Below are 81,966 nucleotides of genomic sequence, written 5' to 3'. Positions count from 1 at the left end.
GGCCATCGGCTCGTCGAAGAGAAAGGCCTTTGGCGACAACGCCAGCGCGATGGCGATTTCGAGCTGCCTGCGCTCGCCGTGCGAGAGTTCGGCTGCCGGCACATGGGCACGCGCGGCCAGATCGACGCGCTCCAGCATCGCCATCGCCGGTTCGATCAGGTCCTTGTCGCGGGTCACCTGGCGGAAGAAGTGGAAGCTGCTGCCCTGCCGCGCCTGCACTGCCAGCATGACGTTGCGAAGCGCCGAGAACTCCTGCGCGAGCGACGAGATCTGGAAGCTGCGCGCAAGGCCGAGCCGTGCGCGGGCGGCCATGTCGAGGCCGCCGATATCCTGGCCGAGAAAGCGGATGGTGCCGCTGTCGGCCTTGAGCGAGCCGGCGATCTGGTGGATCAGCGTGCTCTTGCCGGCGCCGTTCGGGCCGATCAGCGCGTGGATCTGGCCGGGGCGAAGCTCGAGGCTGACGCCGTCGGTTGCCTTGAGCGCGCCAAAGGATTTGCGGAGTTCGCGGATTTCGAGAACGGGCTCAGACATGGCGCGGCTTTCCGGAGAGAAGTCCCAGCAGACCGCCACGGGCAAAGAGCACGATGCCGAGCAGGATGAGGCCGAGGAAGAATTGCCAGCGCTCGGTGATGCCGCCAAGCACATATTCGAAGAAGACGAAGATCATCGCGCCGGCGACGGGGCCGAACAACCGCCCCTTGCCGCCGAGGATGATCAGCACGATCAGCTCGCCCGACATGTGCCAGGACAACATCGAGGGGCCGACGAAGCGGTTGAGATCGGCATAAAGCGCGCCGGCAAGCCCGGTGATCATCGCCGAGACGGCAAAGGCGACGAGGCGGATGTTGAAGGGCGCAATGCCCACTGCCGCAAGGCGGATCCCGTTCTGCCTTGCCGCCTGCAGGGCGCTGCCGAAGCGTGAACCCTCGACGACGCGAAACAGAAGCAGCGCCGCCATCAGGGCCGCGTAGCAGATCAGGAAGTAGGGCAGGGGCTTGGCGGTGTTGACGCCGGGAAATGCGTTGCGCATCGACAGCGACAGGCCGTCCTCGCCGCCATAGGCCGGCCAGGAGATCGCGAAGTAATAGATCATCTGCGCAAAAGCGAGCGTGATCATAATGAAATAGACGCCCGACGTGCGCAGGCTGATCGCGCCGATCGGCAACGCGATGAGGCCGGCGACCGCGATCGCCGTAACCCAGATAATCGGCATCGACGTCGTCGCCGGAATGCCAGCGAAAAGCGGCTCGGCATTGAAGGCGTGGGTCGCAAGGATACCGGCGACGTAGCCGCCGAGGCCGAAAAAGGCCGCATGCCCGAACGAAAGCAGCCCGCCGAGCCCCAGCGCCATATTGAGGCCGACGGCGGCAAGAGCCAGCACCGCGATGCGGGTTGCGAGCGTCACATAGAAGGGTTCGCCCAGGCTTGCGGCCAGGATCGGCGCGCCGAGAAGCAGGAGGGCGAGCAGCAGGTTGATTGTGGTTTCGCGGGTCATTTTGGCCTCACGACTGCGCCGCAAACAGGCCGCTTGGCCTGAAGGCGAGGATGAGAGCCATGACGACATAGATCAGCATCGAGGCGAGCGCTGCCCCGATCGTGGTCGCCTGTGAGGCGGGCATGGTGAGTGCCAGCAGGGAGGGAAGCAGGAAACGGCCCATCGTGTCGACGACGCCAACGATGATGGCACCGACCAGCGCTCCTTTGATCGAGCCGATGCCGCCAATGACGATGACGACGAAGGCGAGGATGAGCACCGGTTCGCCCATGCCGACCTGCACCGATTGCAACGCGCCCACCAGTGCGCCGGCAAGCCCGGCAAGCGCCGCACCGAGTGCGAAGACGACCGTATAGAGCGTGCCGATGTCGACGCCGAGAGCCCCGATCATCTCGCGATCGGACTCGCCCGCCCGGATGCGCATGCCGAGCCGGGTACGGGAGATCAGCAGATAGAGGCCAATGGCGACGGCGATACCGACGCCGATGATCGCCAGGCGGTAGAGCTGGTACTGGCCGCCGCCCGGCAGCGGCACCGCGCCCTGGAGCACGGGCGGGATGTCGAGATAGAGCGGGAACGAGCCGAAGAGCCAGCGGGCCCCTTCCGACAGGACCAGGATCAGCGCGAAGGTGGCGAGCACCTGATCGAGATGATCGCGGTCATAGAGCCTGCGGATGACGGCGACCTCGATGATCGCGCCGACGCCGGCGGCGGCCGCAAGGCTCGCGATCAGCCCGATCCAGAAGGAGCCTGTAGCGGCTGCGACCGTCGCGCAGGCAAAGGCGCCGATCATGTAGAGCGAGCCGTGCGCCAGGTTGATCAGACCCATGACGCCAAAGATCAGCGTCAGGCCGGCGGCCATCAGAAACAGCATCACACCGAGCTGAAGCCCGTTGAGCAGTTGTTCGATCAGGAGTGCGGTGAACAAGAGACCGGTCCAAGCTTCATTCGAGACGACACGGATCATCGACCGGATGCCGGCATCGAAGCCGGGCATCCGGGTGACGGGCGACAAGCGTTACATGCTGCACTTGTCGGCGTAGGCGTCCTTGTGGTCTTCGAAGGCGGTGGCGATGATCTTGTTGGTGAGTACGCCGTCGGCTTCCTTCACCACCTCGCGAACGTAGATGTTCTGGATCGGGTGGTTGTTGTTGTTGAAGACGAACTTGCCGCGCACCGACTGGAAGTCGGCTGCCTTAAGTGCTGCGCGGAAGGCGTCCTTGTCCTTGACGCTTGCCTTCGACAGCGCGGCGAGGATCAGGTTTGCCGTGTCCCAGCTCTGCGCCGCGTAGATCGAGGGCAGGCGCTTGTATTCGGCCTTGAAGGCTTCGACGAACTTCTTGTTGGCCTCGTTGTCGAGGTCCTTCGACCAGGTCGCGGAGTTCTTGACGCCAAGGGCAGCATCGCCGATCGCCGGCAGAACATCCTGGCTGAAGGAGAAGCCGGGGCCCATGACCGGGATGTTCACGCCCGACTGGGCGTATTGCTTCATGAAGGCGATGCCCATGCCGCCGGGCAGGAAGAAGTAGACGCTGTCGGCGCCCGAGGCGCGGATCTGGGCGATCTCGGCGGCATAGTCAGTCTGGCCGACCTGCGTGTAGATCTCGCCGGCAAGTGCACCCTTGTAGTAGCGCTTGAACCCGGTCAGCGCGTCCTTGCCGGCCGGATAGTTGGGCGCCAGGATGAAGGCGTTCTTGTAGTCCTTGTTGGCGTATTGCCCCATCGCCTCGTGGAAGTTGTCGTTCTGGTAGGCGACGTTGAAGTAGTTCGGATTGCAGTTCGCACCGGCAAGCGCCGAAGGGCCGGCGTTCGGCGAGAGATAGATCACGTCCTGCGCGACCGTGTTCGGCACGACGGCCATTGCGAGGTTCGACCAGATGATGCCCGTCATCAGATCGACCTTGTCGCCCTGGATCATCTTCTCGGCGATCTGCACCGCAAGTTCCGGCTTCTGGGCATCGTCCTCGATCACCAGTTCGACGTCCTTGTTGCCCGACTGCTTGATCGCCAGGGTGAAGGCGTCGCGCATGTCGATGCCAAGACCGGCGCCGCCGCCCGAAAGCGTGGTGATGACGCCGATCTTCACCGGCTCGGCATGGGCAAGGCTCGATGTCGCAAGCGAAAGGCCAAGAAGGCCCGCGGCCAGAATGCGGTTCATGCTGTTCTCCTCTTTGTTGGTTCCCTTTTGGGTTGTGTTCTATCAGAGACCCGTGCGCACGTGCCAGAGCTCGGGGAAAAGTTCCACTTCGAGCATCTTTTTCAGATAGGACGCGCCGGATGTGCCCCCGGTTCCGCGTTTCATGCCGATGATACGCTCGACCGTCGTGACGTGGTTGAAGCGCCAGCGGCGGAAATAGTCCTCGAAATCGACCAGCTTCTCGGCAAGCTCGTAGAGCATCCAGTAGCGTTCCGGATCGCGGTAGACGGTCTGCCAGGCGGCAAAGACCTTGTCGCTTTCCGCTCGCGTTTCGCGCCAATCGGTCTTGTCGGCTTCCGCGCCGACGTCGAAGCCGTTGCGCGAAAGCAGCCGGATCGCCTCGTCGTAGAGCGATGGCGCTGAAAGGATCGCTTCCAGCTTTTCCATGATGTCGGGGCGGTGCGCATGGGGGCCGAGCATCGCGACATTGCGGTTGCCGGCAAGGAACTCGATCGCCCGGTACTGCCAGGACTGGAAACCGGAGGATTGGCCGAGCGATTCCCGGAACGTGGTGTATTCGCTCGGGGTCATCGTGCGCAGCACGTCCCAGGCGCTGTTCAACTGCTCGAAGATGCGGGCGACGCGCGTCAGCATCTTGAAGGCGGGTTCCAGCCGGTCGTCGCGGATCGAGCGGACCGCCGCATTGATCTCGTGCAGCGCGAGCTTCATCCAGAGCTCGGACGTCTGATGCTGGATGATGAACAGCATCTCGTCATGGGCTTTGGAAAGTGGCTCCTGTGCGTCCAGCACCTTTTCCAGCATCAGGTAGTCGCTGTAGGACATGCGTCCCTTGAACGACATTTGGGCGCCTTCTTTCGAAGGGTCGTATGACTTGCTCATATTTTCAGTTCTCCCGACCGCAATCGGAACCGCTGGATCTTGCCCGTGGCTGTCTTTGGCAGGTTGTCCAGGAACTTTACCGATCGCGGATATTTGTAGGGTGCGATCGTCGCCTTTACATGATCCTGCAGCCGCTTGATCGTTGCGTCGTCCGCCGACACGCCAGATATCAGAACGACATAGGCTTCGACAATCTGGCCGCGCTCCGCATCCGGCGCACCGACGACGGCGCATTCGGCGACTTCCGGGTGGGAAATCAGGGCCGCCTCGACCTCTGGCCCAGCGATGTTGTAGCCGGCGGTGATGATCATGTCGTCGGAGCGGGCGGCAAAATGGAAGAAGCCATCCTCGTCCTGGTAGAAGGCGTCGCCGGTGAGGTTCCAGCCGTCGCGGACATAGTCGCGCTGGCGGGCATCCGACATGTAGCGGCAGCCGGTCGGGCCGCGCACAGCAAGCCTGCCGATCGTGCCGCGGGGCACTTCCTGCATGTCGTCATTGACGATCCGCGCCTGGTAGCCGCCGACGGGCTTGCCGGTCGAGGCGGCCTTGCGATCCTCGAAGCGGTTGGAAATGAAGATGTGCAGCATCTCGGTCGCGCCGATGCCGTCGAGGATCGGCTTGCCGGTCTTGGCCGTCCACTCCGCAAAGACCGGACCGGGCAAGGTCTCGCCCGCGGAAATCGCGACGCGCAGTGATGAAAGATCGGCGCCGTTGTCCATCGCCTTCATCATCGCCCGATAGGCGGTGGGGGCGGTAAACGAGATCGTCGCCCTGTATTTCTCGATGATCTCCACCATGTTGGCGGGCGTCGCATGTTCGAGCAGTGTCGCTGCGGCTCCAAAGCGCAAGGGGAAGATCGCAAGGCCGCCGAGGCCGAATGTGAAAGCGAGCGGCGGCGAGCCGACGAAGATGTCGTCGGGCGTGACGGCGAGCACTTCACGGGCGTAGCCGTCGGCGATCGCCAGCAGATCGCGGTGGAAATGCATGGTCGCCTTGGGGATCCCGGTCGTGCCCGAGGTGAAGCCGAGCAGCGCCACGTCGTCGCGGCCGGTATGCACGGCCTCGAACACGACGGATTTGTCGAGCGCGATGCGGTCGAGTTCGGCGTCGTGGTTCGCCGTGCCGTCGAAGCTCACGACCTGCTTCAGGAAGCGGCTGTCCTTGGCGCAGGCGATCATTTCTTCCATCAGCCGCGTGTCGCAGAGCGCCAGGCTAATCTCGGCCTTGTCGACGATCTTGGCAAGTTCCCCGGCTCTCAGCATCGGCATTGTGTTGACGACGACGGCGCCGGCCTTGGTTGCCGCCAGCCAGCAGGCGACCATGGCCGGATTGTTGGCGGAGCGGATGAGCACGCGATGGCCGGGTTTGACCCCGTAATTTTCGACCAGCGCATGGGCGAGCCGGTTGGTCCAGTCGGACAGTTCCTTGTAGGTCCGGCGGCGCCCGTTGCCGATCAGCGCGGTATGATCGCCGAAACCCTTCGCGACCATGGCGTCCGTCAGTTCGACGGCGGCGTTGAGGTGATCCGGATAGTCAAAACCTTCGAGAAGGAACTCCGGCCATTCTTCCGGTGGCGGAAGATGGTCGCGGGTGAACGTATCGACGTGCGAAGTCGGTCCAAGCATGTGGCGGCTGTTCCCTATTTTCGTTCGTGCCTGTTGCCCAGGCATTGTTCAAAGCCGGCTGAAAGTCTTGCGGTGGTTCAAAGCCCTGGTCTGCAGGCACGCGACGAGCGTCGCGTCACGGTTCAAGGTGACACGGGCGGTCGCTGACGCGATCCCAGTTATGGCGATAGGCACAGCGAGACCTCCACTTCTCGGCTGAACATGAGGCAGCATCGCACCAGTCCAAAATTATTTCAAGCCTAAAGTTTTTTCGAATTCCAGCATTGCCTTTCCCGGTGGGGCAGGCGATTGCTATCTGTAAGGAGACATCAAGGGGAGGATGAAATCGATGCTGGAACACCGCATTTCCGACTGGGACGACGCCTACGCGAACGGCTCGAACATCGCGCGCGGCGATCGCTGGCCGGAGGCTTGGGTCAAGCCGGCCGAGGCGTTCCGCAACGCCCTCTTGAGCGCTGGACGCGCCAAACTCGACCTTGCCTATGGCGATCGGCCGAGGAACCGCATGGACCTGTTTTTGCCCGATGGTTCGCCGAAGGGCCTGGTGGTCTTCGTCCACGGCGGGTACTGGCTGCAGCTCGACAAGAGCTTCTGGTCGCACCTAGCGGCCGGGGCCGTGGAGCACGGCTATGCCGTCGCGATGCCGTCCTACACGCTCTGCCCGGAGATCCGCATTGCCGGGATCGTCGAGGAGGTCGCCGCCGCCATCAGCGAGGCAGCGAAACGCGTCGAGGGTCCCTTGATGCTGACCGGCCACTCGGCCGGCGGCCATCTGGTCAGCCGGATGATCACGACGACAGCGCCGCTTTCGCGGGATGTCCAGACCCGGATCCGCAACGTCGTGTCGATTTCGGGCGTCCATGACCTGCGCCCGATCATGTCGACGACCATGAACGAGAAGCTCGCGATCGACGAGGCCGAGGCACTTTCGCAGAGCCCGGCGCTGCTGCGGCCCATGAAAGATGCCCGCATCACCTGCTGGGTCGGCGGCGGCGAGCGTGCGGAGTTCTTGCGCCAGAATGCGCTTCTAGCCAATATCTGGACCGGGTTGGACGCAAGGACGGCTGCTGTCGCCGAACCGGACAGGCACCACTTCAACGTCATCGACGGCCTTGCCGACGCCAGGCATCCTCTGGTTCGGACGCTGTTGTCGGACGAGTGATCGTCAGGCCGGCTCCCTTCGCTATTCCCTCGACAAGGGTATGACGCGCTTCCATCCGCGTCATACCTCCCGTGTTGGTATCGCTACTATATCCGCAAGGTATGCTCTCCAACCCAAATGGTGTTGGACGCTTTCCCGCGCCTGTTCGATCTTGTGACCCTGGTTGCAATGACGCGGGAGGAAAACATGAGCAGCGATATCGGCAAGACGCTTCTGCAGGAAAGACATATCGGCGGTGTCCTGTTCGACGGCGGTTGGAGGGCGGCCGCGAATGTGGTGGACGCCGTCGAGCCGGCGACGGGTGCGACATTGGGAAGGGTCGGCATGGCCAGCCCGGCCGCGGTCGCAGAGGCAGCAGCGCGCGCTCGGCTGGCACAGCCTGCCTGGGCGGCGACGGCCTATGAACGGCGGGCGGAGATCTTGCGCAAGGTGGCGCAGGTCGCCGAGGAACACCGTGCCGAGATCGCCGGCTGGATCGTGCGCGAATCCGGCTCCGTTCCGGCAAAGGCCGAATTCGAGGTCGCGCTCACCATCAAGGCGCTCTACGAGGCGGCTGCGATGCCCTCGCAGGCGGCCGGTGCCGTGTTGCCGTCGCAGCCGGGCCGGCTGAGCTTTGCCAAGCGCCGACCGATTGGCGTCGTGGGCGTCATCTCGCCGTTCAATTTCCCCCTCTATCTCGCCATGCGCGCCGTTGCGCCTGCGATTGCCGTCGGCAATGCCGTCGTTCTCAAGCCTGATCCACGCACGGCCCTTTGCGGCGGTCACGTTATCGCCCGGCTCTTCGAGGAAGCGGGGCTTCCTGAGGGCGTGCTTGCGGTGCTGCCGGGCGACGGCGCGGCCGGGGCTGCGCTGACGGAAGACCGAAACATTGGCATGATCCAGTTTACCGGCTCGACGGCGGCCGGGCGCCGGGTCGGCGAGGCGGCGGGGCGCAATCTGAAGAAGGTGTCGCTTGAACTCGGCGGCAAGAATTCCTTCATCGTGCTCGACGATGCCGACCTCGACCTTGCGGTCAGGAACGCCGTCTGGAGCGTCTATCTGCATCAGGGGCAGATCTGCATGTCGGCGGGTCGCGTGCTGGTGCAGTCGGGCATCGCCGAAAAGTTCACCGCCATGCTCGCAGACCATGCCGGCAGGCTGCCGGTCGGTGATCCGGCCTCGGGCCAGGTGGCGCTTGGCCCGCTCATCAACCGCGCCCAGGCTGACCACGCGCTTGGCATCGTCAAGGCGGCGGTCGCAGGCGGTGCCAAGCTCGAAGCGGGCGGCAGCAGCGACGGGCTGTTCCTCCAGCCGATGGTGCTGGCCGGCGTTTCGCCCGGCAACCCCGCCTTCGCCGAGGAGATTTTCGCGCCCGTGGCGGTGGTCACGACCTTCGATACGGACGAGGAGGCGGTCGCGCTTGCCAACGACACCGATTACGGCCTGTCGGCAGCAATCGTCTCGCGCAATGTCGGCCGGGCACTGGCGCTCGGCGAAAGGCTGAATGTCGGTCTGCTCCATATCAACGATGCCACGGTCAATGACGAGGTCGTCAATCCGTTCGGCGGCGTTGGCGCTTCCGGCAACGGCACCAGCATCGGCGGCCCGGCCAACTGGGAAGAGTTCACCCAGTGGCAGTGGGTGACGATCAGGGCGGAGCCGCCGGCATACCCGCTCTGAGGCGACAAGGGCCACGGAATTGCGCCCGTTACGCAGGGTGCAACATCCCTTGGTTCTTCGGCATTCGATGACGTCGCTGCGGCACGTGGCGAGGAAGCGGGCTCGACGCCTCCTGCTGCCCGCAAGAATGCGCGTTCCGCGAAACCGAAACCGGCCGCTTCCGATGGCGGTCGAATTTATCGGTTTTTGACGCCTGCAAAACTGACTAGAGTGCTGCTCCCGGTCTCGCCGGAAGCGAGCGACGCAAAATGAAGGCACGCATGGAGACACCGTCGACCGTCATTGATCTCGCTTCGATCGTGCAAACCTCGCTGGCGCCCGTCTTCCTCCTCGCCGGCACTGCGGGCTTCGTCAGTGTCTATGCGACCCGTCTCGGCAGGGTGTCCGATCGGGTCAACGAGATCGGTGAGAAGGAGGAGCAGAGCGATGCGCGGCGGCTGCAGCTGGACTATCTGCGCCGCCGGACGCTGGCGCTGGAAGTCGCCGTGGCGCTCGGGACTTTTGCGGCGATCTGCACCGGCTGCGCCATTCTCAATCTGCTCGCCGGCGCGCTTGCCTTCGGGTTTCGCGAGGACAACCTCTTCTGGTTCTTCGGCGGCGCGATCGTCTCACTGATCGGGTCGCTGTTGGCCTTCCTGTTCGAGATGCTGATCGCCGGGCGCAACATGCTGCGCCAGATGCGGATCGATCAGGCAGAGCCGGACGGCGACTGACGCCGATGCTACCGTCAGCTTTCAGGTGAATTCGACGGTCGCCTGGGCCTCGCTGACCACCCACTCGATAAACACCTTGGCGAGTGGGGAGCTGTCCCGGTTCTTCTGCGTGACGATGTAGTAGCCTTTCGTCGCCGATTTGATGAAACCCTTGAGCGGCCGAACGAGCGCCCCCTGGGCAAGCTCCTCGGCTGCAGTGATGTTGTCGCCCATCGCAATCCCGATGCCGCAACGCGCGGCGGCCAGGTTCTGGTTGAAGTCTTCGAAACTCAGCCGGCGAACCGTCGCGGGAATTTCCTGTCCGTGATGCTTGAACCAGTCGTTCCAATGGGTGGAGCCGACGCCATCGAGAAGCACGTGCCGGGTCAGGTCCCGGGTGCGCTTGATGTCGCCATCGCGGTTGATCAGGATCGGGCTGCAAACGGGAAAGAACTCCATCTGCTTGAGGGGTGTCGCTTCGCCCTTTGCGACTGCCGGGTCACCGAACATGATGGCGAGATCGGCCTGGCCGTCGGGGAACGGTTCGCCCCATTCCGGCATCGAGAGGATCTGAAGTTCGACGCCCTCGTGGCGGTCGTAGAACTTGCCAAGCCGTGGCACCAGCCATCGCGTTGCAAAGGCCGGCATGCACCTGACGGCAAGCCGCCCGGCGATCGGGTTCCGCTGGAGGCCGAGCACCGCATCGTTGAGGGTCTCGAAGGATTGGGTGAGCTTGGAGAACAGCTCCTGGCCCTCAGGTGTCAAGACGAAGCTGTCGCGCGATTTGACCGCAAGCGCAAAGCCGAAATGCTCTTCCAGTTGCCGGAACTGCTTGCTGACCGCACCCGGCGTGACGTGCAGCTCATTTGCGGCCTTGGTCAGGCTCTTGTTGCGGGCGCTGGCCTCGAAGGCGCGTAGTGCGTTGAGCGGCGGCAACCTCATCACAATTCGTCCTCCCCATCGATCTCCTAAATTGAGAAAACCTCAATTATGAGCGGAAATCAATTCGATATGCGGGAGGAAAACGATACGTTAGCATCTTCTTTATCGAAACACCGCCGGACCGATTTTCGCTCCCGGCCCGCATGGAGGGGACCACACGTGAACGCCGCACCACCCAAGAAAAAAGATCTCTATTCCGCGACGATCAAGTATTTCGGCTCCGTGCCCGAGCCGGCCTTCGAAGCGCCGGAACGGCTAACGCGTCTCTGGGGACGCAACTGGGGCTGCGACAACGATGTCGGCACGCTCCGCAGCGTGCTGATGCACCGTCCCGGTGCCGAATTTTCCGTGATCGACCGCACCAAGCGCATCGAGGAAATCGGCACCTATGGCGACCTCGAGGCCGGCTGGTACTGGCAGAGCGACAGCATCCCGGCCCTTGAGGAACTGCAGGCCCAGCATGATGGTCTCGCCGATTTGCTGCGGGCCGAAGGCGTCGAGGTCGTTTATGTCGAAGGCGTCGATCGCGGCCGCTTCAAGTCGGTCTACACCCGGGACTCCTGCATCGCCGTGAAGGGCGGGGCGATCATCCCGCGGCTGGCACCGCGCATGCGCCATGGCGAGGAACTCGCCGTGACCCGGACGCTGGCAAAACAGGGCATGCCGGTGCTTCGCACCCTGCACGGAACAGCGATGGCCGAAGGCGGCAGCTTTGCCTGGCTCAACAGCCGCACCGCCGCCATCGGCCGCGGCATCCGCATCAACGACGACGGCATCAGCCAGATCGCCGAGGTCCTGCGCTACCAGGGCGTTGAACTTCTGGTCGTCGACCTCTGCGGCTACGACATTCATATCGACGGCCATTTCCTGATGATCGACGTCGATCTCGCACTGGTCTGGCCGCGCGGCCTCTCCTTCGTCTTCCTGGAAAAGCTGCGCGCGCTCGGCATCCGTACGATCGAAATGAACGAGGACGACAATCCCTGGATCGTCAACGGCCTGGCGATTGCGCCCGGCCGGGTGATCATGCCGCGCGGCCTCTCCGACCAGACCCGCGAGGCGCTCGCCCGCCACAATGTCACCGTGCTTGAGATCGACTACGACAAGGTTCAGCTCAACGGCGGCGGCATCCATTGCTCGACCAGCCCGCTGATCCGGGACAGCGTCGACTGAGCGGAGTGAGAGACCATGCCAGCCCATATTTCCATTCGCAAAGCCTGCAAGTCCTTCGGGACCTTCGAGGCCTTGAGAAACGTCTCGCTCGACATCGAGAAGGGAGAATTCCTCACCTTTCTCGGCCCGTCCGGATCGGGCAAGTCGACGCTTCTGAACGCGATCGCCGGCTTCGAGCCATTGTCGTCAGGCGCCATTTTGAGGAACGGTGAGGATATCGGCGCGACGCCGGCCGACAGGCGCAATTTCGGCATGGTGTTCCAGGGCTATGCGCTGTTCCCGCATCTGACCGTTGCCGAGAACATCGCCTTTTCGCTGCGCGTGCGGAAAGTGGCACGGGCTGTGGCGGATGAACGGGTGGCCCGGATGGTCGACCTCGTTGGCCTCAGGGGACACGAACACAAGCGCCCCTCGGCACTGTCGGGCGGGCAGCAGCAGCGCGTGGCACTGGCCCGCGCGCTGGTGTTCGAGCCCGAACTCCTGCTGCTCGACGAGCCGCTGTCGGCGCTCGACAAGAACCTTCGCGAGCAACTGCAGGACGAACTGGTCGCCATCCATCGCAAGACCGGAACGACCTTCCTGTTTGTCACCCACGACCAGATGGAAGCGATGGCGATGTCAGACCGGATCGCGATCTTCGATCATGGCCGCATCGTTCAGCTCGACCGGCCAAACGTGCTCTACGACGAGCCCAACACCCGGTTTGTCGCCGAGTTTCTCGGCACGATGAACACGTTGCCGGTCTCGCGTCAGCGCGCCGTTTCCGGCGAGTTTCATGCCCATGTCGGGGAATTCGGCATACGCGCGGCGCTGCCCGATGCCGAACAGTTGGCGGGCGCACCGGCCGTGCTCGCCATTCGCCCGGAGAAGCTGACGCTTTGCCGCGAGCGACCAAGGACCGACCACAACCTGCTGCCGATGACAGTCGATGGCGTCGTCTTCCAGGGCGGGACGACGATCGTCAAAGGCAGCGCGCCGGAGGGAACGGGCCTGACGGTAACGGCAACACGCGACGCGCTCGGGCTACCGCCGGCGCGTGGCGAGCAGCTCTGGGTGCACTGGGGCCATCTGGACGGGCGGGTGCTCGCCGGCTGATGGCGCATTGAAGCGCATAGGAACCAAACAACAAAAAAGGGGAAATGACATGAACGACGATCTGAAGGCGGAATGCTTCGACCTCTTGAAGGATGGCCATCTCGCCGGCCGCATTGACCGGCGGACGTTTCTGACCGGGCTTGTCCTGCTCGGCGTCGCACCGCATCTCGGCAGCCGAACGGCCAGGGCCGCCGACGGGCAACTGGTTGTCACCAATTGGGGCGGGGACGCCGTCGGCGCTTTCGAGACGGCGCTGACCGGCACCTATGCCGAACAACAGGGCGTCGCCGTGAAGATCGACGGCTCCGGGCCGACGAAGGGTGCGATGAAGGCGCAGTTCGAAAGCGGCGCGGTTTCCTGGGACGTCTGTGACGCGGATCCCGGCGCGACGAAGTCGCTCGGGCAGGCGGGCATGATCGAGCCGATCGACTACAAGGTGGTCGATCGCGAGAAGGTCCAATCGGGTTTCGCCTATGAATACAGCGTCGCGAACTACTTCCTGAGCTATGTCATCGCCTATGACGCCAAGAAATTCGGCGACAACCCACCGAAGTCCTGGGCGGATTTCTGGAATGTCGAGAAGTATCCGGGCAAGCGCTCGCTCTACAAATGGATGTCGGGCTGCATGGAGGCAGCGCTTCTCGCCGACGGCGTACCGATGGACAAGCTCTATCCGCTCGACGAAGAACGCGCGATCCGCAAGCTCAACGAGATCAAGCCGCATATCGTCAGCTTCTGGGATTCCGGTGCCGAGAGCCAGCAGCTGATGCGCGACGGCGAGGCATCGATGGCGCTGATTTGGCACACCCGCGCCAATCTGGTGGAGAAAGATACCGGCGGCGACGTCAGCTGGACCTATGCCGAAGGCATTCTTGCGCCGTCGGGCTGGGCGGTGATCAAGGGCAATCCGGCGGGGTCGGCCCGGGCAATGGACTTCATCCGCTACTGCCAGGATCCGGCGCGGCAGGTCGAACTCCTCAAGGCTCTTGGCTGCGGCCCTTCCAATCCGCTTGCGCACGACCTCGTGCCGGCGGAGCTGAAGCGGCTGGATTGCAGCTCGGCTGAGAACATGGCGCAACAGGTGCTGATGGACATGGACTGGTATTCGGCCCGCGGTGATGCGGCGCTCGAAAAATATCTGGCGATGACCGCGTCATGATCGAGAGGCGTTTCCTGTTGCTCAAGCCCCTCGGCGCGAGCGGGTCGCTTGTAATGCTCTGGGCATTGCCGGTGATCCTCTTGGCTGCCTACGTGCTGCCCTTTGCCGGCGTGACGCTCTGGAGCGTCACGCGGCCCGAGCTCGGCGTCGGCAATTATGTCCGCATCTTCACCGGTGCGGACTTCCAGGCGATCTTCTTCAGAACCTTCTGGGTGTGCGTGTTGAGCACGGCGATCACCATCCCGATCGCCTATCTGCTCGCCTACTACTGGGTGATGGGCAGCGCGCGCCGCAGTCGGCTGATCGAGATCTGCATCTTCATTCCGTTCTGGATCTCGGTGTTGGTGCGCGCCTTCGGCTGGGTGGTCATCCTGCGCAACAACGGACTTGCCAGCGACGTCGCTCAAGCATTCGGCCTGAGCGGGCTTTCGACCGGCCGAAACGTCTGGTCGGTGATCACGGGCATGGTGCACTTCATGGTGCCCTTTGCGATCCTGCCGATGGCCTCCGTCATGCGCAAGATCGACAGGCGTGTGCTTCTGGCCGCACTCGGTCTCGGCTGCCGGCCGCTCGGCGTGTTCTGGCGGATCTACCTGCCGATGTCGTTGCCCGGCGTGTTTTCGGCACTGGCCATGACCTTCATCTTCTCGCTCGGTTTCTTCGTCACGCCGATGATCCTCGGTGGCGGTCGGGTGGTGATGACGGCGGAATCGGTGTTCGTGCAGATGTTCCAGACGGCCAATTGGGGGCTCGGTACCGCCCTCGGCGTCGTGTTGCTCGTCGTCGTCTTTGCCATCCTCTGGCTGTCGCAGCGCGTCATGCGCATCGAACAACTCATGTCGCGGTAGGTGAATCATGTTTGGTACATCACGTCTTGGCGGCTTTCTTGCCGGTGCGGCCGGGCTCTTCCTGCTCTTGCCTCTTGCCGCCGTCATCCCGTTTTCCTTCACCGCCAAGCGTTTCCTGTCGATGCCGGACGGGGCGTATTCGCTCAGGCATTACCTGGCGATCTTTGACCCTGACACCTGGCTTGCAAGCATCGGCACGAGTACGCTCGTCGCGCTGCTCTCGAGCGTCATTGCAACGGCGCTTGCGGCCGCCTTCGGCATCGGTATCTGGCTGCGGCGGCCGGCGAGCGGGCGTTTCCTGATCGGCCTGGTGTTGTTGCCGATCATCGTTCCGCCGGTCACTTCGGCCGTCGCGCTCTATTTCCTGCTGGCGCAGATCGGCCTGCTCGACACGATCCCCGGACTGGTGCTCTCCCATGTGGTGATGATCGTGCCGTTTGCCGTCATCGCCATCCTCGGGGCGCTCAGCCGGCTGGACCGGAACCTCGAGCTTGCCGCCCGAAACCTCGGGGCAAGCCAGCTGCAGTCGATCTTCCGGGTGATCCTGCCGAACATCCGCTTCGGCCTTTTCGCGGCCTGGTTCGTCAGCCTCGTCATGTCCTGGGAGGAGAGTTCTGTCACCCTCTTCGTCAGCGGCGTCAACGTCGTCACGCTGCCCAAGCGCATATGGGACAACCTACGCCTGGATCTCGATCCGGCGGTGGCCGCCATATCGGTGATCATGATCGTCGCGACCACTTTGGTGATCCTTTTGCGGAAGTCGGAGACGTAGGCATCGCGAGTTTCCGGATGACAATCCGGTAGAGAAAACAGTCGCTTGCCGTTCAATGGCAATATCTGGCTGCGCTTGGCGGCCCCTCCCAGCGAAGGCGGCCTGCGGGCCGCCTTCGGCGTTTCGCACCGGCCGAAAACCATGACTGTCGGCGATACCCCCTCTGGGGGACTAACGCCCCTTCCGGACGCCACGCATAGTCCTTTCATGCCGAACGGTATCAGTTCGCTCCCGTCGGCTTAAGTGGAGGAGAACCATGCAGCGCGCCATCATAGAACCCAATCCGACACCGCCCGCCGACAGCAAGGCTGCGTCGCTGAGCAAGCCCGGCTCCCTTCTGCAGCATCCAAACAGCGTCGCCGCCGAGGTTCGAAACCTGCGCAAGACCTACAATGCCGGCACGCCGCAGGCCCACGAGGCGCTGAAGGACGTCAACCTCTCCATTCGCGCCAACGAATTCTTCACGCTGCTCGGTCCCTCTGGCTGCGGCAAGACCACCTTGCTGCGTATCCTCGGCGGGTTCGAGATGCTGACATCAGGCACCTGCCGGATCTTCGGCGAGGATGTCAGCCGCCTTCCGCCGGAAGCGCGACCGGTCAACACTGTCTTCCAGCAATACGCGCTGTTTCCGCACATGACGGTCCGCCGCAATATTGCCTTCGGTCTGGAGATGCTCGGCAAGCCGCGCGCAGAGGTCGAGCGCACCGTCGAGCGCATGCTCGATATGGTGCACATGACCGAATGCGCCGACCGCCGGCCAGACACGATGTCGGGCGGCCAGCGCCAGCGTGTTGCTCTCGCCCGTGCGCTGGCGCCGCAGCCGAAGCTGCTTTTGCTCGACGAGCCGCTGTCGGCGCTCGACCTGAAGCTCCGGCAGAAGATGCGGCTGGAGCTGAAATCCCTCCAGCGCGAAACCGGCATCACCTTCATCTTCGTCACCCATGACCAGGAAGAGGCCTTGGCGATGAGCGACCGGGTCGCCGTCATCAGCAATGGCCGTCTGCAGCAGGTCGGTACGCCTGAGGAGATCTACGAGCAGCCGCAAAGCCGCTTCGTCGCCGACTTCATCGGTGAATCGAACCTGATCGCGGCGAAGGTCGCAGGTGTCACAGGCGGCGAGGCGGCCTTCGATATCGAGGGGCTTGGCCAGGTTCATGCGCCGATCGCCGAACGCGTCGAAACCGGGCAGCAGGTCTGGCTCTCGATTCGCCCCGAACGGCTGGTGCTCGGCAGCGGGCCCAGCGACGGACAGGAACGCGCAAAGGTCACCGATCGCACCTATCTCGGCAACGCCGTCGAATACCACCTGCGCGCCGGCAACCACGCGCTGACGGCGCGGTCGCCGCGCGGCGGCGTGCGCGGTCGCCAGGATTTCGCCCCCGGCGACGTCGTCAGCCTCGGTTTCGAGCCCGGCTCCGTGAAGGTTCTGCTGTCATGAGCGCCCGGCCTCTCGCCCTCTCTTCGCGCATTCCGGCCGGGCTCGCCCATGCCGGCCTGCTGTGGCCGTCGCTCGGTATTATTCTTGTGTTCATGGTCGCGCCGATCGCGATCATGCTCACCTATTCGTTCCTTGTGCCGGGCGCCTATGGCGGCGTCGAGTGGACGTTTACGACGGCGGCCTACGAGCAGATCCTGTTCGAGCGGGATTTCCTCGACGATAGCCTGACGTTTACGCCCGACTATCTGATCATCGTCGCCCGCTCGCTCATGCAGGCGTTTGTCGCGACGCTTCTCTGCCTCGTGATCAGCGCGCCGACCGCCTATTACATCGCCACCCGCACCGACCGGGTGAAGAACATCTGGCTCTTCCTAATCACGATCCCCTATTGGGTGAACCTCCTGATCCGCACCATCGCTTTGCTCTTCGTGTTGCGTGACGATGGCCCGGTCAACAGCGCTTTGCTCGACCTCGGCTTCATCGGCCAGCCCCTGGCGCTGAGCTACAACGGCTTCGCCATCTCGCTCGGGCTGATCTACTCGTTCCTGCCCTTCATGGTGCTGCCGCTCTATTCGGCCTTCGAGCGCTTCGATTTCCGCCTGCTGGAAGCCGCCTACGATCTCTATGCCAGCCGCAGGGTCGCCTTCTTCCGCATCGTGCTGCCGGTCATGCGGCCGGGCCTGATCGCCGGCAGCTTGCTCGTCTTCATTCCCTCCGTCGGCTCCTATCTCGCGCCCGATATTCTCGGCGGCGGCAAGACGCTGATGATCGGCAATCTCATCGGCACGCAGTTCCAGGCTGCGCGCAACTGGCCGTTCGGCGCCGCGCTGTCGATGATCCTGCTCACCATCACCCTCATCGTCCTTCTCTGGCTGGCGCGACGCGCCGCCCAGCAGCAACAGCAGCACTGAGAGAGGTCCGCCATGTCCATCGCCCGCTTGCGCGACCTGCGTGTCTTTCCTGGCTTCGGCCTTCTTTCCGTCGGCTGCGTCGTCTTCCTCTATGCGCCGATCGTCGTTTTGGCGATCTACTCCTTCAACGATGGCCGCTCGGTCACCCGCTGGACCGGCTTTTCGTTCCGCTGGTACCAGACCGTCTTTGCCAATCAGAACATCCAGACGGCCGCCATCAACTCGGTGGTGATCGCCATCATCGCGGCGACCGTCGCCACGGTCTTTGCGCTTGGCGCAGCCATAGCGACCGTCAATCGCAAGAAGGGCGGCGGCGAGGGCGCCTATGTGGTGCTTACCTTCCCGCTGATGGTGCCGGAAATCGTCACGGCCGTCGCCTCGCTGGTGTTCTTCGTCGCCGTCGGCATCAGCCTCGGCTTTGCCACCATCCTGATTGCCCACATCGTCTTCTGCATTCCCTTCGCCTATCTGCCGATCAAGGCGCGGCTTGAAAGCATGGACGCGACACTGCCGTCGGCTGCGGCCGACCTCTATGCCTCGCCGGCCAAGGCCTTCCTGCGCATCACCCTGCCTTTGCTGGTGCCGGGCCTCGTCTCTGGCTGGCTGCTCGCCTTCATCATCTCGCTCGACGATTTCATCATCACCGCGCTCGTCGCCGGCCCCGGCGCTACCACCCTGCCGCTGCACATCTACGGCATGCTCCGGCTCGGCATGACGCCCGAGGTCAACGCGATCTCGACGCTGATGCTCGCCGCTTCGACCGTGCTGGTCTTGATTTCGGGACTGCTGGGGCAGGCGGGCCGCAAGCACTGACATCGCGAAAACTCAACGAAAATCAAAACAAGAAAGGGAACATCAGATGAAAAAAGCTGCCGTCTTTACCGCCCTGCTCGCCTCCACCCTTGCCGGACCCGCGTCGGCCGCTGGAGACCTCTTCATCTACACCTGGGGCGAATACACTCCGCCCGAAATGGTCGAAAAATTCGAGAAGACCTATGGAGTGAAGGTCCATATCGACACCTACGATTCCATGGAGACCATGCTCGCCAAGCTGAAGTCGGGGGCTGGCGGCTACGACATCATCGTGCCTGGCCACGATACGATGACGATCCTGATCGGCGAGAATCTGCTCGAGCCGATCAATGTCGCCGCGATGCCGAACTATCAGCATGTCGACGAGATGTGGCGGGACGTCTTCTGGGACAAGGGTCGCCTTTACTCGGCACCCTGGGCCTGGGGCTCGACCGGTCTTGCCGTCGACCGCGACATCGTCAAGGGCGACGACACCTCGCTGAAGATCCTGTTCGAACCGGATGACGCGGTGAAGGGCAAGATCAACATGCTGCGCGACGTCAATGACGTCATCAACATGGCGCTACGCTACCTCGGCAAGCCCCGCTGCAACGACAACCCCGAGGACCTCAAAGCGGTGCTCGACCTGCTCTCGACGCAGAAGCAATTCGTCAAGAGCTACAACTCCGAGACCAAGGAACTTCTGGTTTCGGGCGAGGCGGCCGTTTCCATGAGCTGGAACGGTTATGCCATGCGCGCCCGCGACGAGCGACCGTCGATCGAATACATCTATCCGAAGGAAGGTTACACCGGCTGGATGGACAATGTCGCGGTGCCGAAGGGCGCGCCGGACCTCGAGAACGCCAAGCTCTGGATCAATTTCATCATGGATCCAGAGAACGCGGCGATGATCACCAACTACGCCCGCTACGCCAACGGCATCAAGGGCTCGGAAGCCTTCGTCGACAAGGCGCTCGCCGGTGCACCCGAACTCAGCCCGCCCGAAAGCGCGCCCGCGCCGGAATTCCTCACCGCCTGCACGCCCGCCGTCACCAAACTTTACGACCGCGTCTGGACCAAGCTGCTGCGGTGATCCGCGGCAGCCACGCCTCATGCCATTCTGGAGAAAACCATGACCATCGTTCAATCCGTTGCTGCTGTCGGATCCGACCGGCCCAACAATCGTTCGGCCTTCGAGAAGGACCGGGATCACGTCCTGCACCCCTATACCGATTTCTCGACCTTTGCTGCGACCGGCAGCCAGATCATCGAGAAGGCCGAGGGCGCCTATGTCGTCGACAATGCCGGGCGACGGCTGCTTGACGGCATTGCCGGTCTCTGGTGCGTCAACATCGGCCATGGCCGCCGCGAGATGGCCGATGCCATCGCCGCGCAGGTGATGGACATGGACTACTACAATCCCTTCGGCGCATCGGGGAACGTGCCGGCGGCTGAGTTGGGCGCGCGGCTTGCGGAACTTGCACCCGGCAGCCTCAACCACGTCTACTACACCTGCGGCGGCTCGACGGCGAACGATGCAGCCATCCGCATCGTGCACTACTACTTCGCCATGCGCGGCAAGCCGGGCAAGCGCAAGATCATCTCGCGCAACAACGGCTATCACGGCGCAACCTACGTGGCAGCGGCGCTGACCGGTATTCACGGCACCAAGTATGGCTTTGCCCAGGTCGGCGAGGATTTCATCCACCACATCTCGGCTGCCGATTGTTACGCCCGTCCGGACGGCATGTCGGAGGAAGCCTATTGCGACCTTCTGGTGCGCGAATTCGAGATGCGCATCGAACAGCTCGGACCGCAGAACGTCGCCGCCTTCATCGCCGAGCCGATCATGGGGGCAGGGGGTGTTCTGGTGGCGCCGAAGGGGTATCACAAGCGCATGCAGGCCGTCTGCCGCCGCAACGATATTCTCTACATCGCCGATGAGGTGGTCACCGGTTTCGGCCGTCTCGGCGAGTGGTTCGCCTCCGACGCCATCTATGAGACGCAGCCGGATATCCTGGTTTCGGCCAAGGGCATTACCTCAGGCTACATCCCGCTCGGTGCGACGCTGATTTCGGACGAAATTTACGACGTCATCAGCCGTCCGCAGTGCGAGGGCGGCGTGTTTTCGATGGGGCTCACCTATTTCGGCCATCCGGTCGCCTGTGCCGCAGCGCTCACAAACATCGACATCATGGAGCGGGAGCGGCTGCTGCCGCATGCGGCGAAAACCGGCGCCTACCTGCAGAGCCGGGCAAAGGCTCTTCTCGCCCACGACATTGTCGGCGATGTCCGTGGCGCGGGCCTGATGCTTGGCATCGATCTCGTCGCAGACAAGGTCACAAAGCAGCCACTGCCGGCTTACGAGAAGGCGAGCGAGGTGATCTTCCAGGGCTGCGTCGCCCGCGGCGTCATCGTCCGGCCGGTCGGCAACCGGCTCATCGTATCGCCACCTTTGATCGTCACGGAGGCCGAATGCGACACGATCGTTACGGCGCTATCGGAATCGATCGCCGCTTTCATGGCATCCCGCGCTTGAGGAGCATCTGAGATGAGCGAAGTCACGGTCGCAGCGACGCAGATGGCCTGCAGCTGGAACATCGACGAGAACATCGAGAAGGCCGAGGAATTGGTGCGGCTTGCGCACGAGGATGGCGCGCAGATCATCCTTCTGCAGGAACTGTTCCAGACGCCTTATTTCTGCCTGGAGCAGACGATCGACCATCTCGATCTGGCCGCGAGCCTCTGCGAGGATCGCGCCATCAGGCATTTTCGCACGGTTGCGAAAGAGCTCGGCGTGGTTCTGCCTATTTCCTACTACGAGAAGGCCGGGCCGGCGCAGTACAACTCGCTGGCGATCATCGATGCGGACGGCGAGATCCTCTGGAACTACCGCAAGTCCCATATTCCGCAGGCGCCGGGTTACGAGGAGAAGTTCTATTTCAGCCCCGGCGATACCGGCTTTCGTGCTGTCGATACGAGGTACGCGCGGATTGGCTGCGGCATCTGCTGGGATCAATGGTTCCCGGAAACCGCCCGGGCGCTCGCCTTGCAAGGGGCGGAACTTCTGTTCTTCCCGACGGCGATCGGCAGCGAACAGAACGTCGAGATCGACAGTTCCGGCCATTGGCGTCGGACGATGCAGGGGCATGCGGCCGCCAACATGATCCCGGTGATCGCCTCCAACCGGGTTGGCCGGGAGGCAGCCGGCAACAGCGAAGCGCTGTTTTATGGCACGTCCTTCATTGCCGATCAGACGGGAGCGATCGTTGCGGAGGCGAGCCGGACCGACGAAACCTATCTGACGGCACGTTTCGATCTTGATGCGGTCCGCGCCTTCCGGCGCAGCTGGGGCATCTATCGCGACCGCCGGCCGGATCTCTACGGCGCCATTCGCACCCTCGATGGCCAGACGGCGATTGGCTGACGGTCGCCTGCAAATTTCTCAACGACAACAGGAAGAGCCAGGTCTTCGGTCGTCTGCGATATCGCAGATGACGGGGCCGGGCGAAAGGATATGAAATCATGAAGAACCAGACACCACGCGAAGCCGGGTTTCGCATGCCGGCCGAATGGGAGCCGCATAAGCGCACCTGGATGATGTGGCCATGCCGTCACGAAGTCTGGGACGACATTGCCGCCACCCGCCGCGATTATGCGGCCGTCGCCCACGCGATCCGCGAGTTCGAGCCGGTGACGATGGCCGCGCGTGCGGAGGATATGGCCGAGGCCCGCGCCATCCTCGATCCGTCGATCGATCTCGTCGAGGCCGATATAGACGACAGCTGGGCGCGTGATGCCGGGCCGTGCTTCCTGACGGCGACGGACGGCCGGCGCGCAGGCGCCCGCTTCAAGTTCAACGCCTGGGGCGGAAAATATCATCCGTTCAATGGCGATGCCGCCTTTTCCGGGCTGGTGCTGGAGAAGGCAGGCGTTGCCAGCTTCGTCTCGAACCTGATTGCTGAAGGCGGCGGTGTCAGCGTCGACGGCGCAGGTACGATCATCACCACCGAGACCTGCTTTCCGAACAGCAACCGCAATCCCGGCTGGAGCCGCGACGACATCGAGCGCGAGCTCCTCGACATGCTCGGCGGTGAAAAGGTGATCTGGCTGCCCGGCAATCCGATCGAGGACGAGACCGACGGCCATGTGGACGGCATCGCCGTTTTCGTCGCGCCCGGCGTCGTTTTGATGGAAAGCCCTGGTGAGGGGGGGAGCAAGGAGGAGGATGAGTGGAACCACTACATCCGCCTGAACCTCGAGGCGATGCAGGGCCAGACCGACGCCAAGGGCCGGCCGATCCGGATCGTCACGGTTCCCGAAGCCGTCGACGCGCCGTCGGATCATCCGAAGTTCTGCCGCTCCTACGTCAATTCCTACCTCGTCAATGGCGGTGTGATCATGCCGTGTTACGGCATCGAGTCCGACACGGTCGTGCGGCAGATGTTCCGGTCGCTGTTTCCGGACAGGCGGGTCCGTGAGGTCCGCATCGACGCCATTGCCATCGGTGGCGGCGGCATCCATTGCATTACCCAGCAGGAACCGCTTTGATCGTCGAGGGATTCTTGACGACAAGGCGGGGAATGACGGGATTTCCGTTTGAGCAGATGACATTGATCGGCAAGGCCGTGGCTGCGATCGGCAGCCCGGCCTTTCCGGATGCGTTGAGGCAATTGTGCCTCGACGTCTACGGCTTCGACAGCCTGTTCGTTTCGGTCTTTTCCACAGACCAGCCGCCGCTGCAGCTTTATAGCGACCTCGATCCCGAGGCGACCCGTCGCACTGTCGGCCCCTATCTCAGCTTCGCCTATTTGCTGGATCCGTTCTACAGCCTCTACAGAAGCGATCCCGGCGACCGGGTGGTGAGCCTCGACGACTGCGCCCCGGACGATTTTCGCACCAGCGAATACTACCGCATGTTCTATTCGGAGACCGGGCTCTACGACGAAATCGTCATGCTGGTCGCAAGTGCCGAGGGCACCGCGATCGCACTTTCGCTCGGGCAGCGGACAGAGGACTGCCGTCCCGGGCCGCAGGCCCGCGCCCATCTCGACGGGCTGTTGCCTGTTGTCTCCGAGCTTTGCCGCAAGCACTGGCCGCAACCGATCGCCAACCAGGGACATGGCGAGCCGGCGGCCGATACGGTCTTTGCCACGCTGTCGCAGTTGAAGGTGAGCACGCGCGAGGGCGAGATCATCCGGCTGATGCTGAAGGGGCATTCGACCAAGAGCATTGCGCGCATTCTCGGCAACAGCCCGGAGACGGTGAAGGTCCACCGCAAGCGCATCTATTCCAAGCTCAAGATTTCCTCGCAGGGCGAACTGTTCTCGCTCCTGCTCGGCGGTACAGGCGGGTAAAGACGCCGCTTTCACGCGAGGGCTTGCGGCAAGCAGAGCCCTGCAACGACAGATGCCGTGCGTTCGCATGAACGCACGGCATTTTAGCGCTTAATGTTCGGAGAAAAGACCTTCCGCATCATAGACTGGCTCGCCCTGCAGAAGCGTCGCTTCGACGGCGGCCTTGCCGATCTCCTTGACCGGGACCTCGAAGATATCCTTGTCGATGACGACGAGGTCCGCGAACTTGCCTGGCTCGATCGTGCCCGTCTTGTCGTCCTGGTTCAGAAGCTTTGCCGGGTTGATCGTCATCCATTTGACGGCCGTTTCGACATCCGGCGCGCCATCCTTCTTGCGCTGAAGGGCGGTCTGGATCTTGACGAGCGGTGACAGTTCATCGGCGTCGAAATCGCTGCTCATCACCACGGTCGCGCCCGTCTTCTCGATGCTTCCGGCCGGCATCATGGTGTCGGCGCGATCGCCGATGAACTTGCGGATGAAGGCATCATATTCCCGGCTGAGCGAACTTGGTGCCAGCTGGAAATCGGCAACGACGCCCTCGTCCTTGAAGCGGCCGTAATCGGCCTTGTCGAGCAGGTAGATATGCGTCAACCGGTGCGGACCCGGCGCCGGGTCGGAGTGTGCGATGGCGTCAAGCGCCAGGCGCGCACCGCGGTCACCGGTCACGTGATAGTGCAGCTTGAAGCCCTTCTGCGAAAGAACCTTGGAGTAGCGGTCGAGCGTCGCCTCGTCGAAATAGAGGAACCCGCTATCGAAGCCGTGGTCGATGCCCGGACCCTTTCTGTAGGGCGCAAGCAGGGCACCGGTGCGCTGCTCGAGGATGCCGTCGACATAGATCTTCACCTGGTTGAACTTCAAAAGCCGGTTCGGATCGTTGCTGTAGAAACTTGACAGCTTTTCCACCTGCTCGTTGAAAGGCAGGTCGGGATAGACGTAGACCGCGTTGGCGGCCCTCAGCGTCAGCGTGTCGTTCTTCTCCGCCATCTCCCAGGCCTTCAGGTGCCCCTGCGGCCAGAAGCCGCCGGCATCGCTGACGGTGGTGATGCCGTTTTCGGCCATCGTCTTTAACGTCGGCAGCATGCTTTCATAGGCAAACTTGACGTTTTCGGGCGTATCCGGAAAGGCGAGGTTGCGCAGCTTCTGCTGGGCGTTTTCGAGCACGATGCCATTTGGGGCGCCGGTCTTCTTGTCGCGCAGGATGATGCCGCCCGGCGGGTTGCCGTCGATCTTGTCGTAACCGGCAGCCTCAAGCGCGACGCTGTTGGCCCAGGCGCCGTGGCCGATGTCGTCGAGGATCAGGATCGGCCTGTCCTTAGAGATCTCGTCCAGCGCGCCGACCGGGTCGTCGGTTTCGTCGAGCAGGTTGGTCATGCTGACGCCGGAGCCGACCACCCATTCGTTGTCGCTTTGCTTGACGCAATCGCGAACGGTGTCCTTGGTCTCCTCAAGAGACGCGAAGGCTTCGAACTCGCAGAGGCTGGCGTTGACCCCGGCCTCGATCAGATGCACGTGGGCATCCTGGAAACCCGGCAGGAGCATCCGACCGCCGAGCTTGACGACGTGGGCGTCCGCTCCGGCTTTCTCAAGGACAGCCGCCTCGTCGCCGACGGCAAGGATCACCCCGTCGTCGTCGATCGCCACCGCCTCGGCCAAGGGGGCGGCGGGGTTCATGGTGCGGACCTTGGCGTCGGTGATGACGAGCGTCTCGGCGGCGGCGCCGGCAGCGGCGCTGCAAAGTGCCGAGGCTGCGAGAAGCAGGCCGGTCACCGACCGCAGCGTTCTCCTGGTGTTTGGGGCCATGGGGTTCGTACCTTTCCTGTCGAATGTTCTAGATATCACGCCCCTCACATCAATGCAGGTGAACTCTCCGATAATCGATGCCGCGGGCGCTTGGGTGCCGACACCACGTGTGGTGGGCTGTCGGCTGTCGCCGGCGCTCAGTCGAGCGTCACCCAGACGGATTTGGACTGGGTGTTGTCGAGGAGCGCCTGCAGACATTTGTCCCGGCCGTGGCCGGAGAGTTTCCAGCCGCCCCAGGGCTGGCTCATGTCGCCGTTCATATAGCCGTTGATCCAGACCATGCCGCATTCGAGATCGCGGGCGATGCGGTGGGCCTTGCCGAGGTTGGACGTCCAGACGCCGGCGGCCAGGCCATAGGGGCTGTCGTTGGCGATCCTGACGGCGTCCTCTGCTCCGTCATGGGCAATGATCGCGCCGACCGGGCCGAAGATTTCTTCCCGCGCAATCGTCATGCGGCTGTCGACGCCTGCAAAGAGTGTCGGCTCCACGAAGCATGCTTCGCTTGACGCCCGATCGAGCGCGCCGCCAATCACGGGTTTCGCCCCGTCCTTGCGCGCCCCGTCGATATAGTCGAGCACCCGTCCCTGATGGGCCTTGTTGACGAGCGGTCCCATCGTCGTCGTCGGGTCGAGCGGATCTCCCGGCCGATACTTCCAGGAAGCGTGCCCTGCGAGGAGCGCACAGAATTCGTCGTGAATGCTGCGCTCCACCAGAATGCGGGAACCGGCCGAGCAGACTTCGCCCTGGTTGCCGAACAGGCCGTCGGCGACCTTCTCGGCAACCACCGACAGGTCCTCCACATCGGCAAGTACGATCTGCGGCGACTTGCCGCCAAGCTCGGCCGAAACCGCCTTGAGGTTCGTATCTGCGGCGTAGCGATACATCTGCCGGCCGATTGCCGTCGAGCCGGTGAAGGCGATCTTTTCGACATGCATCGAACGTGCCAGCGCCTGGCCGGCGACGGCGCCACGCCCGGGCACGACGTTGAGAACACCGTCCGGGCCACCCGCCTCCAGAAACAGGCGACCGAGCAGAAGGGCGCTCAACGACGTATCTTCGGCCGGCTTGAGGACGACACTGTTGCCGGCGGCGAGGGCCGGTGCGATCTTCCAGACGGCCATCATCAGCGGATAGTTCCACGGCGTGATGCAGCCGACGACGCCCAGCGGCTGGCGCAGGATGTAATGCAGCGCGTCCGGATTGGTGAGCGGTGCAGAGCCTGCAATCTTGTCGATGCTCTCGGCCATATAGCGCATGGTCAGCACTGCGCCGGGCACGTCGATCGTGCACATCTCGGCGATCGGCTTGCCCATTTCCATCGTGTCGAGCACTGCCAGGATGTCGCGGTTCTCGGCGATCAATTCGGAAAACCGAATGAGGATGTGTATCCGCTGCCGGAGCGGCATGCGCGACCAGGCACCCTGTCGAAACCGCTTGGCCGCGACCTCGCAGGCCGCCTCGATGTCGGTGGCGTTGCCGCAAGCGACATTGGCGACGAGAGCGCCGGTTGCCGGATTGATCGACGCCAGCGTCTCGCCGCCTGCTGCGGCGCGAAACTGCCCGTCGATCAACAGTCGCGTCTCGGGGCGGAGTGCGTCCGCAATGCGGTGCCATCGTCTGTCCGGTGTCGTGTCCATGACCTGCCTCCACGGTTGACCTTGCCTCCGTTCTAGCGAGCGGGAGAGAGCCCGGCACAGTCCCCCTCATGGGTGACTGGCGCTCCCTCGAATAGCCACGGACCTTGGCGGCGACGAATACATGGGTTCGGAGGACAGGATGCGAAGCGGGATCGACGGGGATCGTTTGTGGGCACGGCTGATGGCGATGGCCGACGTCGGGCCGACGGCGGAAGGAGGCTCGTGCCGACAAACGCTTTCGGACGCGGACGAAGCCGGCCGCGCGCTGTTTCTCGGCTGGTGTGAGGCGCGTGGCTACGACATCCGCAAGGATCGGATCGGTAATCTCTTCATTCGCCGTCCCGGTCTCGACCCCGAAGCATCGCCGGTCCTGATCGGCAGTCATCTCGACACACAGCCGACCGGCGGACGCTTCGACGGCGTGCTCGGCGTGCTTGCCGGACTTGAGGTCTTGGAGACCCTGGACGATGCGGCGGTGGAAACCGCCCGGCCGATCGATCTCTGTGTCTGGACCAATGAAGAGGGCTGCCGCTTCCAGCCCGCGATGATGGGGTCTGGCGTTGCCTGCGGCGTGTTGGATTTGGAAGAGGCCCTGTCGGCGCGTGACAGCGCCGGGATCGTGCTGGCCGACGAGGTCGCCCGGCATGGGTACGATCGCGAGGTTGTACCCGGCCCACCGGGTGCGGATTGCTACCTCGAGCTCCATATCGAGCAGGGCCCGATCCTGGAAGCGGAGGCAAAGACCATTGGCGTCGTTACCGGCGGCCAGGGTATTCGCTGGTATGAGATATCGGTTCACGGCGAGGAAACCCATGCCGGCCCGGTGCCGATGGCGCTGCGCAAAGACCCGGTGCCGGTGCTCATGCATGTGATCGAGCTCGTGCATGCGATCGGTCGCGTCGACGAGCATGCACGCTGCACGATCGGCCGGATCGACCTGTCTCCCGGTGCGATCAACGTCGTCCCCGGGCGCGCAGACATGACGGTAGACCTGCGGCATCCCGACGAAGCGGTACTCGATAGCATGCACCAACGGCTGACGGACGGACTGGAGACACTTCGTCAGCGCCATAAAGCGATCGATCTTCAGGGGCGTCTGACCTGGCATTCGCCGGTGATCGCCTTCGACGGCGATTTGATCGCGGCCGTTCGAGCAAGCGCGAGCGAGCGCCAGCTCTCCCATCGCGACATCGTTTCCGGCGCCGGCCATGACGCGTTCAATCTGGCGCGCCGGGTCCCGACCACGATGATCTTCGTACCCTGCCGCGACGGGGTCAGTCACAATCCGCGCGAATACGCGTCACCCGACGACGTCACCGCCGGCGCGAACGTACTCCTCGACGTCACATTCGATCGTGCGTCGGCGTGATGGGCCCGCAAGACGTGGACGGGAGCAACGGAATTGTCGGCCCCGCACGGGAGAGAACATCGCTCTTGATGCGACGGGACGCGTCGGCAGAGCCGTAAAGCTGCCGTTGAATGGTCAGCAAATGGCCCCGATACGGCCGCATCGAGCCCATTCCAGCGTTCCATCGTCGCGGCGCATTCGGTATCCGGCCGACCTTGGGGGCGATTGAAAGTCAGTGTCGCTCCCGATCACGTCATGCGCATCAGAGAGGAATGAATATGATCACCGGTTACAAACCCGTCGCGTCACTCGCAGCCGCGGTCTTCAGCTTCATGGTCGTCAGCCCCGCATCCGCCCTTGAGATCGCTCAGGCTGAAACGACCCAGCCGACGCAGGGCCAGGCTGGCAACAAGGCCCCGGACGCTGCAATCAGCGATCAGAAAATCGAGGCCTTCGCGGTTGCCTATCTTCAGGTCGATAAGGTGAGGCAGGAATATTCCGCCAAGATAGAAGCTACGTCGGATGCAACGGCGAAGAAGGACCTGGAGACCGAAGCCAGCAAGAAAATGGTCGAGGCCGTCCAGGCCTCACCGACCATTTCGATCGAAGAGTATTCGGCAATCCTGACAGCTGCACAGAGCGATCCGGCAGTCGCCAAGAAGGTTCAGGCAAAGCTCCAAGACACGGCGCCCGCACAGCAATAGCTGGGCTTGGACGCAACCCGTTTGACTGAGACAAATGGATAACCCGCACCAGGTTGCGGGCTATCCGCTGCAAGATGGATCTTCGCCGATCGGCCTAGCCAAGGTCCAGCCGCTTCAAGATCGCCTGGTTAACCTCTCCCGCTGTCCTTTGACCTACGCGCGTTCGCGATCTACGTCGATGAAGCCGGCAAAAAGCGCGTCAGTTCGGGCGCCTGGCAAGAATTCCGGCGAGTGCCGTAATCTCGCGCTCGAGCACTTCGGGCGTTATCCCGATGAACCGTCCTTCGAGGCTGAGAGAGATCACGCCATGCACGGCGGCGAAGAACGTGCGGGCACGAATTGCCACGTCTTCCCGGCTGGCATGCGGCAATTGCTGCGCGAGCGGTGCTGCGATGAGACCAATCAGGAAGCCATGTTCGGCAAGATGCCACTCGGGGACCGGGGCGCCCTCGGGCATTCTGTGTTCGAAAAGCGCCGCCCATAGATTGCGCTCCGCGAGCGCGAAACGGAGATAGGCGAGCGACAGGCTCAGGAAGGTTTCCTGAACATCCGCCGCCGGCAGGACCGCCGAATTGAGGGCGGCTTCCAGGCGCTTCAGTGTACCCGAATTGACATGCAGGATCAGCCCGTCGAGATCATCGAAGACGGTGTAGAGCCCACCGAGTGCCGCACCTGCACGCTCGGCTATGTCGCGGGCGCGCAGGTTCTTCAATCCTTGCTCCCGGATCAGCTCCGTGCCGGCGGCAACAAGCCTCGATCTCAGATCTTCCTTCTTCGCTTCACGCTTTCCGACCACTGGTCACCTCTTTTTGAACGGCGTTCATTTTTGTATTGAACAACGTTCATTTTTATGAGAAAACATTATTGAACATTGTTCATACATGGAGGTGAGGAGATGTTCAAACAAATCGTAACGCTCATGCGCGGTCGTGCCCATATGGCGGAAGAAGCCTTCACCGATCGGCATGCGCTTCCCATTCTGGCGCAGCAGATACGCGATGCTGCCCGCGGTGTCGAAAGCGCGCGTCGGGCCGTCGCCTTGGCGATAGCGCAAAATCGCCTGGAAAAGGAAAATGCCGAGAGGCTTTCGGCTCACATCGAGGAGCTCGAAATCCGCGCCATTGCGGCGCTTGAAAAGGGGCGAGGGGATCTGGCCGCGGAAGCCGCAGCCTCGATCGCGCGACTGGAAACCGAATTGCAGAACGCACGTCAGGTCCAGGCGGAATTTGCAGACGGAATAGATCGGCTGAGGCAAGCGGTGCGGCAGAACGAAACGCGCCTGGCGGCGCTGCGCCGCGGCGAACGCCTGGCCGCCGCACGTGACCGGACGCAGCGGCTTTCCCGCGAGGTGCCCGGCAACGATCTCGCGACACTCGGCGACGCCGAGGCAACGCTCGCGCGGCTCGAAACGCGCCAGCGCGAGGCTGAATTGACCGCCGAGGCGCTGATTGAGCTTGAAGAGCGGCCGGATCCGGCAGCACTTGCCCAGAAACTGGCCGCGGCCGGTTGTGGGCGTCCTCTCGTGACAAGCGCCGACGACGTGCTCGAGCGCCTGCGCGCCAAGATGAACCTCACGCTTTGAAACCTCTGTTTCTCAAAGGACAACGACGATGAACGACAGCCTGATGAAACACTCCCCGGCCTGGACCTCTTTTTCCTATGTTAGCTTCGGCGTGGCCGCCTTCATGGTGGTGATCGGCCTTTACATGATGCCGATCGACCTCTGGGGCAAAGGCTACCTGGCCATGGGCATCCTGATGCTGCTGCAGACGGCCGTGAACGTGACCAAGACGCTGCGCGACAATCTGGAGGCAGAAAAGCTCATCCGCAGGATCGATGATGCCAAGACCGAGAAATTGCTGCTCGGCATCAAGGCGGACGAAGTTTAAATCCTCGTTAGCCTTGTCGTGATGGCTAGCAACCTGTGGACGAGTGCGTAACTATTTTCATCTAGAACGCTCAAAAAAGGGAGACGTTCCGTGAAAAACAATCTGATGACTTCCCGGCGCTTTGCGCCACTCTTCTGGACGCAGTTTCTATCGGCGTTCAACGACAATTTTCTTAAGAATACGCTCGTCTTCCTCATCCTCGCAACCGTGGCGGCCGATGACGCGGGATCGCTCGTCACGCTGGCCGGCGCCGTCTTCATGGCGCCGTTCCTGCTCTTTTCCGCGCTTGGCGGCGAACTCGCCGACAAGTTCGACAAGGCGATCGTTGCCGAGAGACTGAAGCGCTGGGAGCTTGCGGCCGCCGGTGTCGCGGTTGTCGGGATCGCCTTCTCCTCCATCGCGGTGCTGTTGGTAGCACTCTTCCTGTTCGGCGCGATCTCCGCGCTCTTCGGGCCGGTCAAATACGGCATCCTGCCGGACCACCTGGAGCGCAAGGAACTGCCGCGCGCCAACGCCTGGATCGAAGGGGCAACCTTCATCGCCATCCTCAGCGGCACGGTCGTTGCAGGGCTTGCCGCGGCCGATGGCGTCGATCCCTGGGTGTTCGGTCCCATGATGCTCGGCCTGGCACTCGCCTGCTGGCTTTCCAGCCGTTACATCCCTCGTCTCGGCGCAAAGGCTCCGGATCTCGTCGTCGATCGCAACGTCCTGCGCTCGACCGGTCGGCTCGTTGCCTCTTTGCGCGGCGACCAGCGGCTTTGGCGCACCGCGCTGATGGCCGCCTGGTTCTGGCTGGCGGGCGCCATCGTGTTGTCGCTGCTGCCGCCCATGGTGAAGAACCATCTCGGCGGCGACGAGACGGCGATCACCGCCTATCTCGCCGTTTTTGCCGTCGCAATCGGCATTGGCTCGGCGATTGCCGCCTGGATGTCGGCCGGACGCATCGTGCTCCTGCCGGCCCCCGTCGGCACCCTGATCATGGCGCTGTTCGGTCTCGATCTCGCCTGGTGCGTGGGCCAAGCCGGCACAGTCGCTCCGGCTGAGACGCTCTCTGCCTTCTTCGCCAATCCCTATACGGTGCGGATCGCCATCGATCTTGCCGGCATGGCGATCGCCGGTGCCTTCCTCGCCGTTCCCACGCTCGCAGCGCTTCAGGCCTGGGCGCAAGAGGACCAGCGGTCGCGCGTCATCGGTGCGTCGAACGTGCTGTCTGCAGCCTTCATCACCACCGGCGGCGGCCTTGTCGCCATCCTGCAGGCGTCCGGCATGTCGACACCGGTGCTCTTTGCCGGTCTCGCCTTTGCCAATGCCGTTGCGGCCTGGGTCATGCTGCGCACGCTGCCGACCAACGCATTCCGCGATTTCGTCTCCATCCTCTTCCGCGCCTTCCTGCGTCTGGAAGTCGAAGGCCTCGACAATCTGAAGAAGGCCGGTCGCGCACCGATCATTGCGCTCAACCATGTGTCCTTCCTCGACGGCGCGCTGGCGCTGGCGCTGACTGAAGAGGAGCCGACCTTCGCGGTCGACTACACGATCGCCAAGGCCTGGTGGGTAAAGCCGTTCCTGAAGATGTGCAACTTCCTGCCGCTGGATCCGTCAAAGCCGATGGCAACGCGCACGCTCATCAAGACGGTCAACAACGGTGAGCCGCTGGTGATCTTCCCAGAGGGCCGCATCACGGTGACCGGCGCCTTGATGAAGGTCTATGACGGCGCCGCGATGGTGGCCGACAAGACCGGCTCCATGGTCGTGCCGGTGCGCATCGACGGGCTGGAGAAGAGCTACTTCTCGCGCCTCAGTTCCATGCACGTGCGCCGCCGCCTGTTCCCGAAGGTAAAGGTGACCATTCTGGAGCCGGTTCGCCTGTCTGTGCCGCAAGAGCTGAAGGGCCGCAAGCGCCGCATGGCCGCGGGTGCCGCGCTCTACCAAGTCATGTCGATGCTGATGTTCCGCACCACCGACACGGACACCACCGTGCTCGAAAAGGTGATCAAGACCGCCAAGGAGCGTGGGTTCAACAAGCTCGCCGTGCAGGACCCGGTTACCGGTTCGCTCACCTATGGCAAGCTGTTGACCGGTGCGGCCGTGCTCGGCGCCAAGTTCCAGTCGCTCTTCCCGAATGAAAAGGCGCTCGGCGTTCTCCTGCCCAACGCCAACGGTGCGGTCGCCACCATCCTCGGCGTGATGTCGGCCGGCAAGGTCCCGGCCATGCTCAACTTCACCGCCGGTGCGGCCAACATCATCTCGGCCTGCAAGGCAGCCGAGGTCCGTCATGTGTTGACGTCGCGTGCCTTCGTCGCCCAGGCGAAACTCGGGCCTGTCGTCGAGGAATTGTCGAAGACGGTGGAGATCGTCTGGCTCGATGATCTGCGCCAGACGATCGGACTTGCCGACAAGCTGCGTGGTCTGCTGCGAAAGGGGCGGCCGCTTGTGCGGCGCACGGCCGACGAGCCGGCAGTCATTCTCTATACGTCGGGATCCGAGGGGACGCCGAAGGGCGTGGTGCTGACACACCGCAACATCCTCTCCAATGCGGCCCAGGCCGCGTCGCGCATCGATTTCCACTCGGGCGACAAGGTGTTCAACATCCTGCCGGTGTTCCATTCCTTCGGTCTCACGGCCGGAACGGTCCTGCCGCTCATCTCCGGGGTGCCGGTCTATTTCTACCCGTCGCCACTGCACTACCGGATCATCCCGGAGCTGATCTATGCGTCCAACGCGACCATCATCTTCGGGACCGACACGTTCCTGAACGGTTATGCCCGGACGGCGCATCCCTATGACTTCCGATCGATCCGCTACTGCTTCGCCGGTGCCGAACCGGTCCGTGCCGCAACCCGCGCGCTCTACATGGAAAAATTCGGCGTCCGCATCCTCGAAGGCTATGGCGTGACCGAGGCCGCGCCGGTGATCGCGCTGAACACGCCGATGTTCAACAAGGCCGGTAGCGTCGGCAAGATCATGCCAGGCATGGAATACAGGCTCGACGCCGTGCCGGGCGTCACCGAAGGCGGTCGTCTCTTCATCCGTGGCGCCAACGTCATGGCCGGGTATCTTCGCGTAGAGGCGCCCGGCGTGCTCGAGCCGACGCCCGACGGCTGGCATGACACCGGCGACATCGTCACGGTCGATGAAGACGGCTTCATCGTCATCCGCGGGCGGGCCAAGCGTTTCGCCAAGATCGGCGGCGAGATGGTGTCGCTTGGCGCTGTTGAAGCGCTGGCGGGCGAGATGTGGCCCGGCCAGTTGACGGTCGTCGTGTCGTTGCCTGATCCCAAGAAGGGTGAGCGCCTGGTCATGCTCACCGATGCTCCGGGTGCGACACGTGCCGCCTTCCTCCGCTTCGCCAAGGACAAGGGGGCGATGGACATGATGGTTCCCTCTGACGTGAGGGTGGGTGCCGTACCGGTGCTCGGGACCGGCAAGGTGGACTTCGTCAGTGCGCAAAGGCTTCTTGCCGAGACGGCAACGACCGAGAACGCCGCCTGATAATGTCGAAAAGGGAGCCGGCCTCAGGCCGGCTTCCCGTCCAGCACGAGATCGCCTGCCGGAAGGCGATACTTCGGAACCGTGGACGGCGCCGGCCCCACGCGCAGCACGTTGATGAGGCGGTGTCCGGGGGGCAGGGGAAAGCGCTCGCGCAACGCCTGCGCAGCGGATGGCAGATCGGCAAGCACCGCCATCGGCCAACCAGCAAAACCAAAGCGCGTGAAGTTCAGCCAGAAACGATAGAAGGCCTGTCCGGAGACGATCGGGCTCTCATGCTCCGGCCGGTGAAACAGGAGGCAGGCGGCTGCCGTCATCGTCTTTTCCGATTCCGCGACGAGCGCTTGGCCAAGCCCCAGGCGGTCGGCAATGTCGAAAAGCGGCGAGGCCAGGACATGTCCCGCCAACGCCCCTTCCAGCCGTCCCATCTGCAGTGCAGCGAGGTTGAGCCCGTCGGTGGAATAGGCCGGATGCCGGGGGGACAGCCGCATCCATCTGACGAGTTCATCACGGAACGCGCGTTCGCGCATGATTGTGAGGCTTGCGCGATCGTTGAGCGACGCAATGAAGGCAAGGTCCTCGTGGCCGCAAGCAAGCCTCACATCGGCCGCCTTGGCGGCCCAGTGCTCGAGCCTCTCGATCTGCTCGGTTGAGGTTGGCGAGAAACGCGCTCGCCATGTGAAGCGCCGGGTGATCCACTCGGAGAGCGCCTGCGGCGCTGCGTCGTCGCCGGTAAGCTCCAGCCGTGCGGCCAACCGATAGCCAGGTTTCCAATCCCGTAAATTGTCCGTCCAGAGATCATCGATCACCACACCGATCCCGCGGGCGGCGAGCGCCATCACCATGCCCTCAAGTGCCGCCCCGCAGGAAAGCCCCATGTCGCGGCTGCTCGGATCGCCGACGCTGAGCTGCCGGGAGAGGTCGGCGGCGAGCAGGATGCGTCCCGCCTCGTCGAGCGCCCAACGGGCGGGCTGGGTGTTGTGGACGGAAGGGGCGAGGTTGGCTTCGGCCGCGAGAGCGGCGAGCATGGTGGCATCAACGCGCTTCATAGCGTCTTTCCGAAGAGATGCAGACGATGAAGCGGAGTTGCGCCTGCCTTCTCCGCCTGTCGCAGGCTCGCCGCGTTGACGTCCGCGATCCAGGTGCCGCCGGCAGTCTCGTAGCCGGCACGGCGCATCTCGCCCAGCACATGGGCAAGCAGCAGCGGGTTCAGGCCGCGTCCCTGATGTTCCGGTTTCACACCCTGGAATATGATCACGGCGCGGCGACGCTTCAGGCGGTGCTTGAGCAGGTGCCAGGGCGCAGTCAGCCCCAGGCGCGAGCCCATCGCCTTCAGCATCGGATTGACGTCAGGAATGGCGATCACCGCCCCGGCGGGCGCGCCGTCCTTTTCCGCGACCGCCGAAATGCGTGGATCCATGATCCACTTCATCTCCTTGGCCTGAAACTCGAACTCGGCCCGGCTGACGGGCACGAACATCGGATTGTCGGCGAAGCTCTCGTTGAGGATCAACCGGGAGTCCTCGAGCCTTCGTTCGAGCGTTGCGCGCCGGATCGGCGAAAAGCGGAACCCGTCGTCGAAAAGAGCGCGCATCTGCGCGCTGGCAAGCAATCCGTCGATCGCCACGGTGCGAATGTCGATTTCAAAAGTGGTCATCGGGAAACAGGGCGCATAGCCGCGGCTTTCCAGCAGGCGAGGCAGATAGGGCGGCCCCCAGACCTGGTCGGTATAGGGCGCGTTCTCGAAACCGCCGGTCATGACGCCGACCTGCTGCATGGCCGTCAGGTTGAAGTTTCCAAGGATCTCCCGAAATCCCTTCGCGCGCGCCCAACCCTCTGCCCGCTCCAGGAGGGCGGCCGCGACCCGTTCGTCGTCGGCACAGTCGAAGTAACCGAAATAGCCGCGATCAAGTGCGAACGTTGCGTTCGATGCGCGATGCACATGCGCCGTTATGCGCCCGCGCACGGCACCACCTTCATGGGCCGTGAAACAAGCGAAGTCGGCAGCCGTGTCGAAGAGTGGGTTCGTCTTGGCGGAAAGGAAGCGCTTGAGGTCGCTCAACATCGGCGAGACATAGGGTGTCCGCGCGCCATAGATCTGAAAGGGCGCGGCGAAGAAGGCGTCCATATCGCCGGTGCGGATCTCAATCATGAAGCGGGTTTCTTTCGGAGATCAACATGGCCATGCGCTGGACGACCTTCAATTCGGTTTCTGCACCCGGCGTGGCGGAGACGGAGGGCATGTTGAGCGCAATCAGCCGGAACGGACGGTTGGACACCAGCATCAGGTGGGTTGCCTCGTATTTTTCGAGCAGCCAGGACATCTGCTCCGCATCCGCTTGAGAAAGGCTCCCCGTTTCAGCAATGCGCAGCAGGGGGCGGGCCGCAAACAGCGCCTTGACCGCGGGCAGGTCGAGGTCGCAGAGCTCATCTTCGCCAAGCAGAAGGGCGCCGTCGACCAAGGGATGGTTCTGCAGTTCCTTGAGAAAGCCCAGCGTGTCGTCGATGCGGTCCTCCGCCAGATGGCGGATCAGGCTTTGCCGCCTTTGCTCCATGCGCAGGCTGATGCTGTCCTTCCAGATCACGCCGAGCAGGGCGGCACTGAGGATGACGCTTGCCGCTCGCACCAGCGCGGCTGGTTCGAGGCTGTTTTCGACGCCGATGACGAGGGCCGCAAGGAGCGCAACCGAGAGAAGGATGACGAAGGACACCACCGTGTCACGGTGCCCGACGGCGCGCTGGCCAAGGCTGATCAGCAGCCAGCACAAAAACAGGATGGCAACCCCGCCGAGCCGCACCGGCTGGTCGATGTAGACGGAGCGGAAGTCTGTCACGAGCAGCGGCAGGATCAGAAGCAGCGAGAGAGCAATGCGGTCGACGGCCTGATTTTCCGCTTTCGACAGGCTGGTCCGATCGCGGGTCACGGTCATGTGTCCGGCAAGGGCGAAGGTGACCAACTGGTAGAGGAACAGCAGTGTGACCCGCCAGGGTTCGGCGAACGATGCCGGCAGGAAGGCGAGGACGAAGAAGGTAGCCGCGCCGCCGGCCGCGATCCACTTCGTTGTTCTCGGCGCGTGCCGCCGCAACAGCCCTTCGGCAAGCAGGACGGTCGAGAGCGGGACGAGCCCTGCGGTTATGATCGTTGCGGCCTTGAAGATGAAAAGGTCCGTCCACCAGGCGAGCACCCGGCTCGCCATCAAGGCCGCCAGCACCTGCAGACCGAAGAGGAAGCGACGGTTCAGCGGGCTCTTGGCGTCGAAGCTGCGGATCACGCCGATCAGCACGAGCAGACCGCCCAGCGCTGCCAGCGAAACGAAGCTATCGGCAATCAGCGAGGTGTTCATGGCGTCGCCGGAGCCGCAAGTCGGGTGAGATAACGCCTGACCAGCGGGCGCAGCAGGGCCGCAACGAGCGCATTTCGCGGTCGCTCGACGCGCCCGGCATGCGGGTTGAAGAACCAGCCGCGGCAATCGGCAGACCGTGGGCGGCCAAGGACCGCATGGATCGCCTCATAGGCCATCAATGTGCCTGTGGAGATCACCATCGGCGCGAAAGACATGCGGCTGCGGGTGCCGGCGATCACTTCCCCGGCGAGCGACAGGTCGACATGGTGACGGGACGACGAATGCACCATCACATATTCCGCCTCGCGCAGGAACGCGTCCGCCCGCTGGTCCTGCGTCAGCGCGTTCCAGGCGGTGCCGACAGTCGGATAGCCGAGCCGCTCCTCGGGCATCGGATCCTGCGGGCGGGTCACATAGACGGAGGGCAGCGGGGAAGCGTAGGCGTCGATCACCGCCCGGCCGTGATCTCGTGAGGTGCGATAAAGCAGCAGGCTGGCGCCGAGATCATCGGTTCCGTTGATGACGACATCCGCTTGCGCAATGATCGCATCGACATGGTCGGTCCATTCCGGTCCGTAGACGGTGACATCAAGGCCGGGATTGATCTTGAGGCAAAGGTCGCGGGTCGCCTCCGCCTTCGGCATGCCGATCGTGTCGGCAAAGCAGAAGACCTGCCGGTTGAGGTTCGAAAGCTCGAAGTCATCGATATCGGCAAGAACCAGCCGACCAATCCCGGCACGTGCGAGCGACTGGATACAGGCGCCGCCCATGCCGCCGGTTCCGCAGACGAAAACGGTCGCCTGGCTCAGGCGCCGTTGTTCCGCCTCGGTGACGAAGCCGATGTTGCGTGTGGTGAAGGTCGCGTAGGAAAATTGGCTGTTCATCGGCTCGGCCTCAAGACGCCCCACTGCCGGCGGCTGTCGGCCCAATGCAACGCCGGCAGCACGAGCCTTTGTACGAGGATAACGATACTTGCAACGGCAAGGCGGCCGAGCGCGTTGCGCGGCACGCTTTCCATGAGGTAGCGCTGCGCCGCATTGAGGTCCAACTGTCCGATTTGCAGCAGGTCGTCACCGCGCTCGTAGTCGAGTTCGGCGGCGCAGAAGTCGTTGTACTCCGCCTTGCGGTGTTTCGGTGCCGCCTCGAATGTCTTCTTCAGGTTGTCGGAACCGCCGGTATAGGCATTGGTGATGACGAAGCGATCGGCATCGAAGCCGGCGTCAGGGCCGACCCCGAACACGTGGCGATGCGATTCCATGATGGCCGTGGCGATCAGCTGCTGGCGCAGCGATCTGCGTGCGCCGCGGGTGGGTGCGGGAAAGACGCCGCTGAAGGTTTCGGCCACCATGCCGGCAACGGCCGGCACCTGGGTGACGTTCGAAATCCAGAGCGGGCGAAGCTGGTTGCGCAGAAAGAGAAGGAAACAGGTGAGGCCGTAGAGGATCCAGGAAAGTCCCTGGCTGCGAACCGCCGGGTCGATCATCACAAGCCCCAGGTGGAGGACTTCGACCGGTTTGCCGGAAAGAGAAACCTGGAGGACCGGCAGTGCGTTGAAGGCAACCGGCTCGCCGTCGGAAAGCCGATAGACGAGCGTGACGATCGTTCGGGCGAGCGCATCGTCACGCTCGGAGAAAATGCCGTAGTTGAGCTCCCCGTCGGGAACCGATCGTTGCGCGACTTTTCGCAGTTCCTGCCGCAGCCTGGCGACCTCGCGCTCGTTCATCCATAGCCCGGGAGCCTCCACGATCCGTGCGCGGAAGTCTGACGATGTCTTGAATGAAAGATCGAGGCGCTTCTTCAGAACGACCGATATCAGATTGTACAATGTCCCGTGTCCGCAGCTTCAATTCCGGAATGGAGCCTTCTGCAAGCTTCGGTCGCATCCTTGCCGAAGAGGACAAACATTTGGTTTAATTCCCGGAAGAGATGTCGGGGCGGGAGCATTCACGCTCCCGCCCGTCTGATCTTGCTCGGGTGTCAGTCTTGCTCTGGCGTCAGGCGCCTTCAGAGGCCCGTCGTCTTCAGCAACTGTTCCGGGTAGCGCTCCCCCTCGATCGGGATTGCTGCCGCCGCCGTTTCGATTTCCGCGAGATCGGCTGCCGTCAGCGCGACATCGACCGAGGCGAGGTTTTCTTCCAGACGGTGAAGCTTCGTCGTGCCCGGGATCGGGACGATCCATGGCTTTTGTGCCAGAAGCCAGGCGAGCGCGATTTGCGCAGGCGTGGCGCCCCTGTCTTTCGCGATCCTCTTCAGGAGGTCGACGAGCGCCTGGTTCTTCTCCATCGCTTCGGGCGTGAAGCGCGGCAGGATCTTGCGGAAGTCGCCTTCGCCGAGCCTGGTATCCTTGCTCATCGCACCGGTGAGAAAGCCCTTTCCGAGCGGGCTGTAGGGCACGAGGCCGATGCCAAGCTCTTCGCAGGTTTCAAGGATGCCGTTCGTCTCCGGTCCGCGGGTCCAGAGCGAATATTCGTTCTGGAGCGTGGTGACCGGCTGGACCGCATGTGCCCGCCGCACCGTTTGAGCCCCGGGCTCGGACAGGCCGAAGTGCCTGACCTTACCTGCAGCGATGAGGTCCTTCACGGCGCCTGCGACATCCTCGATCGGCACGTTCGGATCGACGCGATGCTGATAGAAAAGGTCGATGACGTCGACGCCGAGGCGTTTCAGCGATGCGTCGCAGACCGAGCGGATGTGCTCCGGCCGGCTGCTCAAACCCGACTGCTTGCCGTCGACGATGTTGAAGCCGAACTTGGTGGCGATGACCACGCGGTCGCGCACGGGCTTCAGGGCCTCGCCGACCATCTCCTCGTTGGTGAAGGGGCCGTAGACCTCCGCGGTATCGAAGAAGGTCACGCCGCGATCGACCGCCTCGCGGATCAGCGTAACGCCCTCCTGCCTGCTGACCTTGCTGGCATAGCCGAAATCCAGGCCCATGCAGCCAAAGCCGAGGGTCGAGACTTCCAGGCCGGCTTTTCCGAGAATTCGCTTCTTCATGTCTTTTCTCCGTTCTTGATGGCGGCGAGCGCGCACGAGACCGGCCAACGCTCTTTTCAAGAGGGCACGGCGGTTCAACGCGTCCTGGCCCGAATCTAGATCTCGCGGAGAAATTCGATTAGATGCTAAATCAAGTATGAACCTATGTTGTGGATTCATGAATGAAGCGAGATGAACTGGGCGATCTTGTCGCGTTTTTGACGGTCGGCGAGGAACGAAGCTTCACCCGCGCGGCCGCCCGTCTCGGCACGTCCCAGTCTTCGCTCAGCCATACGGTGCGGCGGCTGGAAGAGCGCATGGGCGTACGGCTCTTGACCCGGACGACGCGCAATGTCGTGCCGACGGATGCAGGGGAACAGCTGATGGAGACGCTGCGCCCGGCCTTCAACGACATTCGCAGCCGGCTCGACGCGCTGAGCGCGATGCGCCAGCAGCCAGGTGGCACCATCCGTTTAACCTCAAGCCGCCACGCGGCCGAGACGATCCTCATGCCCGCCGTGAAAAGGCTGATGGCCGAGTACCGCGAAATCAGTGTCGAGATCTCGATCGACCAGCGTTTCGTCGATTTGGTGACGGAACGCTATGATGCCGGCGTGCGGCTGGGCGAGAGCATCGAAAAGGACATGATCGCTGTCCGCATCGGTCCGGATCTCAGAATGGTGGTGGCGGGCGCGCCGGACTATTTTGAGCGCTACCCCAGGCCGCAGACGCCTCACGACCTGACGGGGCACAACTGCATCAATCTGCGCCTGCCCACGCTTGGCGGACTGTATGCCTGGGAGTTTGAACGCGACGGTCGCCCGCTGAATGTCCGCGTCGAAGGGCAATTCGTCTGCAACGACGTGCCGATGATCATCGACGCGGCTCTAAGCGGCCTTGGCCTTGCCTGTCTTCCTGACGATCACCTGGGGCCGCTCGTCGAAGCGGGGCGGCTGGTGCCTGTGCTTGAGGATTGGTGCCCGCCTTTTCCCGGATTCCATCTCTACTATCCGAGCCGGCGGCTGCCATCGCCCGCATTTGCACTGCTGGTCGAGGCATTGCGCTTTCGCGGCGGCTAGCGCGCCAAGCGCTTGGCCGTGGACATGCAACATCGATGGTGTGGGACTGAAGTTGTGAGGGGGCGGTTGCACCGCGCATTCGGCGCGACCGAGCCAGTTGCCCCGCCTGTCCCGTTGCGCACGCTTTTGGCGACCGCGAAGGGGCGAGGGAGCCGGGCAGAGCGCGGCTCCCTGTTGGTCCGTAGCGATATCAGGGCTGGTAATCGGCCGGGGCGATGATCTTGCTGAAATCGTAGGTGGCGACCTTCTCGCGGGTCACCAGCAAAGCGGGGGCTTCGATGCGGCCCAGCACCTTGCCGCCTTCGATCGCGGCCGTCGCCTCGCGCATGGCATCGCGTCCCATCGACACTGCCGGCTGCAGCGACGCGCAGGTGAGCGTGCCGTTTTCAAGGGCGGCGCGCGCCTCGTCGTTGAGGTTCGAGGTCGAGACCTTGATCTTGTCGGTCGCCCCGGCCTGTGTCAGCGACTTGATCGACTCCACAGCCATGGTGTCGGCTGCGGTGAAGATACCGTGGATATCCGGGTGGCTCTTGGTCCAGTCGGCCGCCGCGATGCCCGCATCCTTGGTACCGCCAGCCTTCTCGGCGACGATCTTGATGTCGGGGAAATCGGCTTCCATCGTGTTCTTGAAGCCGGTGACGCGGAGCTTTGCCCAGATCTCGTCCGGTCCGGCAAAGAGGCCGACTTCACCCTTGCCGCCGATGGCGCGGCCAAGGCAGATGCCCTGCAGGCGGCCCATGCCGATGTTGTCGGCGCCGACAAAGGATGTCAGCCGGTCCGATTTCGGCGGGACGGAGAGGGCGATGACCGGAATGCCCTTGTCGATCGCTTCCTCGACGGCCGGTCCGACGGCCGCAGCATCGGCGGCGCCGATGATGATGGCAGAGACCTTTTTGTCGATGAAGTCGCGGATCTGCTTGATCTGGACGTCGGCGGTGTCCTTGGCGTCGCCCTTGATGATGGCGTAGCCCTTTTCCTTGCCCGCTGTTTCGACGCCGTAGAGGCCTGCCTTCCAGAACGGCGAGCCGAAATAGGGGACGGTGACGCCGATGGTCTTTTGCGCCTCCGCGAACGCCGGGGCCGCAAGCGCGCTCGAAGCGGCCAGCGCCAGCGCCAATGTCATGTACCGTGCAGTCTTGCCCATGTTTTCTCCTCCAGAACTAGGGTCGTGAACTCGGTCGGTCAGACGGAAATACCAGAATTTGGTATTCATTACGGTAATTATGTATGCACAGATTCAATATGGAATGCAAACTTATAAGTTTGCGCACCAGATTGCGCGCGCCTCTGCGCGATAATTCGAAAAGAGCGGAAGGGATCGGGATGTGGCGCCCATTGGGGCACGCGGGGAAATGCTGCGCTGTGAGATTTCGGACCGGCAACGCGGGCGCGCGGAAGCGACGCCCGACCGAATTTTTGTGTCGGGCGCGCCTATAGTCTACGCGGCGAAATTGGTTCGACGGCAGGCCGCGTCGAAGACGTCAGCGTTACTTCGCGGCTTCGGTGAAGCGGCGCATGACGCCGGCGCTCAGGCGTGCGTTGTGTTCCGAAAGCGCCGCATAGGCGCCGCCGGCGTCGTTGGCCCTGATCGCGTCGACGATCTTCTGGTGTTCGTCGAGCGACTGCTGCAGGCGGATATCGGCCGGGCCGGCCTGGTGCTGGCGGAACGGCGCGAGCCGCGCGCGAAGGTCGACCGCCATGGCAGCGATCGTCTGGTTGTGGGCGCCGCGGCAGATCGCGTCGTGGAACTTGCGGTTGATGTCGCGTGCGCCTTCGATGTCCTGGTTTGCCACGCAGTCGGCATAGAGGCGGTGCAATTCATAGAGCTGCTCGCGTTCCATGGCCGTCATGCGTTGCGCGGCAAGCCTTCCGCAGGAAGCCTCGATCTCGCATTCGGCCTCCAGCATGTCGGCCATCTGCTCGACATCGATGCGGGCGACGATGCCGCCGCGGCGCGGGTTCATTTCGATCAATCCGCGCGCGCCAAGCTCACGCATCGCTTCGCGAACGGGCGTCCGCGATACGCCGAACTTCTCGGCGATCGTCTTTTCTTCGAGCTTTTGCCCAGGCACCATCACGCCCTTGGCGATCTCGTCGGCAAGTTGCTGGTAGATCTGGGAGGCAATCGTTGTCATGCGTGCAGCTTTCCTGTCTTCACGACGCAGTCAAGGCCGGCTACGGCCAGGAATCGGTTTAATGACCGCATCCAATTTATGCAAGTTGCGCCGTCAGGGCGCCACCGGCGCTTGCCGCCGCGAGGTTGTTGATGAGGGCATCGATCTGGGCCGCATCCGAGGCCGGTGAGCGGCCGGCCATATGCGGCGTCACGACGAGGTTGGCAAGGTCGCGAAGTGCAAGCGGCAGGGTCGGTTCGCCTTCGAAGACATCCAGCGCGGCTCCGGCAATCGTCCTGTCACCGAGCGCCTGGACGAGGTCCTCGGTGTTGACCACCATCCCGCGGGAGATGTTGACGAGAAAGCCCGTCGGGCCGAGTGCATCGAGCACGGCGCGGTTGACCAGGTGGCGCGTCGAAGGCCCGCCCGGACAGGCGACGACCAGAAATTCGCTGACCTTTGCCAGGGATACGGCATCCGACAGATGCGGCTGGGTGACGCCCGGCATCGGTTCCGGCGTCGTATAGGAAACCCGCATGCCGAAAGCCTCGGCGCGTCGGGCGATCGCCTGGCCGATGTTGCCGAAGCCGATCACCCCCAGTCTTGCGCCTGACAGCGTCGGCCGCGGCGAGCGGATCGTTGCCCAGCCTCCGTCGCGCAGGGCACGATCGCGATTGCAGATGTCGCGGGAGACCGCAAGCATCAGGGCGAGCGCGTGATCAGCGACCGTTTCCATGTTGGTGTTCGGGGCGTGCGTGACGCGCACGCCTCTTTGTCGGGCCGCCTGAAGGTCGATGTTCTCGTAGCCGGCGCCATAGGAGCAGACCAGTTCGAGCTTCGGCAGGCTCGCCATCTGTATATCGTTAAGACCGGTGCTGCCATTGGTCACGACAGCCCAGACGGCGTCGCCGTCGAGCGACGGTGATCCGCTGCCCAGTCCGTTGGGCAGCGCGATCACGTCGTAGTGGCTGGATAGTCGTGACAGGCAGGCTTCCGAAACCGGTATGGAAACCACGATCGTCTTTCTGGTCATGTCACTTTCTCCAGTCGTTTTGCCCCCTTCGCCTGGCGAAGGGCATGGTTTGTTTCACCGCGCCATTTTGGGCTGACGCGATGTCACTCAAGTCTTTCAGGCGGCGTTGACGTTCTTGACGGCACCCTTCCAGCCATTTTCCGTGACGTCGAAGACGATGCCTTCGGGCGTCTTGTACTTGACCTCGTAAAAGACGTTCGGGCTCGATTCCTTGCGGCCGGCCATGTAGGAGCCGCCGGCGGCGCGAACGAGTTCGTCGGTTTCCTCGACGGAATCGACCCACATGCCGAAGTGGATGAGGCCGTTGTAGTCCTTCTCCGTTTCAAAGCCCGGAACCGGCTCTTCGCCGAAGTTCAGGAGGGCGACGTTCATGATGCCGTCGGTCATGTAGACGCCGCGCATCGCCTGGCCCGCGCGGGTCATGCCGAATGCCTTTTCGAAGAACTGCGCAGCCGCTTCCGGGTCGGAGACGGCGATGGCGAGATGGCGCAACTTTGCCATGTGAACTTTCCTTTCTCTAAAGATGAGCGCGGCGCGACATGCGCCGGGCAACACGGCTGAAATCGATCCGTGTATGCAATTAGTAATCTGTGTATGCAAAATGGTTGTCAAGTGTGATTTTGAGTGTTATCGAAATGCACGCTGATGACGACGCGCGGATGCCGCGCCGTCAGCGTGACTTGGAGGAAGTCGATGCGATTTGAAGGGTTGTCACCGGCGGAGAAGGACCGGCTGCGGCAGGTTGGGACGGTTTGGAACGACGACCTGGCGGCGAGCCGTAAGGTCGTTCTCGAGGTTTACCGGCCGCATGCCGAAGCGAGCGTCGCGCGCCAGCCGCTGGTGGAGCATCGCGACATTGCCTATGGGCAAGACAGCGCCCATCGGCTCGACGTCTTCGAAAGCGCCCATGTCTGCGCCGGTGGCCGTGCGCGCCCTGTCGTCGCCTTCGTCCATGGCGGCGCTTTCACGCGCGGCTCTAAAAGTGGCGACGGGCTGATCTACGACAATGTCCTGCGCTGGTTTGCCCGCCAGGGGTTCGTCGGCGTCAACATCGAATATCGGCTCGCACCCGGTGCGCAGTATCCAGAGGGCGCGCGCGATGTCGCCGCAGCGATGGATTGGATCGCCGGCTCGATCGGCGCCTATGGCGGCGACCCGCAATCCATTCTTCTCATCGGCCACTCTGCCGGCGGCTCTCATGTCGCAAGCTATCTGCTGGATCCGGCCGTCGGACGGCTGCCGCATCCGGCGATCAAGGGGGCGGTGCTGATCAGCGCTCGGCTGAGGGCCGATTGCCTGGCGGACAATCCGAACGCCGCCAATGTGCGTCAGTACTTTGGCGAGGATGCCGGCACCTACGACGGGAGGTCGCCGGTGGCCTTTGCCGGGTCACGCGATCTCCCCGTGTTCATTGCCGTTGCCGAACATGAGAACCGTTACATCGATGCCTATGGCGCGGAATACGCCCAGCGCCACGCGATGCGCCGGGGCAAGGCGCCGCGCTTCCTTCAGTTGAGCCGGCACAACCACACCTCCATCGTCGCCCATTTCGATACCGGCGAGGACGAGCTTGGACGCGAGATCATCCATTTCGCCCGGGAAGAATGCGGCTTCTTCCCCTGCGGATTGTCCTGTCAAAAGGGAAAGTGAACATCATGAAGCCAGAACTGCCTTCCGTCTATGCGCCGGTGCTGACACCGTTCAAGCCGGATCTGAGCTGCAATACACCGCGGTTCATCGAGCACTGCCGCTGGATCGTCGACCAGGGTGCGGGCCTTGCCATCTTCGGCACCAACAGCGAGGCAGCGTCGCTGTCGCTGCGCAAGAAGCGGCAGTTGCTCGACGATGTGGTGCAGGCGGGGATCCCCGCGCGGACCCTGATGCCGGGCGTGGGAGCCTGCAGTCTGGAGGAAACGGTCGAGCTGGCGCGCGCAGCCGTCGACGCCGGCGCACCGTCGGTGCTCGTGCTGCCGCCGTTCTTCTACAAGCCGGTTTCGACCGAAGGGCTTGCCCGCCACTACGGGCATCTGATCGAGGCCATCGGCTCGGATCGCCTGTCCATCGTGCTCTATCATATTCCGCAGTTCACCGGCGTGCCGATCACCATCGAGCTGATCGAGACGCTGCGCCGGCGCTATCCCGCCAATATCTCGGGCGTGAAGGACAGTTCTGGCGATCGCGACACCCTCAACCGCTATCTCGAGGTCGGCAACGGCTTCAAGGTTTTCCCGGCTTCCGAAATCCTGCTCGGCGAAACCATCGAACGGGGCGCGGCCGGCTGCATTTCCGCCACCGCGAACGTCAACGCCAAGGCGATGGTCGAGGCGGCTGCGGCCAGCGCGAAACATGGCGCGGCCGTCGCCTTTGCGCCCGTCGGGCCGGTGCGCGCGCTGTTCCAGCAGTTTCCGATGATCCAGGCGATGAAGATCATGATGGCGCGCCACACGGGTGACGCCACTTGGCGCACGGTGCGGCCGCCCTTGATGGAACTCGACCAGCAGACCGAGCAGAAGTTCATCGCGGCCTGTACGGAAATCGGTTTTAGGCCCTGGACCGTCGTCAGGGAATACGCGTGAGCGCGCCGGGTACGGCTGCCGTCAAGCCGCTTGCCAACTATGCCGAATTGCAGCGGGCAGGCGGTCTTCTTTTCCTGTCGGGGATCAGTGCCCGGCTGGCGGATGGCACGATTGCCGGCACGCAGGTGGCCGCCGACGGCAAGCGCGTCCATGATGTCGCGGTGCAGTTGCGGACCATCCTGCAGAAGGCCTCGGACACGCTGGAACGAAACGGCGCTCGCCTCGATCACCTGGTGGACGTCACGATATTCCTGACCGATATGGCCGACTACGGCGCCATGAACGAAGAGTATAACCGGTGGTTTGCCGCCGGCGGTCCGGCGCGAACGACCGTTGGCGTCCGTGCGCTTCCGCACCCCGACATGGTGGTGGAGTTGAAGGTCGTCGCGTCCGCGGCCGAGTAAACGATAACAGTTTCCTGACCCCCGGCGCGGCGGCGCCGGGGGTTTTCCGTTTAAAGGACCGTGCAGACGTCGTCGAAGGCGAAGCGGGGATGCCGGGGAAAGAGCTTTGACGGATCGCCATGCCCGATGCCGCAGATGAAGTTTGACTTCGTCTGCGTCCCCGCAAAGAAGATGCCGTCGACCGCGGCGGCGTTGAAGCCCGATATCGGGCCGCAGTCGAGCCCGACGGCACGGGCCGCCAGCATGTAATAGGCGGCCTGAAGCGTGGCGTTGCGAAAGGCCGTATCGGCGACGAGATGCGGGTTGCGCTCGAAGAAACCCTTGCCGTCCGTGTGCGGGAACAGGAAGGGCAGGTGCTCGGCGAATTCGAAGTCGGTCGCAAAGATCGCAACGACCGGGCAGGTCATCATCTTGTCGACATTGCCGGCGGCAAGCGCCGGCCGCAGCCGCTCCTTTGCCTCCTGGCTGGTGAGATAGAGGATCCGCAATGGCGAGCAATTCATGCTGGTCGGACCCATGCGGGCAAGCTCGTGAACGTGCTGCAGCAGTTCGGGTGGTACCGGCTGGTCGAGCCAGCCGTTCTGGCTGCGCGCTTCGGTGAACAGTCTTGCGAGCAAGGTTGCGTCAGTCTGGGCGTGCTGCATGCTTTGGTGGTCCATGGGATCTCCTTGAAGGTCAGGGGTGGTTTTGTGGATGGGCGTCGGCGGCGGCCATGAGGCTGTCGACGAGATCGCGGTTGACGAGCGGGTCTGGGCGTTCGGCCTGTGGACCCTTGGCTGCGGTGAAACTCGGCCGCTGCCGAACCCGGTCCGCCCAGTCGGCAACGCGCGGAAACGGAGCGATGAGCGCCTCCATGGCGAGCCGGTCGAGCCTGTCGACAAAGGCGGCCATCGCCACATCGGCAAGTGTGAAGTGATCGCCGGCAAGCCAAGGCGCGTGCGACAGATGATTTTCCATGCGCGCGAGTACGGACCGGAAGACGGCGATCAAAGCGACGACGGCTGCGCCATCGATCGGTGCCGCGACGGCCTGCCGGTAGGCCTCGGCGCGGGCGGCAACCGGGTGCCTGTCCATCGCAGCCGCGACCTCGCCTGATGAAAACTGTCGAAGCCGTGGCTTCAGGATGAGATTGAATGTCGGCGGCCTCACCGCCGGGTGAACGACCGTGTCCTCGAAATTTGTCCAGTCGCGCACGCGCCGGCGGACCGCGGCATCGTCCGGCAGCAGTGCGCCTGCGGCGAACGCGTCGAGGCGTTCATTGATCTGCGACGACTCCGTGACGATTTCGCCGTCGATCCGCAGCGCCGGAACGAGGCCTTGCGGATGGATCGCGAGATAGCCGGCATCAAGATTCTCGAAACGCGAGAGGTCGATCCGTCGCGAAACCCAGGAAAGGCCGAGTTCCGCGAGGCATAGGCGCACTTTGAAAGACTGGATCGATCCCCATTCGTGAAACAGTTCGAGCTGTCGCTTCCGCATTTCGCCCTCATTTCGTGTGCACTTGTTGCTTGACAAGAATACATAAACACGAAATTGTATGCAACATGGATACCGACAACGAGGGAAGGAGATGTCTGGTGGTTTGGCATGCGCTGGGGCAAAGGCTCATCAGGGAGGAAGTTCGGCCGGTCATCGTGACCGAGCAGGGCGTCTATGATCTCGATCTGGTTTCTCGGGTTCTGCAGCAGCCGGGTGAAGCCTGGAGCAAGTGGCTCGCAGGCGGGATCGAAGGCATGCTCAGCGCCTGGACCGACGTCGAGCCGGCGCTGGCCGGTCTGGCCGAACGTCTTGTCGACAGTGGCCGCAAATTCGAACCGCTGGGCACGGGCACAAAGCTCTGCGCGCCCTATCGTCCGGTCAGGATCTTTGCTACCGCTTCGAACTATGTCGAGCATGCGCAGGAGATGGGTACGGTGCTGGCCGCCAAGTCCGAGAGTCAGCCCTTCGTCTTCATGAAAGCGGATTCAAGCGTCATTGGCCCGGACGAAGCGATCATCCTGCCGGCGCGCGCCGAAAAGGTCGACTGGGAGGTCGAACTTGCTGCCGTGATCGGCATCGGCGGCCGTGACATTCCGGTCGAGCGCGCTCTCGACCACGTTGCCGCCTACACGGTCATCAACGACATCACCTCGCGCGACCTGACCCGGCGCACCGACTTCCCGTTCAAGCACGATTGGTTTCGCGGCAAGAGCTTCGACACGTTCGCGCCGCTCGGGCCCTGGCTGGTGCCGTCCGATTGCGTCGGCGACCCGCAGGATCTTCGCCTGACGCTCGACGTCAACGGTACGCGCAAGCAGGACGACAGCACCGGATCGATGATTTTCTCCGTCGCGGAGCAGATCTCCTACCTGTCGTCTATTCTGACGCTGCGGCCGGGCGATCTGGTCGCGACAGGAACGCCCGACGGGGTAGGCATGGGGACCGGGGAGTTCCTGAACGCCGGCGATATCGTGACGGCCGCCGTGGAGAAGGTCGGCACCATCACCAATCCGATCAGAGGAGCTCGGATCGAATAACCAAGGCCAACAATGGCTGAACTGAGGAGGACAGTATGGCTCGTAAGTTTGGGAATTCACTGCGTCTGGCTGCTTTGGCTGGAGCATTCGCATCAATGGTGACGGCCGCTTCGGCAGCCGACAAAATCTCGTTCAACATGTCGTGGCTGCCGCAGGGCAGCGTCGGCGGCGTGCTGGTGGCCAAGGCCAAGGGCTTCTACGACGAGGCCGGGCTCGATGTTTCGGTTTATCAGGGATATGGCGGTCAGCGCACCGTCAACGAAATCGACCAGGGCCTGTTCGACATCGGCTACGGTGATCCGGTCAGCGTCATCCTGAACCGCGTCAACGGCGGCAAGGCCGTTTTCGTCGGCTCGATCAACACGGTCTGGCCGGGCGCCCTCTGCTACCTGCAAAAGGATGGCGGCAAGGAAATGACGCTTGCCGACTTCAGCGGCAAGTCGGTCGGTGGCGGTGCCACGTCTCCGGTGCAGAACATCGTTCCGGCCTGGCTGGAGCAGAACGGCCTGCCGAAGGACCATCTGAAGCTCTTGCGCATGAACCCGGCCGTCATCACCTCGTCCTTCCTTGAAGGGCAGGTCGATCTCGCCGAGTGCTGGGAAGGCGCGAGCCTTGCCATCCTCAATGAGAATGCGGGCGAGACCGGCAAGAAGATCGGCATGATCAAGTACCGCGATTTCGGCCTCGACATGTATGGCAGCGGCTTCGTCACGACCGAGGCGCTGCTTTCGGAAAAGCCCGAGGTGGTCGACAAGTTTCTCGACGCTTCCTATCGCGGTTACGACTACATGGCCGCGCATCCGGAAGAGGCTGCCGACCTGATCGTCAAGCAGTATCCGACCTTGAAGAAGAGCGTGGTGTTGGAGCAGATCCGCCAGATCAATGCGCTCGTTCGCGATCCGCAGGCGGAAAACAAGGACCTCGGCTTCGTGCGGGCCGACCGCATGGAAAAGACGATGAACTTCGTGCGTGAAGCCTTCGTCGTCGACGACAGCATCAAGACGACCGACCTTTATCGCAACATCAGTCGCTAGAGCATTCTGCCCGCAAGTGACATCGCTTGCGGGCGGAAAGATGCTCTAGAATCAAAGTGCTAGAGCGTCATTGGTGCGTTCCTAGTGGCGCTCCAGAAAGTCCGTTCGGTTCAGGGAAGAGGAACATGAAGAAGAAGATAAATGTGAGGAAGCTGGGCCATATGGTCCTGATGGTCCGCGACATCCACAAGTCCGTCGAGTTCTACACCAATATCGTGGGCCTCGAAGTGTCCGACTGGATCGAGGACAAGATGGTCTTCCTGCGCGCGGGCGCCGACCACCACGATCTTGCCCTGTCGCAGATCCCGGCGGACTCACCCGATTTCAACGACCTGCCACGCTACACGCGGCCCGGCCTGGAGCATTTCTCCTACCTGGTCGATAGCCTGGAGGACATGGAAGCCGCGGCCGAAATGCTCCAGGAGCGGGGCGTCGAAATCGTCCGCGGCATCGGTAAGCACGGTCCAGGCGCCAACTGCTTCCTCGTGTTCAAGGACCCCGACGGCAACAACTGCGAAATCTACTGCGACATGATCCAGGTCACGGAAGACAGCCCGCATACCGCAAGGGTGTGGGAGCGCAACATCGATGCTTTCGACCAGTGGCGGTTCAAGCGCTTCGTCGTGCCGCCGCCGCATCAGGTGGTCAAGGACAAGCAAGGACAGTGACCTCCAAGGCGCCGGGTCAGCCCGGCGCCTCTCACCATATGCCTGCCAATTCTGTCGTCGGAGGCCTCCATGCCAGGCTCTAATTCGCGGCTTGTCGCCTATAGCCAAGTCGTTCTCTTTTTCGGTGCGTTCCTGCTTTTCTGGGAGTACGGCGTCCGATATTTCGAAGTCAAAAGCTACATCCTGCCGCCTTTGTCCTCGATCGTCGTTGCCGTGTGGGAAGCACGCGGCGAAGTGTTCGAGCACTCGATGTATACGCTTGCCGAAGTGTTGATCGGTTTCGGAGCGGCGGTCGTCATTGGCGTCATGCTCGGCATGGCCGTCTATGTCTCGCCCTTTGCCCAGCGCACCATCTACCCGCTCGTCACGGCGCTGCAGACCACGCCGAAAAGCGCGCTCGCGCCGCTGATGATCGTCTGGTTCGGCTACGGCTTCATCTCCAAGGTCGCAATGGCGTTCCTGTTCGCCTTCTTTCCGATCGTCGTTGCGACGCTCGGCGGTTTTGCCGGGACGGCCAAGAACCTCGAGGAACATTTCCGCGCGCTCAACGCCGGTCCGTGGCGCACTTTCACCACGCTCCGCCTGCCGAGCGCCTTGCCGAGCTTCATCGACGGCTGTCGCGTTGCCATGCCGCTCGCGATGATCGGCGCGATCATCGGCGAGCTCGTCGGCTCCGAGCGCGGTCTTGGCAATCTCATCATGATGGCGACCGCATCTTCGCGCACCGATCTCGTCTTCGGCTGCATCATCGTCATCACCCTGATTTCGCTCGCCCTTTATGCCCTGATCGAATTCGCGGCCAAGGCGGTCTGGTGGCGGGGTATCCAGGTATGAATATTTCAGTTCGGGAGGAAAAAATGGCGTCGGTAGCCACCGCCGGGGTGTCACAAAAGCAAGAGGGCACCGGCCCTGCGGCGGATACGGCCGCCAACCACATCGAGGCGCATGGGCTGAACAAGACCTTCGGTCAGTTCAAGGCGCTCGAAGACATCAACTTCGGCATCAGGCCTCAGGAGTTTGTTTCGGTTCTCGGCCCAAGCGGCTGCGGCAAGAGCACGCTGTTGCGCATCGTCGCCGGCCTCATCCCGTATGAAACGGGCACGGCGACGATCAAGGGCGAAAAGATCCGCTCGCCACGACCGGATATCGGCATGGTGTTCCAGACCAACAACATGCTGCCCTGGCTGACCGTGCGCGGCAATGTCGAGCTCGGCGCGCGCATCCGCAACATGCCGGCAGACGCACGCAATGCGGCGGTCGACAAGATCCTCGACGTGCTGTCGCTGACGAAGTTTGCCGATGCGCATCCGCACCAGCTGTCGGGCGGCATGCGCCAGCGCGCTTCGATCGGCCAGGCCCTGGTGCTCGATCCGCCGATCCTGTTGATGGACGAACCTTTCGGCGCGCTCGACGCGCTGACGCGCGACAAGCTCAACGTCGAGCTGTTGAGGATCTGGCAGGAGCACCGCAAGACGGTCATGCTGATCACCCACAGCATCGCCGAGGCCGTCTTCCTGTCGGACCGCGTTCTCGTCATGGCGGACCGCCCCGGCAAGATCGTCGAAGAAGTGACGATCGACCTGCCGCGCCCGCGCGACGCGGCCGCGACCCGCGCCCTGCCGAAGTTCGGCGAGTATGTCGCCTATCTCGGCAAGGTCATGGGCGTCACCAACTGAGGCAAGCCGGCCCGCGCTTTGGACTTACGGTTCAACGCGCGGGCTCAAGCGTCTTCTGCAAGGTCGGCGCTTTTTGAGGTTCGGCCGGCCAGTGCCCATGGTGGTGGAGATTGGACCTGTTGCGAAACCCTGGTAAGAGCAGCGCGGTGAAGGCTCCACCAGGAAAGGCAGCGCGTGAATATACAAACCGTTCGTATCGCCAGGCCAAGCGACGATCTGGATGCGCTGTTGCGGTTCTATCGCGACGGGCTCGGATTGGAGCTTCTGTCGCACTTCAAGGATCACGACGGATTTGACGGCATCATGCTCGGTCGTCACGGAGACCCGTATCATTTTGAGTTTACGAAGAAACACGGGCATCCGGTCGGTCGAGCTCCAAGCCAGGACAACCTGACCATCTTCTACATCCCTGACACCGATGAATGGATGGCTGCCGTCGAGCGAATGCGCGAAGCAGGCTTTTTGCCGGTTCCGTCGTTCAATCCCTTTTGGGACCGCAGCGGCAAAACCTTTGAGGACCCTGACGGCTACCGAACGGTTTTGCAGAACGCGGCCTGGCGACCGGCATCTGGCGCCGCAAGGACTGGGTGACCGCGTCGTTGCCGCCGTTTCGCGCCGGGTTGTTCTCTTCCCGCAGCTCCGATTGACAATATACATACGTATGTATATTTATTACGGGGTAGCGGATGAGCGACCAGGAGGGCCAGCATGAAGGCGAACGACAAGCGGAAGGAGCGCGGCGATCGCGCCCGGGCGAATATTCTTCATTACGCGACGCAGATCGCGTCGGTGGAGGGGCTGGAGGGGCTGACGTTCGGGCGGGTCGCGGCAGACGCCGGCGTGGCGCGAGGCAACGTTCAGGTCCTGTTCGGCGACCGGGAAGCCCTGCAACTGGCGACGATCGAAAACGGCGTGGCGCTTTATGCCGAAACGGTGGTTGGCCCCGCGATGGCGCTGCCGACAGCGGCCGAACGCCTGATCGCTCTCATTGAGGGATGGTTCACGTTCGTTGAACACAGAACGCTGCCTGGCGGTTGCCTGGTACATGCGCTCAGCAGCGAATATCGCACCCGGCCGGGCGAGATCCGCGACCGTGTCGAACATCATCGGGCCGAGGCGAGGCAGCGTATCGTCGATCTCGCAAACGAGGCGGTCACCGCAGGCGAGCTTCATGGCGGTATCGATGTCGGCCTGCTGGCCTTTGAACTGACGTCTTACCAGGCATCGGCCAATGTGGCAGCCCTGATGGGGGAACCTGACCAGTTCGAACTCGCGCGCCGTGCGTCCCGGGGGCGGCTTGCCGCGGCGCGGGGCTTGTGATGGACGGCGATCCCTTTCATTCCGGAGAGCAGCATCTCCAGCGCCTCTTTGCCGTCCGGGAGCAACTGGCCGGATCGCGCGCGATACAGACGAGCCTGCCACCTGGCTTTGCAGGCTTCCTTGCGGAACTGCACTACGTCGTCCTGGCCGTGCCTGACCGGGGGGGGCGCATCTGGGCCACCATGGTCTTCGGTCGCCCCGGCTTTCTGAGTGCGCCAGACGCCATGCATGTGCGTGTCGCAGCGCGCCCTGACGCCGGAGATCCGGTGGCGCGCGGCATTGTCGAGGGAGCTCCGATCGCTCTCCTTGCGATCGATCTGTCGACCCGGCGGCGCATCCGCGTCAATGGCCGCATAGGGCGGGTGGGGCAAAGCGATTTTGCCGTCGATGTGCGGCAGGCCTTTGGAAACTGTCCGCAGTACATTCGCCCGAGGGACGTCGAAGAGGCGGCCGGCGCGAGCCGAGAGCCGGTTCTGATCTCGGCCGATACGAGCTTGGCTCGCCGCGTCGTCGCTGGTGCCGATACGTTTTTCGTTGCGACCCGCGCCGCCTCCGATGCCGGCGGCGATATGGATGTCTCCCATCGCGGCGGCCCGGCCGGATTCGTGCAGTGGGACGGCGACAGTCTGATCTGGCCGGAATACCGCGGAAACTACTACTTCAACACCCTCGGCAACCTGCTCGTCGATCCTGCCTGTTGTCTGCTGTTTCCGGATCTTGGCACGGGCGAGATGCTGGTCATGACCGGTCAGGCCGCGCTCGACGGCTTCGACGGGCGCCTGAGGCGCTCGCACGAGGGCCTGCCGATGAACGGGCTGGTTCGCTTCAAGCCCGACCTCCTGATGAGCCGGTCCGCACTGTTGCGCCCGTAGTTCGATCCGATCCCAGTTTTGTCACCCACATCTTGGCATCGGCCGTTCCATGGCCGTGCCGGAAAGGTCTTGTCATGGTCAATGCCACGCTCGAAACCCCGCATGAGGCCGATCGGCCGCAGGCGACCAATCCATGGCTTTCGGTGTCGATGCTCGCCTTCGGCGTCTTCGTCGTCGGGACGGGTGAGTTCGTTCTGGCGGGCCTGTTGCCGCTTCTCAGCAGTTCGCTCGACATCGCCCCCTCCGTTGCAGGGCAGGTCATCACGATTTTCGCTTTGACGTGCGCGATCGCGGGCCCTGTTCTCGTGGCTGCGACTGGCGGCTGGGAACGCCGAACCGTCCTCCTCGTCGCAGCCCTTGTTTATCTCCTCGGTAGTGTCTGGACCGCGCTTGCGCCGAGCTATGCGCAGGTTCTGACCGGTCAGGTCGTGGCGGCGCTTGGCGTCGGGCTGTTCGTGCCGACCGCCACTGTCACCGCCGCCGCCATGGTCCTGCCGGCGCAACGGGGCAGGGCAATCGCCCTGGTCGTCAGCGGCTTTACGGCGGCCACGGCGCTTGGCGCGCCGCTCGGCACGGCTTTCGGCGGCGCGTTCGGCTGGCGATCCACCATGTGGCTTGCAACGGGGCTCGCAGCCCTCGGCGTCGTCGGTATCGCCGCCTTCGTTCCGAAGTCGATCAGAATCGCAGCGACGACGGGCTTGCTGCAGCAGTTGCGGCTGCTGCGTAACCCGCAAATTCTGGCGGTGCTCGGCGTAACGCTTCTCGCCTTCACCGCCGTCTATCTACCCTACACCTATATGGGCATCATCTTTGCGGCCGCCACGCAAGGAAACAGCGTGTATCTGGCCGGCCTGATGACGACGCTCGGCGTGATCGGCACGATCGGCAACCTGGGTGCAGGCATGCTCGCCGACAGGGTTGGCGGCCAGAAGGTTGTGGCAATCGCCCTGCTTTGGCTCATCATCAGCATGCTGATCCTGCCACTGACCACCGACACGCTGGCATCGGCTTTCGCAATCATCGCATTCTACGGGATCGCCGCCTTTGCGATCACGACGCCGCAGCAACACCGGCTGATCTCGCTGAAACCAGAGGCCGCCGGCGTCCTGGTCTCGCTCAATCAGGCCATTCTCTACCTTGCCATTGCGCTGTCCGGCTCGATCGGAGGCCTTGGACTAGAGTGGGCAGGGGCCGGCAATCTCGGCTTCATTGCGGCGGCGCTTGCAGCAACGGCATTGCTGTTATCGGTGTCGATGAAATCGAACCCTGACAACGATCGATAGGCAGGCAGCCCACCGGGTGCGTTCGGCCTCCGCGCGCCCGGCTTGCGCTCCCCAAACTATCCGCCGTGCCGCAAGGCGGGATAGAGCGAGGCAATCAACAGCACCGCCATGGCGATGTTGAATAGACGAAGCCTCCGGCCGACCATCAGCCACTGCTGCAGGACGGTTCCCATCCAGGCCCAAACGATGTTGGCGGCAAACCCGATAATCGCGAAGGCCGACGCCACGACAACGACGGAAACCAGGACCCGTTCCGGTGCGAACAGGCTGGTCGCAGACAGGCCTGTTGCCCAGACTTTCGGATTGACCCATTGAAACGCGGCGGCCTGGAAAAACGAAAGTGGCTTGCCGACGGCGTCGCCGACGCCGGGTGGTGACGCGTTTGCGATCTTCCAGGAAAGCCACAAAAGGTAAGCCGCCGAGGCAATACGCAACGTCGTTTCGAGTTGGGGAACGATCTCGAAAATGGCCATGAGCCCGACGCCGGCCAGCAATATGATCGGCAGAACGCCAGCGGAAATTCCGATCAGATGCGGGATCGAGCGGCGGAAGCCGTAATTCGCGCCGGACGCCATGACCATGATGTTGTTCGGGCCGGGCGTGATTGTCGCGGCAAAGACAAAGCTGAGAAGTGCCGGAATAATTGCGTCGTCCATGTATTTCTCCGATTGGGAAGCGGACGCCGCAATTGAGCCGGAGAAACGAAAAGGCCGCCCATTGCGGCGGCCCATGTTGCACATAGCAGTTGGAGCCGCCTTAAATCGGCAGCCACCAGCTCGCGTCATGCGTGAATTGATCGAGTAGCGTGATCATCGCTCGAGTATAGCCACAAACCTTGCAGGGCAGCAATTGGCCGGCGGCGACGGCGGTGCCTTTTGGCGCAACGCTCGCTGGGAAATGTCGTGCACCGGGCGCGGCCTCACCGAACGGGCGATCTCTTCAGTGGGCCATTCGATGCCGTTGCGTCGTTGGCTGAGCGCTGCGGTAGGGCTGCATCCTATAAAACCTAGGCGTCACGACCGGGAGGCACGGGAGACGCTTGATCGCAGAATACGCCACATGGTTGTGAAGCGATTGATCGGGGTAGGCGGCTCCGGTTGCTGGCCAGTTTTCGAGTGCTCAAAGGAAATCTGACGCGCAACCCTTTTAACCGGTCCAGTCGCACGCGAAGGGTTCTGCCGCTGACGGCAAACCCATTTTAGTTGCGCTGCCTCAAAGAGATGATGGCTCGCCCCTGACATTACACAGTCGCGGCCGGGCCTGCATGCCCGCCGTTCTTATTGGTCGTGCCCGCCAGCAGGGGTTGCATTCATCATCATCGCCCTAGATTCTGGGCAAATGTTTCTCTGCAGGTCTGCCCGGGATAAAGCCTGCCGGAGAGGTCGTCGACTGACGGTTTCAAACCAAACAGCTTCGCAAACATTTAGGAAGACCAAGACGTGAAAATCGTACGCAACATTATTCTCGCCCTCGCAGTCCTAACGGCGACGCCCACCCTTGCCGACGAAGTTCGTCGTGAGACCATCCATTTCGCTGCCGGCTCCTCTGGATCAACCATCGACGGCACTGTGAAGGGCTACCAGAGCGTCCAATACGCGCTCGGGCTCATAGCGGGTCAGAAGCTCAGCATACAACTCGATCCAAGCAATTCCAGTCTATACTTCAACGTAACAGCGCCCGGCGCGGACGCTGCGATGTACAACAGTTCGATCAATGGCAATAGCACGAGCGTCACGATTCCATCGAGCGGCAACTATGTGATCGACGTTTATCTGATGCGCAACGCCGCTCGTCGTGGAGATACTGCAAACTATACCTTGACGCTCTACGCCGAATAGGCGCCAATCCTCAGGCCTGCGCAGCGCCCGGCGTCTGCTTGCGCGCATAAACGACAAGCCGCAGATGCTGCCCGCCGTCGATTGTGAGCGAGGTGTGCTCGAACTCGACGGCTGTTTCGTCCACCATGATCGTCCGGGTGCCGGTGCAGGGGGCGTGCACGTCCTGGCGCCGCCACCAGTTCTTGAATTCGGGCGAGACCCGTTCCAGCTCTTCGACCAGGGTGCGGGCATCCGGATCGTCTCGCGCGCCGGCAAAGTCGCGGCGGAAACTGGCGAGCATGGCCGGCGCCTGTTCCTCCCACTTCACGAAGGCCTTCCGCAACGCGCCATCGGTAAACAAGGCCCAAAGCAGGTTGCGGCGGTGAGGCTCGTGGCTTTCAAACCCAAACAGCCGGTCGGCCGGCGCGTTGAAGGCCAGCACGTCCCAGCGCAGGTTGATGATGTAGGCGGCGTGGGGCGCGAGGTCTTCCACCAGCCGTGTGACCAGCGACGGCGCGATGCAGAACGTCTTGCCGGGCTCCGCCGGCGGACGCTCGTGGGCAAGAACGAAGAGATGCCGGCGTTCGGCGACATCCAGCTTGAGCACGCGGGCGAGATTGTCGAGGAAGCCGGCGGACACCCCGATCTCCCGGCCCTGTTCGAGCCATGTGTACCAGGTCAACCCGACGCCTGCGAGAGCCGCGACCTCTTCCCGCCGCAACCCCGGTGTGCGCCGGCGCTTCGCGCTTGGCAGGCCGACATCTTCGGGCAAGAGCCGCTCACGACGGCTACGGAGGAATTCGGCAAGCTCGGGACGGGTTCGTTCAAGGGCGCGCATCGTTCAGCCAATTGCAAAAAGTAACAGCATAAGTGGTTAAATTGTAAAAGGATAATGGCTGTGAAATCGCTGGTGCGTCAACAAGAAGAGGACGCCCATGAGCTCGCACACCTGCACAACCGAAAGACTTTCCCCAGCGTCTGCCGGAACGACCCACAGTCCGCCCTGGCTTGGCCTCTGCATCCTGTTGCTGGCCGGGTTCGTAACGATCTTCGACCTCTTCGTTGTCAACGTCGCGATCCCCTCGATGCGGGCGGAACTGGGCGCCAGCCTGTCGCAGATCGGCTTCATCGTTGCGGGCTACGAGCTTGCCTTCGGTGTCCTGCTTGTCACCGGCGGGCGGCTCGGCGACCTCTACGGGAGACGCCGGTTGTTTGTCCTCGGCATGGCCGGTTTTACGGCGGCCTCGCTTCTTTGCGGCATGGCTCCGTCAATTGAAATCCTGATCGGCGCGCGGGTGTTGCAGGGGCTGGCGGCTGCTTTGCTGTTCCCGCAGGTCTATGCCTCGATCCGTCTGAACTTCTCGGGCAACGACGGTCGCCGCGCCTTCGGTCTGCTCGGCATGACACTCGGTCTTGCCGCCATCGCCGGCCAGATCCTCGGTGGCTTTCTGGTCGAAGCCGATCTCTACGATCTCGGCTGGCGCACGATCTTCCTGATCAACGTACCCATCGGTCTTTTTGCAATCGTGATGGCGCGCTTCATTCCCGAAACACGGGCGCCCGAACGCTCTACGCTGGACTGGCTCGGTGTGGCACTGGTCAGTCTCGGGCTGACGCTCCTGCTGGTGCCGCTGGTCGAGGCGCCGACCCGCGGCTGGCAGGCCCGGAGCTTCCTGTCGCTTGTCGCCGCCGCCTTTCTGCTTGCCGCCTTCTATCGCCAGCAGGAACATCGCCGCAAAGCCGGACGCCAACCCCTCGTTGACATGAAACTGCTGCAGCAGCCGCGGTTTGCGCAGGGTGGATTGCTGGTCCTGCTGATTTATTCGACTGCCTCTTCCTTCTTCCTCTGCTTTGCGCTCCTGGTGCAGATGGGCTTCGGCCTCAGCCCGTTTCAGGCCGGTCGTGTCTTCGTGCCATGTTCCATCGCTTTTGTGATCGTTTCCCTATGCGCTGCGCGCCTCGTCGTCCGTTTCGGAACGCCTGCCATCGCCATGGGGGCGCTGATCTACGCAGTCTCGTTCGGCGTGCTGGTCGGGCAGGTGTGGATTGCCGGGGCGGGTCTCGTGGTTGCTCACCTCGTTCCCGCGCTGGTCGTCATCGGTGGGGCGCAGGCGATGATCATGACGCCGCTGCTCAACCTCGTGCTTGGCTTCGTGGACGAGCGGCAGGCGGGTATCGCCTCCGGGATCATTTCGACGCTTCAGCAGGTCGGTGCAGCGCTCGGCGTGGCCGCGGTCGGCATCCTCTTCGGCGCGACGCTTGGGACGGGTTCGCAGGAGCCGGCTGCGCGCTACGCCTTGGCCTTCGTCTCCGGCATGGGTTACAACGTCGCGGCGGCTGTAATCGTTGCGATCCTGCTGGTGCGGCTGGCGGTCCACGGGCGCCCCGCGAACTGAACCTCTGTCCTAAGGACGCGGGCGGTGACGCCATCGATCGGGATGGTGACCCGCCGCGGTCGGCATCCGCAGGGTTTCAGCCAATGCGCCGCGCGTTCCGAACTTCGCAGGAGGCATCGGTCCGCTGTGTCTTCTCCACGTTGAGTATCCAATCCCGGAAGATCGCGATCTTTGGATTGTCCTGGGCGTGCTCGGGACACACCAGGTAATAGGCAAACTCGTCTATCAAAGTTGCGTCCAGGAGCTGCACCAGCTCGCCGCTGGCGAGTTCCGCTGCAATCATTGCGGCGGGCAGCAGGCCTGCGCCATGGCCCGACAGGATCGCCTTCAGAATAAGGCTGCTATCGTCAAAGGACGCGCCACGGGGAGAGCGGAACTCTTCCACGCCATTTGCCTGGAACCAAAGGCTCCATCCCCTTCGGTCGGCATCATGGACATGCGGCCAACGGATGAGATCGGCCGCGCATTGGGGAGCGCCGAGGCGATCGACGAGATCAGGGGCTGCCACGGTGACCATCTCGACGGCTAAGACGTGGTCGCTGCGCAGGCCGGGATAGCGGCCGGCACCATGACGCACCGCGACATCGACGCTGCCGCGGGAGAAATCGGCAAGAGCATTGCTTGCGACGATCTGGAGATCGATTTCGGGGTTGCTTTCCTGAAAGGATCTCATGCGCGGCACGAGCCAGGACGATGCGAAAAACGGCGTGACGCTGACCGTCAGCATTCCGTTGTCGTTGGAGGCCATGACGCGTCGCGAGGCTTCGGCAATCTGGCGAAAGGCGTTGCGGACCGCCGGCAGATAGTCCCGGCCCGCATCGGTCAAATAAATGCCGCGTGTCACCCGTTCGAACAGCTTCACCCCAAGATGTGCCTCCAGCGACTTCAGCATCTGGCTGACGGCGCCCGGCGTGACGCAAAGCTCGTCGGCCGCCATCTTGACCGAGAGATGGCGGGCGGCAGCTTCGAAAGCCTTCAGGGCGTTGAGCGGAGGAAGGTGGCGGCTCATGATTTAGTTTTTCTAAGTTATAGGGCTGATTAAATCTGGTTTGTCGGCCGAGTACGACGTGGTTTATCACAATATATGCCGCTTGTCTCACGGTTCACGGGGAACAGGAGGCGCGATTGAGAAAAGACAGATTTTCTAATGTATACGCGCTTGCCGCAATCGGGAAAAATTGCATGACGATAGTTTCGGACGAATTCAGTTTGCTGACCCTCACGGAGATCGCAGACAAAATCAAAAGTGAGAGCGTTTCCTCGCTTGCGGTCACCGAGGCCCAACTTCGGCGCATCGCGCGACTGGAACCGGATCTCCACGCCTATGCGCAGGTGATGGAAACAAGCGCGCTGGAACAGGCGAAGGCGGCGGATGAGGAAATCGCCGCCGGAGGCCATCGCGGCCCGCTGCACGGCGTTCCCATCGCCGTCAAAGACCTGTGCTGGATCGAAGGCGTGCCAACCAGGGCCGGGACACTCGTCCATAGCAATTTTGTTCCGGGCGAAGACGCCACTGTCGTCAGACGCCTGAGGCAAGCAGGCGCCATCATTGTCGGCAAGACGCAGATGACCGAGGGCGCCTATTCGGACTACCATCCGGCAATCACCCCGTCTGTCAATCCGTGGCACGCGGACTATTGGGCCGGGATTTCCTCGAGTGGTTCAGCTGTCGCGACGGCGGCGGGCCTTTGTTTCGGTGCGATCGCGTCGGACACGGGGGGCTCGATCCGCTGGCCGGCGGCCGCAAATGGTGTCACGGGCCTCAAACCGACATGGGGGCGGGTCAGCCGGCACGGCGTCTTTGATCTCGCTCCCTCCCTCGACCACATCGGCACGATTGCGCGAAGCGCCATGGATGCGGGCATCCTTCTTGCGGCCATAGCGGGAAGGGATCCGAAGGACCCGACGGCGGTCGCGCAACCGGTGCCGGATCTCGCCTCGGCTTTACAAGGCGGGATCGGCGGCCTTCGGATAGGCTTCGATCCCCTGTGGAACAGCGAGGACGTGGAGCCCCAGACACGGGCCGCTCTCGCCGCTGCCGCGGACGTTTTTACTGCTCTTGGCGCGCACATGGTCGAGATCAGGTTCCCGGATGTGAGCCAGGCCGTTGCCGACTGGGTGCCGAACTGCGCCGTGGAGGCGGCAGCCGTACACGAGCGAGACTTTGCCGCGAACAGGGACTTGTATGGGCCCATCCTTGCCGGCGTCATCGAAATGGGCAAAGCCGTCTCGGAGGCTGAGTATCAGCAGATCCTTCTGCGACGGGCGATTTTCCGTCGCGACGTCGAAGCCCTGTTTGCGTCCGTCGACCTGATCCTGACCCCCGTTCAGCCGTTCGCTCCCCTGACGCTCGCGACCATCGCGACACTTGGTGAGCAGCCGGATCTGATCGCCAGGCTGCAACGCTACACCTGCCCTTTCGATATGAGCGGCCATCCGGCACTGACGTTCCCTGCAGGCATCGCAAAGGATGGCATGCCGATCGGCCTTCAACTCTTGGCCGGTCAGTTCCAGGAATTGGCCCTGGTGCGCGCCGGAGCGGCATTCCAGGGGCACACGGCTTGGCACAAGCGGCACCCAGGAAAAGGCTGAGGGAGAGAACGATGATGAACACTCACCACCAGCGCCAAGGCATCTTCTACGGATGGGTCGTCGTCGCCGCGACGTTTACGCTGACATTCGTAGGCTTTGGTAGCGCCTATACCTTCAGCGCCTTCATCGAGGTGTTGCAGCAGGATCTCGGGGCATCGCGTGGCTCCGTTTCGCTCGTTTTTTCTTTGGCAGGCTTTTTGTACTTCTGCCTGGGCGTGGTTTCCGGCCCGCTTGCGGACCGGTTCGGGGCCAGATCGCTCTGCGTTGTCGGCATGGCGCTTGTCGGTCTCGGCCTTGTCTTGGCGGGCCAGGCGCGCACCATTGCCGAGGTCTATGCAGCCTACGGGCTCGGCATCGGCCTGGGCGTCGGATGCGCCTATGTGCCTGCCCTTGGGGCCGTGCAGCGCTGGTTCGTCGCGCGACGTGGCCTGGCTTCGGGGCTTGCGGTCAGCGGTATCGGGCTCGGCACGCTTGTCATGCCGCCGCTGGCGACGTGGTTGATCGCGACCCTGGGCTGGAGAGAGGCCTATCTGGTGCTCGGTGGCGCGGCCGCCGTCGTCGGCATCGGCGCGTCGCTGCTGCTCGAAAGCGATCCGGGGCGACGGGGGATGCGTCCGGACGGAGCTTTGGCTGAGCCCGGCGTCGCGAAGTCGGTGGCAACGGAGGGCGTTTCGGTCAAGGATGCAATCCGGACGCCGCAATTTGTCGGCCTGTATGTGGCATGCCTGTTGAGTGCAATCGGCGTGTTCGTCCCCTTCGTCCATCTCGTCCCGTTTGCAGTCGATCACCAGATTGCTCCAACCGTCGCCGTCCTCCTCCTGAGTGCGATCGGCGTTGGCAGCACAGCGGGGCGCTTCTGCCTTGGGGGGCTTGCGGACCGCTTGGGTCGGGACGCCTTCCTGGCGGTCATGTACGCGGGCATCGCCGTGTCGCTTGCAGTTTGGGCCTTTGCGACCGGGCTTTTGGCCCTCGCTGCCTTCGCCCTGCTGTTCGGATTGTTCTATGGCGGCTGGGTCGCCGTGCTGCCGGCCGTGGTTGCCGATCATTTCGGCCGTCGCAATGTCGGCGGTATCATCGGTCTTCTTTACACGAGCGTTGCAATCGGCACGCTGATCGGCCCGAGCCTTGCCGGCTTTATCTACGACGCCAGCAACAGCTACTTCCCGGCTATCGCAATCAGTGGAGGCGCCAACGCGGTGGCCGCGCTTGTCGCGATCGTGACGATCAGCTTCAAGTCAAGGACAGTTGCCGAAGGGTCTTGAGCCGGCATTACAGCTTTTTCGTTCCCGCCTTCTGTATTGGATATCGCTGCCACGCGCCCGCAAGATTGCTTGCATTGGTTGTGACGAATTGATAATGACTCAACCAATGAGATATGGTCGGAGGCGAGAGGACGAACGGCGTTTCATCCGTTGCGCGTTTCGCCTGTCGTCACGCATGGCGCCAAACGAAGCGGGCCGCAGCAGTGGCCGTCTTCACGGTTGAGCAGTGCGACCATCGACTTGCCGATCGAACGGTTCAAAGGTTGGCTGGATGAGCGGGGAGCAATTTGACGACTATTATCAGACGCTGTCGACGCTGCTTCGTTCCTCGCTCGATGAGGTCAAGGAGAGCCTTTCGGATGAAGACTACACCGGGATAAGGGACCACCTCGATCATGGTGCGTACGGTGTCGCATGGGAGCTCCTTTGGGACCTGCTTCATGCACATCCTTTGCAGATACCGGCCGATCTCGTCGAATGCGGGCGAAGAATGGGTATCGATGCTTTGTAAGCTGAGATAGCTGAGGTGCCACAAACATCTGCTCTAGGAGGCGCACCGTTTCGGCCAGACCGTCGGCCATCGACGCCGTTGCGGGGTGTCGGTCTGATCCGGGCCGTCACCGCGAAAGAGCGGGCTATAGACTTCAGACGCGGACAAGGGCTGCCCGGTTGAACTGCAAAGGACGAACACGGTGAAGCATCAATCCGAAATGCCAATCGCGCCCGGTTCCATTCAGGGGGAAGTCGACGCCACTCATGGCGGTGCCGATGCGATGCTCCTGGCAAGGATCGTTGCCGAACTCGGCATGCCGTCGGAGCCTCCGGCCGTCCTGATCGGCTCGGGACAGAACTCCGTCGCCTATCAGCTTGGCGATCGGATCCTTCGATTGCCGCGCCATGCCGGCGCCGAACGCGACCTCCTGCGAGAAGCCTCAACGCTTCGTGCGGTTCGGCCTCTTCCGGTGCCGGTGCCTGATCTTGAGGTGCGCCGCATCGGCGGCCAACTCATCTCGCTGCACGCCAAGATCCCGGGCGAACCGCTTTCGCACCTGGCCGGCCTGACAATCGGCGCACGGAAGGCTTTGGCCGTGGACCTTGCCGCCTTTCTGCAGGCCCTGCATTCGGTCCCCATCGACCGCTTGGAGGCCGAGCCCGCCGAGGCGCCTTCGTCCGAATGGCATCGGCTTCTGACGCAATGCGAAGATGTGGCCTTTCCGCTGCTTTCGCCTGATGTCGTCACCGGTCTGCGGACGCGTTTTTCCGATTTTCTGGCGACCTGCGACGCGCTCCCGCAGTGCCTGATCCACGGGGACTTTGGGACTGGAAACATCCTCGTCGATCGCGGCCGCCTCTCAGGCGTCATCGATTTTTCCGGCTGCGGCCCCGGTGACCCAGCCTATGATTTTGCCAGTCTCGCGGCAGGACTTGGTGACGGGTTCGTCGATCTGGTGCTTGAGTACCTTCCGGCCGACACGGCGGCGAGGGAGCGTATGAGCTTCTATCGAATGACGTTTCCGCTTCTCGACATCCTGTATGGCGTCGAAAACCGCGACCCGGAGACAATCCACGCGGGCGTGCGCGCCTTTGCGGCCTAGGCCTCGTTCGGCCTTCAAATGCTTCCGCAGCGCACAAAGATGCAGAAGTGCGAGATTTCGAAGGGACTTGTTCATCGACGACAAGGCGCCAGCAATACCGGAAAGCGAATAACACCATATAAGTGTGTTGCGACGCACAACGAATCTGAAGTTGTATTTCGCTTCGTTTGAGTGTAAAGAAGGCGTCCTCCAGAAATGAATATGCGAGTCCAGAGTGGCTCGCCAAGAACAGGGCTCGAACGATTGCGAGTTTTCCTGGGAGGATTGCTATGCCGATTCAGCAACTGACTGACGCGGGTGATCCAGGTGTGGACGATCGTCCGCTATGGGACGTCATTTTCGGCATCTTCGGACTGCCGGCGCTGTTCATTTCGCACCGGCTCGGTCTCTTTCGGTTCGTTGCCGACAGGAACCCGACCTTGGAGCAGCTCTGCGACGGCCTGAAGCTCCAGCGGCGCAGCGCCCAGATTCTGGTCAGCGCCGCGACCTCGCTCAATTTCCTTGAGTTCGTCGATGACCGCTATCGCCTGACGCCGTTGTCAAAGTCCTATCTTCTGGAAAACAGCCCGAATTACTTCGGGCATTACTGGGATTTGTTGATCGACAATCGTGAGGTCTTTTCGTTCGACGCCCTGGAAGCTGCGATCGTCAGCGGCGCCCCTCGGGCCTATGGCGTCGAGGACATCTACGCGACCCATCGCGAGGATGCCGAACGGACCCGGACGTTCACGCGGGCGATGCATTCGGTCAGCGTATCGGCGGCGCACGGATGGGTGCACAAGCTGGATCTTACCGCCCATCGTAGAATGCTCGATATCGGCGGAGGCTCGGGCGCCCATGCGCTGGCGGCGGTCAGCACCGCTCCGCAGCTGCTTGCGACCGTGTTCGATCTTGCGACCGTCTGCCCGGTGACGGAAGAGTTCATCGCTCGCTACGGTCTTGCCGATCGCGTCGACGCCCGGGCCGGCGACATGTGGACGGATCCGTTTCCGCGGGCCGACCTGCATTTCTATTCCCACGTCTACCATGGCTGGGCGCCGGAAAAATGCCGCTTCCTCAGCCACAAGAGCTTTGGCGCTCTGGAGCCCGGCGGGTGGATCGTCGTCCATGAGATCCTCTATGACGACGCCGGCAAGACCGGCCCCTTTCCCGCCGCTGCGACGAGCATGATCATGTTGGGTTGGGGCGAGGGCGAGCAGTACTCCGGTCCTGAGATATGCGGCTTTCTGGAGGGGGCCGGTTTTCGCGATCTGCAGGTCATCCCGGCTTTCGGCTACCACAGCATCGTCACGGCTTTAAAGCCATGAACGGGTCGCAAAATACTCCGACCGCCGCGCAAATGATGCGCTTCACCCGGGCGATCGATGGCCGGGTGCTCGGCCGCCAGTCGCCCGATTATGATCTCGTTCGGCGATCGCTCGTTTGGAACGGACGTCCGCCGGAACGCTCCCCACTCCTGATCGTCGAGGCGCGTTCGGACGCCGACGTGGCGACCACGGTCGATTTCGCGCAACGCCACATCCTCTCCGTCAGCGCGCGCGGCACGGGCCACAGCTACAGCGCGATCTTCCTGTGCGATGGGGGCGTGCTGCTCGACCTCTCCCGCTTGAACGATGTGGCGGTCGATCGGGTGTCGCGTCGGGTAAGCGTCGGACCGGCCGCGACGAGCGGGCAGATTTGTGCGGCGCTGGAACGGGAGGGGATGGCGTTTCCCGTTGGCCACGACGCCTCCGTCGGGATCGGCGGGTTCCTTCTGGGGGGCGGGCTTGGGGTCAACAGTGCCGCCTGGGGCGGCATGAGCACCTTCAACATTCTGGCGGCAGACGTCGTCACGGCTGACGGCGTTTCGCGACGGGTCAGCGCCGATGAAAATGCCGACCTCTTCTGGGCGTTGCGGGGAGGCGGACCCGGACTTCCGTTCATTGTGACGCGCTTCCACCTGCGTTGTTACGATTACCCCGGTGCGATCACGAGCAAAACCTATGTGTTTCGCTTTTCCGACCTGCCGCGCCTGGCAAAAGCTCTGGAGGAGATCGCCCCCGCTCTCGACCGGCGGCTTCAGGTGATGCTGGCGGCCGTCGCGGCGCCGCCGGGGCTGGCCGAGACATGTACCGCCGAGGACCATGGTCGCATCGCGGCCCTCACGGCCATCGCCTTCGCCGATGATGCCCCAGCGGCCCGGTCGATGCAGGCGCAACTGGCAGCGTTGCCCATTCTCGCGAACGCTTTAGCGCCCACCGACGATCAGGCCATAACGTTCGCGCAGGTCCTGGAACAAGGAAAAGACCTTCTTGTGTCGAAACGCTATCGCACGGACAACGTGCTCTGCGATGCCATCGGAGACGCGGCAGAGGTCATCATGCGGCATCTCCCGGCCGCACCGTCGCCAGCCGCCTTGTCCCTGATCGTCTGGCGTGGACAGCAGGCGCAACCGGACGCTGCCTACTCCGTTTCGGGTCGGTACTTCGTTTCGACCTATGCACAATGGGATCTGGTTGGGGACGACGCGATCAACGCCACCTGGCTGCGCCGCTTTTATGACGACATGGCTGGCATAGCGACCGGCGCCTACGTCAACGAATTCGATCTGGAGGGGCGACTTGGTGAGGTCGGCCGGTGCTATGCGGCGATCGCCCTCGATCGTCTCCGGACCTTACGACGACAGCATGATCCGCGCGGGGTTTTTCACAACCCGTTTTCTCACCTGCATCCGTAATGGGGGTATGTCGATGCGCGTTCGTACCTACGGCAAGATCGACGAGGCAGGCCCAGGGCGCTGGGACGAGTTGGTCGCCAGTTGCGGCGCGCCGCTCTTCTACCGTTCGGCGTTCTTGCGGGCCTTCGAGAGATTTCCGCTGCATAGCGTGCAGGCGCATTTCTACATCGTCGGAGAGGACGCGCAGGGCGGACTGGTTTTTGCGACCCCGGTCTACCTGCTGAAAGGCGTCGATCCGATGAAAATCCTCAACAATCACTTTGCCGACTATGGCGGCGAGCTCATCCTCGTCAACCATGTCTGGCATTGCTACGACACGTGGATCCCGGCGCGTCGTCTCGACCCCGATGTCGTCGGCACTGTTCTATGGGCCGTGGAAGCGCTGGCCGCGGATCTGGGCGTAGCGCTCTGGGGGTTCACCAATGTCGATGGCACCGGCGAACTGAGCCGTGCTCTCACGGCTGCAGGCATGGCAGGGGTCCAGGTCGAAGAACGGTTCCTTGTCGATCTCGCGCCCATTCCCGACATCGATCGATACCTTGCCCTGTTAAACCAGCCCGTGCGCCAGAACTTGCGGCGCTACATGCGCATTGCGGAGCGCGCGGGCATCGTCGCCCAAGTCGCCCCTGTGGAGCATGCCGACCTCGAGGGCTTCGTCGCGCTCGCCCGCGCCGGTGCCGCCAAGTATGGCAATGCCGACTACTACCGTCCGGGTATCTTCGAGGATTTTCTGCGAGCTCTTGGCGGACACGTCCGGGTGTTCGAGCAGAGGCTGGAAGGCAGGTTGATCGGCTCGACAGTTCTTCTGGTCGATGAGACGACACTGCATTGGTGGGTGGCCGGAAACGACTATACCGCCGTGCCTCAGATCAGCCCGTTCTACCTTGCTTTCCTGGCCGCCATCAAAGAGGCGATGGCCACCGGCAAGGTGGTCGTCGAAGCCGGCCGCCGCAACCCGCGTTTCAAGACGCGGCATGGCCTGCGACCCCGGCCGGTCCAATCCCATTTCCTGCCGACATTTCAGCGCGCTGTCGAGGGATAACGCAGGTCGTTATCGCGAGGCGCTGGGCAGGCGGCGCCCGTTGGCCAATGGTGCCGATAAATGGGACGGAGGGAAACCAAGGAGGAGGTGGAACCCATGACGTCAAGCGTCGCTCACGATGGCATGTATCAGCATTTCGCCTGGACTCTGCCGCCGGCCGATCCGCAGGCGTGGCTCGCGGCGCTCATCGCGCTCCACCAGCTTTTCGATGGCGCCTTCACCGCCAAAACCTGGCTATGCCGCTGGGTCGGCGCTGGTCCGCGGGCGTTCTCGTCAATCGAACTGGCGCAGCTCACCGATGGCCCGATTAGTCTCGTCGCGTGCCATCGACTGGTCCGCGCAAGCGATGGTGCCGAACGAAATACGCTGGGTCAGGGCGAACATGTGATCGTCTTCGCCCGCACAGCCGTTGACCTTGCGACCGTCGAACGCTGGCATCCGCGCACGGCACTGGTCCTTGAGGCCACCGAGAACCGGGACAACTTGACCGTCACCTACATTCAGCGGCGCGGTGTCATCGATCCGGGCTTCCCGGCGATATTGGAGCGCGCGGTCAATGGGTTGGTCCCGCTTACACGCCGCGGCGTGGATGATACGGCCGATATCGCAGCTACGATCCGGGCTGTGCTTCCCACTCAGGCGGTCACGCCGAAAGCCGTCGAAACGGCTCCGGATCTGTTTATCCACCGCTTCTCCGCGCTCGCGGCACAGGCCCCCGATCGCCCGGCGATCGTCACGGGGGATACGAGCATGAGTTATGGCGAACTCGCCCGTGCAAGCGACAGTCTTGTCCACGGCTGGCGGCGTCTTGCCGTTGCGAAGGGCGATCGCTTGATGGTGATTGCGCCGCGCGGGCCGGTTCTCGTGGCGACAGTGCTTGCCGCGTTCAAGGCTGGCCTTGCCATCTGCCTGGTCGATCCGCGCCAGCCGCCTGCCTATGTCGCGACCTGCCGGCGCATTGTCCGCCCCACCTTGGTCATCGATCTCAGCGGTCGGGATCTCGCGCCGCCGGGCGTTCCTGCGGTGACCGCCATCGACCTGACGCCGGACGCCGCGGCCCCCCCGATTTGCACGGATCGCTTCGAGGGCGACGACTGCGCGATCGTTACGCTGACATCCGGCACGACGCGTGAACCGAAAGCGGTTCTGGGGCGCTACAGTTCCCTGACCCGATTTTTCGATTGGATGGATGATCGTTTCGGCCCGATGACGGATGCCGCGTTTGGAATGTGCTCGAGTATCGGCCATGATCCGCTGCAGCGTGACATCATGACGCCGCTCTATCTCGGCGGGCGCATTGTCATACCGGACGAGCGTGACCTGAGCGAACCGCAGCGCCTTCCCCGGTGGCTGGCGGCCAACAGGATCGAATTCGTTTGCCTCAATGCGGCCCTGGTGCCTTGGCTCGGATCATCGGCCCACCTGCCGCACCTGCGAGCGCTCTTCTGTGTTGGGGGTGCGCTGACGCGGTCGCAGGCCGTCACGCTGCGCGCGGCGGTGCCGCAAGCGCGGATCGTCAATCTCTACGGCGCAACCGAAACGCAGCGCGCCGTCGGGTTCTACGAGGTGCCGTCCGATCCCGATGCGCTTGCGGAACTCCCGGAAGTTGTCCCACTTGGGCGCGGCATGAAAGATGTCGATCTTATCGTTCGGGACGTCGCTCACCGGCGACTGACACTACCGTTCCAAGTCGGAGAAATCGCCTTGCGCAGCCGCCACCTGGCTCTTGGTTATGCCGGCGACCCCGAACTGACGGCCCGCAAGTTCAGGCATGACATTGTGCCCGAACCGGACGACGTGCCCACCTATCTGACCGGCGATCTCGGCTACGTCTCGGCGAGTTATGGCGTTGTCTTTACGGGTCGGATGGACGACCAGATCAAGATCAGCGGCTATCGCATCGAACTCGCAGCGATCGATGACATGTGTCGTCAGCACCCGGCCATAGAAAATGCTGCGACACTTGTTTTGCCGATCGACGGCTTGCCGACCTTGGTGACATGTTTCGTCCCGCGCGATGCAGCGGAGCATGATGGCATTGACGGTCTTCGCCAGTGGCTCGCGCAGCGATTGCCACATTACATGGTTCCACATCGCCTGTGCGCGATGGGTGAACTTCCCCTGACGCTCAACCGCAAGATCGACGCACAGGCGCTCACCGCACATGTACGCTCAGAGATCGGGTTGGATGAGACGAATGTGTCGGCCCCAGCCGCCGCCTTGCTCGACCGGATCGTCGCGTTCGTCCATCGGCACACCGGACAAGACGATCCCGCAAAGGATCTCGCCCTGGCGGATCTGGGCATCGACTCGTTGCGTTTCGTCGAGCTGACTACGCAATTGTCTGGCGAAACGGGCGGCGGCCCGCGTGGTTTCGACGGGTTTCACAACGGCATGTCGATTGCCGACCTTGCCTCGGCTCTGGCCGATCGGGGGATGTCCCGCTTGGGCCGCTCCTCCCCAGTTGCGCCCTTGTCGCCACGTCGGGTGACAAGCCCCCAGACCCGCCCGCGCGACCTCCTCGGATCGGTACTGGATGTCACCGAGACAGATATTCGCTTTGCCCAGGGCGCCTTCGATCACTGCTGTTCCAACAGCTATCTCGGAATTGCCGGGCGCCCTGAAATCCGTGCGCAGATCGCTCGTTTTCTCGACCAGAGCGGTCCGCACGGTGCGCATGGCTCGGCGGAGCTGAATGGGTTCACGACCTGGCACGAACAGCTGGTAATGGCCGTGAAGGTGATCCACGGCAGCGAGGCTGCGCTGCTCTATGGGTCCGGCTACCTGGCCAATATCTCGGCAATTTCCGCCGTGGTTGAGGGCGACGCCCACCTCTTCGTCGACGAGGATTGCCATCAGTCCATCGTCGATGGTTGCCGCTTGAGCGGTGCGCGGATCACGACCTACAGGCACAATGATGCGAGCAATCTCGAAAGCCTTCTTTCCGCGACGCCTCGATCCGGGACGGAGAGGAGAGCGATCGTGACCGAGGGGGTCTTCAGCATCGAGGGCGACGTGCTGGATCTGCCGGCAATCCATGCGATTGCCGGCCGCTTCGACTGCCTTCTCATCGTCGATGAAGGCTGCTCGCTGGGCTTGCTCGGTATCGACGGGGCCGGAGTGGAAAGTCATTTCGGCCTCCCGGGCTCGATCGACATTCGAACCGGCACGCTGGCCAAGGCGATCGGGTCGACGGGTGGATATGTCACCTGCCGGCTTGCCGACATGGCGCGCTTGCGGTTCCACCGGGCCGCCAGCTTTTCGACCAGCCTCTCTCCGCTCAATGCCTTTATCGCCTTGCAAGGAGCGCGACTGCTGCGGCTGGAAGGGCGCGCGCTGAAGGCACGGCTTGATCGCAACGCCGCCTTGTGGCGCGAGGGCCTGAACGCATTGGGCTTCGACACGGCCCGGTCGGCGACCGCGATCGTGCCGCTCCTGTGTGCCGGCCCTGACGACGTGGCTGCCTTGTTCCAGCGCGCCCTTCGTCTAGGAGTCTATGCGCTGCCCGTGTCCTCGCCTTGGTCCCGGCGCGTAAACGGGCTTCGCACCTCGGTGACGGCTGCGCACAGCCCTGACCGCTTGCGGGAGATCATCGGGCGCTTCGCTGCTGACGCAAGCGGTGCCGCCGATGCTTCGTTTCTAAGGGCCTAGCGTTGCGGTCCGGAACGTCCGGTTCTTCGGCGGATTGGGTGAACCCTGGCAGGAAGCAGATACATCACTGCGAATTTGCCGATCTGATTGCGAAACACAATCGGTCCTGATAAATACCGATTGCGTATTGCAATCAGTATGCGCGCGAGAAACTCTGGGGCCGGGCGATGGAGCGAATTATGGACTATGAAATCGGGCATAAGACATTCGTGTTCGAACGGCGTTGTGAAGCTCCGGTGGCGTCGGTTTTCAAAGCATTTGCCGATCCGGTCATCCGCGCCGGCTGGAGCGCGCCGTCTGACGACGCGGCGTTTGTCTACACCGCGGCCGACTTTCGCGCGGGTGGCGAAGACCATTTCCGCTGCGGTTCACTGGAGAACCCGCAATACACCGGGCGCACGACCTACATCTCGATTGTCCCGGACGAACTCGTGGTCAGTGCCGAGATCGTTGAAGCCGGCGGGAGAAAACTGATGTCGAGCCTTATTACAACGGAACTGGCGGCCGACGGCGATGCAACGAAGGTCAAGATGACCGTCCAGGTGACGTCCCTCTTCGGTGACCGAATGATCTCAGGCACGGAGATCGGGACCAATGCGGCCCTCGACAATTTGGTGGAGTATTGCTCGCTCGGTCGCTTCCTTGAACGGCGGTGAAGGGACGGTCCGCCGGTCTTCGATCCTCAACGGGTGGAGAGAGGCGGGGGAGGTGGCGGGGTCGTGGATCCGGTCCCGAGTGAGCGTTGGACCATGACGCTATCGGCCCAGCGTCCGTAGCGGTAGGCGACACCTGGCAGCAGGCCGACGCGAACGAAGTTGAAGCGTTCGTGCAAAGTGAGCGAGGCGAGATTGTCGGCGTCGATATAGCCGATCATCTGGCGAAAGCCGGCTGCGGCGCAGGCGTCGATCAGGCCCCGCATGAGCAGGCGCCCGACGCCTTGGCCGAGATGTTCGTGTTGAACATAGATCGAGTGCTTGACGGTATAGCGGTAGGCAGGGCGCTTGCGAAACAGGACGACATAGGCATAGCCGACAACGGCGCCCTCCTTGACCGCGACGAGATGGGGCAAGCGGCGACTTTTCAGGTTCTTCCGCCGCTCGCGCAGGTCGTCGGGCTGCGGCGTATCCCCCTCGTCCACGCCTTCTTCTATGCCGCGGCGGATATGCCGGCGATAGATGGCCAGCATGGCGTCGACGTCGCTCTCCCGGGACGGGCGAATAATGATCGTTTCATCCTGCGGCATGAGGGGTCTCGATACTCCTAAGTTTTATTCCGCGACGACGTAGGTATGAAGTCGAATGCGGCCGGACGCGTCGGTTTGGCGGTAAAGGCCCTGGATCTCCACGTCGAAGCCGGGGAACGTGTTGAAGCAGGTTTCGAACATCTTGAGATAGTCGATCATCGGCTGCGCGCGCGCGGTGAGCCTTTCGCCCGGCACGATGGTAGCGATCCCGGGCGGATAGACGACGAAAGGCGTCGTTGCGATCCGCCCGGCAATGGCGTCGATCGGCAGGAAGTCCACGTCATTGCGCACGAGGCAGCGCGCCGCGTCATGGGGCGAAAGGGCGATGTCAGGCAGGTGCTCTTCGGAAAACTGCCTGGCCTGCAGGGCGCTGACATTGGCGTCGCGGAAGAAGCGGTGCATGTCGCCGCAAAGGTCGCGCAGCCGCACGCCGGCATAGCGGCCGGGGCGGCGGCGATAGAACTCCGGGATGACCTCTTCCAGCGGCGCGTTGTCGTCGTGAAGTCGCTTGAATGCGACGAGGCCGCTGATCAGTGTGCCCGCCTTGCTTGCCTCGACGCCGGGCGTGAGCAGAAACAGCAGGGAGTTGAGGTCGTTCTTCTCAGCGACGATCCGGTTCTCGCGCAGGTATTGCGCAACGATCGGTGCGGGAATTCCGTGCTCGGCATAGGCACCGGTTGCCCTGTCGAAACCCGGCGTGAGCAGCGTCAGTTTGTTGGGATCGGTCATCGCGAATCCCGGCGCCATATCGGAAAAGCCGTGCCATGCGGCCCCCGGGGAGAGGTGCCAGAAGGCCGGATTGGTGGCGAGCTGATCGGTGGCGACACTCTCCCATGGCACGTCGTGGACCGCTCCGGGGCTTGCCACATCCGGCATGGCCACGCGGTCCGGCACGAAGGGCTCGAAGAACCAGCGGCGCTCGGGCCGGCGTTCCTTTTCCTCGAACTCCCGCCGCACCGCCCGGATCTTCTTGCGAAGCTCGATGCCGAGCCGGATCGTATCATCCCACAGCACTTCGCCGGAACGGCCCTTCATCATCTGCGCGCCGACATCGAGGGACGCGAAGAGGGGATAGAAGGGGGACGTCGACGCGTGCTGCATGAAACTTTCATTGAAGCGCCGGTGTTCGACCCGGCGTTTCTGGCCGGTGATGTGCCGATCCTTCATGTGGATCTGCGAGGCCTGGGAAAAGCTTGCAAGCTGCTTGTGCGTTGATTGCGTGGCGATGATGCCCGGGGCCTCGGGGCCGAGTTCGGCAAGGCCCATGGCAAACCGACCGGCATAGAGCGGATGAAATTTCATGAAGCCCGCCCAGGCCTCGTCAAACAGGATATAGTCGCACAGATGCCCGATGGCTTTCAGGATCATCTCGGCATTGTGGATCGTGCCGTCATAGGTGCACTGTTCCACCACCGCCACTCGAAACGGGCGCGGCTTCCGCCAGGCATCCGGGTCCTTGACCAGCGGATGGGTGCGAATGCGCTCGCGAAGCGTCTCTTCGTTCAAGCTGCCGAAATCCATCGGACCGATCAGGCCGTGGGCGTTTCTGGCGGTCGGCACGTAGACCGGGATGCCGCCGGAGATCATCAGGGCACCGTGATGGGCGGCCTTGTGATTGTTGCGGTCGAACAGAACCAGATCGCCATCGGTGACCAGGGCGGAGAGAGCGACCTTGTTCGAGGTCGAGGTGCCGTTGAGGACGAAGTAGGTCTTTTCGGCGCCGAAGATCTTGGCGGCTTCCTTCTGGGCGGCGAGCGCGGGCCCTTCATGGGTCAGAAGATCGCCGAGATCGAGCACGGAATTGTCGAGATCGTCGCGAAAAACCGCTTCGCCCAGATGCTCCATGAACACGCGGCCGACCGGGCTGCGGCTATAGAACACGCCGCCATTATGCCCGGGGCAGGTCCAGAGCTGGTTGCCTTCCTCGGCGTAATCCACCAGCGCGCCAAAGAAAGGCGTCTTCATCGTCTCGGCATATTGCTTGAGGCGGCTGATGAGGTTTTTCGCGATGAAGGCAGGGGTCTCCTCGGACAAAAAGACATAGCCGTCGATGAAGTCGAGCACTTCGACCGGCACGTCTTCGAAGCGCTTGCGCCTGATCAGCAGGATGATCGGAAATTCGAGGCCGCGCCGGCGCATCAGGTTGATGAGGGAGGCGGTCTTGCCTTCCATGCCCTTCTTGCCCCAGTCGACCATCATGCAGCCGATGGCTGCATCCGTCTGCACGGCGATCTCCGCGTCCTCGAGACTGCGCGCGCGGACCACCTCGAAACCGGACCGTTCGATCTCCTCGACGATCTGCTTATACCGGGCCCCTTCGAGATCCTCGTTGTCGAAGGCAGGTGTCGCGAACAAAAAGGTGAAGCGTCTGAAATAATCCATCGGTGCCTCCGCCATTTACACGAAGCGAGTTGTTCGTGCGTTTCGTGACGATGTTGTGACGGCGGCCGTGGTTAGACGCGCTCGTCGAGCCGCAGGAGGTTGCGGAACGCCTGATGCGCTCTTGAAGTTCCACCGCGGCGAGGCGCGTGCGAAGGAATACGGATGACGGGTCCAACGGACCTCGAATGCCTGGTCCAGGCGAGCGGATCGCTGTTGTTAGCAGCGAGTGTTCCTATGAGGCATGCAAGTCGCGCGATATCGGAGCGCCCAGGCAAAATCCTTCGAACCGCGCGGTAAAGCCTTCGCGCTCGGGAGAACAGGCCATGACGCCTATCCGTGCGTCATCAGCGGAGAATGGACATAATCTCGCCATCTGCCATAGACCATCGCCAAGATGAAACTGGACCCTGAGCGCAGCATCGTGCCGCGTCAGGCGGATATGCACTTCTGCGTTCGGCTGCGCTTGCGCAAGCGGGATTACCGACCAGTCCGACGTTCCGTTCGTGACGACCACCGAGAAATGCATCAAGCCGTCGGTGAACTCTACGCCGGTCTTCAGCCAGTGAGTTTCGTCGATAATGAGCATCAGTCCGGCTTGATCGTAGAGTTCGCGATAGTCGCCGCGCACGACCACCGATGCGGTAAAGTCTCCGCTCACCGGCTGCAGCCTGGCATGACCGGAATGGCGCCTGAAGCCATAGAAGGTCGTCTGCCAGAAGTCGGTATTCGCCTCCGTTTCGAGCGTGAGCACGCCATTTTCGACGGTCCAGTTTCGCGGCTCATTCAACCAGGTAAAATCCGTCAAAACGCCCTCCAGCCCTGTGCGATCGGCGCGCACGGGCGCGCCCACCATTGCGGTACCATCTATGGCTGGAGCAGGCGTCCGTAAAGGCTTCTTGGGCGACGGACTGCCATGCCTGTGCGGACGACTTTCGGCCGGACGCCCAGCTTTCACCGGCATTCGTAGCGCCGGCCGTCACGCCCAATGAATGTTCCGCTGCGCGGGTCATAGGAGCGGTAGCGCGCAAGGCACCGCGCGTCGCGATCGGTGCGCCGATAAGCTTCCGCCTCGCGCTTGCGCTCCGCCTCCTGCGCCGCTCCGATAATGATGGCGCCGAGCGCCAAGCCGATCGCGCCGGCAGCCAAACCAGCCTTCAGATCCTTCTTGTCCTGTTTTTCCTGGCGCTCGCGCCACCGATCGCGCCGCGCTTCCTCACAGCGCCACCGCTCCCTTCCGTGAAGGTCTCGACAATGGCGCCAACCTCCATCGTAATCGTCAGCAAGGACGGTTGGGGCAGGCACGGTCGCGCCCAAAGCTGCAGCCAGCGCGAGAACCTTACCGAAGACCGATGCACGCATGGGACCTACTCCTTCAAATATCGAACCGATTGGTTCCGGAGTCTTGCGACCACGCGTTGCGGGAACATTGCAGCGAAGCGGAGGGATTTAAACCGCCGCGGCGAGGGGAGTGCTGAAGCTCGATCTCGGCCATGGAATCGGATCAGCGCGGCGCGTCCGGATCGGAATATTGGATCACCCACGCCGGTGGCTCTTCCTCCTTGCTTCCATCCACCTTGACGTTCCGCTCCTTTGCCCAGCGGTATCCCCACATCGGTCCGAACTTGGTGGAAAAGCGAGGAGGGGTCTTGTACGCCGGATGGCCTTGCGCCTCCTCCAGGGAGACGAAGCGGTAGCCAGCACTTGTGAAAAGCTCGAGTATGCGATCGATGGTGGCCGCATTGATGCGGTTGGCATGGAGCAGCACGATGCCGGGCGGTTCGCACCCGAGGACATTGCGGTTCAGATCCGCATAATACGCAATTTCGACGCGGCTATAGTCTATGTAGGCGTCTTCAATCTTTTGGATCATCGCCGTATCGGATCGCGCCAATGCACGTTCATAGGCGGCATCAAACACGTAATCCGACGTATCGATGGTGGATGCCGCAAGATGATATCCGCGTTCGCCAAGTACCCGCTCGAATGCCTCGCGACGTTGATCCGTGTCCCCGACGTGATTGTAGGGAAACCGGAAGAACCGAAGGCTACGGCCGGCCTTTTCCACCATCGGCCGAATGCTGGCCTCTCCATCGATCACTTCGCGACGAAACGCATCGACGTCCAGAGTATTGCTGTCGAGGTGGTTTGCACTGTGATTGCCAAGCTCCAATCGACCAGCGTTCCACGGTTCCAACAGCGCCCGACCGATCTCACCCAGCGCCTGCACGCGCCGTTCGACGACAAACCCGATAGCGGGAACGTTGCCACGGGCGAGTCCGGCCAGGATGGCTTCATTCGTAGCCTTCGCGACCGCTTCGAGGTCCTGGGCTTCCGCATCGCCTGCGCGGGTATAGGGAAGATCGTCGAACGTGACGGCAACTGTCTTGTCGTGCGGAGCAGCGCAACTGCTTTCGAGCGCCTGCGATCGGGCCGCTTCTGCCGGCGTCAGCAGCATCACCAAGCCCGCCATCACCAGTGTCGCGCGCATTCGATATCCTCGCTTGGTTTCTCTGGCCGTGCCCGGAGGGCCATTTGCGTCGTGTCGCGGTCACCAATCGTCAAGGCCGCTTCGCGTCCGTTTTGAAGCGCGTGCCTTCATATCGGACGCCCGCCTTCGCCGATCTCTCCATTGCCTGGTGAGATCACAACGCCCGGATTGCCTCAACATTGCGCACGATCGACAAGCCTCTCGACGACGGTCTACCCATTGTTGTTCGACCAGATCTGACGACGCCGTCCTGACGGTTGCTGTCCGGTTCGCCTGGCGCTTGATTGCGACCGCCTAGGGGTGGATAAACGCGGGCAACCCATAGGGAGATTTCTTGCATGAGAGCACTTGTCCAGCGCGTTTCATCTGCGCGTGTCACTGTAGACGGAACGGTCACGGGAGAAATCGCCAACGGCCTGTTGGTCCTTGCGTGTGCGATGAAGGGCGATACCGCGAAGGAAAGCGAATGGTTGGCGCGCAAGATCGTCAACCTGCGCATCTTCAGGGACGATCAGGATCGCATGAACCGTTCGCTGGTCGATGTGGGCGGATCAGCGCTCATCGTCAGCCAGTTTACCTTGGCCGCAGAGACGAAAGGCAACCGGCCGGGTTTCTCGACGGCCGCGCCACCGGAGGAGGGAAAGCGCCTCTATGAGCATTTCTCGGCGCAAGTCTCGACCCTTGGCGTTGCTGTTGCGAATGGCGTTTTCGGTGCGGATATGCGGGTGGAGCTCGTCAATGACGGTCCTGTGACGATCTGGCTGGATACGGCGGCTGGCTGAACGGCCATTTTCCGCCCGTTTACCCGGGCGGACAGTGGCCTTTGCTGCTTGTGGATAGAAATATCGTTTGTTTTCAATGCGTTGTTA

The 81,966-nt window shown here is 62.9% G+C and carries 76 protein-coding genes; 46 read left to right on the top strand and 30 right to left on the bottom strand.

Translation table 11 applies throughout. From position 1 onward, the window contains the following. The 6 genes from L981_RS27660 to L981_RS27635 all read right to left on the bottom strand — a co-directional run. Positions 1–531, bottom strand: a 531-nt coding sequence (locus tag L981_RS27660) for an ABC transporter ATP-binding protein (RefSeq protein ID WP_043624022.1), incomplete at its 3' end; no start/stop codon positions are given. Beyond that, on the bottom strand, positions 524–1,495 hold the full coding sequence (locus L981_RS27655) for a branched-chain amino acid ABC transporter permease (RefSeq protein ID WP_043624020.1): 972 nt from the start codon (positions 1,493–1,495) through the stop codon (positions 524–526). The genes L981_RS27660 and L981_RS27655, both read right to left, overlap by 8 nt. 7 nt (positions 1,496–1,502) lie before the next feature. Further along, on the bottom strand, positions 1,503–2,423 hold the full coding sequence (locus L981_RS27650; protein WP_043624088.1) for a branched-chain amino acid ABC transporter permease: 921 nt from the start codon (positions 2,421–2,423) through the stop codon (positions 1,503–1,505). Between the two features lie 90 nt (positions 2,424–2,513). Next, a complete protein-coding gene (locus L981_RS27645; protein WP_043624018.1) occupies positions 2,514–3,653 on the bottom strand; it encodes an ABC transporter substrate-binding protein in 1,140 nt (379 codons plus the stop codon). 42 nt (positions 3,654–3,695) lie between these two features. Beyond that, entirely contained in the window at positions 3,696–4,532 is an 837-nt protein-coding gene (gene kynA / locus L981_RS27640; protein ID WP_043624015.1) for a tryptophan 2,3-dioxygenase, read from the bottom strand. After that, complete coding sequence (locus L981_RS27635) at positions 4,529–6,157, bottom strand: benzoate-CoA ligase family protein (RefSeq protein WP_043624012.1); 1,629 nt, start codon at positions 6,155–6,157, stop codon at positions 4,529–4,531. Before L981_RS27635 ends, kynA begins: the two co-directional genes overlap by 4 nt. Before the next feature lie 328 nt (positions 6,158–6,485). On the opposite strand from L981_RS27635, the gene L981_RS27630 reads away from it, so the two are divergent. The 3 genes from L981_RS27630 (at position 6,486) to L981_RS27620 (ending at position 9,691) form a co-directional block, all read left to right on the top strand. Continuing rightward, positions 6,486–7,319, top strand: a complete 834-nt coding sequence (locus tag L981_RS27630; protein ID WP_043624086.1) for an alpha/beta hydrolase — start codon at positions 6,486–6,488, stop codon at positions 7,317–7,319. 186 nt (positions 7,320–7,505) lie between these two features. Continuing rightward, positions 7,506–8,978: a benzaldehyde dehydrogenase gene (locus L981_RS27625; RefSeq protein WP_052202059.1), complete on the top strand. Its 1,473-nt coding sequence runs from the start codon at positions 7,506–7,508 to the stop codon at positions 8,976–8,978. Positions 8,979–9,238: 260 nt separating this feature from the next. Next, positions 9,239–9,691, top strand: a complete 453-nt coding sequence (locus L981_RS27620) for a DUF2721 domain-containing protein (protein WP_043624080.1) — start codon at positions 9,239–9,241, stop codon at positions 9,689–9,691. Positions 9,692–9,712: 21 nt separating this feature from the next. Here the strand turns inward: L981_RS27620 and L981_RS27615 are convergent, their stop codons facing one another. Next, positions 9,713–10,612 (bottom strand): LysR substrate-binding domain-containing protein, encoded by a 900-nt coding sequence (locus L981_RS27615; protein WP_043624009.1) that lies wholly within the window; start codon positions 10,610–10,612, stop codon positions 9,713–9,715. A 159-nt stretch (positions 10,613–10,771) separates the two neighbouring features. On the opposite strand from L981_RS27615, the gene L981_RS27610 reads away from it, so the two are divergent. The 13 genes from L981_RS27610 to L981_RS27550 all read left to right on the top strand — a co-directional run bounded on the left by L981_RS27610 (position 10,772) and on the right by L981_RS27550 (position 24,157). Further along, positions 10,772–11,785 carry a dimethylarginine dimethylaminohydrolase family protein gene (locus L981_RS27610; RefSeq protein WP_052202056.1) on the top strand — a complete coding sequence of 338 codons (1,014 nt, stop codon included), beginning with the start codon at positions 10,772–10,774 and terminating at the stop codon, positions 11,783–11,785. A 15-nt stretch (positions 11,786–11,800) separates the two neighbouring features. Further along, positions 11,801–12,880, top strand: coding sequence for an ABC transporter ATP-binding protein (locus L981_RS27605; RefSeq protein WP_043624006.1), 1,080 nt, complete (start codon positions 11,801–11,803; stop codon positions 12,878–12,880). Positions 12,881–12,929: 49 nt separating this feature from the next. Then, a complete protein-coding gene (locus L981_RS27600) occupies positions 12,930–14,039 on the top strand; it encodes an ABC transporter substrate-binding protein (RefSeq protein WP_043624004.1) in 1,110 nt (369 codons plus the stop codon). Further along, positions 14,036–14,887, top strand: coding sequence for an ABC transporter permease (locus tag L981_RS27595; RefSeq protein WP_043624001.1), 852 nt, complete (start codon positions 14,036–14,038; stop codon positions 14,885–14,887). Before L981_RS27600 ends, L981_RS27595 begins: the two co-directional genes overlap by 4 nt. A 7-nt stretch (positions 14,888–14,894) precedes the next feature. Continuing rightward, the gene (locus L981_RS27590; protein ID WP_043623998.1) at positions 14,895–15,659 is read left to right on the top strand and encodes an ABC transporter permease; all 765 of its coding nucleotides are present in this window, start codon (positions 14,895–14,897) and stop codon (positions 15,657–15,659) included. Positions 15,660–15,915: 256 nt separating this feature from the next. Then, on the top strand, positions 15,916–17,097 hold the full coding sequence (locus tag L981_RS27585; protein ID WP_082006187.1) for an ABC transporter ATP-binding protein: 1,182 nt from the start codon (positions 15,916–15,918) through the stop codon (positions 17,095–17,097). Further along, positions 17,094–18,008, top strand: a complete 915-nt coding sequence (locus L981_RS27580; protein ID WP_043623995.1) for an ABC transporter permease — start codon at positions 17,094–17,096, stop codon at positions 18,006–18,008. Before L981_RS27585 ends, L981_RS27580 begins: the two co-directional genes overlap by 4 nt. 12 nt (positions 18,009–18,020) lie before the next feature. Further along, positions 18,021–18,821 (top strand): ABC transporter permease, encoded by an 801-nt coding sequence (locus L981_RS27575; RefSeq protein WP_052202055.1) that lies wholly within the window; start codon positions 18,021–18,023, stop codon positions 18,819–18,821. A gap of 46 nt (positions 18,822–18,867) precedes the next feature. Beyond that, positions 18,868–19,893, top strand: coding sequence for an extracellular solute-binding protein (locus L981_RS27570; RefSeq protein WP_052202054.1), 1,026 nt, complete (start codon positions 18,868–18,870; stop codon positions 19,891–19,893). 39 nt (positions 19,894–19,932) lie between these two features. Then, entirely contained in the window at positions 19,933–21,339 is a 1,407-nt protein-coding gene (locus L981_RS27565) for an aminotransferase (RefSeq protein ID WP_043623992.1), read from the top strand. A 12-nt stretch (positions 21,340–21,351) separates the two neighbouring features. Continuing rightward, on the top strand, positions 21,352–22,227 hold the full coding sequence (gene aguB, locus L981_RS27560; RefSeq protein ID WP_043623989.1) for an N-carbamoylputrescine amidase: 876 nt from the start codon (positions 21,352–21,354) through the stop codon (positions 22,225–22,227). 98 nt (positions 22,228–22,325) lie between these two features. Further along, entirely contained in the window at positions 22,326–23,351 is a 1,026-nt protein-coding gene (locus L981_RS27555) for an agmatine/peptidylarginine deiminase (protein WP_043623986.1), read from the top strand. Positions 23,352–23,383: 32 nt separating this feature from the next. Further along, a complete protein-coding gene (locus L981_RS27550) occupies positions 23,384–24,157 on the top strand; it encodes a helix-turn-helix transcriptional regulator (RefSeq protein WP_082006186.1) in 774 nt (257 codons plus the stop codon). Positions 24,158–24,247: 90 nt separating this feature from the next. Here L981_RS27550 and L981_RS27545 read toward each other — a convergent pair whose 3' ends face one another. Continuing rightward, on the bottom strand, positions 24,248–25,957 hold the full coding sequence (locus L981_RS27545; RefSeq protein ID WP_197067206.1) for an amidohydrolase: 1,710 nt from the start codon (positions 25,955–25,957) through the stop codon (positions 24,248–24,250). Between the two features lie 137 nt (positions 25,958–26,094). Then, positions 26,095–27,594 carry an aldehyde dehydrogenase family protein gene (locus tag L981_RS27540; RefSeq protein ID WP_043623980.1) on the bottom strand — a complete coding sequence of 500 codons (1,500 nt, stop codon included), beginning with the start codon at positions 27,592–27,594 and terminating at the stop codon, positions 26,095–26,097. Positions 27,595–27,715: 121 nt separating this feature from the next. Here L981_RS27540 and L981_RS27535 point away from each other — a divergent pair, with 121 nt between their 5' ends. Then, positions 27,716–28,963 (top strand): Zn-dependent hydrolase, encoded by a 1,248-nt coding sequence (locus tag L981_RS27535; RefSeq protein WP_043623978.1) that lies wholly within the window; start codon positions 27,716–27,718, stop codon positions 28,961–28,963. A gap of 257 nt (positions 28,964–29,220) precedes the next feature. Further along, entirely contained in the window at positions 29,221–29,646 is a 426-nt protein-coding gene (locus L981_RS27530; protein ID WP_043624063.1) for a DUF4168 domain-containing protein, read from the top strand. A 199-nt stretch (positions 29,647–29,845) separates the two neighbouring features. Here the strand turns inward: L981_RS27530 and L981_RS27525 are convergent, their stop codons facing one another. Continuing rightward, positions 29,846–30,442 (bottom strand): TetR/AcrR family transcriptional regulator, encoded by a 597-nt coding sequence (locus L981_RS27525; protein ID WP_043623975.1) that lies wholly within the window; start codon positions 30,440–30,442, stop codon positions 29,846–29,848. Positions 30,443–30,541: 99 nt separating this feature from the next. Here L981_RS27525 and L981_RS27520 point away from each other — a divergent pair, with 99 nt between their 5' ends. From L981_RS27520 to L981_RS27510, 3 genes are all read left to right on the top strand, one after another. Then, the gene (locus L981_RS27520; protein WP_043623972.1) at positions 30,542–31,228 is read left to right on the top strand and encodes a PspA/IM30 family protein; all 687 of its coding nucleotides are present in this window, start codon (positions 30,542–30,544) and stop codon (positions 31,226–31,228) included. A 28-nt stretch (positions 31,229–31,256) separates the two neighbouring features. Then, complete coding sequence (locus tag L981_RS27515) at positions 31,257–31,535, top strand: YiaA/YiaB family inner membrane protein (RefSeq protein ID WP_034796305.1); 279 nt, start codon at positions 31,257–31,259, stop codon at positions 31,533–31,535. 90 nt (positions 31,536–31,625) lie between these two features. Then, entirely contained in the window at positions 31,626–35,024 is a 3,399-nt protein-coding gene (locus tag L981_RS27510) for an acyl-[ACP]--phospholipid O-acyltransferase (RefSeq protein ID WP_043623969.1), read from the top strand. Positions 35,025–35,047: 23 nt separating this feature from the next. Here the strand turns inward: L981_RS27510 and L981_RS27505 are convergent, their stop codons facing one another. The 6 genes from L981_RS27505 to L981_RS27480 form a co-directional block, all read right to left on the bottom strand. Beyond that, positions 35,048–36,070, bottom strand: coding sequence for a hypothetical protein (locus L981_RS27505; protein WP_052202051.1), 1,023 nt, complete (start codon positions 36,068–36,070; stop codon positions 35,048–35,050). Continuing rightward, on the bottom strand, positions 36,067–37,173 hold the full coding sequence (locus L981_RS27500; RefSeq protein ID WP_043623967.1) for a GNAT family N-acetyltransferase: 1,107 nt from the start codon (positions 37,171–37,173) through the stop codon (positions 36,067–36,069). Before L981_RS27500 ends, L981_RS27505 begins: the two co-directional genes overlap by 4 nt. Beyond that, complete coding sequence (locus tag L981_RS27495; protein WP_043623965.1) at positions 37,166–38,365, bottom strand: hypothetical protein; 1,200 nt, start codon at positions 38,363–38,365, stop codon at positions 37,166–37,168. Before L981_RS27495 ends, L981_RS27500 begins: the two co-directional genes overlap by 8 nt. After that, positions 38,362–39,249 (bottom strand): ThiF family adenylyltransferase, encoded by an 888-nt coding sequence (locus L981_RS27490; RefSeq protein ID WP_043623963.1) that lies wholly within the window; start codon positions 39,247–39,249, stop codon positions 38,362–38,364. The genes L981_RS27495 and L981_RS27490 overlap by 4 nt, the downstream gene beginning before the upstream one ends. Continuing rightward, positions 39,246–40,190: a hypothetical protein gene (locus tag L981_RS27485; RefSeq protein WP_156134263.1), complete on the bottom strand. Its 945-nt coding sequence runs from the start codon at positions 40,188–40,190 to the stop codon at positions 39,246–39,248. Before L981_RS27485 ends, L981_RS27490 begins: the two co-directional genes overlap by 4 nt. A gap of 179 nt (positions 40,191–40,369) precedes the next feature. Continuing rightward, entirely contained in the window at positions 40,370–41,359 is a 990-nt protein-coding gene (locus L981_RS27480; RefSeq protein WP_043623960.1) for an aldo/keto reductase, read from the bottom strand. Between the two features lie 161 nt (positions 41,360–41,520). On the opposite strand from L981_RS27480, the gene L981_RS27475 reads away from it, so the two are divergent. After that, positions 41,521–42,417: a LysR family transcriptional regulator gene (locus tag L981_RS27475; protein ID WP_043623957.1), complete on the top strand. Its 897-nt coding sequence runs from the start codon at positions 41,521–41,523 to the stop codon at positions 42,415–42,417. 190 nt (positions 42,418–42,607) lie between these two features. On the opposite strand, the gene L981_RS27470 is transcribed toward L981_RS27475, so the two are convergent. From L981_RS27470 to L981_RS27455, 4 genes are all read right to left on the bottom strand, one after another. Next, positions 42,608–43,561, bottom strand: a complete 954-nt coding sequence (locus L981_RS27470; RefSeq protein ID WP_043623954.1) for a sugar ABC transporter substrate-binding protein — start codon at positions 43,559–43,561, stop codon at positions 42,608–42,610. Positions 43,562–43,904: 343 nt separating this feature from the next. Next, positions 43,905–44,552: a GntR family transcriptional regulator gene (locus tag L981_RS27465; protein ID WP_043623951.1), complete on the bottom strand. Its 648-nt coding sequence runs from the start codon at positions 44,550–44,552 to the stop codon at positions 43,905–43,907. A 76-nt stretch (positions 44,553–44,628) separates the two neighbouring features. Further along, on the bottom strand, positions 44,629–45,564 hold the full coding sequence (locus L981_RS27460) for a 2-hydroxyacid dehydrogenase (protein WP_043623948.1): 936 nt from the start codon (positions 45,562–45,564) through the stop codon (positions 44,629–44,631). A gap of 96 nt (positions 45,565–45,660) precedes the next feature. Then, complete coding sequence (locus L981_RS27455) at positions 45,661–46,065, bottom strand: VOC family protein (RefSeq protein ID WP_043623945.1); 405 nt, start codon at positions 46,063–46,065, stop codon at positions 45,661–45,663. A gap of 192 nt (positions 46,066–46,257) precedes the next feature. On the opposite strand from L981_RS27455, the gene L981_RS27450 reads away from it, so the two are divergent. Genes L981_RS27450 through L981_RS27440 form a run of 3 tightly spaced genes read left to right on the top strand, consistent with a single transcriptional unit; the run spans position 46,258 to position 48,544 of the window. Continuing rightward, positions 46,258–47,214, top strand: a complete 957-nt coding sequence (locus L981_RS27450; protein WP_052202050.1) for an alpha/beta hydrolase — start codon at positions 46,258–46,260, stop codon at positions 47,212–47,214. A 5-nt stretch (positions 47,215–47,219) separates the two neighbouring features. Beyond that, a complete protein-coding gene (locus tag L981_RS27445; protein ID WP_082006183.1) occupies positions 47,220–48,140 on the top strand; it encodes a dihydrodipicolinate synthase family protein in 921 nt (306 codons plus the stop codon). After that, on the top strand, positions 48,137–48,544 hold the full coding sequence (locus L981_RS27440) for a RidA family protein (RefSeq protein WP_043623942.1): 408 nt from the start codon (positions 48,137–48,139) through the stop codon (positions 48,542–48,544). Before L981_RS27445 ends, L981_RS27440 begins: the two co-directional genes overlap by 4 nt. Positions 48,545–48,594: 50 nt before the next feature. Here the strand turns inward: L981_RS27440 and L981_RS27435 are convergent, their stop codons facing one another. Both L981_RS27435 and L981_RS27430 read right to left on the bottom strand, forming a co-directional pair. After that, positions 48,595–49,203, bottom strand: a complete 609-nt coding sequence (locus L981_RS27435) for a malonic semialdehyde reductase (RefSeq protein ID WP_371258913.1) — start codon at positions 49,201–49,203, stop codon at positions 48,595–48,597. Between the two features lie 16 nt (positions 49,204–49,219). Further along, positions 49,220–50,023, bottom strand: coding sequence for a glutathione S-transferase family protein (locus L981_RS27430; protein ID WP_043623939.1), 804 nt, complete (start codon positions 50,021–50,023; stop codon positions 49,220–49,222). Positions 50,024–50,121: 98 nt separating this feature from the next. On the opposite strand from L981_RS27430, the gene L981_RS27425 reads away from it, so the two are divergent. The 9 genes from L981_RS27425 (at position 50,122) to L981_RS27385 (ending at position 57,913) form a co-directional block, all read left to right on the top strand. After that, positions 50,122–51,060 carry a fumarylacetoacetate hydrolase family protein gene (locus tag L981_RS27425; protein WP_197067205.1) on the top strand — a complete coding sequence of 313 codons (939 nt, stop codon included), beginning with the start codon at positions 50,122–50,124 and terminating at the stop codon, positions 51,058–51,060. A gap of 95 nt (positions 51,061–51,155) precedes the next feature. Beyond that, on the top strand, positions 51,156–52,094 hold the full coding sequence (locus L981_RS27420) for an ABC transporter substrate-binding protein (protein WP_197067204.1): 939 nt from the start codon (positions 51,156–51,158) through the stop codon (positions 52,092–52,094). A 125-nt stretch (positions 52,095–52,219) separates the two neighbouring features. Further along, entirely contained in the window at positions 52,220–52,762 is a 543-nt protein-coding gene (locus L981_RS27415) for a VOC family protein (RefSeq protein WP_043623933.1), read from the top strand. Between the two features lie 69 nt (positions 52,763–52,831). Continuing rightward, positions 52,832–53,596, top strand: a complete 765-nt coding sequence (locus tag L981_RS27410; RefSeq protein WP_043623930.1) for an ABC transporter permease — start codon at positions 52,832–52,834, stop codon at positions 53,594–53,596. A 23-nt stretch (positions 53,597–53,619) separates the two neighbouring features. Then, positions 53,620–54,438 carry an ABC transporter ATP-binding protein gene (locus L981_RS27405; RefSeq protein ID WP_082006180.1) on the top strand — a complete coding sequence of 273 codons (819 nt, stop codon included), beginning with the start codon at positions 53,620–53,622 and terminating at the stop codon, positions 54,436–54,438. A gap of 174 nt (positions 54,439–54,612) precedes the next feature. After that, entirely contained in the window at positions 54,613–55,029 is a 417-nt protein-coding gene (locus tag L981_RS27400) for a VOC family protein (protein WP_043623927.1), read from the top strand. A gap of 117 nt (positions 55,030–55,146) precedes the next feature. After that, positions 55,147–55,758, top strand: coding sequence for a TetR/AcrR family transcriptional regulator (locus L981_RS27395; protein WP_043623924.1), 612 nt, complete (start codon positions 55,147–55,149; stop codon positions 55,756–55,758). Continuing rightward, the gene (locus L981_RS27390) at positions 55,758–56,630 is read left to right on the top strand and encodes a pyridoxamine 5'-phosphate oxidase family protein (protein ID WP_043623921.1); all 873 of its coding nucleotides are present in this window, start codon (positions 55,758–55,760) and stop codon (positions 56,628–56,630) included. The genes L981_RS27395 and L981_RS27390 overlap by 1 nt, the downstream gene beginning before the upstream one ends. 74 nt (positions 56,631–56,704) lie before the next feature. After that, entirely contained in the window at positions 56,705–57,913 is a 1,209-nt protein-coding gene (locus tag L981_RS27385) for an MFS transporter (protein WP_052202049.1), read from the top strand. A gap of 56 nt (positions 57,914–57,969) precedes the next feature. Here the strand turns inward: L981_RS27385 and L981_RS27380 are convergent, their stop codons facing one another. Beyond that, complete coding sequence (locus tag L981_RS27380) at positions 57,970–58,569, bottom strand: LysE family translocator (protein ID WP_043623918.1); 600 nt, start codon at positions 58,567–58,569, stop codon at positions 57,970–57,972. Between the two features lie 783 nt (positions 58,570–59,352). Here L981_RS27380 and L981_RS27375 point away from each other — a divergent pair. Next, positions 59,353–59,751, top strand: coding sequence for a DNA breaking-rejoining protein (locus tag L981_RS27375; protein WP_043623915.1), 399 nt, complete (start codon positions 59,353–59,355; stop codon positions 59,749–59,751). Between the two features lie 10 nt (positions 59,752–59,761). Here the strand turns inward: L981_RS27375 and L981_RS27370 are convergent, their stop codons facing one another. Then, complete coding sequence (locus L981_RS27370) at positions 59,762–60,568, bottom strand: helix-turn-helix transcriptional regulator (RefSeq protein ID WP_043623912.1); 807 nt, start codon at positions 60,566–60,568, stop codon at positions 59,762–59,764. Between the two features lie 97 nt (positions 60,569–60,665). Between L981_RS27370 and L981_RS27365 the strand changes: the two genes are divergently transcribed. Then, on the top strand, positions 60,666–62,126 hold the full coding sequence (locus L981_RS27365) for an MFS transporter (RefSeq protein WP_043623910.1): 1,461 nt from the start codon (positions 60,666–60,668) through the stop codon (positions 62,124–62,126). 76 nt (positions 62,127–62,202) lie between these two features. Here the strand turns inward: L981_RS27365 and gcvA are convergent, their stop codons facing one another. Further along, positions 62,203–63,135, bottom strand: a complete 933-nt coding sequence (gcvA, locus tag L981_RS27360; protein ID WP_043623907.1) for a transcriptional regulator GcvA — start codon at positions 63,133–63,135, stop codon at positions 62,203–62,205. 116 nt (positions 63,136–63,251) lie between these two features. Between gcvA and L981_RS27355 the strand changes: the two genes are divergently transcribed. The 9 genes from L981_RS27355 to L981_RS27315 all read left to right on the top strand — a co-directional run bounded on the left by L981_RS27355 (position 63,252) and on the right by L981_RS27315 (position 75,640). Continuing rightward, positions 63,252–64,718 (top strand): amidase, encoded by a 1,467-nt coding sequence (locus L981_RS27355; protein WP_245281729.1) that lies wholly within the window; start codon positions 63,252–63,254, stop codon positions 64,716–64,718. A gap of 11 nt (positions 64,719–64,729) precedes the next feature. Next, the gene (locus L981_RS27350; protein ID WP_371258912.1) at positions 64,730–65,980 is read left to right on the top strand and encodes an MFS transporter; all 1,251 of its coding nucleotides are present in this window, start codon (positions 64,730–64,732) and stop codon (positions 65,978–65,980) included. A 271-nt stretch (positions 65,981–66,251) separates the two neighbouring features. Then, entirely contained in the window at positions 66,252–66,491 is a 240-nt protein-coding gene (locus tag L981_RS27345) for a hypothetical protein (protein WP_043623901.1), read from the top strand. Between the two features lie 181 nt (positions 66,492–66,672). Then, positions 66,673–67,575, top strand: coding sequence for a phosphotransferase family protein (locus tag L981_RS27340; protein ID WP_156134262.1), 903 nt, complete (start codon positions 66,673–66,675; stop codon positions 67,573–67,575). Positions 67,576–67,844: 269 nt separating this feature from the next. Continuing rightward, on the top strand, positions 67,845–68,882 hold the full coding sequence (locus L981_RS27335; protein ID WP_052202048.1) for a methyltransferase: 1,038 nt from the start codon (positions 67,845–67,847) through the stop codon (positions 68,880–68,882). Further along, entirely contained in the window at positions 68,879–70,291 is a 1,413-nt protein-coding gene (locus L981_RS27330) for an FAD-binding oxidoreductase (protein WP_197067203.1), read from the top strand. Before L981_RS27335 ends, L981_RS27330 begins: the two co-directional genes overlap by 4 nt. Next, entirely contained in the window at positions 70,242–71,333 is a 1,092-nt protein-coding gene (locus tag L981_RS27325; protein ID WP_197067202.1) for a GNAT family N-acetyltransferase, read from the top strand. Before L981_RS27330 ends, L981_RS27325 begins: the two co-directional genes overlap by 50 nt. A gap of 96 nt (positions 71,334–71,429) precedes the next feature. Then, the gene (locus L981_RS27320; protein WP_052202046.1) at positions 71,430–74,984 is read left to right on the top strand and encodes an aminotransferase class I/II-fold pyridoxal phosphate-dependent enzyme; all 3,555 of its coding nucleotides are present in this window, start codon (positions 71,430–71,432) and stop codon (positions 74,982–74,984) included. 179 nt (positions 74,985–75,163) lie between these two features. After that, complete coding sequence (locus L981_RS27315; protein ID WP_043623892.1) at positions 75,164–75,640, top strand: SRPBCC domain-containing protein; 477 nt, start codon at positions 75,164–75,166, stop codon at positions 75,638–75,640. Positions 75,641–75,666: 26 nt separating this feature from the next. On the opposite strand, the gene L981_RS27310 is transcribed toward L981_RS27315, so the two are convergent. The 5 genes from L981_RS27310 to L981_RS27290 form a co-directional block, all read right to left on the bottom strand. Further along, positions 75,667–76,227: a GNAT family N-acetyltransferase gene (locus L981_RS27310; protein WP_043623889.1), complete on the bottom strand. Its 561-nt coding sequence runs from the start codon at positions 76,225–76,227 to the stop codon at positions 75,667–75,669. A 24-nt stretch (positions 76,228–76,251) separates the two neighbouring features. Further along, positions 76,252–78,609 carry an Orn/Lys/Arg decarboxylase N-terminal domain-containing protein gene (locus L981_RS27305; RefSeq protein ID WP_043623887.1) on the bottom strand — a complete coding sequence of 786 codons (2,358 nt, stop codon included), beginning with the start codon at positions 78,607–78,609 and terminating at the stop codon, positions 76,252–76,254. A 232-nt stretch (positions 78,610–78,841) separates the two neighbouring features. Continuing rightward, complete coding sequence (locus L981_RS27300; protein WP_371258911.1) at positions 78,842–79,414, bottom strand: DUF1349 domain-containing protein; 573 nt, start codon at positions 79,412–79,414, stop codon at positions 78,842–78,844. A gap of 146 nt (positions 79,415–79,560) precedes the next feature. Further along, the gene (locus tag L981_RS33465; protein ID WP_052202044.1) at positions 79,561–79,968 is read right to left on the bottom strand and encodes a BA14K family protein; all 408 of its coding nucleotides are present in this window, start codon (positions 79,966–79,968) and stop codon (positions 79,561–79,563) included. Positions 79,969–80,110: 142 nt separating this feature from the next. Further along, positions 80,111–81,097: a polysaccharide deacetylase family protein gene (locus L981_RS27290; protein ID WP_043623884.1), complete on the bottom strand. Its 987-nt coding sequence runs from the start codon at positions 81,095–81,097 to the stop codon at positions 80,111–80,113. Positions 81,098–81,435: 338 nt separating this feature from the next. On the opposite strand from L981_RS27290, the gene dtd reads away from it, so the two are divergent. After that, entirely contained in the window at positions 81,436–81,879 is a 444-nt protein-coding gene (gene dtd / locus L981_RS27285; protein ID WP_043623881.1) for a D-aminoacyl-tRNA deacylase, read from the top strand. The last annotated feature ends 87 nt before the right edge of the window (positions 81,880–81,966 follow it).

The sequence above is a fragment of the Ensifer sp. ZNC0028 genome (assembly GCF_000799055.1).
In the GTDB taxonomy this organism is placed as follows: domain Bacteria; phylum Pseudomonadota; class Alphaproteobacteria; order Rhizobiales; family Rhizobiaceae; genus Ensifer.
The sequence above is the reverse complement of the archived record's forward strand: the minus strand, read 5'-3'. Positions and strand labels throughout refer to the sequence as shown.

Excerpts from the sequence above, each read along its gene's own strand:
- L981_RS27290 (WP_043623884.1), bottom strand. The coding sequence starts at position 81,097 with ATGCGCGCGACACTGGTGATGGCGGGCTTGGTGATGCTGCTGACGCCG.
- L981_RS27315 (WP_043623892.1), top strand. The coding sequence starts at position 75,164 with ATGGACTATGAAATCGGGCATAAGACATTCGTGTTCGAACGGCGTTGT.
- L981_RS27605 (WP_043624006.1), top strand. The coding sequence starts at position 11,801 with ATGCCAGCCCATATTTCCATTCGCAAAGCCTGCAAGTCCTTCGGGACC.
- L981_RS27595 (WP_043624001.1), top strand. The coding sequence starts at position 14,036 with ATGATCGAGAGGCGTTTCCTGTTGCTCAAGCCCCTCGGCGCGAGCGGG.
- L981_RS27460 (WP_043623948.1), bottom strand. The coding sequence starts at position 45,564 with ATGACCAGAAAGACGATCGTGGTTTCCATACCGGTTTCGGAAGCCTGC.
- aguB (WP_043623989.1), top strand. The coding sequence starts at position 21,352 with ATGAGCGAAGTCACGGTCGCAGCGACGCAGATGGCCTGCAGCTGGAAC.
- L981_RS27615 (WP_043624009.1), bottom strand. The coding sequence starts at position 10,612 with ATGAGGTTGCCGCCGCTCAACGCACTACGCGCCTTCGAGGCCAGCGCC.
- L981_RS27385 (WP_052202049.1), top strand. The coding sequence starts at position 56,705 with ATGGTCAATGCCACGCTCGAAACCCCGCATGAGGCCGATCGGCCGCAG.
- L981_RS27530 (WP_043624063.1), top strand. The coding sequence starts at position 29,221 with ATGATCACCGGTTACAAACCCGTCGCGTCACTCGCAGCCGCGGTCTTC.
- L981_RS27390 (WP_043623921.1), top strand. The coding sequence starts at position 55,758 with ATGGACGGCGATCCCTTTCATTCCGGAGAGCAGCATCTCCAGCGCCTC.
- L981_RS27620 (WP_043624080.1), top strand. The coding sequence starts at position 9,239 with ATGGAGACACCGTCGACCGTCATTGATCTCGCTTCGATCGTGCAAACC.
- L981_RS27365 (WP_043623910.1), top strand. The coding sequence starts at position 60,666 with ATGAGCTCGCACACCTGCACAACCGAAAGACTTTCCCCAGCGTCTGCC.
- L981_RS27380 (WP_043623918.1), bottom strand. The coding sequence starts at position 58,569 with ATGGACGACGCAATTATTCCGGCACTTCTCAGCTTTGTCTTTGCCGCG.
- kynA (WP_043624015.1), bottom strand. The coding sequence starts at position 4,532 with ATGAGCAAGTCATACGACCCTTCGAAAGAAGGCGCCCAAATGTCGTTC.
- L981_RS27455 (WP_043623945.1), bottom strand. The coding sequence starts at position 46,065 with ATGGCAAAGTTGCGCCATCTCGCCATCGCCGTCTCCGACCCGGAAGCG.
- L981_RS27645 (WP_043624018.1), bottom strand. The coding sequence starts at position 3,653 with ATGAACCGCATTCTGGCCGCGGGCCTTCTTGGCCTTTCGCTTGCGACA.
- L981_RS27550 (WP_082006186.1), top strand. The coding sequence starts at position 23,384 with ATGACGGGATTTCCGTTTGAGCAGATGACATTGATCGGCAAGGCCGTG.
- L981_RS27465 (WP_043623951.1), bottom strand. The coding sequence starts at position 44,552 with ATGACAACGATTGCCTCCCAGATCTACCAGCAACTTGCCGACGAGATC.
- L981_RS27580 (WP_043623995.1), top strand. The coding sequence starts at position 17,094 with ATGAGCGCCCGGCCTCTCGCCCTCTCTTCGCGCATTCCGGCCGGGCTC.
- L981_RS27450 (WP_052202050.1), top strand. The coding sequence starts at position 46,258 with ATGCGATTTGAAGGGTTGTCACCGGCGGAGAAGGACCGGCTGCGGCAG.
- L981_RS27370 (WP_043623912.1), bottom strand. The coding sequence starts at position 60,568 with ATGCGCGCCCTTGAACGAACCCGTCCCGAGCTTGCCGAATTCCTCCGT.
- L981_RS27490 (WP_043623963.1), bottom strand. The coding sequence starts at position 39,249 with ATGAACAGCCAATTTTCCTACGCGACCTTCACCACACGCAACATCGGC.
- L981_RS27430 (WP_043623939.1), bottom strand. The coding sequence starts at position 50,023 with ATGCGGAAGCGACAGCTCGAACTGTTTCACGAATGGGGATCGATCCAG.
- L981_RS27345 (WP_043623901.1), top strand. The coding sequence starts at position 66,252 with ATGAGCGGGGAGCAATTTGACGACTATTATCAGACGCTGTCGACGCTG.
- L981_RS27600 (WP_043624004.1), top strand. The coding sequence starts at position 12,930 with ATGAACGACGATCTGAAGGCGGAATGCTTCGACCTCTTGAAGGATGGC.
- L981_RS27540 (WP_043623980.1), bottom strand. The coding sequence starts at position 27,594 with ATGGACACGACACCGGACAGACGATGGCACCGCATTGCGGACGCACTC.
- L981_RS27555 (WP_043623986.1), top strand. The coding sequence starts at position 22,326 with ATGAAGAACCAGACACCACGCGAAGCCGGGTTTCGCATGCCGGCCGAA.
- L981_RS27565 (WP_043623992.1), top strand. The coding sequence starts at position 19,933 with ATGACCATCGTTCAATCCGTTGCTGCTGTCGGATCCGACCGGCCCAAC.
- L981_RS27480 (WP_043623960.1), bottom strand. The coding sequence starts at position 41,359 with ATGAAGAAGCGAATTCTCGGAAAAGCCGGCCTGGAAGTCTCGACCCTC.
- L981_RS27635 (WP_043624012.1), bottom strand. The coding sequence starts at position 6,157 with ATGCTTGGACCGACTTCGCACGTCGATACGTTCACCCGCGACCATCTT.
- L981_RS27505 (WP_052202051.1), bottom strand. The coding sequence starts at position 36,070 with ATGAAGCGCGTTGATGCCACCATGCTCGCCGCTCTCGCGGCCGAAGCC.
- L981_RS27585 (WP_082006187.1), top strand. The coding sequence starts at position 15,916 with ATGCAGCGCGCCATCATAGAACCCAATCCGACACCGCCCGCCGACAGC.
- L981_RS27495 (WP_043623965.1), bottom strand. The coding sequence starts at position 38,365 with ATGAACACCTCGCTGATTGCCGATAGCTTCGTTTCGCTGGCAGCGCTG.
- L981_RS27655 (WP_043624020.1), bottom strand. The coding sequence starts at position 1,495 with ATGACCCGCGAAACCACAATCAACCTGCTGCTCGCCCTCCTGCTTCTC.
- L981_RS27335 (WP_052202048.1), top strand. The coding sequence starts at position 67,845 with ATGCCGATTCAGCAACTGACTGACGCGGGTGATCCAGGTGTGGACGAT.
- L981_RS27590 (WP_043623998.1), top strand. The coding sequence starts at position 14,895 with ATGTTTGGTACATCACGTCTTGGCGGCTTTCTTGCCGGTGCGGCCGGG.
- L981_RS27420 (WP_197067204.1), top strand. The coding sequence starts at position 51,156 with ATGGTGACGGCCGCTTCGGCAGCCGACAAAATCTCGTTCAACATGTCG.
- L981_RS27475 (WP_043623957.1), top strand. The coding sequence starts at position 41,521 with ATGAAGCGAGATGAACTGGGCGATCTTGTCGCGTTTTTGACGGTCGGC.
- L981_RS27575 (WP_052202055.1), top strand. The coding sequence starts at position 18,021 with ATGTCCATCGCCCGCTTGCGCGACCTGCGTGTCTTTCCTGGCTTCGGC.
- L981_RS27320 (WP_052202046.1), top strand. The coding sequence starts at position 71,430 with ATGACGTCAAGCGTCGCTCACGATGGCATGTATCAGCATTTCGCCTGG.
- L981_RS27410 (WP_043623930.1), top strand. The coding sequence starts at position 52,832 with ATGCCAGGCTCTAATTCGCGGCTTGTCGCCTATAGCCAAGTCGTTCTC.
- L981_RS27470 (WP_043623954.1), bottom strand. The coding sequence starts at position 43,561 with ATGGGCAAGACTGCACGGTACATGACATTGGCGCTGGCGCTGGCCGCT.
- L981_RS27630 (WP_043624086.1), top strand. The coding sequence starts at position 6,486 with ATGCTGGAACACCGCATTTCCGACTGGGACGACGCCTACGCGAACGGC.
- L981_RS27520 (WP_043623972.1), top strand. The coding sequence starts at position 30,542 with ATGTTCAAACAAATCGTAACGCTCATGCGCGGTCGTGCCCATATGGCG.
- L981_RS27325 (WP_197067202.1), top strand. The coding sequence starts at position 70,242 with ATGATCCGCGCGGGGTTTTTCACAACCCGTTTTCTCACCTGCATCCGT.
- L981_RS27405 (WP_082006180.1), top strand. The coding sequence starts at position 53,620 with ATGGCGTCGGTAGCCACCGCCGGGGTGTCACAAAAGCAAGAGGGCACC.
- L981_RS27535 (WP_043623978.1), top strand. The coding sequence starts at position 27,716 with ATGGGTTCGGAGGACAGGATGCGAAGCGGGATCGACGGGGATCGTTTG.
- L981_RS27350 (WP_371258912.1), top strand. The coding sequence starts at position 64,730 with ATGATGAACACTCACCACCAGCGCCAAGGCATCTTCTACGGATGGGTC.
- L981_RS27310 (WP_043623889.1), bottom strand. The coding sequence starts at position 76,227 with ATGCCGCAGGATGAAACGATCATTATTCGCCCGTCCCGGGAGAGCGAC.
- L981_RS27625 (WP_052202059.1), top strand. The coding sequence starts at position 7,506 with ATGAGCAGCGATATCGGCAAGACGCTTCTGCAGGAAAGACATATCGGC.
- L981_RS27515 (WP_034796305.1), top strand. The coding sequence starts at position 31,257 with ATGAACGACAGCCTGATGAAACACTCCCCGGCCTGGACCTCTTTTTCC.
- L981_RS27445 (WP_082006183.1), top strand. The coding sequence starts at position 47,220 with ATGAAGCCAGAACTGCCTTCCGTCTATGCGCCGGTGCTGACACCGTTC.
- L981_RS27395 (WP_043623924.1), top strand. The coding sequence starts at position 55,147 with ATGAAGGCGAACGACAAGCGGAAGGAGCGCGGCGATCGCGCCCGGGCG.
- L981_RS27435 (WP_371258913.1), bottom strand. The coding sequence starts at position 49,203 with ATGGACCACCAAAGCATGCAGCACGCCCAGACTGACGCAACCTTGCTC.
- L981_RS27545 (WP_197067206.1), bottom strand. The coding sequence starts at position 25,957 with ATGGCCCCAAACACCAGGAGAACGCTGCGGTCGGTGACCGGCCTGCTT.
- L981_RS27330 (WP_197067203.1), top strand. The coding sequence starts at position 68,879 with ATGAACGGGTCGCAAAATACTCCGACCGCCGCGCAAATGATGCGCTTC.
- L981_RS33465 (WP_052202044.1), bottom strand. The coding sequence starts at position 79,968 with ATGCGTGCATCGGTCTTCGGTAAGGTTCTCGCGCTGGCTGCAGCTTTG.
- gcvA (WP_043623907.1), bottom strand. The coding sequence starts at position 63,135 with ATGAGCCGCCACCTTCCTCCGCTCAACGCCCTGAAGGCTTTCGAAGCT.
- L981_RS27415 (WP_043623933.1), top strand. The coding sequence starts at position 52,220 with ATGAAGAAGAAGATAAATGTGAGGAAGCTGGGCCATATGGTCCTGATG.
- L981_RS27570 (WP_052202054.1), top strand. The coding sequence starts at position 18,868 with ATGAAAAAAGCTGCCGTCTTTACCGCCCTGCTCGCCTCCACCCTTGCC.
- L981_RS27305 (WP_043623887.1), bottom strand. The coding sequence starts at position 78,609 with ATGGATTATTTCAGACGCTTCACCTTTTTGTTCGCGACACCTGCCTTC.
- L981_RS27500 (WP_043623967.1), bottom strand. The coding sequence starts at position 37,173 with ATGATTGAGATCCGCACCGGCGATATGGACGCCTTCTTCGCCGCGCCC.
- dtd (WP_043623881.1), top strand. The coding sequence starts at position 81,436 with ATGAGAGCACTTGTCCAGCGCGTTTCATCTGCGCGTGTCACTGTAGAC.